Below are 115,343 nucleotides of genomic sequence, written 5' to 3'. Positions count from 1 at the left end.
TCCGAGTTCACAAGCGGAAGACTGGCAAAGGCTTTCTTAATCTGGTCTCTATGCTGTAGGAGGTTTTTGATTTGTAGATACAGAAACTCCAGTGAAAAAGGCTTCTCCAAATAGACATCAGCCCCCATCTCCAATCCGGTGATCTTTGCATTCATATTGTTTTTGGCAGTGAGAAGTACCACCGGAATATGGCTGGTAGCCAGATCGGATTTAATTCTTTCACAGAGTTTGAAGCCATCCATCTCCGGCATCATAACATCGGAGATCACCAGGTCAATCGGTTCCTTCGCCAGTACGTCGAGTGCCAGCAGACCATTTGCTGCCTTGTGAATAACATATTTGCCTTTTAGTTTTTCCCCCAGAAACTGAAGTAATTCTTTGTTGTCCTCTACCAATAGTATCGCGGGAAGACTTCCTTTTTTCTTAGGTGAAACGGTTTTATCTGCGGATACCTCTGAATCTACAGTAATTTTAACCCCCGTCCCGGTATCATTTTCTTCATCGAAATGTATGGCTTCTTTTTGCTTGACCGGAAGCTCAAGTACAAATCGGTTCAGCTCACTATCACTGGATAGCATAAGAGACCCATGGTGCATTTCGGCAAGAGATTTTGCCAGTGGCAATCCCAAACCGGTACCTTGCTTAGCTTTAGCATGAGAATTATCCCCGATTTGAAAGAAGGGTTCAAAGATTTTTTCAGCCATATCTTTTGGGATGAGATGGCCGTCGTTGGAAATTTCTATTTTGAAGCCGGAAGGATGGTCGGGATCATAGTGCAAGCGAATGTGGATCATGCTCTCGGCATTTTTCAGTGCATTGATCAGCAGATTGCTCAGGATTTTGGTGACAGCTTCTTTATCCACATCTGCAAAAAGTGTAGCCGTGGATTTTTGGATCGTAAAGTTGAGGCCCGACTGACCGGCAGTGACCTTGAACCGGACATATAACTCATCCAAAATTCCGCATATTTCAGTTTTGAGAAAGCTCAGCTTGAAGCCCCGCTGCTCAGTCTTGCGAAAGTCAAGAAGCTGATTGCTTAGATCAATGAGCCTATCAGTATTCTTCTCGATGATCAGAAGGTCATTTTTCACCTCTGGATCGCAGTTTCTATCCTTGCTCAGAATATCTTCGAGCGGGCCTTTGATGAGCGTCAGGGGTGTTCGGATTTCATGCGTGATGTTAGTAAAAAACTCAATTTTAGCTTCGTAGAGTTCTTTTTCTTTTTCGGCTTCCAGTAAATTAATCTGTACCAAATGCCGGTTATTTATCCTGCTTTTATACATGGAAATGAGCCAATAGACGACCAAAATCGTCAGCAACGCATAGAATGCATAGGCCAAGGGGGTGAGATAAAACGGGGGAAGAATGATGATTTTCAGTTGTACCTCCTCATAGGAATCTGTGACGGAATTTTGGGGAGCCCGAACTACCAATGTGTAATCCCCCGGAGGCAGGTAAGAGTACGAAATCGTCTGTGAGTCATTCATCTGTCTCCATTCCTCCTCCAGACCATCCATTCTGTAGGCAAAGTTCCAGCTTTGAGAATTGGTAAAGCCAAGAGATGCTACTTCAAATGTCAGGGAGTTTTGATCATGTTCGAGAATAATCTCATCTGTGAAGACAATGGATTTGGTAAGAATACCTCCATCAGGATCAATGGGGATTTCTTGGTTGAACAGCTCAACTCTTGTAAAGATAAGTTCCGGCTGAAAGTTGGGAGTTTCAATCTTCTCCGGATGAAAGGAAATCAGCCCGCCTTGCGATCCAAAATAAAGTGTTCCGTCTTCAGCTTTGTAGCCGGACCGATAATTAAACGGGCTGGGAATAAGCCCGCTTTTTTCATCATACAAGCGGATAGTCTCCGTGGAAGGATCAAACTGTATCAACCCCTTGTTGGAAGTTATCCACAGCACGCCATGATTGTCCTCTATCAATTTGTAATAAGTACTTGCAGGAAAACCATTCGAGACGCTATAAGTCTTGAACGTTTGATCTTTCTCATTGAATTTGGCAAATCCACCTCCTGTGGTAGCTACCCAAATCGTATGTCGGGAATCTTCGAACACGTCTATAATCGTGTGATGGGGAATACTCCCCTCTTTTGCAGGATCGGGAGTATATTGGGAAATCTCAAATGAGTCCGGATTTAGACGGATCAATCCATCATTGTAAGTACCCGCCCAAATATTTCCATTATGATCTTCCAGAATATTGTAGACAAAATAGTTTTTTAGCTCCTCTACCTTTCGGAATATATCTTCTTCTTGGCCGCTGACAAACATCCCATGGGGAGTACCGAGCCAGACCCGGTCCCTGCTGTCAATAAGTATAGAGAAGACATCATCGCTGGTCAATCCGGCACCCTGTGTCCCCGAATTGATTTTTTTTATTTTGCCTGTTGTCGTATCAATTATATTGAGACCTCCGGTAAAAGTCCCCACCAAGAGTTTGTCTCCTTTTTTAGCTAGTCCGTGTACATTTCTATAAGATAATTGACTATCTAAATCTCCTACCGGCAGATGCTCAAAAATCCCAGTCTGTGGATCAAAGAGGTTAAGACCCGCATCTTCCGTTCCTATCCAGATCCTGCCATCACCGTTTCCTACTATTTCACGCACTCTTCTCCCGCTGATGGTATTGACATTGGTAATGGGATAATATTTTTCGAATTTTACCGGCTGATTTGGAAGGTAATTTACTCCTCCAAAGTAACTCCCAACCCATATTCCTCCTTCGGTATCCTTCCAGAGTGAATAGATTGCATTATTGGCTAAGGAGTAGGGATCATCTGCATTCTCCTGAAGGTGTTGGTACGTTTTGGTGACAAAATCATAAATAAACAATCCCGATTCAGTCCCAATCCCCAACTCATTTTTGCTGAACTGAAACATATCCCGTACAAAAAGCGGAGCCCCGTTTTCATCGTTTAGCAAGAGATCAGTCACCTTTCCACTGCTTTTCTCCATTTTCTTCACACCGGAATTCTTAGTACCAATCAAGATAAAATCTCCCCAGTCCTGTAGTCCTATGATAAAATCTTGCGGAAGTTTCTTCTCATCATCCATATACATGGTAAATGTTTCTGTATCCTCCTGAAAACGTCCTACCCCATTTCCGATAATTGAAATCCACACTACATTATTCTCATCCACTTTGACACTGGAAACATCTCCCCCAGGAATGCTTCCTTTTTTGCCGGGATCATGGCTAAATAGTATAAGCTCTTTCTTCTCAAAATCAAATCTGAAAATGCCGCGATTATTTCCACCTATCCAGATATTTCCAGCCTGATCTTCGGCAAGAGAAGATATAATGCCTGTCGGGAAAGTACCGTTTTCTGTTTTATAAGGCAATGGGGAAAATCTATCCAGTGTCTTGTCATATAAGTAAAGTCCTTCGTCTGTTCCTATCCACAATATTCCGTCACGGTCTTCGTGGATCGCATGCACATAGTCATTTCCCAAGATAGTTGAGGGGGTGCCTTGGGAATCTGTGTTGTAGCTCTTCCACCGGTGTCCATCAAATCGGCTAAGCCCATATTTGGTTCCAAACCACATAAACCCCTGACTATCTTGAAAAATAGAAAAAACAGAATTGTGTGAAAGGCCGGCGTTCACATCATAGTGCCGAAAATAGTAACGCTTCTCTTGGGCAAGTCCCGGGCAGACACTACAGAGCAAAAAGCCCAGGCTTAGTAAACCTGCCAGTAAACTTTTGGACAAGGTCATAGGATTTTGGGTTGTGAATCTGAAATTATCAAAATTCAATTGCCCAACTCAGATTGATTGAAAAATTTACACTCTCTGAAAGATAATTGAAGATTTCTTTTCATTTGCTGACTGAAAAGTTACAAATCATCCCTAATCGATTCTGCTGACCGCAATCGATTGCGAAAGGTTTGAGTCACACAAATGCCAAACCGGTAGAAAATGTAACTCTTTAGGTTTTTTTTAAACCTCCACATACTTTATACGCAAAAAAATAATTAAAAACAGAATTTTATATTGATTTATTCATACTTTATACTCTTTACAGGAAGCATAAAGCGGTATTTCTTTCATTTTTTGAAGCTTTTATAATATAAGCTAGCTGAAGGAGAAATTACATTTATAGACTCGGCAATAAAGTCTTTCCAACAGTAAAATATTTAGCTGCTGAAAGAAGATATTTTACACTAAAACCCAAAAAACCATGAAAAAAAGCCTAACTCCTACCTAGCCAATTCTTGTGGGCCTACGCTTAATCACCTCTGATTAGCGAAGTATTTATTCACTTTCCCTACCTACTTAACAGAGCCTTTTTTAAGGTTCCGGGGAAAATATTGCCATAACCGAAGGCCTATTAATTAACATAATTTCTAACCCAAAATGATTATTTATGAAAAGACTTCTTCTCACGAAATCTAGCCTGCTGTTCATTATAGGAATGCTGACCGCAATTCCATTGATGGCGCAGATAGGCTCCACCATCCAGGGAACAGTACTGGAAGAATCCTCCGGTCAACCTCTGCCCGGCGTGAGTGTCCTAGAGAAAGGGACTACAAATGGTGCCGTCACAGACCTTGACGGTAAATTCGCAATCACACTTAGAAGTGCCAACGCCTCCCTGCGAGTATCTTTTATTGGTTTCAAAACCCAAGAAGTACTAGTGGGCAACCAAACAGAACTTGAGCTCCAGCTGGCAAGCGACCTAGGCAACCTCGATGAGGTAATCGTGGTGGGATATGGCGAACAACAAAAAGAGACCATCACCGGTGCAGTAGCCAATGTGACCAGCCGCGATATAGACAAAGTTCCTTCCGCAACAGTCTCAGGAGCGTTGGCAGGTAAAATGGCCGGGCTTTCTTTCCGTCAGCCTGATGGCCGGCCGGGAGCAGGTGCCTGGCTTCAGATCAGAAATATGGGAACACCGCTCTTTGTAATTGATGGAATCCAAAAGGATGAAGGACAATTCAATAATCTTGCTCCGGGAGATATAGAAAGTATCACCATCCTGAAAGACGCATCGGCAGCAGTGTACGGATCCCGCGCGGCAAACGGCGTAGTGGTGGTAAAAACCAAGCAAGGCAAACGTGGAGAAACTCCCACAATTAATATCAACGGCTATTACGGCTGGCAAAACTGGTCCAGATTTCCCGATGGTGTGAACGCCTACGAGTGGATGCTGGGCAAAGCCGATGCAGATATCAATCAGTTTGGTAATACCAATATCACTGCCGAGGAATTGGAAAAATGGAAGCAGGGCACTGAGTACGGATTTAGGTCTTTTGATTGGAAAGACTTTATCATCAAAGGAAATGCTCCTCAGAGCAATTTCAACGCTTCTGTGTCCGGAGGCTCTGAACGGACGAATTACTATTTATCGGTAACCCGATTTGACCAGAAGGCTGTGTTCTCAGACGAGTTTGAATTCAACAGAACCAATATTCAGTCCAATATCAATACAGACATCACCGACAAGTTCAGAGTTGGTATGCAGATCAATGGACGAATCGAAAACCGAGAAAATCCAGGTGTTCCAGGCGCAGATGACTATTGGCAGCCAAGGTTTGCACTGTTCAGAAATAGACCTACCGAGCGTCCCTATGCCAACGACAATCCGGACTATCCTGCCAACATCAACAACATCGAAACCAACTGGGCACTGTTGAACTACGACCGAACAGGTTTCTATGAAAACAAATGGCAGGTTCTACAGACCAACTTTACGGCAGAGTATGAGATTGTCCCTGATCTGGTAGCAAAGGGGTTGTATTCTTACTATTTGGCGGACAATATGTTCAACACATTCGAATACACTTACGATGTGTATGGCTATAATCCTGAGACAGACGAATATTTCAGGTCTGGCGGAAATGACAATCCTTACCGTGACCGCGGACAGGAAAAGATCATGGAAAATGTATGGCAACTGTCCCTTACTTACAATAAAACCTTTGGCGACAAGCACAACATTTCAGCTTTATTCCTAAACGAGCGGATCGAGCGCACCCGACTTTATAATTTCTTACACTCCGTACCGACCAACAATTTCTTGGACATAATCCGATTTGCTGACACGGACACCTACAATGATGAGCGTCAGGAAGAAGCAAGAATCGGCTATGTAGGACGTGTAAACTATGACTATGCAGGAAAATACCTGTTGGAAGTAGCGGGTCGTGCGGATGCTTCTTGGAAATTTTCTCCTGACAATCGCTGGGGATTCTTCCCGTCAGTGTCTGCGGGGTGGAGGATTTCGGAAGAAGTATTTATGGATGATTTCGCAGCACAGCTGGATTTGGATGAATTGAAGATCAGAGCATCCTATGGCCAGTTGGGCGATGATAATATCAATATGGGAATTGATCGAAATGACCCAAGATTTATCACTCCATTCGATTATCTGACAGGCTATCAGTATGGAGTATCTACGGTGATAGTAGATGGAGAAAATATTCAGGGATCAGTGAACACGGGTCAGCCCATTGATAATCTATCTTGGTTTGTAAGTACAATTACAGATATAGGATTGGATTTCTCTTTTGGCAGTGGAAAAATCACAGGAGCTATAGATTATTTTCAAAGAAAAAGAACAGGTCTGAGAGGAGTGAGAAATGATATTTTTCTGCCTGCAGAACTAGGGTATGGGCTCACCGATGAAAACCTAAACTCTGACTCTAACTCCGGAGCTGAGATCGCCGTAAATTGGAATGGTAAAGTCGGGGACTTGGTATTCAGAATCGGTGCAAATGCATCTTATGCCCGCAGCAAATTCCTAAGCTCCTATAACCCAACCTTCAGCTCTTCTTGGGATCACTACAGAAACTCGGGCGAAAATAGATACAGCGGAATCTTCTGGGGCTATGAAGTCATCGGTCAATTTGAATCCTATGATGCAATCAATGACTACCCGGTGAATATCGATGGTCAAGGAAACAGGACGTTGCTTCCGGGTGATTTCATCTATAAGGACGTAAATGGAGATGGTAAAATCGACGGCTACGATGAACGTCCTATCGGCTACCAATCCGCAGGACAGCCAATCATAAACTTTGGCTTAAACTTTAATTTTCAATACAAAGGATTTGACCTGACCGCCGACTTCTCCGGTGGAGGGATGTACTCCTACAACCAAAATTGGGAAATGCGCTGGCCTTATCAAAACGGAGGTAACCTATTGACAGCCATGTACGATGATCGCTACCACAGAGAAGATATCCTTGATATCAACAGTCCTTGGGTGGCGGGGAAAAACCCTCCACTGAGATTCAATACAGGAGGACACAGTAATTACAACAAGAATTCTACCTGGTGGCTTACCAATGTAAAATACCTGAGAATGAGAACACTAGAAGTCGGCTATACTCTTCCGGAAAAGCTCTTGAACAGATGGAATATGTCCAGAGCTAGAGTGTTTGTGAGCAGCTACAATCTATTTGCGCTTGACAATGTACATCAGTTTGGAATTGACCCTGAAATAGCAGACGAAAACGGCTTGCAATACCCGCAGAACAAAGTGGTGAATGTCGGCTTCAACGTATCATTCTAAATAAACCCGAACCAACAATGAAAAACTTCAAATACATATACTTGGTCATTTTCCTGGCAGTTGCCGGATGTAGCAATGACGAGTTTCTAGATAGAGAACCCACTGATATTCTCGGTGAAGAGCAGGTGTGGGCCAATGAAGACCTGGTCTTTTCCGTGCTGGCCGATTTGTACAATCGCCTTCCTGACTATCAGGGTCTCGAAAATTGGTGGGAATATACCAATTTCGATGAGGCCTTTGCGAGCAATGCCGGCGATTACGGCAGACACCAAAATCAGGAATATAACTATGGCGACTGGGGAATGTGGAATTATGGCTACATCCGAGACTTGAATCTCTTTATCGAAAAATGTGAGGCTGCGACCGCATTGTCCACAGAATCAAAGACCAGATTCTTAGCCGAAGCCAAATTCATCAGGGCCATGGTATATTTCGAGCATGTGAAGCGTATGGGTGGTGTACCCCTGATCTTGGAGTCCATGGAATATGACTACAGTGGAGACCCTACTTACCTTCAATACCCAAGAGCGAAAGAACATGAAATCTATGATTTTGTGATAGCAGAGATGGAAGCTGTGAAGAATGACCTTCCAAACGGTGGTACCAAATCCAGAGCAACTAAAGGAGCAGCATTAGCTTTGGTTTCAAGAGCAGCTTTATATGCAGGTTCTATCGCAAAGTATGGTCAGTTGACTCCCGAGGTGTCCCTTCCGGGTGGAGAAGTGGGAATCCCGGCCAGCATGGCGGATGCGTATTATACCACTGCTTTGAATGCCTCTGAAGAAGTAATGTCACTGGGAACGTACGAACTCTATAACCAGGATCCCGACAAATCAGAGAACTACACCAATATCTTCCTGAATAAAAGCTCGAATAATGAAGTAATTCTTGCCAAAGATTTCCTGGTACAGGGAAGAACACATGGATTCACCATAGAAACCATCCCACGCTCCCTTAGAGAAGAAAATACTTCCGGCGGCAAATTAAACCCGTCCCTCAACTTGGTTCAGTCTTATGAATTGCTTGACAACACCTTTGCTCAATTGCCCACCAAGGATGCCTCAGGAAACCCAATCTACTACGACGATCCAATGGATATTTTTGCAGGAAGAGATCCAAGATTATTGGGAACAGTGATTGTCCCGGGAGCATCCTTCAGAGGAAAGGAAGTAGATATCTGGGCAGGCTATAAGTTGCAAGACGGTTCTGTCATTACTTCAGATCAACTGGGCGGACAGGCACAGCTGCCTGGAAGCTCCACCTCTGTTCAGGTAGTAGGTTTTGACGGGCCGATTGACCAACTGGAATGGTCTGCCCAGAATGGTTTCTACCTCAGAAAATATGTGGATACCTCTGTGGGATCAGGCCAGAGGGGAACAGGTTCGGCGGTTTGGTTGGTAAGATTCAGATATGCTGAGATCCTGTTGAATGCTGCTGAAGCAGCATTCGAATTGGATCAACTGGACAAAGCTGCTGAGTACATGAATCAGGTGAGAAGAAGAGCGGGATTTCCGGTGGATCTTACGCCAAGCGAAATTGACTTTGACAGAATCGTACATGAGCGTAAAGTAGAATTGGCCTTTGAAAACCATATTCTTTGGGACAAAAAGAGATGGAGATTGGCGCATCGGATCTGGAATGGGGTAAGCACTAATCTCACCAATAATCCGGGTGATGCTTTGGCTGTAAGCACGAGAGTTTTCGGACTGAAGCCTTACAAATATTACGAGCCGGGCTCTCCGAATAACGGCAAGTGGATTTTTGAAGAATTTGTACCTGCACCGGTATTTAATGCTCACCGATTCAGATTGGGCAATTATTATTCCTTCATCGGTGACGGTGTGAGAAACAACAATCCAAAAATCATCCGAAACCCAAATCATTAAATCCCCCTAAACTCAATAACACATGAAGCTAAATTTCAAAAATATACTGGGAATGATGGGAATAGCGGCTTCCCTCGTATCTTGTAGCTATGATAATTACGATGAGCCTAACTTTCAATTGGACGGGAGAATAGTCTATCAAGGCGAACCTATTGGTGTAAGTTACAATGATGTGTACATCGAGCTTTGGGAACAGGGCTGGCAGCGTCTTGGAAATATAGGCGTGGCGATAGATCAGGATGGATCGTATTCCTCGCTTCTTTTCAAGGGTGAGTATAAAATGATTATTCCAAATAATCAGGGACCATTTATGAAAATCATCAATGACCAAACCGGCAATGACACAATTCCGGTCAGTCTCACAGGAAGTCAGACATTGGACATAGAAGTGATGCCCTACTTCATGATCCGTAACGTCACCATCAATGGTGGAAGTGATAAGGTTTCAGCAACTTTTGACCTAGAACGGATTATCAAAGGAGACGAATCGAGGGAAGTGGAGGAGGTTTCCCTGTACGTAAGCAAGACCTCATTTGTGGACAACCGTACCAGCATCGCCACAGACAATAGAAGTGGCGGTGATCTGCAGGATTTATCTTCCATCACGTTGGAAGTAGATGTGCCTGAAAGAGTTCCTACTCAAAATTATGGCTATGCCCGAGTGGGAGTTAAGATCCAAGGTGTAGAGGACATGATTTTCTCTGAAGTAATTAAAGTAAATCTATAAGCCTCTTATGGATATGCCGGGGAGCTCAGCCAGTGAGATGGGTACTGAGTGACCCGGCTTTTTTCTGAAAGTCCATTTAAGATCTGTCAGGTTTTCGAAACCTCCCAGATCTCTCCGAGACTATAATCCCAATTCAAGGGCTTTTAATAATATGTTTAGAAAAAATCATCGTATGCATCTTCTACTAAGTCTTACTATCGCACTCGGGTCTTGCTCAGAATCTGCTGAGAATCTCGTCACTACTCCTGACCAACCAACAATCAGCGACACCCTTACTTATATCAATCCTGTTTTTGAGCCTGTACTGGCTGACCCTACCGTAGTGAAAGTCGGTGATGAATTCTATGCTTACGGCACGGAAGACAACTGGGGAGAAGAAGGAGGCTATCACCTGGTTCCCGTGATCAAATCCAGTGATCTGGTAAACTGGGAAGTAGTCGGAAATTCTATGGATGAAAAACCAAGCTGGAAAGAACGGGGTGGTATCTGGGCACCGGATGTGACTCAGGTAGGAGATCAATTTTACATGTATTATTCTTTTTCCACTTGGGGAGATCCAAATCCGGGAATCGGACTGGCCATAGCTGACAGTCCTCAAGGACCGTTTGTAGATCAGGGAAAAGTATTTGACTCGGAAGAAATCGGAGTCGACAATTCTATTGATCCCTTTTATATCGAAGAAAATGGAACAAAATTTCTAATCTGGGGAAGCTTTCATGGCTTATATCTTACCCAACTGACAGCCGATGGCAAGAAGTCCATCGGAGAGAAACGCCGGGTAGCAGGTGATCACTTGGAAGCTGCTTATGTATACAAAAAAGACGGATATTATTACCTTTTCGGGTCGGCAGGAACCTGCTGCGAAGGAGCAAATAGTACGTACAAAGTTCTGGTGGGAAAATCTGAGAATCTGGAAGGACCATACTTGGATAAGGAAGGGAAAAGTCTGCTCGATTCTGGTACGGGAACGTTGGTCGTAGGTGGAAACGAAGGCGAATCAGGCTATGCAGGTCCGGGTCATAATGCGGAAATCGTACTGGACGATGCCGGTCAGGAATGGCTTCTTTATCATGGCATGGACAAGCAGAAACCAAAACTTGACAATGGTACCAATCGCAGGGTACTGCTTTTGGATAAGATCATCTGGGTAGACGGGTGGCCAAGTGTAAGTGACTTAGTTCCCGGCACGAGCTCACAAGATGCCCCTATTTTAGACTTAAATTAATCCCATGCATTCAGTCAGACAATTTGCATTAATTCCACTCTTACTATTATTCAGCTCCTTAGCAATTGCCAGACAGAGCGTAACGCTTGAGGAATTTTCTTCAGAAAACGGTGCTGAAGTCATAGACAAAAACGGAGAGGTCCAGGTTTCTTGGCCGTCGGGAAAATGGATAAGATTAGAAGTTTGGGACATAGCTGCAAATGGAGTCTTTACCCAACCGGTGTGGGTCGAGTGAAAATTTGGCTGTTAAGATTGCTGTTAAAGTTTTCATTCTAAGCATGCTGTCTTAACTTTAGGAGTTATTCTCAATTATTTTCATTAACAAAACCCAAACCTATATGAAAAAGTCATACACTAGAAATACTACTAAAATCAAACCTAGTTTGAAACAGGGTGTAGCGATTTCAGGAACGTTTATTGTTCCAAAACCTCCTAAAAATGTTAAAAAACCGCTCTAAATCAATACTGGCGCTAATTATTTGTGCCGGCTTGATTTCTTGTTCCACTGAAAACAGTTCCAATAATGCGGTCACTTTACTTGACCGGATTTCCTCAGATAACACAAATGAATTTTATGTCAGCAACCGGGTGCCATCGGTGCCCCCGGTGCGCTGATCAAGCTTCCTGTAGGTGTGGTAAAGCCTGAAGGATACCTAAAGGAATACCGGAATGACAATTAAATCAATACGGCTTGGTGGGAATTGAGAAATCTTCTGAAAACTTCTGATGAGCCTTTAGCCGATGTGACGCTGGTGTCCGTGGGCACTGCACGATTGTGCCCTACCGCTTTTCCCCAATTAGATAATAACCCAAAATTGAATGAATAAACTACTTGGCTTACCCAGAATAATCTTACTATTTCTCCTTCTTCTCAGCTTTTCCCATGTAGGTTTAACCCAAAGTAGGGCCTTTGACAATCCCGTTTTGGCGGGAGACCGTCCCGATCCCACCGTAATCAAAATAGGAAAATACTATTACGCCTCCGCCACTTCCAATGAGTGGGCGCCACTTTTTCCCATTTTCAAGTCTACCGATTTGGTGAACTGGGAACTGGTGAATTATATTTTTCCCAACGGTGCTCCCAATTGGGCGAAGAATAACTTTTGGGCACCTGAGCTTTCTTATGATGAGGATCAAAAAAAAATCTACGCGTATTATACAGCAAGGGACAAGGAAAGTAATCGCCTCAGTGTGGCAGTAGCAAGTGCAGATTCGCCCGAAAGCAAATTTATTGATCATGGTCCATTGGTAGCACAAGAATACGGTTCCATCGATGCTTTTGAGGCAAGGGATGAAAATGGAAAAATATATGTACTGTGGAAAGAAGATGGAAATAGCAAAGGGCAGAAAACTCCGATCTGGGCACAGGAAGTGAATGAAACACGGACTGAATTGGTCGGAGAGAAACATGAGTTATTCCGGAATGATCAACCTTGGGAAGGTGGATTGGTGGAAGGAGTGGCGATTTTTCAGAAAAACGGCTATTTCTATGCAACCTATTCTGCCCGTGGGTGCTGCGAAATCACCTGCGATTATGTCACGGGAGTTGCCCGAAGCAAAACGCTTCTGGGACCTTGGGAAAAGTATGATATGAATCCAGTCCTAAAGGATAACGATAACTGGAAATGTGCCGGACACGGAACTGTAGTAGAGAAAGACGGAGACTTCTGGATGCTCTACCATGCGTACAATACCGAAGGAAGCGTATATGTAGGGAGGCAGGGAGTTTTGGAGAAAATTGAATGGACTTCCGACGGCTGGCCTATTCTGGCGAATAATGCAGGCTACGAACGCAGCAAAGCCTCATTAGGATTTAGGGACAATTTCAAAAAAAGATTGGATCCGATCTGGCAGTGGAGAGTGACACAGGATATCCAATACCAAACAGGCAAAAAAGGGCTCAGGCTTCAGGCTTCGGAAGAGAATGAAACCCTGGGAACGCTGCTCGTGCAAGGCACCAAATCGCTGGATTACCAATACGAAGCAACGGTCGTTCCTGATGGAAATGCCGCAGCCGGATTGGCGGTGATCGGAGGCGCAAACAACGGTTTCGGGGCTCCACCTGCGGGAATGGGTATTTCAGTAAAAGGAAATCAGCTGATACTTTGGGAGACTATCAATCAAAAGACCAGAGAAATAGCCACTGAAACAATACCGGCAGGCAAAGAAGTTAAATTGACTTTGACAATGAAAAACGGCTACAGAATGACCACTTCAGCTAGTGTAGACGGCAAAATTATCCAAGTTGGCGAGGAGCAGGATGTGAAGCATTTAGTCCCTTGGGGCATGGGGTTTAGGCTTGGATTGGTTTCAAAAGGAGCTACGGATGCATATGCACATTTCAAGGAAGTGAGGATTTATTAGTAGCCAGTATTTAGAAATTAGTATCAAGGTTTCGAAGAATAAGACTTTTCAAATTCGGGACACACTCAGTCCCGAGTTTAACAAGTGAAATTCTACTGAAAAAATAGAATTTATATAATAGAATATCCTTACACCTATCCTATGAAGAAAACACTGATTTTTGTCGTATGCCTGCTTTTTGCGCAGCAGATCGCAACAGCACAAACCGACAAGTACAAACCTGTAGAAGGCAAAATCATGACCGAATGGGCTACCCAGGTGACCCCTGAAAATGTCCATCAAGAATATCCACGGCCCCAGATGACCCGGGAAAACTGGGTGAACCTGAATGGACTTTGGGATTATGCCATCAAGCCAAAAGGCCAGGCAATCCCGACTAGCTTTGATGGAGAAATTCTGGTTCCTTTCGCCGTAGAATCCGCTCTTTCCGGTGTAGGTAAAACCGTAGGGAAAGACAATGAATTGTGGTACAATACGACTTTTGCTACTCCAAAGAAATCAAGCAAAGACAAAGTGCTGCTACATTTCGGTGCCTCCGACTGGGAAACCGAAGTATTTGTCAACGGTAAAAGTGTTGGAAAGCATCAAGGTGGATATGATCCATTTGAGTTTGATATTACCGATCATTTAAAATCCGGAAAGTCTCAAGCCTTACAGGTGCGGGTATGGGATCCCAGCGACGAGGGCCCTCAGCCCCGTGGCAAGCAAATCAATAATCCCCATGGTATTTGGTATACTCCTGTGACGGGAATCTGGCAGACTGTGTGGTTAGAAACTGTGCCTGCTGCCTATATCTCCAAGCTGAGAAATGCTTCAGACATCCAGAGCAAGCAACTATTAGTGACTCCTGAAGTAGCTGGAGCTGCCGAAGGGCAACAAGTGAAAGTAACCGCCTGGAAAGACGGAGCGATGCTAACCGGGCAAACGGTGAAGCCGTCCGAGACTGCGAAACTCACAATTAAAGATGCCCAGCTTTGGGAACCTGGAAATCCTGTTCTGTATGACTTGAAAGTGGAATTGGTAGAGGGCAAAAAAGTGGTGGACGCTGTGGAAAGTTATGCGGCTTTGAGAGAAATCAGCATGGCTCCGGATGCAAATGGTATCCAACGAATGATGCTGAATGGCAAATTTCTATTTCAATATGGCTCCTTGGATCAAGGCTGGTTTCCCGACGGATTGTACACGGCTCCAAGTCATGAAGCGATGGTATTTGATATCCAAAAGACCCAAGATATGGGCTTCAACATGATCAGAAAGCATGTGAAAGTAGAGCCTGCCACTTGGTATCATGCCTGTGACAAGATGGGAATGCTCGTATGGCAGGATATGCCAAGCGGAGATATGGGCAATGGCTGGGAAATGAAATTGGCCGTACTCGGAGAGCAGACGGATAGGGACAGAACTCCGGAATCCGAAGCAATTTTCAGGGAAGAATGGAAAGAAATCATGGATGATTTCTATAACTTTCCTTCTATCGTAGTTTGGGTGCCTTTCAATGAAGCCTGGGGTCAGTTTAAAACCAAGGAAATTACCGAGTGGACCAAAGAACATGACCCTTCCCGGTTGGTGAACAGCGCAAGCGGAGGGAATTTTGAAATGGAAGGAACCAAAATCGCAGGTGATATTATCGATTTGCACAACTACCCGGATGCGAAAATGCCTGATCCAAAGATTTACGGAAAAGATAATATTCTAGTACTGGGCGAATTTGGCGGACTGGGACTTCCTGTGGATGGTCATGTGTGGCAGCAGAAAGACAACTGGGGTTACCAAAGCTTTAAGAACCAAGATGAGCTTTACAATCGCTATTCGCAATTGATAACCAGACTTGGTGAGCTGGTGGAAGCCGGACTTTCGGCAGCAGTCTATACACAGACCACAGATGTGGAAGTAGAGACCAACGGATTGATGACTTATGACAGAAAAGTCATCAAATTTGATGTGTCAAAAATGAAAAGCATACATTCACCTTTATATAAAAAGTGAGCGCAATGAATAATCATTTCAACAAAATCCTTGGTGCAGCCGCGCTCGGGGTTTTACTTTACAGCTGCGAAAGCAAACCCAAAGAAGAAACTAAACTAGAAGAACCTGTACAAGAGCAGGTTTTTGGCACAACCTTTCAAGACAAAAAAGTGGAAACATACGAGATCAAGAATGCCAACGGCATGAAAATGAAAGTCACCAATTTCGGGGCACGGGTTACCCACCTTTGGGTACCGGATAAGGACGGAAACCCGGTAGATGTAGTTCTGGGTTTTGAGACCTTGGACGGCTATCTGGAAAGCAGCGAAAAATACTTCGGTGCAGCCATCGGTCGCTATGGCAACCGGATAGCAGATGGAAAATTCACCTTGGATGGGGAGGAATATACATTGCCGCAAAACAACAATGGGCAAACCCTTCACGGCGGTCCAGGGGGAATGGATTATGTGATTTGGAATGTGGAAAAGTCTGGTGAGAATGGTTTGATATTCACATACACTTCGCCGGATGGAGAAGAAGGTTTTCCGGGAGAACTGAAGGTAAAAATGGTTTATACGCTCACAGATGACAACGAATTCAAGGTTACTTATGAAGCCGAAACTGATAAAGCAACTCCGGTAAATTTGACCCATCACTCCTTTTTCAACCTGAACGGTGCTGGAAATGGAACAGTGCTAGATCATACGCTGCAACTGAACGCCAGCGAATACACTCCTGTAAATGACGTGCTGATTCCTACTGGAGAGGTGGTTTCGGTAAAAGAAACTCCTTTTGACTTTACAGAACCAACTAGAATTGGCGCGAGAATCAACGAGGAAAACGAGCAATTAAAGTTCGGTGGAGGATATGACCACAACTGGGTACTGGACAAATCCGGAGCGGATTTGACTCAAGCAGCAGTTATTTCTTCTCCACAAACAGGCATTGAAATGGAAGTGTGGACAACTGAACCGGCGATTCAGTTTTACAGTGGCAATTTCCTTGACGGAACCATCACCGGCAAAGGAGATAAAGTCTATGAACAGAGATCTGCATTCTGTCTGGAAACCCAGCATTATCCGGATTCACCCAACCAGCCGAATTTCCCGTCTACGATTTTAAAACCCGGAGAGAAATATGAGCAGACTTGTATTTACAAATTTGGGACGAAATAAAAAAAGAAGCCATCTTGAGAAATCAGGATGGCTTTTTTTGAAGAGTTTTTCTCACAAGCACACACCAGAAGCAACCCACTCCAAATGATCCATCTACAGCTTGACCTCAAATAGTTGAAACATCTTCTTGTCTTCATTTTCAGTTTGTAATTCTATAAGTATCCCTTCTTTCACCACCCTGATAAAATCCACATAATAGTTGTCACGGTCGAGTTCGACCACACCCAGTTCTTTGAATTTCCTGTCAAATACCATGATGGTTCTTTCCGGGAATTTCCCCTTTTTACTATCTCCAAGGGATTTCTTCTCTATCAAATTCTTGATAGTTTCATCAGGATATGATCCTGACATCACCCTATAATACAGATTCCTATAGGGATCATAGAGGACCATATTATTCTTTGGATTGGAATAGATATGATTGTAGAAAATACCCGGGTCAAGATCATATTCCGGAAGTGAATGGAAGCGTCCCTCGTAAAGTCGGCTAAAGAGCACCGGGGACTCCAATAAATTGAGGTTGAAGTCATATACCATCACTTGATCCTCTATGGGGAAAGACTGTAAAATCAGGGAATCCTGATAATTTACGGTGTAGGAGGGCATCTCCAACATTACTCCCCAAAAGCCGGACTCCATGTAGTTGTCACTGTATCCCAGATGATAGTCAAAAGCTTTGCTCTCCAGATTCAGGACTATGCTAAGATTTTTCTGTTTGTAGCCATTTTTAAAAGGATCACTATCCGGAGCTGAGGAAATAATCAACTTTGTTCCCAAATCAATTATGGGAGCATAGGTCCAAAGTGTCGGCAGTGCCGTTTCTTGTGAAGGGCAGTTGGAATCATCCGCACGCAACCTGTAACGGTTCTTGATCCGTCCTGCACTATCTACCAAATTCAGCTCGTACTTGTACTGGTTTAGCACGAAAATACTGTCTAAGTTTCTTACATGAAAACCGTCGAGTGCCCCTATGCCGTCTGGTCCCTCCAAGGCTAATTGCACCTTAAAAGACTTGTCCGGATCCGCTATATGTGCGAAGTGAATAAATCTCTCCTTGGCTCTGATCATGTCGTGATAGGCTAGGTATTCTTCCCCCTCTAGGCTGACTGGCTGCATAAACCACCAATTCGTAGACGTTTGATCATCTATAGGAATCTCCACCAAGCGTTTGGGAATAAGTTTAAGTTTGCGGTACTCTTGAGATCGGGAGCAGGAAAGAAAAAGTGATGATATGAGCAGAAAGAACAAATATTTCATATTCCAAAAGATTTTATATTTAAATGAAAGTATAAAGTAAGGCTAGTATTTATTATGAGCAACTTAAGCAAAGGGGATTTGAAATGCTTCAAAAAATCATAAATGGACAAAAGAGTAAAATTCGATTTTGAACTCTTCTTCACCAACGGCGGGAGCATCAAAGGAGAGGATTTTCGACTGGATATCGCCGGAGACGATATTTCGGATAATGACCTTGCAGACTACATCATCAAAGACCTTAGGTTGCTTATGGTGGGACGGGCTATCATTCTGAACAAAGAAATCATGGTGGAACCTCATAAACGCAAACCCATCGATCAAAGCAAAGGAAAAGAGCTACTGGTTGATCTGAGCCATACTATCGAAAATGGACTGGTTACCTACAAAGGACTTCCTGCTCCTATCATCTGTGATTATCTGAGTAGAACAGATTCTAAACAGTACTATGCTGAAGGAACGGAATTTCAAATCGGAAAAATAGAAATGGTAACCAACACCGGCACCTATATAGACTGTCCTTTTCATCGCTATGAAAATGGAAAAGACCTTTCGGAAGTAGGACTGGAAGCTTTTACTGACCTAGAGGCCGTGGTGATCCGGATACCGCACGCGCAAACCTTAGAAATAACTGAGGAGCATCTGGAAAACTTTGAAATCCGAAATCGGGCAGTATTGATCCACACCGGATGGGATGCCCACTGGAATACGGAAAAGTACTATGAAAATCACCCTTACCTCACGGAGGGTGCAGCCCAGTATTTAAATGATTGCTCAGTCAAATTGGTGGGCATTGATTCCCACAACATCGACTGCACAACGGGAAAAACCAGACCCGTTCACTCTATTCTTTTGGGCTCTGAAATTCTGATCGTGGAGCATCTGTGCAACTTAAACCTCCTGCCAGACGATGGGTTTACCTTCAGTGCCATTCCTCCAAAATTCAAGGGGGCGGGTACATTTCCCGTCAGAGCAATGGCCAAATTGAAAAAAACCGACTACCCAGAAAGATAAAGCCCTATAACTATAATATCAATGGTCTCCCACGCTGGATCACCATCTGAGCTTTTCAAAGAAAAACCCGGTTGGAATGGCTTTCTCCACCAAGCCGCCCGGGTTTTAACATAATACTAAGCTCCTATGATCAGTGCCAGCCTCCACCCAAAGCCCGGTAAAGATCAATGGAAGCGTAAAGCTTGGCACTTCTTATTTCCACCAGATCCAATTGGCTTTGGAGCAGATTACCCTGTGCGGTAATAACCTCCAGGTAATTGGCCACGCCATTTTCAAACAAGAGATCTGCATTACCCACGGCATTCTCTAGTGCCTCCACACGTGAAGAAGCCACATCCTGCCGCTCAGCCGTCTTTTCTATCCTCACCATCGCATCAGACACTTCCTTTATGGCAGTCAGCACAGTTTCCTGAAAAGTGTAAATTTGCTGCTCCCGTTGGATTTGTTCCGTTTGGAGATTGGTTTTCAGCCTTCTCCTGTTCAACACAGGCTGGGCAAGGCTTCCACCCACTACGCCAAATACCGATCCGGGAAAGTTAAACCAATTAGCGGCTTCAAAAGCATTGAGTCCAGTGGAAGCAGTGATTCGAAGAGAGGGATACATCATCGCTTTGGCAACTCCCACTTTTCCATTGGCCGCTTGGAGCCCCAGTTCGGCTGCCTTTACATCCGGGCGCTCACTCAGGAGATCGGCAGGAACACCTGTCCCGATCACACTTGCCAGATTTTCCTGAAACACACCCCGTGCGATTGAGTTAGGAGCGACTCCCGTCAATACACTAAGTGTGTTTTCCTCTACCGCTATTTCCCCTTCCAGATAAGGAATCAACTGCTCTGCCTGCTTCAGCTGCGCAGTAGCCTGGTCCTTTGCCAGCGTAGTAACCAATGCCGAGGCAAACTGCAGATCAATGATCTCCTTTGTCCGCTTGCTGAGTTCTAGATTTTGCTCTGCCACTTCCAGCTGCGCATCTAGTTTCAGCAGATTATAGTAGCTTTTGGCTATGGAAGCTACCACCCCTGTCTGCAAAGCCTTGGCAGCCTCACCGGTCTGAAGGTATTCGGCAAGAGCGGTCTGGGTTTGCCGGCGTATTTTACCCCAGATATCAGCTTCCCAGCTCAGCAAGCCCTGAAGCTGGTAATCTTCCAGACTTTTCCGCTCCAGAAATAAATCCGTACTGATTCCATTCAGGGAGTTGTCTGAAAAACGGGAGGAATTAGCCGTCACCAAGAGATCAAATTCAGGGACATTGCCCCATTTGGCCCGCTTAAAATTCAACTGGGCGACTTCGATATTCTTTCTGGCGATCAACAGATTATTGTTTCTTTCCAGTCCCCGTTCGATTAATGAAACGAGATTTGGGTCAATAAAAAACTCATTCCAGAGAATTGTGGCATCGGTAGAATCTACCGACGCCTCATTGCCCCTGAATGTTTCCGGAAAAACATCCACAGGAGTACCTATGTCTTCAGATGCCTTGCATGCAGCCAGCCATCCTATAGACAGGATTATCGCTATTTTATAAATTAAAGATTTCATGTTTTTATAATTTGTTTTACAATGGCCACATGGAATCCCTGCCTGCGGCAGGCAGGTCGCAGGTTTTACAATCATCCCACAGTGTGTGTTCCCGTACGTACGGGATCATGCTCGATTTCATTTTATCAGATTAATGAGTTACAAGTTCTTTTGATTCCTCAGGCTGCAGTTCAGGTGGACTGCTGATACGCTCATGTATATGTTGGAAAATGACGAACAGCAGTGGAATGATTATAAGCCCCAAAATCACTCCTGACAGCATCCCTCCTGCCGCTGCGATACTTATGGAATGGTTACCCAGAGCGGAAGGTCCCTTCGCAAACATCATCGGGATAAGTCCGGCAATAAAAGCCAGTGAAGTCATCAAAATAGGACGTAGGCGAAGTCGGGCTCCTTCCAGAGCTGCATCCATTAAGCTTCTCCCCGCCCTTCGGCGCTGCACTGCAAACTCTACGATCAGAATGGCGTTTTTCGCCAACAGACCAATCAACATCACCAATGCCACCTGTACGTAGATATTATTCTCTATTCCTGTCAACCCTATTGCCACGAACACCCCAAGAACGCCGGTCGGTATCGAAAATATGACAGCCAGTGGAAGGATGTAGCTTTCGTATTGGGCAGAAAGCAAGAAGTAAATAAACAGAAGAGAGAGAATAAAGATGATCAGCGATTGCCCGCCGGAGCCCATTTCCTCCTTGGTCATGCCCGTAAATTCCAGTGCGTAACCATTCGGAAGTTCCTCTTTGGCTACTTCCTGAATCGCAAGCAATGCATCCCCCGAACTGAAGCCCGGTGCGGCAACGGCATTGATTCCAATAGAGTTAAAAAGGTTGTATCTGGAAACCGTTTCCGGCCCGTAGACCCGCTCAAGTCTGGCCAGTGTGTTCACCGGCACCTTTTCTCCCAAACTGTTTTTGACAAAGATCCCATCCAATGAAGATTCATCCACCCGATCTGACTTTTCGGCCTGGATCATCACCCGGTAATATTTACCAAATCGATTGAAATCCGATGCCTGCATGCTTCCAAAATAAGCCTGAAGCGTCTGGAGAACTTCCCGAACACTCACCTGAAGCTGAGCGGCTTTCACCTCATCCACCTCAAGATTGTACTGGGGATAGTCAGACTTGAAGGAAGAAAAAGCAAAACCGATTTCCTCTCTACCCATAAGTTTTCCCATGAAATCGGAACTCACACCGCTGAATTTCTGCAGTGCCCCTCCCGACCTGTCCTGAAGTACAAGTTCAAGTCCGTCCACATTGCTAAATCCCGGGACTGTTGGAAATGTAAACACGAAGAAATTTGCTCCTTTGATTTTGGAGAATTCTTGATTTACCAACGCCATGATCTCGTTGATGTCACTCACTTCTCCCCGTTCTTTGACTGGTTTGAGCAGGATAAACAAAACACCGGCAGATGGGCTCGCGGCTTCCGTAAGAATATTAAACCCGGACATCACATTCAGCGAGGAATGAAAATCCATATCTCTGAGTGCAATTTCCGCTTCTTTCATCACTTCAGTAGTACGCTCCAGTGATGCACCGGCAGGCAGATCAAGAGATACCGCTATAAAACCCTGATCTTCTGAAGGTATAAAACCTGATGGAGTTATTCTGATCAGTACCACGGTAGTCACTATCACGAGAGCCAGTGCTGTCACACCTACCCATCTGCGACGGATTAGCATTCGGATCCCACCTACGTAATTATTGGTGAGTTTTTCAAAACCGGAATTGAACCCGATGAAAAACTTCTCACTAAAGGTTAGTTTTTTGCTCCCTGTGCCCCCATGATGCTTATCCTTAAGAAACAAAGCGGCCAAAGCGGGGCTCAGCGTAAGTGCATTTATCGCTGAAATAATAATGGCTATCGCGAGGGTAAAAGCAAACTGCTGATAAAATACCCCCGTAGAGCCTTCCATAAAGCCTACGGGAAGAAATACCGAAGCCATTACCAAAGTAATAGAGATAATCGCACCCGTGATCTCACCCATAGCACTTCTCGTAGCCGCTTTCGGAGAAAGATGTTCGAGTTCCATTTTGGAATGAACCGCCTCTACGACCACAATGGCATCATCCACTACTATCCCAATCGCCAACACCAATGCGAACAGCGTGAGCAAGTTGATGGAGAAACCAAAAAGCAACATAAAGAAGAAGGTACCCAAGATCGCCACCGGTACTGCAATGGCCGGAATCAAGGTGGAACGAAAATCCTGAAGGAATATAAAGACTACCAGAAAAACCAATACAAATGCCTCTATCAGTGTAGTAACCACCTGCGAAATAGACTGGTCAAGAGAATCTTTGGTATTATAAAGAATCAGATAACCTACTCCTTCCGGAAAATCCTTTTCAGCCTTCTTCATCAGCTCACCGATAGCGATCTGGATTTCACTTGAGTTGGATCCCGCAATCTGGAATGTAGCTATATTTACTCCCTGCTTTTCATCTACCCTGGTAAAGTTGGTATAGGAATAAGCTCCAAATTCTATTCTGGCGACATCCTTTAGTCTAAGAACTGTTCCGTCCGGATTGGCTCTGACCACGATATTGTCATAGTCTTCGGGTTTATTCAATTTCCCTTTGTACTTCACCACATACTCAAAAGCCACTTCACTGCTTTCTCCCAGTTTACCCGGAGCGGCTTCGAGACTTTTATCCTGTATGGCGGCGGTCACCTCTGCCGGAGTAAGATTATAGGCAGCCATCTGGCTGGGATTCAGCCATACCCTCATGGAGTAATCCTTATTGCCTCCGAAGATCATCGATTGACCCACTCCTTTGATCCTCTTGATCTCAGGAATAATATTGATCTGTGCATAATTGGCCAGAAAAGTCTGGTCATAAGCTTCAGGATCCGTGGAAAACATGGATACTACCATCAGCAAACTGTTCTGTTGCTTGGATGTGGTGATTCCCGCCTGCACCACCTCGGCAGGCAGCTGGCTGGTGGCTTGGGACACACGGTTTTGAACGTTCACCGCAGCTTGGTCAGGATCGGTACCCAGCTCGAAGTACACTTTGATGACCAGTGAACCATCATTGCTGGCCGTGGAACTTATATGGCTCATTCCTTCCACGCCGTTGATGGATTCCTCGAGCGAAGGAGCTACCGACCTCAGCAGTGTTTCTGCGTTGGCACCCGGATACAGGGCCACTACCTGCACTGCAGGCGGGGCAATATCGGGGAACTGCTGAAGGGGCAATTTGAACACCCCCAGAACCCCGAGAATAACCAATAGGATTGATATGACAGAAGCCAATACCGGCCTGTCTATAAATTTTTGAAACATCAGTTTAGTTTATTTTTAAGGATTGGCAGGATTTATTTCTGAGGACTCGGAGCGATGATTGCCCCATCCTGAAGCGTTTCAAATCCTTTGTGTACAATTCTGTCACCTGCTTTCAGTCCGCCCGACACCAAATAATTATCTCCGGAGGTCCCACTTACTTGAATTGGTTTCCGGACAACTTGATTTTTGTCATCTACAGCTACCACAAAGACTTTGTCCTGAATTTCAAAGGTCGATTGCTGGGGAACCAGAATAGCCTTCATATGGGGATGGGTGATCACAATCCTACCCGTATTACCGGATCGGAGTAAGCCACGCTCATTTGGAAAAGTGGCTCTGAAGGTGATTGTACCCGTATTTTTATTAAACTGTCCGTCTACGACATCCACTCTTCCCGGTTCCGAGTACTTGCTGTGATCGGCGAGTACCAATGTGACAGGAGGAAGATTTTTGATTTTCTCCGTCAAAGTCTCTCCTTCATACCGGTCTGTAAATCGTATAAAATCTGTCTCCCCCAAAGCAAAATACACATGCACTTCATGCACATCAGACAATGTAGTCAACGGACTAGGATCTGACGGACCGACAAGCGTGCCCTGTTTCTTGGGCAACCTGCCTATATAGCCGCTTACCGGAGCCTGAATTTTCGTATAGCTCAAATTGATTTTGGCGGACTCTACCTGTGCTTTTGCCTGTTCAAGATTGGAAAGTGCAAGTTGCCGGCTTGCTTCCAGGGTTTTCAGTTGAAATTCGGAAACTACCTTTTTCTCCACCAAAGGTGTATACTTCGCCACTTCAAGCTCGCTTTGCACCACTGCAGCTTCTGCAGCGTGGAGATTGGCAATGGCGTGATTAAGTGCTTCCCGAAAAGGCAGGTCATTGATCGCAAACACGGGTTTTCCCTTTTCCACATATTCTCCCTCGTCCACCATGATCCGCTCAAGTGTTCCGCTTACCTGCGGGCGTAGTTCAATATCCACGGTTCCTTCCACTGTGGCCGGATATTCCAAGGAAGTCTCAGCGCTCGATTCTTGAATAAAATATACAGGCAATTGTGGTGGAGCAGTGGCTGCCTGATCAGTGGAATGTGCTGGACTGCATGCATTCAGCAGTACAAGAGCACCTAGGCTTAAGATAAAATTTTTCATTGGTTTAGTGATTTTAAAGTACTGGTAATCATTGGGGTAATTTGATTTGCGTAGTATATACATGGGATAAAATAACATAGTAAGCTTATTTAACATCGTTAAGTAAAAGGTTTAGGGTTGAATCATTTTTATCACAATCCGGTGATTTGATTGATCAAATCAATCCTGGATTTGTTGAAGAATAAAGTTTGTTATTCCCAATATTCTAAGGCAATTAAGAAAACTAACAGCGTTAGATATTTGGATAAAAATTTTTTTATACTGTTTTAATTATTCCTACAATAGCATCTTTTAAGATCTGATTATTCATTTCTTCAGTAAGGCCCTTTCCTACCAAGTTGATCGATAGCAGTCCGTGAATCACCGAAAAGAAACTGAAGTATTTCTGCCTACAAATCCCGGCATCTCTGTCTCTTTCAGAAAGCAGCTTGGAGATAACGGGACAAAATCTCTTGGACGGCAACTGGGATTCCGGCACCATTCCAATACAACAGGTCATCTCTACACCAAACATAATCTGGTAGATTTCTCTATTGTGAAGTCCAAATTCCCAAAATGCCATCCACATGGCTTCTAATTGCTCCTCAGGAATAGTATGGGCTTTTTGGGCCTTTTCCAGTACTTCGTCCAAATCCTCAAATCCAATCCGGGCCAGTTCATTTAAAATTGCCTCCTTATTGGTAAAATATTCATAGATAATAGGAGCGGTGTATTCTATCCTGTCCGCAATCTTACGCATACTGAGTCCTATCCACCCTTCTTCTTTGACAATCTCAAATGCTGCCCGAAGAATGTTGCTTCTGGTTTCTTCTTTTAGTCTCGATATGCGTTCCTTACTTCCCATCACTTCTCTGAATTAAATTACTTAACAGCGTTAGAAAAAATAGGTTCAAAAGTGTTCAAATTATTTTTCTCCTACTACATAATCATAAATTGTCTTGGACAATCCTGCCAACTGCTCCGTCGCCGTACCGTAGTCGGATAGGTTCTTGGAAAGCAGCACAAGCACATACGAGCGGCCATCCGGTAGATAAACTATCCCGGCGTCATGATGAACATCGGTAATCGAGCCCGTTTTGTGCGCTACAGATACACTTTCAGGAAGGAAAAATGGAATTATTGTATTGAATTGTTGGTCCTTCATAATAGCAACCATCTCGTCGCAATCCTCCTTGATCCCCGCCGTATTTTCGGCAATTGCCTTCATGACCAGCATCAGATCTTTAGCAGTAGTCGTATTGCTCATGCCAAGTTCATATGCCTTGGTGTCCTCCACTCCTCTCAATACTTCGATTTTGTCCGCACCAAGGTTTCGCATAGTGGCAGTAGTGTTTTTTGCCCCTACCAATTCTATCAGCACATTGGTAGCCAAGTTGCTACTGAGCGTGATCATATTATACATCAGATCTTTTAGCGCGATGGTAGTACCGATCTGACTATAAATCACGCTGTCGCTATCCATACCAACCTGCATGCTATAAAGGCTTCCATCAACTATGCTTTTGAACTCATTTTTCAACAAAATAGAATCTTCAAGATTTAGTTTTCCTTCTCTGTATTGTTTAAAAAGCTCAATCATCACCGGGACTTTCATTGTGCTGGCAGCATGAAATTCCTCTTCAGCATTGATCAGCAGACTATCTGACGATTCTGAGAGATTGTAGAAGGCAATTGCCACATCTCCCTGAATGGAATCTATTTGAGATAAAAGCGCAATCTGCAAATCTTCCTGTTTAGTGGATTTTTGTTGGCAAGAGAATTGAAATACCAGCAGAAACATACAGGCAATTCTGGATAAGTATAAGTTCATATTTGTCGCAATAATCTATGTAAAGCACCTTCGGACGATGATGCTGATTCTTAATTTTCTAAATTATCAATTTCTAACTGTATCTAATTCCGGGAATTTGCGATTTCCTTGAAATTTTGGATTCCCAAATCTTTCCAGAATTGCTCCATATTTTTGATCTTATAAAATCGAGCCTACCTACAGCAGGCGGGCATGTTGTAGGTGACACACACTGAAATGATATGTATGCCAGATCCACCTGCCTCGTGGAAGGAAAGTGTGACCATTGAAAGACAAATTATAAGCACATGAAAATTTTGGCGATTGAAGACGAACCTGAATTGGCAGAAGTGATCCGTAAAAGCCTTGAAAAAGAGCTTTATTTGGTGGAGCATGCCTCCGATTTTGATTCGGCAATGGAAAAAATAGCACTGTATAAATACGACTGCATCCTGCTGGACATTATGCTTCCCGGAGGAAGTGGGATGGATATTTTGGCAGAACTGAAGAAAAATGGCGGTGGAGAAAATGTAATCATTATCTCGGCAAAGGATTCTCTGGACGATAAACTTGCAGGTCTTGACTTGGGCGCGGATGATTACCTCACCAAGCCTTTTCACATTGCCGAACTCAATGCCCGGATTAAAGCCGTGTTTCGCAGAAAAAACCTTAACGGAAGCAATCAAATCATCGTCAAAAACACAGTTTTAGACCTAAATGAGCGGGAATTTAAAGTAGAAGACGTACTACTTGAATTGAACCGAAAGGAGTTTGATATCCTGAATTATTTCCTGGTAAACAAGAATCGGTTGATTTCGAAAACTGCCCTAGCTGAGCATGTTTGGGGAGATCACATAGACCAAGCGGACAACTTTGACTTTATCTACTATCAGATCAAAAACCTGCGCAAGAAACTCCAATCTTCCAATGCCGGGATTGAAATCCAGTCGGTCTATGGCGTAGGTTATAAACTGACCGAACTGTGAAGCTCCTCAACCAGTCCATCAAATATCTTTCGGTATCGATCTTTCTGATTGTTACTATCTGGTCGGCAATTTTCTACATCAATATGCTGGACGAAATCCACGACAGTATCGATGATGGACTGGACAATTATAAACTATTAATCATCAAGCGTACCGAAAAAGACGAACGGGTGTTTGAGAAAAAAGACTTCGAAGAGGGCAATTTTACTATTCATAAAATCGATGAAAAAGAGGCATTGGGAATGCGTGATTATTTTACGGATACACTGCTCTATATGCAGAACGAAGATGATCTGGAGCCTGTCCGCATGTTGACATCGGCTTTTAAGCACGGTGAGGATTATTACCGGCTTACGGTTTTCAACTCCACCGTGGAGGAAGATGATCTGATCGAGGATTTATTCTATTCGATCATCTGGCTTTACATCATTTTGGTTGCAAGCATTGTTTTAATCAATAATGTAGTTCTTCAGCGGCTTTGGAAACCATTTTACCTGCTTTTGGGCGATTTAAAAGCATTTCGTATTGACAAGGAAAGTCCCATTCCGGTCGTGAAAGGCGACACCAAAGAGTTTAAAGAATTGGAGCTCGCTGTCAACTCCCTTATTATTCATGCTCGTGAAACTTATGCCAATCAAAAGAAATTCACCGAAAATGCCTCTCATGAGCTTCAAACACCTCTGGCGATTATTTCCAACAAACTCGAACTGATGCTGGAAAGAGAAAGTCTGGATCATGAAAATGCCGAAATTGTTGGCCAGATTTTGCAGACTATTCAGCGCTTAACCCGACTGAACAAGTCATTACTTCTACTGACCAAAATTGAGAATAAACAGTTTTCAGAAAACGCTGAAATTTCCATCAACCGGGTAGTCGCACAATCAGTGGAAGACTTGAAAGAATTTGCTGACTACAGAGAAGTAAAAATATCTGTGGATAACTCTTCCGAAATACAGGTCAAAATGGATGAAAATCTTGCTTCTATTCTAGTGGGTAATCTTATTCGAAATGCTATTTTCCACAATATAGAAGGCGGAAACGTAACCATTATCCTTGTGGAAAACTCCCTGATTATCCGCAATACAGGCAATTCACTGCCACTTGATTCTGAGAAGGTATTTACCCGTTTTCATAAGGAAACCAAAAAAAGTAACAGCACAGGTCTGGGACTTGCTATCGTCCACGCCATCTGTAAACTGTATACTTTTCAGATTGTATACAGTTTCGATGGTGAGCATTGTTTTGAGGTTAAAATGGGTTGAGGGATGTAAGGTGGTAAAGTTGTAAGGTAAGTTGCATCTGAGAACGTCACTTCACAATACTGTAGCGAGAGAGATTAAAATTAAAGCTAAGGTATAGTAGCATACCAAGAAATGACTTCTTTGACGAGTATGGCCAAAAGAGAAGGAGTCAATAGCAGAAAACACCGATTCCTTATTTCGCATACCTACAGCATTTTTCTCAATGAATCCAGACTCCCATACGATGAGCGAAGGACGGATGCCTCCTTCATGTCGATTATTATTCAGGTAAACTTTGCGCCACTTCGTGATCTTCGTGGTAAAAAAAATTTAGGGCCCTAACATTCCCAATTGTTTCCAGATTCCCACTTTTTCTTTGAGGCATAACTTAAAACTATGCTCAAATGAAAAAGCACATCACAATTATCGCAACTGCACTTATCCTTATCTCCACAGCGGCTTTCGCTCAGGAGATCCACCAAAGCCAAGTACCTTCTGTGGTAGTCAACAGTTTCAAAAAGGAGTTTCCAAAAGCAACTGATATCGAGTGGGAACTAGATGGGGATAATTACACGGTAGAATTCGAAATCGGCTGGGGAACAGAGCACGAAATCCGGTACGATGAGGCCGGCAAAATTCTGAAGCATGTAGAAGAAATAGCTAAAGGAGATCTCCCAAAAGCCATCATTTCTAAAATAGCTTCCGATTTCTCCGAATTGAAGATTGATGAAGTCAAGAAAATCACTGAAGGCAACGAGGTTAATTATTCCGTAGAGCTCGAGAATTTCAGTGAAGAATGGAAAGTGATTTTCTCTGGCAAAGGGGAAGTCCTTCATAAAATCAAGGACTAAGAAAAACTCCTCCTCTTTTCCCCTATCCCTATCATCTAGCCACCTCTCCCTTCCTGAATGTCATGAACAAGAATATCCCATTTGCTGTCCTATTGCTTCTGTTTACCCTTTCTTTTGCACAAGCTCAAGAGAAAACTGAAGAAAAAATCTCCAATAATTGGTTTGAAAAAATCCATCTGGGAGGCTACATGCAGGTGCGCTACAATGGGTTGTTTCAGACAAATCCCGAGCTGGGATGTGAGCAGTGTGATGAGGCGTGGGGAGGAGAGGAAAATTCCTTTTCTATACGAAGATTGCGGTTCAAAATCTATGGCCAAATCCATCCACGCGTGTTTTTCTATTTTCAGCCAGATTTCTCCAAGTCGGTGACGGGAGCCCATCATGTCGGGAAATTGAAAGATGCGTATGTGGATTTGGGGCTTGACAAGGATAATAAATTTCGTCTTCGCGTGGGACAAAGCAAGGTTCCCTTTGGGTATGAAAATCTCCAGTCCAGCAGTCAACGATTGCCTCTTGATCGGGATGATGCCATTAACAGCGGGATGAAAGATGAGCGGGATCTGGGGATATTTTTCTATTGGGCGACTAAGGAAAAGCGGAATCTGATGAAGAAATTAAAAAAGGATGGAATGAAGCATTCAGGAGATTTCGGGGTATTTGCGCTGGGTATTTACAATGGTCAGACGGCAAACCATCCTGATCAAAATGGTAAATTCCATGTGGTGCCCCGCTTTTCTCTTCCCATAGAAGTAGGCAGCCAGGTGATCGAACCCGGCATTCAGGCATACAGTGGGAAATTTGTGCTGCTGGAAAGCAGTCCCGAATTGAATATCAGGGATCAAAAAGAATTTACTGATCAAAGAGCCGCAGCTTCCTTTGTGTTGTACCCGCAGCCTTTTGGTATTCAGGCTGAATATATGATAGGCCAAGGTCCTGAGTTTAATAAGCAATCCCAAAAAATAGAAGTACAAAAGCTACAAGGCGGATATGTAACTTTCTCCTATATAGCAGGAGAATTTATCCCTTTCACCCGCTTACAATATTATGACGGAGGCAAAAAGCATGAGTTGGATGCGAGAAGCTACACGGTGAAAGAATTGGAATTAGGTTTGGAGTGGCAGCTCAATGAGGCATTTGAATTGGTAGCGATGTACACATTTTCAAACCGCCGATATGAGGATTTTCAGCTTCAAGACAACCAACAGGCAGGCAGTCTGCTGCGATTACAGGCCCAGTTGAATTTTTGAAATCCTGCTGCTTTCCCTCCTTTAAAAGCGTGTGCATGCCGTTTTTATCAGGCAAGAAACCCTAAGTTATACATGACACAAGACAGACTGTCTTTTTCACATGATGGAACAATACACTATATTTGTACCTCAATCCACATACAAAAACATGAAAATATAATTTCTTTCTGACTATAAATAAGGCTAGCCAAAGTTCTGGATCAGCCATTTGTTTAATCTTCAAAGAGAGAAATTATGCTCAGTTTACAGCGTATTTCATATATACATCCCAATAAGGATTTGTTGTTTGCCAACATCTCCCTTGCAGTAAATCCTCATCAAAAGATAGCGCTAATCGGCAGTAATGGAGTGGGTAAATCGACCTTACTACAGATTATTGCAAAAAAGCTCACGCCTTCTGATGGGCAGGTAATTGTAGAATCACCTCCTTATTACATTCCTCAAATTTTTGGTCAGTTCAATCATCTCAGTATTGCAGAAGCGCTGGGTATAGATAGAAAACTTACTGCCTTTCGTGAGATTCTTGACGGAAACGCCAGTGAGGAAAATTTGCTGATTCTCGATGATGATTGGACTGTAGAAGAACGTGCCTATGAAGCATTGCGCCATTGGAAGCTATCCGAGCATGAGCTAACTACAAAGCTGGAAAATCTCAGCGGAGGACAAAAAACCAAAGTTTTCTTGGCAGGAATTTCTATTCATCAGCCCGAACTGGTGCTCCTTGATGAACCAAGCAATCATCTAGACAGTGGGTCAAGGGCGCTGCTTTATAGCTATATATCCTCCACTTCCAATACCTTGGTGGTGGTCAGTCATGATCGAAAATTGCTAAACCTCTTGGATACAGTGTGCGAACTTAGTCATAAAGGAATAAGCGCCTATGGAGGCAATTACGATTTCTACTCTTCTCAAAAACACTTGGAGCAAAATGCCCTAAATCAAGATGTAAAAAGTAAAGAAAAGGCATTGCGAAAAGCTAAGGAGAAGGAAAGGGAAACGGTAGAACGACAGCAAAAACTGGATGCCAGAGGTAAGAAAAAGCAGGAAAAGGCCGGGCTGGCCTCGATCATGATGAATACGCTCCGAAACAGAGCAGAAAAAAGCACCTCAAAGATCAAAAATGTCCATACAGATAAGATTGGCGGAATCTCTCAGGATCTTCAAGACCTAAGAAAAGAACTGTCTGATATTGATAAAATGAAGTTTGGCTTTGAGAATACCGCTTTACACAAAGGCAAAGTGCTGGTCAATGCCACTGATATTAATTTCTCTTATCAAGACAGTCCGCTATGGAAAACTAATCTGAATTTTCAAATTACAAGTGGAGAAAGAATTGCGCTGAAAGGAAGCAATAGTTCTGGCAAGACCACTTTGATTAAGCTTATTTTGGGCGATCTGAAACCAAAGACCGGAACACTTTTCATCGCCGAAAACAAAGCCGTTTACATCGATCAGGATTATTCATTGATAGAAAATCACCTGAATGTTTATGAACAGGCGGAGCGGTTTAACAACACAGCACTGAAAGAGCATGAGATCAAAATCAGGCTTAACCGGTTCCTGTTTCCAAAAGAAGATTGGGATAAATCCTGTAGTTCATTGAGTGGAGGAGAACGGATGAGGCTGTCGCTGTGCTGCCTTACTATTGGCAGCCAATCTCCCGATATAATTATTCTGGACGAACCAACAAATAATCTGGATATCCAAAATATTGAAATTCTAACTGCTGCCATCAACGAATATCAGGGCACCTTGCTCGTGGTGTCGCACGATGAAATGTTTTTGGAGCAGGTAGACATAGAACGCAACATTACGCTTTGAGGCAAAAACAACCCAGCAGATGTCAATTATTGAGATTTACCATAACCTCATTTCAAGGGAACTTTGTCGGGCTTAACCATGCGATAGGTATAATTAAACTAATCAAACCTACTATCTTCAACGCTAACTTTATTAACCCAAACCTAAACCTATGATTAATCGCCGAGATTTTATCAAGCAATCCGGACTTGCTCTTTCAGCCGCAGGATTTGGCCTTTCCGGTTTCCGCTTTCCACAAGCTAAGTCCTACAAAATGGGACTTCAGCTATTCACGATCAGAGCCGCGATGGCGGAAGATCCCAAGAAAGCATTAAAAACAATCGCAGGATTTGGCTATCAGGACACTGAAATCTACGGATATGATGGTCCCTCAAATAGCTTTTATGGCATGCCTGCAGCAGATTTCAAGAAGGTTTTAGAGGACAACTCCCTTGACAGCACCAGCGGTCATTATGATTTTATCAAATACTTCAGAGCCACCGAGGATGAACTTATGCGCTATACGGATCAAAGTATAGAAGGGGCTCATGCCTTGGGACAAAAATACATCACTTGGCCGTGGCTTGATCCAGAGTCCCGCTCTATCGAGAGTTTTAAAATCTTGGCCGATAAACTGAATTTGATCGGAGAGCGCGTGAACAAAGCCGGACTTGGATTTGCCTATCACAACCATGATTTTGAATTTACTGATCAGAATGGAGAAATTGGCTATGACATCATTTTACAAAACACTGATCCTCAATTAGTCAAACTCCAGATAGATCTCTTTTGGGTAGCTCACAGCTCTCAGCGTACGATACATGAGCTTTTTATGGAAGCCCCCGGACGATTTGTCATGTGGCACATCAAAGACATGGATAAGATCAGCAGAGACTATACCGAGTTGGGAAACGGCTCTATCGATTATACCAAAATCCTTCCGGACGCATCCCTATCTGGAATGGAGTACTACTACCTAGAGCAAGGGGGGAATTTCGCGCAGACCCCCATCCAAAGTGTAAAGGACAGCGCAGAATATTTTAAGAAAAACCTGATCGACTTATTTGAATAGCCCGGCATCATCACAGCCCTTAAATTCATAAGACCAACTTTTCAATCCCCTAAACCTATTTAAACCCTGAAATGAAAAACAAATTCCCCATTCTGCTTGCATTTGCTTTTCTGCTATCCCTACATGTCTTTGCAAGCGTAGACACCGTGGCCACCTTCAGTCCTTCCATGCAAAAGGAAATTAAGGCTGTAGTGATTACTCCGGCAGAGTATTCTGAGACCAAAGATTATCCAGTTGTCTATCTGCTTCACGGGTATTCAGGAAACTACTCCAACTGGATCACGAAAGTCCCTCAGCTGCAATCCTACGCCGATCAATATGACATGATAATCGTAAATCCGGACGGAAATTTCGGAAGTTGGTATTGGGATAGCCCGGAAGTGGCAAATTCCAAATATGAGACTTATGTGGCTAAAGAACTTGTAGAATTTATCGACAAAGAATACAGTACGGTTCAAAGCCGCGAAGGAAGAGCTATCACGGGCTTGAGTATGGGCGGACACGGCGCGCTTTATCTGGCATTTCGCCATCAAGATACTTTCGGTACAGCAGGAAGTCTCAGCGGGGGTGTGGATATCGGCCCTTTTCCCGAGAACTGGGAGATGAAAAAATATCTGGGAACCAAAGCAGAAAATCCCGAGCGCTGGGAGGAATACTCAGTAATGTATCAAAGCCATCGCCTGATACCGAATCAACTGAAATTAATCATCAGTTGCGGCACAGAAGATTTCTTCTATGATGTGAATGTGAAGTTGCATGAGAAACTCACGTACAACAATATTCCCCATACCTTCATGACAGGTCCGGGAGGCCATACTTGGGAATATTGGGCAGACGCAGTGCAGTATCAGTTGGTGTTTTTTGATAAATATTTTAAGGATAGGTGAAAAAACTTTGTTGACAGAAAATCTAGTCTCATCTCTCCCCTAAATCCACAAACGGCGCGGAAATGAGGTTGGCAAAGTCTAATTTTAAGATTAAAATAAACCAAATATGAAGAAGAGATACGTACTGGGCATGGGCCTCATGCTCCTTGTGGGCAGCCACGTCCACGCTCAAAATGAAGTGATCGAAAAAATCATCAAAGAGGAAACCGAGAACTCTCAGCTGAAGCAGATCGGCCATGAACTGATGGATGGGATCGGACCGAGATTGGTAGGTTCTCCTCAAATGAAAAAAGCTCATGACTGGGCTGTAGAAAAATACAAAGGCTGGGGAATCGAAGCCCGCAACGAGCAATGGGGCGAATGGAGAGGATGGGAAAGAGGGATCACCCACATCGACATGGTGGCTCCCTGGACAAAATCCCTGAGTGGTCAGCAACTGGCCTGGAGTCCTGCCTCTCCAAAAGGCGGAGCTCAGGGTGAGGTAGTGGTGCTTCCTGATCTTGCCGATTCAGTCGCCTTCGCCAAATGGCTCCCTTCAGTAAAAGGTAAATATGTGATGATTTCTGCCCCCCAAGTGACCGGTCGTCCTGACTACAACTGGGAGGAATTTGCAACCCCGGAATCTTTCGAAAAAATGAAAGAGGAACGTACAGAATCCAATAATGCTTGGAATGAGCGGCTTCAGAAAACCGGAAAAGGAAGAAGGGAATTGCCAATGGCCTTAGAAGACGCAGGGGCACTTGGAATTATCACTTCCTACTGGTCTCAGGGTTTTGGAGCAAACAAAATATTCTCCGCATCCACCAAAAAAGTCCCTACTGTAGATCTATCCTTGGAAGATTATGGCTTGCTTTTCAGGTTGGCAGAAAGTGGCGAGAAACCTATGATCAGCATCAATGCCCAGTCCAAAGAAAACGGCATGGTTCCTACATTCAACACCATTGCTGAAATCAAAGGATCCGAGAAACCTGAGGAATATGTGGTGCTTTCTGCCCACTTTGATTCTTGGGATGGCGGTACCGGTGCGACTGACAACGGTACAGGTACGATCATGATGATGGAAGTGATGCGCGTATTGAAAGAAGTATATCCCAATCCTAAGAGAACAATCTTGGTTGGTCACTGGGGTTCAGAAGAACAGGGACTAAACGGTTCCAGAGCTTTCGTAGAAGACCACCCTGAGATGATGCCAAAGATCCAGGCGGTTTTCAATCAGGACAACGGAACAGGACGTATAGCCAATGTATCCGGACAAGGCTTTGTACACAGCTATGAATACTTGGGTAGATGGATGAATAAGGTGCCCCGTGAAATCACAAAGGACATCCAGACCAATTTTCCCGGCAATCCTGGCGGTGGTGGATCTGACTACGCTTCCTTTGTAGCGGCCGGCGTTCCTGCATTCTCACTAGGCTCTCTGAACTGGTCATACTTCAATTATACCTGGCATACCAACTTGGATACCTACGACAAAATCGTGTTTGACGATGTGCAGAACAACGTGATCATGGCCGCTATCATGGTGTACATGGCCAGTGAAGAAGATGACATGGTATCGAGAGAAGTCCGTATTCCAACTGGAAGAAACGGTGAACCCACGGAATGGCCAGCTATGCGATCTCCTACCAGAAAAGGAGGAGTGGAATAGAAAACATAACCCATGCTATATAATGAAAGCCACGGAATTCCGTGGCTTTTTCACTTGAAAAAATAACGACGCGTATTAATTGGGACGTGATCAGAAACTATCAAGTGATGAATCTTAAAAATGGAATCAACAATGTCGGCATCCCGGATTTGATAATCCTACAACAAGTAATTGAAGAAAAAATCGCGCTTTTTACGCTTGATAAGCACTTCAAATTGATGAATACTTTTTTAACCTATGAACTAATCCAGTTCTGATCCTGTAGCTGGCCCGTTTTTAATCCCAATTCACCTTTTCTTCCCATTAATGCAAAAGGTTTTGTAATTTTCTGACTAATCCACACTGACATGAACAAATTCCTTGCATTCTTCCTTTTGGCTTTTGTATCCTTTCAGACTAGCGGAATCGCACAGCAAAAAATCCTGAAAGAAGCAGTTGAAAGAGCAAAAAAAGAAGGCTTTTCCGGTGTAATTCTAGTTGCTGGAAAAGGAGAAATCCTTTTCGAAGAAGCCATGGGCATGCGAACCTATGAAAATCGAATTTTGCTTCATAAGGATGATATCTTCGAACTAGCCTCCCTTTCCAAGCAATTCACTGCCATGATGATCATGATGTGCGAGGAGAAGGGCCTTCTGGATTTTGACGATCCATTAGCCAATTATATAGATATACCTTATCCTGGAATTACTATTCGAAACCTACTCACTCATACTAGTGGGCTTCCGGATTATCAGGCTATCATGGACGAGCATTGGGATAAAAGCAGAGTAGCCGGGAATCCCGAAATCCTGGAATACCTAAGAGAATACGCTCCTCAAAAATCTTTTGGGCCAGGTGCAAAATATGAATACAGTAATACAGGATACGTTTTGTTGGCAAGTGTGGTAGAAAAGGTGACGGGTGAAGACTTTGTGAAACTTAGCAAAGCCTGGATATTTGATCCGTTGAAAATGAAAAATTCCGGTATTAGAGCGCTGGAGGAAAAAGCCGGGGTAATGACATTCGCAGCAGGATATCTTAAGAATGAGGAGGGCAAATTTGTCAACGCAAATACTTTTCACTCATCTGATTATACCGTTTGGCTTGGCAATAGAAAAGGTCCTGGTAGAGTTTCCAGCAATGTGAAAGACTTGTATAAATGGGATCAGGCACTTTACAAAGAAAAGCTGGTTTCAAAAGAGACCATGGAAGCGGCTTTCACTCCTTACAAGTTAGACGACGGATTTTTGAGTTATTACGGCTTCGGCTGGGAGATCAAGCCTCAAAGTCCCTTCGGTAAAATGGTCATGCATACGGGAGATAACCCGGGCTACAAAACTATTATCGTACGGTATATAGAAGAAAACAAGACCATTATCATTCTAAACAACAATGCCTATCCGGACATGATGAGACTTGTGGAGGCAGCAACCCTTTCTCTTGGAAAATGGTGAAGAGATTGAAAATTGGAAGATTTAAAGATTGAAAAATTATAGCGTTTAATCCTAAAGTCTAGTTATAGCTGCCACAGCAGCGTTTAACCTCTTCTTCCGATCACCTGAAATAATCAAATACGGAAACCCGCTTTCTTTTGCTAGTTGAAGGTACTTTTTGAAAAAATACTGCCGCATTTCCAGTTCAGGATATTCCCGCTGAGGATCCGGTGCCCAAGGCAAATCCGTATCAGTAAGCAGAATTAAGTCGTATTTTCTCCGGACGATTTGTTCCATTACCCAGGGATCTGTTTTCCCAAATCTATGCTCCGACCAGATGTGGATAACCCGCTGGTCTGTATCGCAAAACAGATAGTTCTTCGCTTCTTCGGCTGCTTGATCTTCCAAGGCAGCCTGCCCTTTCCCGATTTTAACCAAATCCTCATAACGGTATTCTCTCTCCATTTCCTCCAGGTATTCCCGTGCGAATTCCGGAACCCATGGCTCCATAAAATATTCAGCCAAGTCTTCAGCCAAGGTACTCTTGCCTGTAGATTCAGGCCCAAGGATTAATATTCGCTTAGGTTCAGACATTTTTTGATGATAAATTTTACCACGGAGATCACAAAGATTTACACATAGGGCACGATGTGAATATTATAGAATTTTTTTAATCAAAGATTGAAGTTCATATTCGGTAAATCCCTTCGCCACGGCGGAGGATTTGAGCCTGTCCCGAAGTATTTCCAGAGGGATTTTTAAGCAAAAGCAAATTATTCCTGAAACCAGACTAAGTATGTTTATTTCTAACTCTATTTGTGACCTTCCAATTCAAAGCTATTTCTATTAGCTGATTTAATCCAAGCAATTAATCCCATAATTGCCAAAACCGTGAAGAAAAGGTATTGAAATGAGGTTAATATTAAGCCTTTATAAAAGTACAAAGGGACAGCTACCAAATCTGTCAAAATCCAGAATATCCAGTTTTCCACTTTCTTCTTGGCCATCAGCCACATGCCTACAAAAGCCGAAGCCGTGGTGAAAGAATCCCAATAAGGAACATCGCTATCAGTGAAATTAGCCAGAACATGGGCTAGAATAACGTAGGACGCCGCAAAAATTGCGATAGAAACGGCCCAGCCACTAGGTTTCAGCCAAGTGACAGGTAATTCTTCCTTCCCTTCCTTGGGATGGGTCCACACATACCAGCCATATATAGACATGCTGAAATAATAGGCATTGATTCCCATATCTGCATACAGCTTATACTGCAAGCAAATCCAAACATAAATCAGTGTAGAAATAATCCCGGTAGGATAAACCAGGATGTTTACTCTCATAGAAAAATACACCGAGGCAATCCCCAAAATCACGGCGAACCCCTCCAGCCAGGTCATCTGCTGTAGCCCCTCCGTAAAACCATCGATTAAGAATTGCCAATCCATGGTGCGAAGAAAGGGATAAAAGTTGGAAGGTGTGAATGTTGTAAAGTGGAAAAGTCTAACTTAAAAGAAAAAGGTAGGCCTAATGCCTGAAGTCTGGCAATCAAGGGTTGACGATAGTTAATGACAACACAGATCTTGTTTCCCTGCGACCTCTACTAGACCATGTCGTTTAAATTCATTTCCCAACAATCAAAAACAATCCGCCAATAGGAACACTGTCCCTGACAACACAAAGGGACAACCTGAGAACAAATAATAAGAACCTCCCCAACTTTTTTCAGACTTTGGCTGTTCCTTTCGTAACTTTGCCAGCTATGACTTTGAGCACTTTATCCGCTAAAACAGACATCGATTCCCTCGATCCCCGAGAATTTATAATCATCAAAAACGCCCGGGTGAACAACCTGAAAAGCCTGAGCGTCGCGATTCCCCGAAATAAATTTGTCGTGGTGACAGGACTTTCCGGTTCCGGAAAATCTTCCCTAGCCTTCGATACGCTTTTTGCTGAAGGCCAACGCATGTATGTGGAAAGCCTCAGTTCCTACGCCCGCCAATTCCTAGGCAGAATGGAAAAACCTGATGTGGAATACATCAAGGGCGTAGCACCGGCCATCGCCATCCAGCAAAAAGTCAATACCAAAAATCCCCGCTCTACCGTAGGAACTACCACAGAAATCTATGATTATCTGAAGTTGCTTTTCTCCAGAATAGGCAAAACCATCTCTCCGATTTCCGGCAAAGAGGTAAAACACCACACCGTCACGGATATTGTGGATTATATTCAGTCTTTCGAAGAAGGATCGAAAGTCATGATCTCTTGTCCCCTGCAAATCGAACGGGGAAGAAAAATCAATCAAGAGCTAGATTTACTCTTGCACAAAGGCTACACAAGGATTTTGATCGATAATGAGGCTTATTTTGTGGAAGATTTACTTCAGGAGAAAAAGATTCCAAAAGGTACTTATGAAATCCTGATCGACCGTGTGGCGGTGAATAAGGAAGACGAGGACAACCAGTTCCGAATTGCTGATTCTGTACAGACGGCACTCTTCGAAGGTCACGGCGATTGCAAGATCACCATTCCGGGAATGGAGACCAGAAGTTTTTCTGATCGCTTCGAACTTGATGGGATGCAATTTGAAATTCCATCAGTAAATTTCTTCTCATTCAACAATCCATTCGGAGCCTGTAGAACCTGCGAAGGTTTTGGAAATGTGTTGGGAATTGATCCCGACCTGGTTATCCCTGAGAAAGATCTTTCGGTGTATGAAGGGGCAATTGCGCCTTGGCGGGGAGAATCATCCCGCAGTTGGGTTGAGCCTCTTTTGAAAAAAGGAATCGAGTTTGATTTCCCAATTCACAGAGCTTATGAAGATCTGAACGATAAAGAAAAAGCTCTTCTCTGGACAGGAAACAAGTTTTTCAAAGGTTTGGATGCATTTTTCAAAGATTTGGAAACCAAAACCCACAAGATCCAATATCGGGTGATGCTTTCCCGCTTCCGCGGTAGAACCACCTGCCCGGATTGTAAGGGAACACGCTTGCGCAAAGACGCTTCCTATGTGAAAATAGAGGGCAAATCCATCACTGATTTGGTATTGATGCCGATAGATGAAGCCTTGCCATTTTTCAATAACCTTGATCTTCCGCCCCATCAGGCCAAGATCGCCAACCGACTGCTCAAGGAAATCCAGAGTCGTTTGGAATACATGGATCAAGTTGGGTTGGGCTACCTGACCTTGAATCGCTTGACTTCCACGCTTTCGGGAGGGGAATTTCAACGCATCAAATTGGCTACTTCTCTAGGATCGGCACTGGTTGGTTCCATGTACATATTAGATGAGCCCAGCATTGGACTTCACCCAAGGGATACAGACCGACTGATCGGAGTGCTGAAATCTCTTCGAGACATGGGCAATACCGTGATCGTGGTGGAACATGAGGAAAAAGTGATGAAGGCTGCCGATCAGATCATCGATATCGGACCTGATGCCGGGGTCAATGGTGGAGAGTTGCTGTTTCAGGGATCTATCGAAGACCTCATGGCTTCTGCACTGACCTATACTGCAAAATATCTGCGTGGTGAGGAGCAAATCTTCAAAAAAGACGGAAACCGAAAGTGGAAAGATTCCGTCAAGGTAAAAGGTGCTAGGGAAAACAACCTGAAAAACATCTCGGTCCAATTCCCGCTTAATACACTCACGGTTGTTACCGGAGTTTCCGGATCAGGCAAGTCCACCTTGATCAAAAAAGTGCTTTATCCGGCCCTTGGCAAAATGCTGGGAACGGTCATAGATGAAAGTGGTAAATATGACAAAATCGAAGGGGATTACAAGTCCATTTCCCAGGTGGAATTTGTGGATCAAAATCCCATCGGCAAGTCCTCCCGTTCCAATCCGGTGACCTATGTGAAAGCATATGATGCAATCAGAACACTGTTTTCTGAGCAAACTATCTCCAAGCAGCGAGGCTACAAACCTGCTTTTTTCTCCTTCAACGTAGATGGAGGACGCTGTGAAAACTGCGCAGGAGAAGGCATCACTACTGTAGAAATGCAGTTTATGGCGGATATTCATCTGACGTGCGAATCCTGCAAAGGCAAGCGGTTTAAGAATGAGATTTTGGATGTCAAATACAAGGAAAAGGACATTTCAGATGTGTTGGATATGACCATTGATGAAGCGCTGGACTTCTTCAAAGGAAAAACCCAGATCATCAATAAACTTCAGCCGCTGCAGGAAGTTGGTTTAGGCTACATCGGCATGGGGCAAAGCTCCAACACGCTTTCGGGCGGTGAAGCGCAGCGGGTGAAGCTGGCATCTTTTCTGGGAAAAGGCGGAACAAAAGCCGGTGACCAGATTCTTTTTATCTTCGATGAACCGACGACAGGTCTTCATTTCCATGACATCAAAAAGCTCCTTCACTCCATCAATGCGCTGATCGATCAGGGTCATTCGGTGATTATCATCGAGCATAATACCGAGGTGATCAAATCTGCTGATTGGGTGATTGATCTGGGGCCTGAAGGCGGAAATAAAGGAGGGTACCTGACTTTTGAGGGAACACCTGAGGATATGATGAAGGAAGAAGGGAATTATACTTCGAAGTATTTGAGGGAGGCTTTCGTATAAGGTCTCCCGCAAAGGCGCTACGATGCAAAGGGCAAGAAAATAACTAGTGCCACAAGCTTCATTATCGAAAAGGAAATTATAAAATAAAATATCCGAGGGAGATTTTTCTATATTTTATAATTGGCCAGGCTCCTGCTACTCCTTCCTCTAAATTCTTTTCTGTATATCCACTTTTCTACCAATAAAAAAGCAAAGCGACATAAGATTTGGTAAACTTTAGCGATGAGGCTACTTCGGTCATCGGTCTTCCAGCTAATAAAGCAAGGAAAATATGGCTACTGGCATCATTGCGGATAATCATAAATTCTTAATTATCCTTAAAGCATACGTTAAGGATTTTGCAAGACTGCACAGGATTGATATATTCCAGCTTGGAATCACTGAAACGGTTTTTATTTTTAATCGAATAATCATTATGATACACCGTCTGCTTCTCTGCTTTACACTGGCATTAATTCCCCTTATTTCCTCAGCCCAAAAAAGGGTCGAGGTCAAAGATCCTGAAATCAAGTTCAGCTATCTTCTGCCTGATGGCTGGGAGGTAAAAGATGACGGTTATACTTATGAGATTCACACTCTTGAAATCAAAGATGCCTACGTCTCTATCACCTATGTAGAGAATGCCAAAGGGTCAGACTTTGTCGAATCGCTAGGCGAAAAACCTTCCTTTGATGAGGATTTTGATTTTGAACTTCGCTATGTGCTGGCAGACGAGCATTCAAACCTAAAACTACTCGAACAAGGTAAAACAGTTATCGATGATGCTCCGGCCAGATGGGTAAGATTTCAGTCCGGAGCCAAGGGAGACAAAATTGGCATTTTCTATATGTACCAAAAGCTTAACCAAACCTTCAAAATTACAGGTGTTGCCCCCGAGAAAGATTTCGAAAAATTTCATGCCACTATCTCTTCTATTCTAAAAAGTCTCCTTTCGGAAAAAGTTTAGTCTAGTCGCTGGCAATTTCTTCAGCATTTAAATAGATTCGCAGCACAATCAGGAATCTTAGCTCAGTTGGTTTAGAGCGCTGCTTTGACAGAGCAGAGGTCATGGGTTCGAATCCCTTAGGTTCCACAATTTTTTCCTTTATCACAAAATTTCCCTTCTTCCATATTTCGATTGGTTAAGCAACCTTGTTGAAAAACCCATCAACCATATGTTGATCCTGCGGGAAATTGAAAACCTCTACAATCTTATTCTCCTCAATCTTCCATAGCAAGCAAGACATTGCATTCAAAACAGGCCTGCCAGGCGCAGTACTCCAGTTTCTGTGACAATCGATTACATAATTGTCATTTACGCCTATTACAATCTGCTCTGCCTTGAAGCCAAATTGATTGAGCTTTTCCAAATAATCCATAAGTTCGGCAATTCCATTTTTTGTCCCGCTAAGTGGGTGCTTGCCCGGAATGTGCCACTTGATATCTGCAGACATTACCTGCCTCATTCCATCAAAATCAGCAGTTGAATACGCGTTGAAAAAGCTTTCGATTAATTGAATGTTTGGGTGCTTTCCAGTCATCTTTTCACAGTTAGGTTAAGCAAAACTACAGCAGCAGAATCCTGAAAAACTTTAACTACATTAAGATTTTTAAGATTTCTTTCTCTTATCGAGCTGATTGAAATATTCCGGGGAAATCCCTAAAAAGGAAGCAATTCTCCTCTGGGATAGACGGTCTTTGACCGCAGCATATTTCCCACAAAACATTTCATAACGCTGCTCCGCTGATTGGGACATTTGATTGAGAATGCGATCATTGGCAGCCATACTTGCATTCTCGCTGAGTATCCTAAAGTATTTTGCGAAGGGCAGGGAATTCGCCAATAATTCATCGAGAGAACTTTTTGATATTTCAAGCAAAACGGAATCTTCCAACGTTTCGATTCTCATAATTGAAGGAGTTCTGGAAGTAAAGCTTTTGAAATCACCCACCCACCAGTCTTCATGGGGAAAATTCAGTGTATATACTTTTCCTGTCTCGTCTAACACTGAACTTTGAAATAGACCGGAAACAACAAAGTTTTCGAAGCGGCAAATATTTCCCGGCTCAAGGAGATCGGTTCTTTTAGCTATTTTTCTAATAGAAAAATATCCGCCAATCATCTCCATTTCTGAATCAACTATTTTGACATGTTTTTCAATATGCGCCCTGAATTTCTTAAAACACCTCTCTGATTCTTTATCCATAAAACCAATTAACTATTTCAATTTTAACTACTTGCATGCCCCTTAGCGCAAAGTCTCACGACTTGTGCTCAATTCATTGCAGTCTTCAGACTGCTTTAAAACAGATTTCAATCCTATCTCTTAATATGATTTAAAACTTTCAAATTAACTGACATAGAGGATTAGGCGTTACTTAGTGTACGAAATAACGACATCTTTATCTAGGCTTCGAATGAACAATGCTCATATATAGCTAATAAATCATAGCTTCTTGCACTTTTAAACCAACAAAAGGATCACTATAAAAACTTGCAATTCCATTGGAAATTTTTTGTTGTTCCTCCGGAGATATCTTTAATGAAACCGCAAGGTCGATCATACCACAAACCGTATTTACCAATTCTACCACCTCTTGATGAACCTTTTTGCTGAAAATATAAATGTCATAATAGTCTCGATTCATTTGTTCAGACGTTTCTTTCTGAAAACCATAATTCTCAGCTAAAAAACCTCGTTCCTCTAATGTTTTTCTCACATCATTTGGAAACCATATTAGTAGCTTATCACTCTTACCTTTTCCACCTAAGGTTAATGGCTTAATAAAACTTCTATGTTGAATTGAATCCCTTAGAGGATAAATGAAATCAATGAAACAAGAAATTTCATTCGTCAACAAAAAAGCGTGAATTACCGGAGCCTTTTGTGCTAAGGATTTATAATAATCATCATTAGGTTTGTTTTGGGGCGAATAAACATTTTGCAATTTCACTTTATTCTTTGTCTTGTCGAATAAAGAAAAATCCAACTTATACATATAGTTAATGATCCATGCCATGTTATCAAAACTACTGGTAACTAGTATCACAAAGTAACTAAGGTGATACATGATATCGGAAGAGGCATTATTTGTTACGGTCTTGAGCGATTGGTACTTTAACTCCATGACCGATTTATTCATTAACATCATTCGGTCATTCAGACTTTGGAGAAGGTTTTCAATGGTTTCTCCGTCTTCAGAAAATGCAGCTCTCAAATTATTGAAAGCTATAAATAATGTTTTATAATTTGGTATTTGACGATTGGTAGATATAATATCATATAAGAACTGTCCAATTTCAAAATCAGTATACGCTTTAAAAATGCGGTTTTTAACATGGTAAACCTGCAATATGTCCAATGAGCGATGGATATTTATTGAACGAGGAGCAGTTCTAGAAATATGGTAGTGGAAGTAACCACTATTCATTAACATACTGTCATTTAAACTATATCCCCGCTCTTTTTCAAAATTCTGCAGAAAAATAGGATCAGTTTCGTCAGAGAATCTAGCTTCGATATAGTTGCATTTCACTATATAATAGTTGCTTTGTAAATAGTAACTAGCTATATCAAGATTAAAATCTTCCAATACCGCATTAACTTCAATATTATTAATTGGTGTAAATACGATGGGACAAGTCTCCAAAGAAGCGATCTTTAAAATTCTCATGATAGAAACTTCACGATTCTTGATATCATCAATAAAAGATTGTGTATGAACCAGCAAACTCGGGGCGGTCGGTAATGGACTATGATCCAAAGGATTTGCATTATGTAATCTCATCTCTATATATTTTTTTGACTAACAGATTGTTGTAAGTAAGATACTTACGTTTTTATCTGCAGCAGTCTGAAGACTGCATTTCCATAAGTCCAAGTCGGAAGACTTGAACTACCATACTTAACTAATTATCCAAAAACTCCCTCAATCCCATCGCCTTTACCTTAGCCGACAGCGGGAAGCCCTGATCAATCCTGCAGATCACCACTCCCTCTTCCGCTCCGGTATCTTCCATGGAGATCTGAAGTCCTTTCGTGAGTTTTGGGGAAAGGGTATTTTTTATTTCTATCGCAGTTTTGACCTGACCATTTTTTACCAAAAGCAGGTCACATTCTGCGCCCTGATGCGTCCGGTAGAAATAATAGTCATATTCCTGCCAGAAAGTCGCCGTAATCTGTTCAATCACAAACCCTTCCCAAGAAGCACCGACTAACACCTGATTAATCAAGGAATCCATGGAAGTCACACCCGTCAGCGAATGCAGCAAACCCGCATCCCGTATAAAAACCTTGGGAGATTTTACCAGGCGTTTTTTGATATTCTGATGAAATGGGGATAGTACACGAACCATAAAAGAGCCTTCCAAATATTCCAAATACCGGTTTACCGTAGGACGTGTAATTCCCAAAGCGCGTGCAAAACTTTCTCCATTCCATATTCCTCCCTGCGCATTTGCCAGCATGATCCAGAATCGCTCCACCAGCCTTGGATCGGTACTCAATCCTATCTGCGCCAAGTCTCTCTCCAGATACGTTTTGATAAAGTTCTGCCTCCACAACTGTGACTCTCTCTCACTTCTTGCCAAAAACGACAAGGGAAATCCTCCACGGATCCAGAGTTTTTCCAACTCATCCGCTGCCACTTCTTCCCAGAAAAAAGGTGTCAGTTCCAAGTACCCAATTCTGCAGGCAAGCGTGTCTGCACTTTTGCGGATCAAATCCGGCGATGCCGAACCCAGAAGAATAAATCTACCCGGCTCACGCTGCTCATCGATCAAACTTCTCAGTTCTGAAAAAAGCTCAGGCATCAATTGAATCTCATCGAGAATAACCGTTTTCTCTGCATGCCCTTTAAGAAAAAGCTCCGCATCTACCAATTTGGCGCGGTCAGAGGCTTTTTCCAGATCAATATAAATACTCTCCTTGCCGAGATTCAGGTTTTTTACAAGCGTGGTCTTCCCCACCTGCCTTGGGCCAAGAAGACCTACAGCAGGGAAAATTGACAGGTATTCCTGAAGCAATGGGAGAATTAATCGATCTTTTACCATGAAAATCGAAAGTATGATTTACGATTTTCATGGTAAATATTAAAACATATCAGTAATAAATACCCAGATATCTACCTAATACGGAGAAATCTGATGCAAAGAACTTTCCCTTATGTGAGTTATTGATCCGTCGGAGTACAGCCTAACCCTACAGGATTTCCTTATTCTACAGGCTTAATGAATTCCTCCAACTTATACTTTGGTGTCCCGCCCTGCTGAGTGGCAACATATGCTCCCATTTTACAGGAAAAGTCTAAAATTTCCATTGGCTTTTTGCCTTCCAAGTACATCTTCACAAAACCACTTAGAAAAGCATCTCCTGAACCTATTGTATCTTCAACCTGTATTTTATACCCATCATGCTTTGTGATTTCTCCTTGGCAATAAATCATAGCCCCGTTGCTTCCAAGTGTGATACAGATAATTTCAACAGGATATTGGGCAACCATAAAATCACAAAATGCTTTTATAGAATCCAAGTTGTTTTTATGGTCATTTACGTTTTCGATTTCAAAATAATCGGCTAGAAACGCTAATTCATCTTCATTGATTTTTAAAATATGAGCATACTTCAACAAGCTTTCTATCTTGTTAAAATCAATGAAAGGTTCACGAAGATTTATATCAAAAATGGTCAACACAGGTTGTTGAACGAGGTGATAGAGTGTATTCCAAGACATTTCATTTCTTACTCCAAGACTGCCAAACACCAGCGCATCAGCTTCTGTGACTGCCTGTAGATTTTCTTCTGTCAGACGTATAAAATCCCAAGCAGATGGAGCTACAATATCATATTTGATATTTTCCTTATTCGTATCATCGACCAAGACCATACCGGTAGGATGTTCCAAATCCCCTTGGATCAAATCCGTATTCAGGTCATAGCCTTTGACAAAATCCAGAAGTTTTCTTCCATATTCATCATTCCCTAACCTTGAGACCATTTGTACTTCCAGCCCCAGTTGCTTCAAATGCAAAGCAACATTCATCGGTGCACCGCCTGCTATTTCACAATCCGGAAAACAATCCCAGAGCATCTCTCCAAAACAAACAACTTTCTTAGTCATGGTATTTTTGTAAATCATTTTGAATCTTTTCCAGAGATCTTCCTTTGGTCTCAGGCATCCTCGTCGCAACCCAAATGAGTTGCAATACCATCATCAATCCAAAAAAAGCGAAAATGCTCCCCGCTCCATAGCGATTGGCAACTAAAGGGAAAATATTTGCGATCAGCGCAGCCAAAATCCAGTGGGTGAACGATCCCATAGACTGGCCAAAAGCCCGGAGTTCATTGGGAAAAATCTCCGAGATAAACACCCATATTACAGCCCCCTGTCCAATCGCATGTGCAGCAATAAAGGCAAATACAAAATAGGGCAATAAGCTACTATCTATCGCTCCTCCAAAATAGCTATAAGCCATCAAGGAAAGAGAGATAATATACCCTACAGAACCAATATACATCAGCATTTTTCTGCCGATTTTGTCAATCAGATATAAACCTGCCATGGTCGCAACCAGATTGATCACTCCAATTCCTATGGTAGAGATCAAGGCTGTCTCATTTGCGATACCTGCTGATTCAAATATCCTTGGGGCAAAGTATATAATCGCATTGATCCCCGACAACTGATTGAAACATGCCATCAAAATTGCCATAAAGCTGATCCTCCTAAACCTAGTACTAAAGAGCATCGATAGGGTAGCCTTTCCCCTGATCTTCTTGCTTTCTTCAATAGCCAGTTCCATCGCTTCATCGACACCTTCAGGATCCGTTCTCGTCAAAATAACCCTAGCCCCGTCAAAATCTTTCTGTTTTGCAATCAGCCATCTTGGACTTTTTGGCACTTTTACAATCAACGCAGTATAAATTAATGCAGGCAAAACTTCTACCCCCAGCATCCATCTCCAAGCATCATTGAGGTTCGCCGTACCAATAAGGTAATTGGAAAAATAGGCCATTAATATCCCGAAAACGATGTTGAACTGGTAGAGCGCAACTAGCTGACCACGTCTGCTGGCTGGAGCGATTTCAGAAATATACATAGGGGCCACCACAGAGGAAGCACCTACTCCGAGTCCTCCCAAAAATCTAAAAAACATAAAGGAATTGATATCCGGTGCCAACGAAGATCCCAAAGCAGACACGAGGTAAAACACCCCTATCCAAAGTAGCGATGCTCTCCTTCCGAATCGGTCAGCAGGGATAGCTCCGAAGAGCGCCCCTATGACCGTACCGTATAGGGCAATGGCTACAGCCAGGCCATGCTTAAGGTCTGTCAATTCCCACAACACTTGAATGTCCCGTTCTGCTCCGGATATCACAGCGGTATCAAACCCAAATAAAAACCCTCCCAATGCTGCTGTGATGGAGAGAAAAAGCACATAGTTTTTGCTTTGCATTATATCTTATTATTTCTGCCTTGTAAGTATTTTAGTTCACCAAGCTGAACTTAGTGTATGGATGTTTACGGTTTCGTTAAATCCACTTGTTGTTAGCTTGGTATAAGGAGATTCTGGAAATACAATCTCCGTAATGACAAGCTCCCCGTTATTGAAAAACAGCTCCAAGGATGACCTGTCAATAAATATTCTGAGCTTCTTCAAATCCAAGCCCAAATCAGGAATGGTGTGGAGATTTGCAAACTCTTGGCTAAACCCTGTCAGACCGGACAGGCTTCTATCCACAAAAATCTCATTCCCCTTTTTAGTCATGGTTACTTTTTCCCCATTATCATTGGACAAAACCAGCTCAAATTCATCTGAATCCAGTTCTAGCTCTATTTCTGCCAGTTCACTGGAAATATTGATTCCTTTTCCTTTGAGCGATTCAGATGAAGTCCTTATTTTTTCGATCTCCACCACGGGCCTTGACGCCAATAAATAATTGCCTTTGTCACTAAAAATCTCCAACGATCTGGGCAAAGTATTGGCAGACCTCCAGATTTCGGTAGGCACCTGATTGGCATACAGCCAATTACTCATCCAGCCAATAAACAACCTTCTTCCGTCTTCTTTAGGCACATTGGACCAAGTCACTCCCGCATAGTTGTCTGCTCCGTAATCAAGCCATTTTACCTGCTCATCATCTGCTTTAAAATTTTTACCATCGAAATCCCCTATGAAATATTGGGTAGCAGATCCTCCATTGGGTCCGCCAGGATTGATACTCACAAAGAGCACCCATTTATCATTGCCCTCAGGAGTCTTCAGCTTAAACAAGTCCGGGCACTCCCAAACACCTCCATACGCTGCCCAAGAAGGATTGTAATCACTCTGGTGTGTCCAGTCTATCAAATTTGGGGAACTGTAAAAGGAGATCTTATCCTTTACGGCAAGACTCATGATCCACTGACCACCACCATTACCGTCTTCGATCCAATCCACTTTTGGGTCACGGAAATCTTTGATCCCGGGATTCTTCAGTACAGGATTCTCTTCATACTTCTGCCAAGTCCTGCCCTTGTCCACGCTATACGCTATGCCTTGTGTTTGAAAGTCGATTTTCCCCTCTTTCTCTGCTTCTGCATTATGATAGGTGAAAATCGCTACCAGAGGTGGGTTATCGGCAGTCCCTAGACCAGAGGTGTTTTTGAGATCTGCAACAGCAGATCCTGAAAAAATAGTCCCATGCTCATCAGGAAAAATTGCTATTGGCTGATGCTCCCAATGTACCAAATCCTTGGAAATCGCATGTCCCCAATGCATCGGCCCCCAGGTATTGCCCTCCGGATGATGCTGGTAAAACAAGTGATACTCTCCCTCATAGTAAACCATACCATTGGGATCATTCATCCAATTGGCAGAAGGAGTAAAGTGATATTGGGGACGGAAAGGCTCGTCAAAAGCACTTCCCTTGTCTACAATAGTCGAAGTGTTCTTTTCCTGAGGCTGGCAGGAAAACTGTACCACTGCCAATACCGCAAAAAGGTACTTAATATTCTTAATTTTCATCTGTTTATAATTTTCTTTTTATGGATGGATCATCCCGATAGCTATATATAAATAGACTACATGCCTATGGGTAACCAAAAGCATGTAGTCTATCAATTCTATCAGTATCCGGGATTTTGAGTATATACCCCTTTAGTAAAGTCTATTTCACGTTGGGGGATTGGGTAGTATTCATCCCTTCCGGCTGTGAATCTTGCGTTACTTAAGAAGTCTTTTCTCTGCTTTTCTGCATCCAAATATGCATTTAGTACAGGAGCGGCTTCTCCCCACCTCACCAAGTCGAAGAATCTATGACCTTCCATGGCAAACTCAAGTCTTCTTTCAAATTTTAGAGCTTTAAGTGCAAAATCTTTACTTGCGAAAGATGTGTAAGGAGCTACTTTATAAACATCGCTCGCTCCGGCGGCCAATGGTCTTGATGTACTTTGACCGGCCCGTTCACGGATTTGATTGATAATTGGAAGTGCATCATTCCATTGATCCAGCTGGATCAATGCCTCCGCTTTGAACAGTAACACATCTGCATACCTGATGAAATCGATATTTTTGGATGTCCCCATGAATGGGCCTTCCTTTACATAGCAGCTACAATCAGGAGCTTGTTGCTCTTTCATATTTCCGAAATACCCATAAACTCCCGGATCTCTAGCCCAAGAAAAATTGTAAACCATATCTCCTTGGCTATTGAGGGTATTCCTATACTTGAACGGTCTGCCCGGAATACCTACAGTATGATCTAGTCTGGGATCTATTGTCGCGCCTGATGCCAATGGTGTGGTTCCGTTCGGACTCACAGCATCAAATATATTCTGGCTGTTGAAGTCGTCCAATAATGGAAGCCCCTCACTGGTTGTTTTGAACGCGTTGACCATATTTTGACTGGCAAGATGGAAGCCACAACATCCATATAAGTCCGTACCGTGCGGCGAGTTCAATCCTGTCACATAGCTAACTCTACTCACGACTGTGCCATCATTAATGGAAAACTGAACTGCCCAAATGGATTCTGGACCATTATCAAATCCGTTCAAAAAATTGTTCCCATAATCAGGTTCCAAAGAGCCCTGCACTTCATCCGCATATCGGATCACCTCTTCCAGCCTGTCTCTATTGATATTGACCACTTGGTGTTGGTCATCCTGCTCGTACGCTTGATATAGTCTCAATTTAGCCAGATAGGCAGCAGCAGCGTTTTTGTTTGCACGGCCTGCTTCATCCTGAAACTGTGGCAAATTATCATAAGCATACAAGAAATCTTCGGCAATTTTATTCCACAAATCATCATTGGGTACATCATTGGTGACTTGTGCGATTTCTTCCTGAGTCAGATCCTCTGTAATGATCGGGATTTTTTTGAAGAGCATTTTTAACATAAAGTGGGAGTGCGCCCTCAAAAACCTCAACTCTGCCTGACGGATTGTCTTATTCGGATAATCTTCCAAAGGGATCTCGTTGATTACCTTCAAAGCAAAATTCGCTCTCGAAATGGCCTTATAATAATTTGTCCAAGTCCTTGGAGCCATGGCGTCTCCCATGTCGGGAATAGTCAGGTTGTATTGCTCATATCTGTCAATTTCGTTCACATCGCCACGTCCGCCGCCTCCTTTATAAGCATCGTCAGACCTAACACTACCATATACCCACATGCTGGTGATAGACCCTATCATCTCGTCATTGCCAATCCCTGCATACGCAGAGATCACCAGTGACTCTGCATTGGCAGGTGTGCTGACATTTTCACTGGACAATACTCCCCGGGGTTCGTATTCAAGAAAATCTGAGCAAGAGAATGCGCTCAATAGAAAAACTAGGGTAAAGCTATATTTTATTGATTTTTTCATGATTTCTGTTGGTTAAAAACTGATACTTAAACCCAAGGAATACACTGAAGGAACAGGGATTCTGTTTACATCTGTACGCTCTGGATCCGAACCTATATAGTTCTTTGGGGTAAACCAGAAAAGATTCTCTCCCTGAACATAAGCTCTCGCACTACCCAAACCGCTTACCTTTTCCAGTAAGGATTCCGGTAAAGAATACCCCAACTGCATATTTCTGATTTTGAAATACGAGTTGTTTCTAAAAAGATAATCCGAAGTCTGTGTGTCATTAAATGCAAGGGATAGTGCCGGAATATCCGTATTGGTATTCTCGGGAGTCCATGCATTCAGTACCCCAAGTCCTGCATTTTCTCTTCCCTGAGTGAAATTATTCCAGAAGATGTAGGGATCTTGGCCGATTCTTCCTGTCACTCCAGAACCGAAGATTGCAAAATCAAAGCTTTTGTAGTTCAAATTCACCCCAATTCCGTATTCCAATGCCGGAAGGGTGGTACCGATGAAGTCTCTATCATCAGCGTCGATAATTCCATCACCATTGAGATCAACAAACTTGATCCCTCCTGGTCGGGCTCCTATTTGGGTTGGACTATTGGTGACATCTTCCTGATTTTGAAAAAGCCCGTCAGCTTTGTATCCAAAAATTGAGAACTGGGACTGTCCAATAATGGAGTTTTGAGCTGTACCGGGAAAGGCCGCCCTCACTTCTTCAGGCAAATCTGTAATCTTATCCCTGAATGCACCAAAGTTGGTGTTTACCGTCAAACTTATCCCATTGACAAACTTCTTATGATAACTCAACATCAGTTCCCAACCTTGCGTCTCAGTAGAAGCACCGTTCAGCACTCTTTGCTGTCCTTCCCCTATCACCGACGCAATCGGCGGTGTTGTCAGAATATCACTGGTATTTCTTCGGAAATAATCAAAAGAACCCGTAATAGCATAATCAAATAAGCTAAAATCCAACCCCAAGTTCACTTCTTTAGTTGTCTCCCATTTCAAATCAGGATTTTCCGCTTGGATGGAAACAAAACCCGATGGAAGTGTACCCGTGTCGTTCCCGGCAATGTCATAAGCTGTTCCCACGTTGTAATAAAACTCAAAAAAGCCTCCTACATATTGCGATTGATTAGGCCCATATCTGGCTTCATAAAGACCAAACCTTGCCAAATCTCCAATCTCCTGGTTACCCACTACACCATATCCTGCTCTAAATTTCAAATCCGAAATCTGGGTGATTTGTTTGATAAATTTCTCTTCACTCAATCTCCATCCCACGGTCATAGCCGGAAACACACCGTACCGGTTGTTTTTGCCAAATCTTGAAGAGCCGTCTCTTCTAATGGTGAAAGAAGCTAAGTACTTATCAGATAAAGCATAGTCAATTTTCCCAAACTGCGAAAACAGCCTATTTCCCGAAGTCCTGCCATTGTTTGTTCTTGCCCCTGTGGCAGCATCCAATACAAAATAACTATCGGTTTCAACAGCAAAACCATCCGCAATGGCAATGGTAGAAGAAAAATCATCTCTGATTGCTTCTACTCCGGCCAAAATATCAATCCTATGTATCCCTGCTACTATTTTATAGTTAAGTGTATTGGAAAACACCAAACTGGAAAACTCATTGGTGTCATGGATCAGTCTATTATTTGATCTGGTAATAAACCCATTTCTCACCCTAGGCTCAATGTCTCTTCTGAAAAACGACCCGTAGTCGATCCCTACGCTGGTTTTGTATGTGAAATTTTCAAGAATGTTCCACTCAGCAAATACGTTCCCGTAAAAATTATTTTTACGGTTATTGTCCCAACGATTTAAATACTGCATCAGTAGAGGGTTATTTCTATCAGAATAACCTGCTCCCAATGGCCCCGCAAATTCCCCATCTAAACCTCGCACCGGAATGGTAGGTGCTAAAGTAATGGCCAAGCCGGGAGTCGGTGCATTCCCCACATCTCTAGCTGCCGGAGTTTCATTTGAATTAGTGGCCTGCATATTGATTCCAAATCTCAGCTTATCATCAAACAGGTAGGTATTGGCATTGATCCTTGCACTATATCTTTCAAAGCCTGTGTGCTTCATGATACCTGTGTTCTTCAAATGCCCCAAATTGATCATCAGTGATGACTTTTCAGTATTGGTTGACACGGTAACTTCGTTGTTGAACACATACCCTGTTTGGTATACTTCATCTTGCCAGTCAGTATCTCCAACAGGGACATTCGGATCCCCTCCAACGAATGGCCTTTCGGATACGGAATTCAATACAGGGTTATCAAAATCCCCGTTCCAGTCAAAATTGTAAATCTCACCATATCCGGAATTGGGATCTGCGCCATCATTCACCATCGCCCTCCAAAGTACCTCACCTCTTTGCCTTGAATTCAGCATGTTGTAACGCTGCTGCTTTTCTGATTGAATGGAAAAATTGGAATTGATAGTCACACTTAGGCTCTCTCCTCCTGATGCCCTATTTTTGGTGGTCACCACAATCACTCCATTTGCCGCTCTAGATCCATATATGGACGATGCAGAAGCATCCTTCAACACCTGAATGGATTCAATAGCCTCAGGATTGAGACTTGCAAATACTTCCGGCCTTTTGGTCGGCACACCATCGATCACATAAAGCGGGTCATTATTTCCCAGAGTAGATACTCCCCTGATCAGGACTCTTGAACTGGCTCCGGAAGGATCGCCGGATTTCTCTACCGTCAAGCCCGCCACTCTTCCCTGCAATGCTTGCATGGCATTACCGGAACTCATACTTTGACCTTGAACGGGGCCCAAATCAACCGATACGATTGCCCCTGTTACATCTGCCTTTCTCTGACTGCCATAGCCCACTACAACCACTGCGTCTAAATCAGAAATATTCTCTTCAAGTGTCACATCAATGATACTTCTGTTACCTACTACCTCCGTCAATGAGGCATATCCTACAAACGAAAACATCAAAGATTCTTCACCGGAAACAGACAGGCTATATTTCCCATCAATATCCGTCACAACTCCTCTTGTGGTCCCTTTTACAGAGACCGTCACCCCAGGGATGCTTTCCCCAAAGGTTTTGTCAGTTACTGTTCCAGTCACCTCTCTTTGTTGAGCCAACAGAGGTGAAGCAAGCAGAAACGCCAGAAAGATTAGTAAAATTTGTTTTTTCATAGAATTAAAGGGTTTATTGTTGGATTAATCATTTTTAAAGGCTGGCACAGAGATCCACTTTAGATTTATAAATAGGCGGAGTTTAAGTTGTAGTAGAATCCTTCAGGATAAATTCAAGTGGTCTGCTCTTGGTCGCTGGCATGATAGAGAGCACAAACAGCGGCTGTAAAATCTTACAGGATAAAAAAATGGAGAAAATCCCCCACGGCTCTAGGTGGATGACCACAGAGAGAAAGCCGTTTTCCGGCGCTATTGAAGTATAATGTATTGTATTCTTGTCCATTGGGTCTATTATTGACGCCAATCTAGACCTATCGAAAAATAAAATATTTTAAATAAGTGTCTAAAACTTATAAATTTGATTCACCGCATGATTTCACATCAAAAAATGGCTTGTAGATCTCATGCAATCGATTTCGGAGTCTCAAATCAAAATCCAAGGATTTCAAATCTGTTCCATGATTTCAATTTTGTTTCATTTCTGCCCCTGACTTTCTCTGAATTCACTTGGAGTATAATCAAATGCATTCTTGAAAACCGTAGAAAAATACGCTGAAGTTTTGAAACCTGTCTTAAAGGCTACTTCTGCAATGCCACAGGTGTCACTGATCAATAAATACTTTGCCTTTTTTAACCTGATTTTGACAATGTAGTCATTGACACTATAGCCTAGGGTAGATTTGACTTTTCTGTATAATTGCCCTCTAGACAAGCCCATTTCCTTGCCGATCTCATTTACACCAAAATTCGGATTACCAATATTCTGCTCTATCAAGGAAGTAAAGGCATTGACAAATTTTCTTTCTGACCTGTCCACTTGAGCTGTAGGATCAGACGCGGGCAATTCATGAAGATAATGTGACTTGATTTTTGATCTATTTGTAAGTATGGCTTTGATACGTTCTTTGACAAATGCCATGTTAAACGGCTTGGTAATATAATCGTCTATGCCTGTCTTGACCCCTGTCAATTGATCCTCATGGGATGTTTTGGCAGAGATTACGATAATCGGTATCGGGGATGTCTTAGGGTCTGCTTTCAGCTTTTTTATTAAATCCAGCCCATCTTCATTTTTCAGCATTAAGTCACAGGTGATCAGATCCGGCACTACATCCATTGCAATCGAAAGTGCGGAGACACAATCACCTGACTCCAAAACCCTATATTCCCCTGAAAGTCTTTTTTTGAGATAATTTCTGATCTCAGGATCATCCTCCACTATCAAGATTGTCTGTGACGGTTCAGGCTGTCTTTCCTCTTCCTCCAAATCATCGTATTCGGAGATATAGGATTCATGATCCAAAACTTGGCCGAGAAGGGAATTTTCTGATAATTCATCCGAACTGAAATGCCCATTTCCCATCTTCAACCTAATTTCAAAGACAGTGTTTTCTCCCTTGAAGCTCTTCGCTACAATCTTACCGTGCTGAAGTTCTACCAACTCTTTGGCCAAGGCCAACCCCAAACCGGTTCCGACCTTCCTCACGCCTGAACTCCCCTGATAAAATCTGTCAAACACATGCAAAACTTCCTCATGGTTCATTCCTTCTCCATTGTCCACCACCTCTATTACTACTTCATAGCTGGGCATGTCCTGGGAGACCTTCAGATAAACAAACCCTTTTCGGGGCGTAAACTTAAAAGAGTTTGACAGCAAATTGAAGATCACCTTATCCATCATAGCGGGGTCAAACCAAAGCTTGATATGAGGCTCTTCACACATCAATTTGAAGCGAATTTGATTGTCCTCTGCGGTTTTGCTAAATACAGACATGATGTCTTCCAAAAAAGGGACCAAGGCTTGTTGGGAGGCATTTATAGCCATTTTATCCCCATCTATTTTCCTAAAATCCATCAACTGATTCACCAATCTGAGCAATCTGTAGGTGTTTTTCCTGATCAAAAACAAGTCGCTTTTGAACACTGAGGCATCTTTATTCTGAAGCATTTCTTCTATAGGACCTTGGATCAGAGTTAGTGGAGTCCTAAACTCGTGTGAAATATTAGTGAAAAATTCAAGCTTTTGCTGGGTAGCCTGTTCTGCCTGCTTAGAATAGTCCATGATTTTTTGTTGCTGCTCTAAGACTTCGTCATTTTTATTTTGAAGCTCTTTATTGATTTTCTGTTTATCTCTCAGTGACTTGAAAACATAGGCCAAGGAGACTATGGCTATGAAAAGGGTGATCCCAAACACAATCAACAGTCCCTTTTGACTCTGGTAAATTTCAATTTGATTGGCAATCATTTCACTTTGCCGGGAAATATTTGCCTGCTGATTGATAATTCTGTCAGTCTGTTGCTTCATGATCCTCACATTGGAAGAGTCCACCGCAGCTGTTTGTAAAAGATTCTCTTTCTGAAAGCTTTCTCTTTGTAAGATCTTCCAAGCTACTTCTATCGCTTTATCACCCCCCGTTGGGTAAAAAAACGTTGCATTAAGAACTCCGTCAGTTACGGCCTGCAAGCCCGCATAAGGACCCGGTAAGGCATCAATCCCGATTACTTTTTTACCCCCTATCCCAAGTTCATCACAAACCTCTCGGGCTGAAATCGCCATCACATCGTTGTGGGCAAATATCATGTCAAAGCCATGGTTTGCTTGGTCTGCCAGGTAGTTACGAAGTCTCTCTTTTGCTATGGTCTTCTCCCACTCCCCTTCAAGCTGGTCCACTATTACATACGCCGAACTACCTAAAGCATCTATCAGACCCTGATGCCTATCCCTTGCAGGAGAACTTCCCCTGAGACCCCATATTTCCAGTATTTTAACCTCTTTGTCAAAAATATTTCGGACATATTGCCCTACTGTGTAGCCAATCTCATAATTATTGCCCCCAATATAGGCTGAATATTGATTGGAATTAATCTTCCTATCCACCACGATAACGGGAGTGCCTGATCTAAAAATCTCCTCTACTATAGGAGTGATCGGCTCAGATTCATTGGGAGACACTATCAACAGGTCAACCCCTTGTTTTTCAAATTCCCGGATTTGCGCTATCTGTAAATCACTGTTTCCGTTAGCATCCTTTATTTCCAAGCTGAGATTCGGATAGAAAGACAACTCCCTAAACATCTCCTCGTGCATTGCATGTCTCCAGGCATCATTACCAACACATTGCGAAAATCCTATTACAAATTTCTCATCCCTTCGCTCTTCACAAGAAAGAAATAGGACAGATATAGTAGAAAATACCAGTACACTTAATGTTGAATAGAGCAAGCTCTTCATAAATAGTTTAAGTCTAGTAATGCAAGTAAAGATAGAAAAGATTATAGAGGGAATATAAATACTCTACTTGTCAAGATTCAGGTTCTTGACGTGCGTAGTTTTCTCTACCTGTCTTGGCTCTAAGAGAACAACAGCTGGGAAAATGGAAGGTATTCCTGAAGCAATGGGAAAATTCCTCGGTATTTTACCATGAAACCCGAAAGTAGTATTTACGATTTTCATGGTAAAAATTTCAAGACCAGTGAAAGTCATGAGATTAGAAGTATACTAGATAAAATAGAAAATGCCTGATAAGATCTACCAGGCATCTATCTCCAAATGACGAAAGTTCCATTGTCAAAAACTCTCCTAACCTATCTTCTTGCGAGTATTAATCCCAAATGGTAAGTATAAGGGACAATAACTTATAAGTGCTGTAGCTGCAAAAATCACTGCCAGTACACCCAACACTAGTGCTAATGTTCCAGAAATTGTCCCTGTGAAGTATAATACTGCTATGCTAACCGCAATTAGCAAACGAATGACTTTATCCGCGGACCCCATGTTCTTTTTCATGATTGTTAGTTGTTACAAAATTTACCAGTGTAATTTCCGCAGGAAAGCTCTAGTAAACAGCGACTTTTGTCACATTGAGCACATAGGATGATCTTACCTCTTAATTGGAAAATTTGATTTACCGATTTGAACCACTATTCTTTACCAAAGCTTTTTTTAATCGGTGGCTATGTAAAAAACATTTCCTTTTAAATTCATGCCGTAATTCCCTACCACTTCTTTATGAAAAAACTCTTACTCATCCTCCTATTCGTTTTTTCGATCGCCACATTCTCATGGGCTCAGATCCAAACCCCTGAGCAGTTTTTGGGCTATAAGCCCGGTGATCGGTTCACTCCTCATCACCGCATGGTCGATTACTTTGAGCATATCGCTGCGAACAACCCCAATGTCACACTCATCCAATATGGAGAAACCAATGAAAAGCGTCCGCTGATTGTCGCCATTCTATCCAGTGCTGAGAACATGGCTGATCTGGAGCAAATCCGTACCGATAATCTTAAGAGAACAGGCATGATGGAAGGTAATCCTACCACCTCAGTTCCGATCAACTGGATGTCTTTCAATGTCCATGGAAATGAGTCTGTGGGAATGGAGGCTGCGATTTCTTCATTTTATACCCTGGCAAATCCTGAAAATACCACTTCTCAGGAGTGGCTAAAAAACCAAGTGGTCATCATAGACCCATGTATCAATCCAGACGGTCGTGACCGCTACTCGAACTGGTACAACCAGAAAATGAATACAACCCTTCAGCCGGATTTACAATCAGTGGAGCATAACGAGCCTTGGCCGGGCGGACGTGCAAACCACTACCTATTCGACCTCAACCGTGATTGGGCTTGGCAGGTCCAGGTAGAATCTCAGGCAAGAATGAAGCTCTATAACCAGTGGATGCCTCAGTTACATTTGGATTTCCACGAGCAGGGCATCAATAATCCATTTTACATGGCTCCTGCTGCTGAGCCTCTTCATGAGCAGTTGACTTCTTGGCAGCATGAGTTCCAGGATATTTTTGGAAGAAATACTGCCAAATACTTCGATGAAGCCGGAAGATTTTACTTCACGAAGGAGCGTTTCGATTTACTTTACCCTTCTTATGGCGATTCCTATCCTATGTTCAACGGTGCTATCGGCATGACTATCGAGCAAGGAGGCGGCGGACAGGCAGGGATTGGTGGATTTGATGCCGTCGGTGACACGGTAACGTTAAGCTATAGAATCCAGGGTCATTACACCGCAGCAATGTCTGCCGCCGAAGTGACCGCCAAAAACGGTGAAAAATTACTTTCCGAGTTCGAAAAATTCTTTGCTGAGAGCTCCTCCTCCCCGAAAAGCCAGTACAAAAGCTTTGTGATCAAAGGAGAAAGTAATCCAGCTCAAGTAGCAAAGCTCCTTGAATTGCTGGATAAAAATGGAATTACATATGGCAAAGCAGGTACTAAATCAGGACTAAAGGGATTCTCTTACGGATCAGGAAAAAATGAATCTTTCTCTACCGGCGAGGAAGACATTATCATCAATGCCTACCAGCCAAAGTCCGTATTGACTCAGCTTTTATTTGAGCCAAATCCTGCCTTGCATGACAGCATCACCTACGACATCACTAGCTGGTCTATGCCCTATGCCTACGGACTGGAGGCTTATGCGCTAGAGTCCCGTGTAAACGCAGCCGGTGAATATAAGAAACCGGTCTTCACGGAGAATGTCGCCGGTAAAACTCCGGTAGCATATATTGCAGCATGGGAAGGAACCCGCGATGCGGCATTTCTTTCTGCTTTGCTGACTGCGGACATCCGGGTGAAATACAATGAATTTCCTTTCGATGTAGAAGGAAAAAGCTTCCCGGCAGGATCACTGATGATCACCAAAGGTGGAAATCAATATGTGCCAAATTTCGACCAAAAAGTCATCGATATTGCCAATAAGTTTCAAGTGACATTAGCTACTACCATGAGCGGCTATGTGGACAAAGGAAAAGATTTTGGCTCACCAAACATCCGTGTGGTCAAGGCGCCAAAAGTGGCCCTAGTCGGTGGAGAAGGAACTAATTCCCTGAATTACGGAGCTATCTGGCATTTCTTCGAAAAAGATCTCAACTATCCTTTGGTGAATCTGGAGCTGAACAATTTAGCCCGATATGACCTGAGCAAATACAATGTACTTATCATGCCTTCCATGCGGGGTGGGGGACTAAGCGAACAAGCCCAGAAAAATATCATGGAATGGGTTCGCGCTGGCGGAAAGCTGATCGTAATTGATGGAGCACTGAACCTCTTTGCCGATAAAGAAGGCTTTGCGTTAAAGACTTTTGATAGTGAGGATGATAAAAAAGCAGCGGAAAAAGTAGCCGATTCCCTGGCCAAAGCCGAACGTCTGGCTCCATATCAAGAAGGTGAACGCCTAGCAATTTCGGGCGGTGCAGCGGGAGCAATTTATCAGGTTAAAATGGACGAAACTCATCCACTTGGGTATGGAACCGGCGGAAAATATTATGCACTCAAAAATAACTCGAGCAAATTCTCCTACCTGAGCAACGGAGTAAATGCGGGAATAATCGCAAGCAACGATGCTTATAGGACCGGTTACATAGGATTCAAAATCAAATCAGCCATGGGTGAATCTATGGCGATTGGTGTCGAAAACGTAGGGCGTGGCGAAATCGTCTATTTCGTAGATGACCCGGTTTTCAGAGGTTTCTGGGAATCAGGGAAACTGATTCTGAGCAATGCGATTTTTATGGTGGGACAATAAAGTAGAATCAAGAGATTAGATTCAAGAACCAAGAAAATAGATTTTAATATCAAGATATGAAAATCAAGACCGGCTGCTGAAAAGTGGCTGGTTTTTTTTTACCCTAAATCTATTTTATCATTTTGAAACAATATTCGTCCATTTAAATAAAAAAGGTGAATAGAATTACCTCCGGATTACCATACTTAACGAATACTGAAGTATATTTTGTTTACTATCAAACTATTAGCATTAAACCCAACATCATGAAAAACAACAGACGCGAATTCTTTAAGAAAGTCGGCGTAGGAACTGCGGGACTCGGCTTAGCCGCTGCGGTTCCTTTTTCTTCAAAAGGAAATACTACTGTCAAACCAATTTCCGCCGGTGGTCAATTTCTCCAAATCGGTGATGACATTGCCATTGCAAACACAGATTCCGGAAAAGTCAGAGGCTACATCCTCAATGATATTTATACATTTTTGGGTATTCCTTATGGAGCAGACACTTCGGGCAAAAACAGATTTATGGCTCCAAAAAAGCCTGCCCCTTGGACTGATGTAAAACCAACCATCTGGTGGGGAAATACTGCTCCCCAAATCATGGATAATCGCTATGCCAGCCCCGATTATTCCTTCGCTGATCACTGGAACTATGATGACGTAAGTGAGGATTGTCTCAAACTAAATGTGTGGACACCTGCTTTGGACAGCAAGAAAAGACCTGTTTTGGTTTGGCTCCATGGCGGTGGATTCACCAATGGAAACGGTATAGAGCAAGATGGCTATCATGGTGAAAATCTCAGCAAAAAAGGTGATATGGTGTTCGTCTCCATCAATCACAGACTTGGCCCAATCGGTTTCACAGACCTGTCGAAGGTAGGTGGTGACAAGTACGCCGATTCAGGAAACGTCAGCCAACTGGATATCATTGCCTCCCTTGAATGGGTTCGGGACAACATAGCCAATTTCGGTGGTGATCCCGGGAATGTTACGATCATGGGCCAGTCAGGTGGAGGTGCAAAAGTCACCGCAACTATGGCAATGCCTGCGGCAAAAGGTCTGGTGCACAAAGGTGTTGCACTTAGTGGATCTATGCTTCAGGCTTCCGATCCCGAATATTCACAGACCTTAGGAGAATATGTGATGAAAGAGGCGGGCTTGACTCCCGATACTTTGGACAAGTTGCAAGAATTGAGTTGGAGAGAATATATAGATATCGCAAATAAAGCCATGGCAAAAATGCGCAAAGATCATCCACTGCCAGGATTCCGAGGTGGTTTTAGCCCCGTGGCTGATGGGGTAAATATTCCGAAGGGCGAATTTTTTTCCCAAGAAAGTGGATTGGCTTCTGATATTCCATTGATGATCTGCACTACATTCCACGAGTGGAATCCTACCCGTACTGTACCCGAATTGGAGAAAATTGACTGGGCGGGAGTAGCTGAGAAATTGAATCCTAACTTTGGCGAAGCCACTGAAGAAATCATAACAGCCTATCGCAAAGATTTCCCTGAAGCCTCTCCGGCTGATCTTTGGGCGATGATCTTGTCCAACAGAAAAGGGGCAATCAGCGCTGCCAATGCAAAGTCCAAGCAAAAAGCCCCGGTTTATTTAGCTTGGTTTGGCTGGGAGCCTGCGTTGTACTCAGGGAGAATGAAAGCATTTCACTGCATAGATATTTGCTTTTGGTTTGATAATACCGACCGCATGTACACGCATACCGGTGGCGGAGATAGACCAAGGAAGCTATCCGAGAAAATGTCTGCTTCTCTCCTTGCCTTCATGAAAACAGGCGATCCGAACATCGGAGCTCTTCCAAAGTGGCCTGCATATTCTCCCGAAAACGGGGAAACAATGATTTTAAATGATACGGCAGTTGTAAAAAACAAGCCCGATGCGAATGGGCTGGCAGCTTTGCCCGCTTAATTCCTCTTACCCAAAGTTGAAAACGCATAACTGATATAGTTCTGCGCTTTCAACTTTGCACAAATGAATGTGCATATTTTACTATTTATGCATATTCATTTGTGCATTATTTGATATATTTGCACAAATACTTGTGCAATGGAAGAGTTACTGGATATTTCAAACTTACTGATTGACAATACGAAAATTGATTTCAAGCGGTATCTGTATGAAAAAATAGATTGGGGTGAAAGACTCATAGGCATTAAAGGTGCGAGAGGAACAGGAAAGACGACCTTAGTATTTCAATACCTTAAAGAGAAAAAACTGGAAGGAGTTCAAGTTTCCTATTTCTCATTGGACGAGCTATTTTTCCTCTCCAATAACCTGCTTGATACAGTCAAGAGATTTTATCAATCCGGAGGGAAAATCGTTGCATTAGATGAAGTCCACAAATACCCCACATGGTCTAAAGAAATTAAAAATCTCTACGATAGGTATCCCGACCTGCAGATCGTTTTTACAGGGTCATCGATTGTTGATATAAGCAAAGAAGAGGGAGATTTAAGCAGAAGAGCCGTGATGTATGAACTGCACGGCTTGTCTTATCGCGAATTTCTAAAGTTATACCACGATCAAGATTTACCGGTAATCACTCTAGACCAAATCCTTGATCCTGATGCAAATATCAGGACATTGCTCCCTAAAGAATTCAAACCGCTCCGTTATTTTCCTGACTATCTCAAAACAGGTTACTATCCTTTCTCCGGCTCAAATGAAGAGATGTATTTCAAAAAACTGCGGCAACTCATCCGCACGATAGTAGAATATGACATGGCCGAGATCCGTGGTTTTGATATCAGAAATGGAAAAAAAATACTCCAACTTCTCTACATCATAGCCCAGCAGGTTCCTTTCAAACCCAATGTTTCGGCCTTGGCTGAGAAAACGCAAATCCACCGTAACTCCATGGGCAGTTACATGCTATATCTGGCCGAGGCAAGACTCATCGACCTACAGTATCCCGTGGGGATCAGCGTAGCTACGCTACAAAAACCTGAAAAAATATTCTTGAACAACACCAATTATCTCTATGCGCTGAGTGAAGTCAAACCTGAAATAGGTACAGTAAGAGAAACTTTCTTCAATAGCATCATTAAAGTGGATCATAGAGTCAATTTCTCCAAAACAGTAGACTTTCTGGTTGATAATCAATTTAATTTTGAGATTGGAGGAAAAGGAAAATCCACTAAGCAAGCCACAGCAAATAGTACATGGATTGTCAAAGATGATATAGAGTTCCCCACAGGACAAAGTTTGCCTTTGTGGATTTTTGGATTTTTGTATTGATACGTCAGATTCTTTCATGAGACAATCGCTTAAAACTCTTGACAATTCGCTAACCTGATTTTTGTGGCCAGTCTTTTGATTTCTATTAACTTGAAGAATTAACGACACACAATGACTGATTTCAGAAATTATACTATCCCATATGAGATCTCTCCGGAGTTCTCCAAAAAAACGGCTTATTTTTCCATGGAATTTGCCATTCACCAACCTCTGAAAATTTACAGTGGAGGATTGGGTTTTCTGTCCGGATCACATTTGCGAAGCGCATACGAACTCAAGCAAAATCTGATCGGAATAGGTATTCTCTGGAAATACGGGTATTACGACCAAAGCAGGAATCAGGATCAGACTATGAAAGCGGAATGGTATGAGAAAACTTATAGTTTTCTCGAAGACACCGGAATCAAATATCAAATCTCAATACATGGCAACCCTATCTGGGTAAAGGCCTACTATTTAGCGCCTGAAACATTCGAAAGCGCACCTTTGTTTTTGTTGAGTACGGATTTGCCTGAGAACGATTACCTAAGTCAGACGATCACCCATCGGTTATATGATTCGGATACTGCGGCAAAAGTTGCCCAATTTATTATGTTGGGAATAGGTGGGGCGAGGTTACTGGACGAATTGAATTTCAATCCGGAAGTATATCACCTCAATGAAGCCCATGGTGTAAGCTCGGTTTTTCATCTGATGCGGAAATTCGGTTCCAAAGAAGAAGTGAAAAAACGCTTGGTTTTCACCACCCACACTCCCGAAGAAGCCGGAAACGAAAAACATGACATCTACCTATGCGAGCAAATGGGCTACTTCAACGGCTATTCCCTAAATGAAGTCAGAGAATTAACCGGTATGGAAGGGGATCTGTTTAATCACAGTTTGGCGGCATTTCGATTTGCCAGAAAAGCCAACGGTGTCAGTAAACTTCACGGAGAAGTGAGTAGAGAAATGTGGAGCAAATATTCAGATATTCCTGAAATTACATCTATCACAAATTCCCAAAATTATAGCTACTGGGCAGATAAGCAGCTTTACAACTACATGGATGAAAGTGATTCGAAAAAGTTTGATGAGCGAAAATATTTTCTAAAAAAGCAGACGTTTGAGATCGTTGCTGATCAGACGGGGCAATTGCTTGATCCAAATGTGTTGACGATTGTATGGGCTAGACGCTTTGCCGGCTATAAAAGAGCGGATTTAATCACTAGGGATCTCCAGCGATTTGAAGAACTCATCACTAACTCTGAACATCCGATCCAGATAATCTGGGCAGGAAAACCTTATCCATCCGATTATGGGTCTATTTCCATTTTCAACCAGCTGGTACATCTGAGCAAAAAGTATCCAAATATAGCAGTGTGCGTGGGTTATGAACTGACATTGAGTAAGCAACTCAAACAAGCAGCTGACGTCTGGCTAAACAACCCACGGGTTCCCCGTGAAGCCAGTGGAACTTCAGGCATGACTGCTGCGATGAACGGAGCGGTGAATTTCAGCACTTTTGACGGTTGGATATGTGAATTTGCAGAGCATGGCAAAAACAGCTTCATCGTCCCTACTGCTGATTATCAAAATTTAAGCATTCCTGATCAGGATAATTTTGATCTTCAAAATTTATATCAGGTACTCGAAAATGAAATTGTCCCAACTTTCTATGAAGACAAAAATGGCTGGAGAACCATCCTTCAGCAAGGGATGAAAGATGTTTTGGCCGGATTTGAAAGTAATCGCATGGCTACAGAATATTATGAAATCATGTATAAGGGTTAAAATCATATTTTAAAGTTTATCCAAAGCCCGGATTTGCCATCAAACTGGGCTTTTTTGCATTCAAATGATGTTTCAGCGGTTTAACCCAAAATTGCACACTACTATCAAAGTACTTCCGATATTTAAGTAAACAATCCTTACAAATGAAATCAATCCTTTCACTCTCTCTTGCTATGTTTTTCTTGAGCTTGTCCTGTGTGGCAATCGCTCAGGAAATAATGCCTCCTCTACTTCCTTGGAATGGGCAAAGCAAAGAATTACTTGTGGATAAGTCAGATAAGTGGGTTACCTCATTCGAGCTATCTGATGGACTGGAATCTCCCACCTATGCAGAAACGATGGCTTGGATGGAGAAATTGGCAGAAAATTCCAGCTACCTCCGGCTTGTTTCAATTGGACGCAGTGAGCAAGGTAGGCAGATACATATGGTCATAGCCTCGAAAGATCAAGGCTTTACCGCGGATGAGTTATCCACCTCCGAAAAACCCTTAATCCTATTCCAAGCGGGAATTCATGCAGGGGAAATCGATGGGAAGGATGCGGGAATGATGCTGCTCAGAGATATAAGCCAAGGAAGCAAATTAGCCCTTTTAGATAATGCCAATCTACTTTTTATCCCAATCCTCAATGTAGATGGTCATGAAAGAAGAAGCGAATACGCCAGGGTAAACCAGCGGGGACCAAAGGAAATGGGCTGGAGAACGAATGCATTAAACCTGAATCTGAATCGCGATTACACCAAATTGGAGACTGCCGGCATCAATGCCATTGCCCAAGTGATCAACAGTTACGATCCTGATCTGTACATAGACATTCACGTGACCGACGGGGCTGATTATCAATACGACATCACGTATGGATTCGTAGCCACAGGAGGATATTCTCCGGAAATATCTAAGTGGCTATCAGGCTATTTCCAACCGGAAGTAGATCAGGCTTTGAAAGATCAAGGCCATATTCCCGGTCCTTTGCTTTTTGCGGCAAACAACGAAGACTTTACTGAAGGAAATATTGCTTTTTCATTCAGCCCCCGTTTTTCCCATACCTATGGAGATATTCGCCACTTACCTTCAATTTTGGTGGAAAACCATTCTTTAAAACCATTTGAACAACGGGTGCTTGGGACATATGTATTTCTAGAGCAAGTAATCAAAACTATGGGAGCACACTATTCCGAGCTTCAAGCTTCGGTAGAATCGGACAAGAATCAGAAGAAAGACTCAGTAATCGTGAAATACCAGTTCCATGATACACCTGCAGATTCTGTGGAATTCTTAGGTATTGCCTCCAAAAAAATCACCTCTGAAATCACCGGGAAGGAATATGTAGCTTGGGAAGGAAAGGCTATCACACAGCGTATACCAAATATTTTGATGGATAAGCCCGCGGCTTCTGTTCCGGTACCTAAGGCTTATTGGGTTCCTGCAGAATGGTCTGAGATCATCGATAAACTGAGGGTCCATGGCTTCGAAATGGAAACTTTGGAAGATGCGAAGGCGGTGAACATGGAGCTATCAACACTATCGGAATACAAACTCAGCAATCAACCAATGGAAGGCAGGTTTCGATTTCAGTCTTTTGAATTGGAAAAAGAAAATAGGACAGTAATGCTAAATCCAGGATCTGTACGTGTGAAAACAGATCAGCCTTTAGGGGAATTATTGGTTATTTTGATGGAGCCGGAATCGGTGGACAGTTTTTTCCAATGGGGGTACTTCCATTCCATTCTTTCTCAAACAGAATACATGGAAACATATATCATGGAGCCTTTAATCTCCAACATGCTTTCTGAAGATGCAGATTTGAAGAAGCGCTTTGAAGAGGAGAAAACTTTAAATCCTGATTTCGCCAACTCCCCACGCGAAATCTACCGCTGGTTTTATAAGCAAACACCTTATTTCGACCAAAACTGGAAAGTAATTCCTATCGGACGCGAATGGTAAAAGCCTCAAATTAGTTGCAGGATATTTTAATGTGCTGTTGAATAATTGGATAGGGATTACCGTTCTAGCTCACATTTATTCTTATTGGATCCTTATAAAAAGTGGTTATTCATTCTTGAGAATTAAAGTCAGGCTCATTCTTATTTCTCCATAAGAAACTTCTTCATTAAGCATTTCAAAAATAGGTTTCAGGGCTATTGCTCTATCTAATTGATTGAATGCGACTCGTACTTTATCCACCACGACTTTAGATACAAGTTTCTCTAACTCCACTTCCCTACCCTCAGCATATAACTGTGATAAATGCGAATAAATAGTGGTGATCTGTAAATCTCTTTTGGCTGCAATCTCTTCGGGGGTGAGCCCTTCTTTGTACATCACAAAAGTGTCCAGAATAGTGGGGGTCTTTTTTGGTTTTGCCAAAGTTTTAAACTTCCTGATTACCTCCATAAATTCCTCTCCATACTGCTCCATTTTGTTCATTCCCACTCCAGATATTCCTAAGAACTGATTTTCCGTAACAGGCATATCTATCGCCATTTGTTTCAATGATTTGTCACTAAAAATAACGTAAGCCGGCACATTTTTTTCCTTGGAAATGAAAGACCTCAACTTCTTTAATTCGGTAAATAAATCCGTGTTCGCTTCTTCTTCATCTGCCATTTTCATGACCTTTGGCTTTCTGCTAATTTTCTCTTCAGCATGTATCGGTAAAGTCAATTTTATTGACTGTTGACCTTTAAGCACTTTCCATCCAATGGGTGAAATCTTTAATGCCGAACCTTCACTATACATAATCTCAATCAAGCCTTGGTTCGCCAATTGAATGATATAATCTCGCCAATCTATATAGCTAATGTCCTTACCTACTCCATAAGTTTTGATTTGGGAGTAACCTCCTGCATGTACCTCAGCATTATTCGAACCTCTCAATACATTAATTAACATGGTAATCCCTTCCTTTTCTTTCATCCTGGCTATTCCGGATAGTGCTTTTTGTGCCAGCACAGTGCCATCAAAATCTTTGGGCGGATTGTCACAAACATCACAATTCCCACAATCCTTGGTTAAATGTTCACCAAAATAGGAAAGCAGTATTCTTCTCCTGCACGATTTTGCCTCAGCAAATTGCAGCATACGATTCAATTTCTCCTTTTGCATTGTTGAATTTGCCCCATCATCCGCAAACTGACTGTACATCACAAAATCACTCATGTTATAATATAGCCTTGTTTCAGATGGCAATCCGTCACGGCCAGCTCTTCCTATTTCTTGGTAATATCCTTCTAAGTTTTTTGGCAAATTATAGTGAATCACCCAGCGTACATTCGATTTGTCGATCCCCATCCCAAAAGCAATCGTTGCTACAATTATTTTGGTGTCATCATGTATAAACGCTGTTTGCACTTGCTCTCTATCCTCGGGATTCATTCCCGCATGATAATACGCTACCGAATGTCCATAGCTCTTCAAATAATCGGCGACTTCCTCTGTATTCTTTCTGCTTAGGCAATAAATGATTCCACTTTCATTCTTTTTCTGATCAACAAACCGCCCAATTTCTTGCAACTTATACTTTTTAGGAACTTGACCTCTGACCTCAATACTCAGGTTTTTTCTGTCAAATGATGAGATAAACAGCTTGGAGTCTTTCAATCCCAATTGTTTCTCAATATCTATTCTTGCCGATTTATCTGCGGTGGCTGTCAACGCCATAAATGGAACTTCGGGCAGGGAATTTCTAAATGCTTTTAGCTTTGTATATCCTGGCCTAAAATCATGACCCCACATGCTGACACAATGTGCCTCGTCAATGGCTACTAATTTAATATTCAACTTTTTCAACCAGGAGTTACTCACTGAAATCAATTTCTCCGGCGATAAATAAAGTAACTTTATTTCGCCGTTGATAGCTCTGGCTATCACGTCATTTTCGGCTTGAGGGGAAATAGAGCTATTAAAAAAATCTGCTTTTACCCCGTTGGATTGTAATGCTTGGACTTGGTCTTTCATTAATGAAATAAGAGGCGATACAATGATCGTAATTCCATCAAAACACAAAGCGGGAATCTGAAAACACATCGATTTGCCCCCACCGGTGGGCATCAGCACAAAACTGTCCTTTCCTGCTAAGGTGCGATTAATAATCTCTTGTTGTAAAGGGCGAAATTCATCGTAACCAAATACATTCCTTAATAGTGTATGTGGGTTCATTTCCATATTCACTTGTTATAAGTTTTTTAGTTTTTGCCCATCTACTTGGATCCTTCTGTTTAGAAACGTCTATTTTCTTCTCTTCTTGGCTCAAGATATAAAGTATAGTTAGTACATACTACTATACTGGCAGTCTTCCCATTTATGATTCCGTGCAGTTAATTCAACTTTTTGTACCACCATAAAAAGCTTCTAGATTGGATTTCTTCAATCTTGGCTAACCTTTCTTTTTAAAAGTAGGCTTATTTTCTTTGCTTATGGATTTGGAAGATCCGCCACATCGAGACTGGCCGATGACGGAAGACCGACGCTAGTGTTGACCAAATCCTATAATGCTTTAGTCTCTTTACTGGCAGAAAAGCGGATATACATAAATAAAAATATGAAATCGAGCATGACTCAAGAGTCACACACTGGGATGATTATCTGCCATGCGAGATTCTCCCGATGAAAAATCGGGACAGGCTATGTGACCATTGAAAATCAAATTATAAACACATGAAAATAGAACATCTTGCCATTTGGGTCGATGACCTGGACAAAATGAAGGACTGGTATTGCCAGTCCTTCGCTATGAGATCAGGCGAAAAATATGAAAACCCTGCAAAGGGGTTCAGTTCGTACTTTTTACGTTTTGATTCAGGCAGTAGGATCGAGCTCATGAGAAAAACTGATGTGCAAGACTCTCCATATCCCCGTGGGATGGTTTCGGGGTTAGCTCATTTTGCGATTTCTGTAGGATCCAAGGAGCAAGTTCTATTGAAAACGCAAAAATTCCTTGAAGAGGGAATTAAAATCATCGGCGAGCCACGGACTACCGGGGATGGTTATTTCGAAAGTGTGATTGAAGATCCTGAAGGTAACTGGATAGAAATCACGATTTAGCCAACTAATCAAAGGAGTGATTTAATACTTATAACCTGAGTTCGATTTAAGACCGTCACTGCGAGGCTTAGCCGGGGATTTGTGGGGAGGAAGCCGCGGCAGTCTTCGTATAGCAAGATTGCCGCGCCCTTTCCAACACACAATCTCCCTGTAAAGGGCTCGCAATGACGTTATAACCACTTTCGATTGAATTGCATAAATCGAACTGAGGCTTACAAGGTGGATCCAGTCTAAAAAACGACAATTCCTCACATCAGCTCTTCCAGTACCAATCCAAAACTGACTTCTATCGAATCCCTCACTTTAATCGTTCCCAATAGCTTTACGGGAGGATCAATTTCGAAATCTGTAAACGCCAACTTTCGTTCTCCAGTCAGCAATGCTTTTTCCCCATTTTTAGCTAGGAAAACGCAAGAAATCGGATAAATTTTGGAGACTCCGGCCAGTGTGATTTCAACTTCACCCCTAAGATTTTCTTGATTTATGTTTTCTGATTCTTTGGTCATCTTCAGAAAGCGTACTCCTATAGTGGGATGTTTCTCCATCTGAAGTGTCTCTCTAAAATCTTTGGTCATCAATGCATTGAAACAATCAAAATTGACAGTTTTCAGGGTGATCTCACCACTCCATTCAGACATATCACGAGCCGGAAAATAAGTTTCCGTAAGAATATCCCCTCCTTGATACTCCTTTGATTCACATCGAAAACTCGAAATGTTAGTACTACCTGAGATTTCTATGACACTACCAGAATCTATTTTCCAGGTCTTTACCTCAAAGGCTTCAGATGTAGTGCTTGGTGAAGACCAGTAGGTAATAATAAGTAGAAGTAAAATCTGCATGATTTTAAATGGAAAAGCCTAGTCAGATTATAAAAAGAATCCAACTAGGGCTGTGAGAGAATTTAAAAGCTGATTGCCGCTTCTAGATTAATCCCATTGAATTTTGCATCATTATAGATGGAGGTTGTTCCAAATCCATTTTTATAGTCTTGGTTCATATACTCCAATTTGACAATCACATTTTTTGTCATAAACCATCCCCCGCCTACATTCAATCGGCTAATTTCAATCTCAGAGGGATCCGAATCATTGTTTTTACCCTTCACGGTATTGTATCTACCGCCAAGATAAAATTGCTCTGTTCCTCCAAAACGGTACAGAAGCTCTCCTGACAGTTGGGTGAAATTACCGTTACCCTGCTCCTCAGAATTACCTACAGACTCCACGATACCGAAAAATTCTAATCCTTTATACTTTATAAATGGGTTTAGTTGGAAGGCAGTCATTTGCTTGAAGCGAGGATTGAATCTTCCTTCAAAATCATTGGCCGTTCCTTCTAAAGGCTGTAAAACACCATAATATCGTCCTCCCGCTCTGTCCCCGCCATATAGCCAAGTCCCGGTCGTGGTGCCGTTATTCATATACCATGATCCTGTAAGTCTGACTCTTAAATCATCATTAAGTTGCTTATCCACGCCCAATTTTCCGTAAAATGACACTTTGTTGTCCGTATTGTCATTCACAATTACATTTTGGTTAAGCTTGCCATTCGAGAGACCAAGTACAGCGATCAGTCCATCTTTCTGGACTGTCACTTCTCCAAAAGCTTCAGTTGTAAATGAATCCATGATGTAGTTTCCTATAAAAGGATTAAAAATTGCACGGGCATTGTCAGATCTCCTGAAATGCGCATCACCGTAATTTAGTTCATCCAAACCAAAGGTGAGCGTGGTATAATCCATGATGCCGTCCAGAAAACCTTCTTTTATAAATCCCAATCGGTCTATTTGAAAATAACCGCCCTTTACCCATGATTCATTATGATGCTTGGAGGACAAATACGTTCTTAAGTGCAGCCGTACCCCATCTGCCAATTGCGTATTTATATTTAGGTTTGCGTTTGGCAAGTTGAAGTTCGATCCCAGTTGCACTAGATTATTCAATGAATTGGAATGATCGATAGCTTGAAATTGCAAAGCAAAATCACCTCCTACGAATACTCGGACTTTATCAAAATCGCCTCCCTTTTCTTTAGGGGATTCAAAAACATTCAATCCTTCCTTACTGTTTTGCCGGAAATATTGAAGTTCTGTTTTTTCTTGCGCCAGGGAGATACCCGAAAGTAACACCGCACAGGTTCCCAAGATTAATCTGGATAATTTCATGTTGGCTTAATTTAAAATTAGTTTTTTGGTGAAAAACCAGCCTCAAAGGCTAGCACTAGCTTATCCCCTGTTTTAATTGTCCCGAAGACAGCTGTAGGGGCATCAACTTCAAAATCACTGAACAGAATAGTATGCTTCCCCTTAAACTTGACATCATTTCCGGACATAGAATAGGACACCTCAAGTGGAATAATTTGTGACTTCCCCGCAATTGTAAGTTTGCCTTTAGCCTTGATCTTAGTTCCGGTAATACCCAAGAATTCAGTCATTTCAAATTTGATAAAAGGATATTTTGTGGCATTTAGCGCTTCATACGCATTTTTATCCATAGCCCCTTTCCCGCTTTTTAGACTTTTCACAGGCATTTCTATTGTAAGAGAGACTATTTTAGAAAGTTTACCATTTTCTAAACTAAGCTCAGAGGATCCCGTGGTACCCTCCTTGGCTATCATCTCCCAGTCATGTATGGTAGAAGTTCCCGCTACAGTGAACTGCTGGTCGCCGGACATCTTGTAGGATTGCTGCGCAAAGGCCGGAAACCACAACAACATGGTAAGGATTAGTCCTTGGGTAAAAAGAAATCTTTTCATGTCTGAGTTTTTAGTTGGTTTTTTATCACAGCTCAAAAGTAGATAGTACAGTAAGGAAAAACGGTGAGAGAAATTTTGAGAGAAAGTGATTTAAATCATCATTAACCCACTCATTAGTCCGTACCTTAAGTGCATTTAAATCGAAAAATTAAGATGCCCCCCAATCCATCTAAGGGCTGTTTTTTTACACTTCAGTGACTGAATACTACACTTCAGTCAGTTTTAATTTTTTGAGGTGGATATGACTGGCACTTTTGATTCAAATCTGAATCGAAATGAATCCAAGACTTCTTCTTTTTTTCACTTGTATGCTAGTGCAAACATACGCTTTTGCACAAGCAATCATCCACGGAAAAGTGCTGGACGAAAAAGGCTTGCCTCTACCCGGAGCAAATATCCAGATCAAAGGAAGTTATGATGGGGCTACAAGCGATAAAGACGGAGATTACCGGTTCGAAACATCAGCAACCGGTGCTCAAGTATTGGTTTTCAAGTTTCTGGGGTTCAAAAGCCAAGAACTTAATATAAGCCCTACCACAGGAGCTTACGAAATCCAACCGGTCAAAATGGTCGAAGAAATTACCGAAATGAATGCGGTGACAATCTCTGCGGGGGCGATGGAGGCCTCTGATGAGAAAAAAGCGGTAGTACTGCGGCCATTGGATATTGTCACCACATCCGGGGCAATGGGTGATATCGTCGGAGCTTTACAAACTTTGCCCGGAACCGGCACGGTAGGAAATGACGGACGCCTATTTGTCCGCGGTGGTGACGCAAGTGAGGTGGGCATCTACATCGATGGACTTCGTGTAGGAAATGCTTATGGAAGCTCCACGGCAAATGTCCCCACCCGAACCCGATTCAACCCCAATATTTTCAAAGGGACTTTTTTCAGTACAGGAGGATATTCAGCGGAATATGGGCAGGCACTCTCTTCGGCTTTGTCCCTGAATACAAAAGACCAATCCATGAGAACTCAAGGTGATCTCTCCATCATGTCTGTAGGCGGAGGATATGCCCAAACACTCGCCAATGAAACCCAAAGCATTTCACTTACAGCTAACTATTTTGACCTCAAGCCCTATCAGAAACTCATCAAACAGGATTTTGATTGGGAAAGGGCCCCTCACGGTTGGGACATAGAATTGTCCGCTCAGCAGAAACTCAAAAAAGGTGGCCTAGTAAAAGTACTTGCGAGAACAGAAGCCGGCGGAATGGAGCTCTGGCAAGCCCAACCCGGACTGGATGACAGAGGAATCTTCATCAAGCTGAATAACAAGTACTCTTATGCGCAGAGCAATTGGAGAAATGCCTACGAAAATGGATGGTCCCTTTTTGGAGGAGTTTCAGTTTCCTCAAACAAAGATGACTTGATCATTGATTCCACTTCTATAGAAAGGAAAAACTTGCTTTCCCATGCCAAATTCACTGCGGTAAAGGATTTCTCAGATCGCGTTTCTATGAAGGTTGGGACGGAATATTTTATCCACAATTACTCGGAGAAGCTCCAGAACGAAAACCAGGAAAGAAGTTTTGACGAAAGAGAAACCTATTTGTTCACCGAATGGGATTGGTACTTGAGTAAAAAATTAGTACTAAGAGGTGGTTTACGTATGGGAAATAGCCAATTGGCTAGCCAGAGCTGGTTAGATCCAAGAATTTCATTGGCCTACCAAGTCTCGGAATTCGGCCAAGTCTCTATTGCCTCAGGTCGGTTTCATCAATTACCCATCGAAAACCTTCGTGTAATTGACCCAACGATAGAAAATTCCGAATCAAAGCATCTGATTCTAAACTATCAGCATCAAAAAGAAGGGGTTATGTTTAGGGCAGAGACTTTTTATAAAACTTACGATGATTTAGTCCGATTCGAAGGAAATCTTAATGACCCTATCCGGCTTCGAAACGCAGGTGCAGGATACGCCCGAGGAATGGATTTCTTCCTGAGAGATCGTAAAAGCATCAAAAATACGGATTACTGGATTTCTTACAGTTTCGTAGACAGCAAGCGCAGTTATAATCAGTATGAGGCAAACGTTCAGCCCGATTTTGCCCCTAGGCACAATTTCTCTCTGGTCGTGAAGCACTTTATCGCAGCACTCAACTCCCAGCTCGGCACCTCCTTTTCTATCAACGATGGATACACTTATACCAATCCAAACGAACCCGGAGAAATGAATTCCAAAACAAAAAGCTACCAAAACTTAAGCTTATCCTGGAGCTACCTGCCAAAGCCAAATCTCATCATTCATGCAGCAGTGCAGAACGTACTCGGAAGAGAAAATGTATTTGGCTATTCCTATTCTGAAAATCCAAACGATCAGGGAGCATTCGAATCTCTTGCAATAGGTCAACCGGCACCGAGATTTCTATTTTTGGGAATTTTCCTGACGTTATCAAAAGACAAAACAGCAAATAATTTAAACAACCTATAATCGACTAAACCATGAAAAAGTCAATCTTAAGCTTCGCTTTCGCCTTAATCTACATCGCATTTGCCCAAGCAAGTGATCCCGCTTTTATTGCTGCTATGCAAAAGCAATTGGCAGCAAAAAACACGATTGAAACCTATGAGCAATCGCAAACCATCACAAACGGTTTTTTGAGAATTGCTGATGCTACGGAATCCGAATGGCTTCCCTACTATTATGCCGCATTGCTGAAAACCGAAGCGGCTTTTCGGTTCGATATAGATAAAGACAAAAGTCTGGATGAAGCTCTTGAGCTAGTACAAAAGGCGGATAAATTGGTTCCCGGAAATTCTGAAATCACCGCACTGCATGGCTACATCCTGATGGGAAAAATCAGCCTTGACCCAGCCGGAAGAGGTCAATCGATGAGTCCACAGGCAATGCAGCTCTTTGGCAAAGCAATCAATCTGGACCGGGAAAATCCAAGAGCCGTGTCTCTGATGGCCCAAATGGAGCTGGGAATGTCCCAATTCTTCGGTACCGGACCTGAAAAAGCCTGTGGAATGGCAAGAATGAGCCTTGAGCTGTTTAAAAAAGAAGAAGCAAAAATCAGCGATGAGTATATTCTACCAACTTGGGGCAAGACTCAAGCTGATCAGGTCGCTTCGAAATGTAATTGATGCGTAACGCTAAATGGAAATTCCTTTCCTTCCATCGGGGAGAAAGGAATTGCCCCTTTTTACTTAATTTCCAACTATGCCCGAAAAAAGAAATCCAGCCATTTGTAAAACAGAAAAAGGGATATGGAACACACTCCCAAGTTTTCTGATTATCAACTTTGGGATAGTCATGGTACTTATGCTATACTTCTGCCCCACGTGCTTCATTAGCTGGGAAGGTGCTAAAAGTATGATTCCACATTTCATTTTTTCTTTTGCAATTACTGTGGCTATGAGCTTCGGCGGAAATGCGGTGGAAACATTTTATGACAAACGCATTTCGTGGATTCATCATCCAGTCAAGCGTCTTTTAATGACTAGCATCACCTACCTGAGTTATGCTTTTATTGTATCTTATATCCTTGTGTTCCTTTATTCATGGGCTAGAGGAAATATCAGTTTGGACGATATTCCTTATAGGTTATTGTTTCAATACTCACTTATGCCTATGGGAATTGCCTTAGGCTTTATGGCATTGTTCACTACACGTTCCTGGTTGCTGGAATGGAGAAAGTCAGCCTTGGAGGCAGAAATACTTCGGAACGAAAAATTGGCAAGTCAATATCAGTCATTGAAGGATCAGCTTAATCCTCATTTCCTATTTAACTCTTTAAATGCACTTTCAGGGTTAGTATATGAAAGCGCTGATCGATCCGCTGCTTTTATTCAGAAATTATCGCGTATATACCGCTACGTTTTAGAAGCCCAAAAAGAAGAATTAATTGAGGTGGAAAAAGAGGCTGATTTCGCAGTAAATTTTCTGGCACTTCAAAAAATCAGATTCGAGGATAGTTTGAAATTTTCCTTGGAAATCGAAGATAAAAAAGGGTTCATTCCCCCGCTTTCTCTTCAACTCCTGCTTGAAAATGCCATTAAACACAATATAGTAAGTGAAGAAAAACCTCTATTTATCCACATTTACAGAAAAGATAATATGTTATGGATAAGCAACACTTTTCAGCCAAAATCAAGTCAAACTGATCCCTCTACCGGGGTAGGATTGGAGAATATTAAAATGAGATATCAACTGATCTCCGACCAAACTATTGAAGTAATACAGAATCAGGAAAAGTTTCTGGTTAAGCTACCCATTTTAGATTTATCCACATGAAATCGAGCATGACTCAAGCGTCATACACTGAGATGATTATCCACTGCGAGATTCCATCTGACCATAAAAAATCAATTATAAACTGATGAAAATATTAATCATCGAAGATGAAAATCCAGCGGCAAATTTGCTCAAAATACAAATAAATAAGCATTTCCCGAGTTCCGAGATAGTTGGAAATTTAGACAGTATTTCAACTTCTATTTCCTGGTTTCAGCAAAATCCACAACCCGATTTGATATTTTGTGATATACAATTGGCAGATGGAGTCAGCTTTGAGATTTTTGAAAAAGTCCACTTATCAACACCGATTATCTTTACCACAGCATTTGATCAATATGCTATAAAAGCGTTCAAAGTAAATGCGATCGACTACCTTTTGAAGCCCATTGATCCGGAAGATCTGGCAAGGGCTGTGGATAAGTATAAGACTAATCAAATTCGAGCTACTATAGATTTATCGGTACTGAAATCTCTGTTAGCTCCTCCTGAATCCACCTTCAAGTCAAGGTTTTTGGTGAAGTATGGAGACAAAATTCAGAGCATTCCAACTGGTGATATTTCCTTTTTTAGTAGTGAGGAGAGAGTCACTTTTCTGCAAACGCAACAAGGAAAAAATTATGTACTCGAAAGCACTTTGGAGCAAACCGAAGCCCAGGTAGATCCGAAGATTTTCTTTCGGCTCAACAGAAAATACCTCAGCAGTATGGAGGCAATAGATGGAATTTTTTCCTATTCAAACAGCCGGCTAAAAGTGACTTTAAAAAAATGTGCTGATCAGGATATTTTGATCAGTCGTGAAAAAGTGGGTGATTTCAAAAAATGGCTAGACCGATGAGAAATTTAACCACGGTGGACACTGAGATTTTCGCAGAGGTCGCAGTTTAGAAATAATTTTCTGTCTACTTCCAAGTCTGTCAGGCTGAGTAAGAAAAAATTAAGAGTTACAAAATAGATTCGGCGGCTTCCTCTCCCTATCACTTCCTTCACTTCAGCGTGCAATTACGGAGACCTCATAGGCCAAAAACTTAAAGTCATAGTCGCTATTGCTAAATATCTCTCGCTGGTCATAGACATCCTTAAATATCAAGAAAACTATGTGCTCTTTTTTCTGGTCAAGCTTGGCCCAGGCCCCCATATCCATTTCCTTGTCAGACCACACTTGCTTGCCTTCCAGATCGCCGGGCCTAAGCTGGAGAACAGTCTGATGGGGAGCATAGCTCACTTCCAGCCTTCCATTCAAGATAGGGTCTTTTTTTCTATATTGAAATCCTCCGGCTCTTTCTTCGACAAAATAGTATTTGCCGGTGTCCCTCCTGCTGAATAGGACAAAGACAGTGTCCGTTTTGGGTAGGGGAACTTGTTCCTCATGAGGTTCTACCACCACGTCTATACTTTGCTCAGATCTCAATTTAACCTGATAGGCAAGGAGTTTAAAGTCCCCATCGGTGAAGTAATAATGCTGTTCATATATATCCTCAAAAACTATAAATATTACCCCTTTGTACTCCGAATACAAAGAACTCCAATCACCCGCTGTCATCCGGGTATCATGCAGCAGGCGCTTGCCCTCCAAGTCGCTGGGGCTAAGTTGGAGGATGGTATTCTGGGATTCGTATTGTACACTGATGCTTACCTCTTCAATTTCGTAATCCCTATGAAACGAAAAACTACCGTCCTTACTTTCCAAATATGTGACCAGTCTATCATTTCGGTTGAATATTACAAAGACTGTGTCCGTTGCTTCTTCCTTCTCAGATCCAGTACCCATTTCCACAGATCCCGACCTCCTCTCCCCACAGGAGACAAGGTGTACTATCACCAGGAAAAGCATCGGGAATATAAATCTATGTATGTTTGCCGAGGTAGTCATTTATTCAGATCCACTTGTATTTATGGTCACCCCATAGGCCGTAAACTTATATTCCGGATTCGATAGATTTCTATGGGTATATTCCTCCCTGAATATGACGAAACACTTGCTGTAATACCGGTCAAAATGTTCATAAAACTCACTGTTGTTTTCCGCATAACGCAACACAAACCACTGATCAATTGTCAGGTCATTCCCATCGACAAGATGTCTGGTTTCCAACTCATCGCGACTGATCATCAGTTTGTCCTCTTTATCAGAAGAATAGGTCAAAGAAACTTTTCCATACCAATCGGGAGAATCAGGAAACCCAACGAAAATATAAAGGTAGTCAATATCGTCATCCACCATTTCTTCGTCAAACCAAGTCCCCTCCCCATACCGGTCAAAGACAATGAAAAGTGTATCCCCTTCACTTGAGCTTACCTGTAAGTCAAGCGTTTCTTCTTTATCCTTCCCCTCGTCCACTGGCTTTCGTTTCCCACAAGAAAAACCCAACAGTAAGACTAGAATTATAATTCCTCTATATACCATGGAATGAATATTAATCGCAATCTTTGGTGAGCTTGTTATCAATAATTTGAAATTTCTCCATCCTTGTTCTGGTCTCCTTGCTTAAACCTTCCCAAGCCTCGGTAATATCCAATCCCTGCCAGGCTATCGCGGTATAAAACTGGTTTGACCATTGTCCCCCGAATTTTGACTGTACATAGGAATTTGACCAAAATGCCTCCTTGCCCAATTTAGGATGGATCTTTTCCAATACAGAAGCCATTTTGGGGATCAGATTATCTGCCATATAGTTATGACTCTGATGCTTACCAACGAATTTTTCCTGATATATTTGGTAATCTTCGGCAAAGTTCTTGCCCAAAACCGAAACTCCTTTCATCTCCAGAGCCACCATGATCTCCGCATGGATTAATTCATGCAAGATAGTCCTGGCAATTGACAAGTACCCCGTATTAATGTCTTCTATATATGCTTGGTTGATTGTAACCACCACCATCTCTGGAACTTCATTTGGGTCGGCCTGACCGTGTAAATTACTACTTCCGATATTTTCAACCCTCAAACTCACATTCATATCCGGAAAGGAAACCCCGTCAATCTGAACAAGATTTTTAACGAAATCTGTAAGTTCCAGCTTTTCCAAAATACACATGAGATTGGGGTTATTTTTGAAGCTAGGCTCCAGCATGACCTTTAGATTCGGCTCACCTACCTGCGGTGGAGTATAAGGGGAGCCTCCAGAGGAAGTGTCTCCCCCGCCGCCACCCCCGGGATAGCTGTCATTGGGATAATAATACCCCGGTCCGGCATTTCCACCATCGGACCATTCACACTCATATTCGTAGGTCGTGTCCAGATATGCCATACCACCAGAACCGACCAGGTACCAGTCGGTACCAACCAGCTCGCATCTCACCCGCAGGCTTTCGCTGCTTGTGACTTCTTCCGTCAGAAATACGCGGGTCGAGACCTTCTCCCCGGCATCTATACGATACCCCTTGACATGGTATCCGTCGTAGGTAAAGAGGTCAATCCATCCCGACCATTTCTCATCGATATCCAGGTAGGAGAGATCCCTGAAGTCCCGGGAATCCACCTCCCCATCAGGATAGTACCGCACCACCAAAGGATCAAATCTGCCTCCATCGGGATGCTCGACAAATAGGATGTTCTGGATGACCCGTCTGGCTTTTTCGGCAGATGTATCGCCGTCACTGGGAAGGATTACCTCCTTGTTTTTCAAGCCGACTTCCCATACCCTTCTGCCATCTGAGAGGGTATAGTGATGCGACTTGTTCCAGTCCGGTTTTTTCTCAATATGTTTTAGTTTAAATCGTTTGTCCCTTTTGCGGGCATTGGCATCTTCATCGGTCAGCTGGAGCTTGGGTTCATGTGCTTCAAACCAATCCCGAACCTCTGAGAGCTGGTCTTGTTTTCCAATGGTCTCTACTTGTGGGAGATCCGGCTCATCTGCGCAGCTACCGATCAGGAATGCTAGCCCCATGAAAATCACTGCAGTCTGCCCTAATTTATACCATTTTTGGTTAGGCTGTGGGATATAATTAGTTCTCATAAAAGTCTAGTTAAAACAATAGGTATGACTAAAATTAACTAGTTTATTGAAAAATGCAAAAAATACTGAACACCCAAAACCCAAAGTGTTTATTCTCCTAAAGCAGTCTCTCATTTGGCTTGGCCTCCGAAACCCAGACCTGTGTCTTACATACAGGAATCACTACACCCGTACTGCTCTCGAATTTTTTCCCTTGTGTCCCTGTCTTGATACTTGCTTCTAGATACAAAAAAAGCGAGACTATTCAGTCTCGCTTTTTACTTGCAGTTCGATTTCCTCTCCAGATTCATCTAAGAATCTGTATTCCGTCACGGGTAGGGAAGAATCTTTGATCAGTTTTATCCACTTATTATACTTGAAAAACCACTTTACTCTTCGGCTGATTATGCCTGTAGTGAAGTATGCGTGCAGGTAGGGATGCAGCCCAATTTGTATTTTACTCACATTTTGGATAGTAGCAATATGATCCACGTCTTTTTCCAGCTTATCGGCTATCAAGATTGAAGCCTGGATTTTGCCGGTTCCGTTGCATGCCGGGCAGGTTTCTTTGGTCACAATATTGACCTCCGGCCTTACCCGCTGTCGGGTGATCTGCATGAGCCCAAATTTGCTCAGCGGCAAAACAGTGTGCTTAGACCTGTCAAACTTTAGCTCGTGGTTCATCGCTTCGTAGATGGCCTTCTTATTCTCGGCCTTCTTCATGTCGATAAAATCGACTACGATGATCCCCCCCATATCCCGGAGCCGGAGCTGTCTGCCAATTTCTTTAGCTGCGACCAGATTGGTTTTTAATGCCGTTGATTCCTGGTCACTTTCCTGGTTGGACTTATTGCCACTGTTCACGTCAATGACGTGCAGGGCTTCTGTATGCTCGATGATCACATACCCCCCTTGCGGAAGGCTGACCGTCTGTCCAAACAGGCTTTTGATCTGCTTTTCTATTCCAAAACTTTCAAATAGTTTAGCTTTACCGTTGTAAAGCTTGACAATTTTTTCTTTTTCAGGAGCTATATTCCTGATGTAGGATCTGATCTGATCGTAAGTAGATTCTTCTTCTACGGTGATTGCGTCGAATGATTCGTTGAGCAGGTCTCTCACAAGTGAGGAAGCCATGCTCATCTCTCCGATAATTTTGTCGCGACTCTTGGCTTTCATCAATTTTCCCATGCCCTCTTCCCAGTTGTTAAGGAGATTGCGCAGGTCTTTATCCAAGTCACTAACGGACTGACCTTCTGCCACTGTACGGATGATTACTCCGAAATTGGCCGGTTTGATGGAATTGATGAGTCTCAGGAGACGTTTTCTTTCCTCGTTGCTTCTGATCTTCTTGGATACGTTGACCGAATCCGAAAAGGGCACCAGCACAAGGTAGCGACCTGGCAGAGAGAGCTCACAGGATAGCCGAGGTCCCTTCGTAGAGATGGGTTCTTTGACGACCTGAACTAAAATCTGTTGATTTTTCGACAGTGGACCGGAGATTTTTCCAATCTTGTCGATTTCAGGCTCGTTCTCAAAACCCTTCAAATTGTAATTGCCATAGTTGTTGTTGCGCACCATTTTGGTGAACTTGGTCAGGCTGTTGAAATTTGCCCCGAGGTCCTGGTAATGAAGAAAGGCGTCTTTCTCATACCCTACGTCAATGAAGGCCGCATTGAGCCCATTGACGATTTTCCGAACCGTACCGAGATAAATATCCCCAACTTTAAACTGATTGTCCATTCCTTCGGAATGCAACTCAACCAGGCTCTTGTCTTGAAGAAGGGCAATTCGACTTCCGTTTTGAGCAGAATCGATTAACAATTCCGTACTCAAAATCTCGTCTTATTATGTAAATGAACGTGTACTCAAATGACAATAAGAAGAAGTGTATTACTTCTTCTTATGTCTGTTTTTTCTTAGTCTCTTCTTACGCTTGTGCGTAGCGATCTTATGTCTCTTTCTTTTCTTTCCGCAAGGCATAGTCTTTGGATTTAGTAGTGATATGAATAAATTATAGCTTGTCGAGATAGCTTTCGACACTTCCAAGAATCATTTCATCTTGCGTCATCGTTTTCACTTTCTCAAACTGAGCTTTCGCTTTGTTGTTTTGTTTGGCTTCGAAATAGCTCACGCCCAAGTAAAACTGCCCCTGAAGATTGTCCGGGTGATACTGGATCAATTCTTCAAATCGCTCAGTGGCGCGTTTGTACTGTCCTGATTGCATAGATAGTACGCCCATGTTGAACAACCCGTCTTCATTTTGCGGGTCCTGCTGCAAGATTTCTCTTAGCATCGTGATTCCCTGCATGGGATTGGACGAGGACACATAAGTCATCGCTATCTTAGTTTTCAAATCCAAGCGGGTGGGATCATTATCCAGCACCTGTGTTAAATACTTTCGGGTCTGTTCGGCAGTGTAAGCTACTTTCTCCGGATCCAGCGCAAAGCTAAATGCCTCATAGTAGGCATTTCCCGCTTTTTCGGCCAGATTCGTATCTGACTGCTGATCGGCCGCCAAACTTAAATAATATCCTGCACTATCGTACTTCCCAAGTTCCTGGTAAATCGCAGCAATCTCTTCCGTGGAAGAGTTCAGCTCTTCAATTGAAGAGTTCTCTGCGATCTGAAGTTTCAGCGTATTTATCTGTAACCTCTGATCAGGACTTAGCTCAGCCTCATGCATCGCTGCAGGATCAGCGGACGAAGTGGGAGCAGATGGATTTTCCTGAGAAACTCCATCTGCCTTACTGTCATTGTCCACCACCACACTAGGAAGTACATAAAGTCCACAGACTGCGATGACTCCTATTGCGATAAGTATGAGTTGAGATCTTTTCATGTCAAAAACCCTTCAGACTTAGTCTTGATGAGCTAGTTCCTTGATTTTTTTGCTGTTCTTAATCTTCTCTACAAACACCTTAGATGGCTTGAAAGCCGGGATATAGTGCTCGTCGATAACGATCGCTGTGTTTTTGGAGATGTTTCGGGCGATTTTTTTAGCTCTCTTCTTATTGATGAAGCTACCAAATCCTCTCACGTAGATGTTGTCTCCTTCGGACATTGAATCCTTCACTACTTTGAAGAACGCCTCAATGGCTTGTGTTACATCATCCTTCTGGATACCTGTTTTGTCCGAAATCTTAGTGATTACTTCTGCTTTAGTCACTGTAATATTAATTTAGAAATTACGAAATAAGCTTAACAACCTATTAACCAAGTGTTTTTGGGACTGCAAATGTAAGAGAACCATTGCAATTAAAAAACATATTCACAAAAATTAGCTTGATTTGTATCATTGACTATAATTGACTATGGGTTATAAAACCATTGAATATCAGGCTTTTTCGCATCAAATACTAGCTTGGTACAGAGAAAATCCAAGAGATTTACCATGGAGAGGAACACTTGATCCATATAAAATTTGGCTCTCAGAAATCATTCTTCAACAAACCCGGGTGGCCCAGGGATTACCTTATTATTATGCTTTTGTTGAGACTTACCCCACGGTAAAAAATCTCGCTCTTGCACCCGAAGAGGAAGTACTGAGGCTGTGGCAGGGCTTGGGATACTATAGTAGGGCAAGAAATCTTCATGCTTGCGCAAAAAGCATCTGGCATGATATGGACGGTGAGTTTCCAAAAACATACAATGACTTGCTGAAATTAAAAGGAGTCGGAAGCTACACTGCCTCGGCAATAGCAAGTTTTGCTTATAATGAGGCAAAAGCTGTAGTAGACGGCAATGTGTTCCGGGTGCTGGCACGATACTTTGGTATTGAAACCGATATAGCCAGTTCTAAAGCAAAGAAAGAATTCGAGGCTTTGGCCAATCAGCTTATACCTGTAGACAATCCGGGAGAATTCAATCAAGCGATGATGGATTTTGGTGCCAGGCTGTGCACACCCAAAAAACCGGACTGCTCCACATGTCCATTGAAAGACTCTTGTTTTGCTCTCCGAAACAATATGGTGTCTGATCTGCCCGTAAAAATCAATAAGGTAAAAATCAAAGAGCGGAATTTCCATTATTATGTCATTAAGTGTGGTGACAGATGGGTCTGGAAAAAGCGGACTTCGGGCGATATTTGGGAAGGGTTACACGACTTTCCTCAGGTAGAATCAAGTAATAACCTGTCTCCGGTAATGAATATTCCATCAACTTCTGAGGAAGAAATGGTACGTTTTCCCAAAAAATACAGACACATATTGTCCCACCAACGGTTAAATGCCGTTTTCTCTGAGGTAGAAATTAAAGAAGAAAATTCCGAAGAGCTTGAAAACTGGTGCGAAAACGAAGGGTTTATGCTGGTAGCAGAAGACAAGATCGAATACCTGGCAAAGCCAAAGTTAATAGTGAACTTTTTGAACGATCAAGGGATTTGACTAACTTCAAGTATTGGACTTTTTCAATCTTAAATTAAACTAGTTATGGCAGGAGTAAATAAAGTAATCCTAGTAGGAAATCTCGGCGCAGATCCGGAAGTAAAGTATCTGGAAGGCGACAATGCAGTAGCAAATGTAAGTTTGGCAACCACAGAAGCATACAAAAACCGAAACGGTGAAAGGGTAGAGCAAACGGAATGGCACGATCTGGAAATGTGGGGAGCACAGGCTAAAATAGCCGAGCAATACCTCAAAAAAGGTAGTCAGATTTACGTAGAAGGGAAAATCAAAACTGACAAATGGCAGGATGAGCAAGGTCAAAACCGCTATAGAACCAGAATCAGAGTACTAAGCTTTACTATGCTTGGCAGCAGACCCGACGGGGCGGGAGGCTCTGCACCTTCCCAGCAAGCATCCCAACAAAGGCCTACATCTGCGGCGCCTACTTCAACGCCTAAAGCACAAGAAATGGTTTCAGATACAGAAGATGATGATCTACCGTTTTAATATTCTATTCCCCTGGAAGCTATTTTCGGGGGAATGTTTTAATTTTGCATTAACCATTGCGGTTTAATACATGGACGATCCCTATCCGAGTTACCATTTGCTCGCTCAGATTAGCTCACCTTCGGTAAGCTATCTGATTCTAAATGGATTGCTTTTTATTCTTCTCTTAATAGGCTCTGCCTTAGTTTCCGGTTCAGAGGTAGCTTTTTTTTCCCTTACAAATGAAGACTTGGGAAATATCGACGAAGAAAACAGCCCCCGTGGGAAAAAAGTCATCAGCCTCGTAGAGGCACCGAAAAATCTTCTCAGCACTATCCTGATTCTCAATAATCTCATTAATATTGGAATAGTGACGTTAACGACCTTTGTGGCATGGTCTGTTTTTGGAAAAAATGCCACAGGAATAATAATAATCCTAGTTCAAACAATCGGAGTGACATTCGCTATCGTATTTTTTGGAGAGATTGTCCCTAAGGTTTATGCCAATAAAGCCAAGGTGGAATTCAGTCTTATCATGGCACCCAGCATTACCTTTTTTTCCACCATTCTTAGGCCTTTTTCTATGTTTTTGATGGCCTTCAGCAACCTTCTGGAGAAGCGGATCGAAAAGAAAGGCTATTCGCTTTCTGTAAATGAGTTAAATCAAGCCTTGGAATTGACTACGGAGGATGCCCCAAATGAGGAAAGAGAAATTTTACGGGGAATAGTAAACTTCGGCACTCTCACGGTGAAGCAAGTCATGCAAAGCCGAATGGATATTACTGCCGTGGATACCGACATGGACTTCCACGAGCTGATGGACAAAATTAACAAAAGCGGCTATTCCCGGATTCCGGTGTATGAAGAGACCATTGATAACATTCAAGGCATACTTTACATCAAAGATCTACTTCCTTTTATCGAGAGGGATGAAGATTTCGCCTGGAATGAACTGATCCGCAAAAGCTTCTTTGTGCCCGAAAACAAAAAAGTAGACACCTTATTAAAAGACTTCCAATTAAAAAGAGTCCACATGGCAATCGTCGTGGATGAATATGGAGGAACTTCGGGATTAGTCACGCTTGAAGACCTGATCGAGGAGATCATCGGCGAGATCAATGACGAATTTGACGACCATGACGACATCTTCTTCCAAGAGATTGACCCTGCTACTTTTATATTTGAAGGGAAAGTATCCTTGAACGATTTCTGCAAAAAGCTGGAACTAGACTCTCAACTATTTGAAGAAGTGAAGGGTGAAAGCGAATCCCTTGGTGGCTTGCTGCTGGAGATTAATTCCAAATTGCCCAAAAATGGCACCAAGATCAAATTTGGAGATTTCGTATTCACAATATTGGCTGTAGATGCCCGAAAAATCAAAAAAGTAAAGGTTTACATCAATTCCTTGGACAAGGATACGCTGGGTCCGTATACTGATTGAGAAACAGCCAATTGCAATATTCTTAGTTTTTCCAATTATTCAGAATAATATTCTTTTCAACGATGACTGGCCAGTGATTCGGAGAGTTAGCCATAAAAATTACGGAAAATAATTTTATTTTTTTTGGCTCCATTTTTTCACATCCAAAAAAAGGAACTTTCGCATATTTTTTTTCAGATTTGGCTAAAAAAGCACCCTGTTTCTTCTAATTGTGCTATAAATTTTACAAGGTTGTTCTATTTTACATACCAAAAAGTTAATTGCCAAAAAATCAAAAAAGTCAAAATCCATAAAAAATAAGGCACTAAAGCAGCCGTTTTGTTGCCGTAATTTTAATAGGACAATTTTTTTCTGTAATTTTTGGAAATTTTGAACCTAATAAATTCTATAAAAATGCAAGAAGGTTTGTATCGATCGGAGTTTGAGCATGACTCCTGCGGTATAGGTGCGGTTGTTGATCTGAGCGCAGTACCCTCACATGAGACGATTAGCGATGCCTTATATATGCTTAGCAATATGGAGCACCGTGGTGGTCGTGGATCTGATCCTAAGACCGGAGATGGAGCGGGCATATTAATCCAGGTACCACATCAGTTCCTAAAAGATATCACTGCGCGCACTGAAATTGAGCTTCCGGAAGTTGGATCATACGGTGTGGGAATGACTTTCTTTCCAAAGAATAAGCAGTTATTCCACAAATCAAAAGAACTACTTAACCAGCTGATTGAGGAGTTGGGCTTTGAGTTGATCGGCTATCGATCAGTTCCAGTGGATGAGACTGTTCCCGGTTCGGGAGCATTGGAGGTAATGCCTAATATTGAGCAGCTCTTTGTCAAGCACAAAAAAGGCCTGACTGGAATAGAGTTAGAGCGTAAGCTGTATGTACTGAGAAACTATTCTACTTCGGAAATCAACACCAAGATCCCAGGAGTAAATCAGTCATTCTATTTTGCCAGCTTAAGTAGCCAGACACTTATATATAAAGGACAGCTAAGAACTGACCAAGTGTTGGCTTTCTATAAGGACTTACAGAATCCGCGTATAGGCTCCGCATTTGCAATAGTTCACTCCCGATTTTCCACTAATACGTTTCCAAACTGGAGACTAGCCCAACCGTTCCGTTTCCTATCTCACAATGGTGAGATCAATACGATCAAAGGGAATTTGAATAAGATGAAATCGAAGGAAAACCTTATGAAATCGAAGTATTTCACTGATGAGGAGCTTTCCAGATTGATGCCTATTACCGATAAACAAAAGTCGGATTCTGCGAATCTTGACGCGATGGTAGAACTACTGACATTGAGCGGTAGATCTCTCCCTCATGCCATGATGATGCTCGTGCCAGAAGCTTGGCAGGATAATGAAGTCATGGATCGTGATAGAAAATCCTTCTATAAATTCCATGCTTCCCTCGTTGAACCTTGGGATGGTCCAGCAGCTTTGCTATTTACAGATGGAAAATCTGTAGGAGCGACATTGGATAGAAATGGATTGCGTCCGCTTAGATATTTCATCACTAAAGATCAGCGGCTAATCTTATCTTCGGAAGCTGGAGCACTACCTATTCGTGAAGCTACTATACTAGAAAAAGGCCGTATCAGTCCTGGAAGAATGATTTGGGCTGATTTAGAAAAAGGACGCGTGCTATTTGATGAAGAAGTGAAAGGCGAGATTTGCCGCAAGCAACCTTATGAGCAATGGGTTGCAGATCAAAGAATTAAACTTCGTCTTGAAGATGATCCTAAAACACTGACGCATCCATATTCTACTGAGAATATTAAGAAACACCAAACTATTTTTGGATATACTTCTGAGGAGCTCAAAGTAGTATTAAGCCCTATGGGAGATACTGCCTATGAAGCAATTGGCTCCATGGGAGCGGATACTCCTTTGGCCGTTCTATCCAAAGAGAGTCAGCATATTTCCAATTACTTCAAGCAGCTGTTTGCCCAGGTAAGTAATCCGCCGATTGATCCTATCCGTGAACGTCTGGTTATGTCCCTATTCACCCGATTAGGCGTGGGACAGAATATTTTGGAAGAAAGCCCAAAACATACCCGTCAAATCCACATTTCCCAGCCCGTACTTCTGAATGAGGATCTGGAAAAGATTCAAAAGATGGAAGGGCAGGGTTACAGGTGTGCTACTCTATCTAGTCATTTCCTTGCGGATCATAAGCCGGGAAGGCTATTGGAAGCTCTCGACAAGCTTTGTAATGAAGCGGAGAAAGCGATAAGCGAAGGGAAAAACATTATTATTATTTCCGACCGCAACGGCAACGAAGAATATGCGCCTATTCCCTCTCTATTGGCAATAGGAGCTGTCCATCATCATCTGGTCAAAAAGAAAATCAGAACCAGTGCCGGGTTGGTGTTGGAATCCGGAGATATCCGTGAAACACATCATTTCGCCACTGCCATAGGCTACGGGGCTTCTGCCATCAATCCATACATGGCACTGGAGTCGCTATTGGACATGTTTGAAAAGGGAGAACTGCCAAATGCCAAAAACCAGAAGAAACTCTTTTCAAACTATCAGGCTGCGATAGGAAAAGGGCTATTGAAAGTTCTTTCCAAAATGGGAATAAGTACTCTTCAATCGTATCAAAGTGCGCAGATTTTCGAAGCAATAGGCTTGGGGCCTGATGTGATCGACAGGTGCTTCAAAGGAACGATATCGAGAATCTCCGGTATATCCTTTGATGAATTGGCAGAGGAAGTATTAATACGCCACAGAGCGGCTTACGAAACAGAATCCCCGATTCTAGAACAGGGTGGCGTGTACCAATGGAAGAGAAGAGGTGAAAAACACTTGTTCAATCCTGAAACAATCCACTTACTACAGAAATCTACCCGCTTAAATGACTATGGTCTGTACAAGAAATTTGCAGCAAAGATAAATGAGCAAAGTAAAGATGCCTTGACATTAAGAGGCTTATTTGAATTCAAAAAACGAATCACTGTTCCGATAGACGAAGTAGAACCGGCATCTTCCATCATGCGTAGATTTGCTACCGGAGCCATGTCTTTTGGTTCGATTTCCCATGAAGCCCATTCTACATTGGCAATAGCCATGAATAGAATCGGTGCTAAGAGTAACTCAGGAGAAGGAGGAGAAGATGAGATCCGTTTTGCCAAAAAAGAGAATGGGGACTGGGAGCGCTCGGCAATCAAGCAGGTAGCCTCAGGCAGATTCGGGGTTACGAGTAATTACCTTGCAAATGCAGCCGAACTACAAATCAAAATGGCACAGGGAGCCAAGCCCGGAGAAGGCGGTCAGCTTCCCGGACATAAAGTAGATGACTGGATAGGCAGAGTAAGGCATTCCACTCCGGGAGTGGGGTTGATCTCACCCCCACCTCACCACGATATTTATTCCATCGAGGATTTGGCTCAACTGATCTTCGATTTAAAAAATGCAAATAGAAAAGCCAGAATCAACGTTAAGCTTGTTTCTCAAGCCGGTGTAGGTACTGTGGCAGCGGGTGTGGCAAAAGCCATGGCTGATGTGATCCTAATCTCAGGTGCTGATGGTGGAACCGGAGCTTCTCCGTTGAGTTCTATACGCCACGCAGGTTTGCCTTGGGAGCTTGGCCTGTCGGAAGCCCACCAAACCTTGGTGAAAAACAACTTACGTAGCCGTGTGGTCCTTCAAACCGATGGTCAACTCAGAACTGGCCGTGATCTTGCTATTGCGACACTTTTGGGAGCTGAAGAATGGGGTATTTCTACCGCAGCGCTTGTAGTAGAGGGTTGTATCATGATGAGAAAATGCCATCTAAACACCTGCCCGGTAGGTATTGCAACCCAAAATCCAGACTTGAGAAAACTGTTCACAGGAGATCCGGATCACGTGGTGAATTATTTCCAATTCCTGGTGCAGGATCTAAGAGAGATCATGGCTTCACTTGGATTCCGTACCATTGACGAGATGGTAGGTCAAAGCAACGTCCTTCAGTCTACGGGTCATTTGAATCACTGGAAATGGGACAAAGTAGACCTAAGCCCTATTTTCCACAAGGTGGAAGTTCCGGATCACGTGGGTATTCACAAGCAAATCGATCAGGAATTCGAACTGAAAAGGGTGTTGGACCGTCAGTTGATTAAAGCTGCCCACCCTTCCCTTGAACAAGCGATGGCTTCATCCGGAAGTTTCCAGATCAAGAATATAGACAGGTCAGTAGGTGCCATGCTTTCCAATGAAATTTCTAAAATATACGGAAGTCCAGGATTGCCGGAGGATACAATCAATTTCAAATTTACAGGTTCTGCAGGTCAGACTTTCGGCGGGTTCCTTACCAAAGGAGTAAACTTTGAGCTGGAAGGTGAGGCGAATGATTATTTCGGAAAAGGACTTTCCGGAGGCAAATTGATTGTTTATCCTAGTAGAAATGCCAAATTCGCTCCAGAAGAAAATATCATCATCGGTAACGTGGCGTTCTATGGTGCTACTTCCGGAGAAGCATATATCAATGGAAAAGGAGGAGAGCGATTCTGTGTAAGAAATTCCGGTGTTCACACCGTAGTAGAAGGAATAGGCGATCATGGCTGCGAATACATGACAGGCGGATTGGTGGTAAACCTTGGAGAAATCGGAAGGAACTTTGCCGCAGGAATGAGCGGTGGAATAGCTTATATTCTCAAAGAATACATCACTGAAATCAACCCGGAATTGGTAGATATAGATATTCTGGAAGAGGAGGATTTCACTACAATCAAGACATTCCTCAAAAGACACGTGAAACTGACCAAGTCAGGCTTAGGCACTAAATTCCTTGAAGATTGGGATAAATCCAAAGAGAAATTCATCAAGGTAATTCCTAGAGATTACAAGGCAGTTTTAGAGAAAAGAGCATTAGAACAATCAAAATCGTTGGCGTAAAATGGGAGCGAAAGAAGGATTTATTCAATTTAAGAGAGAAACCCCTGTTACCCGTGATGCGAAAGCTAGAATAGGTGACTACAAGGAAATATATGAGCCTTTCTCGGGCGAAAAATTAAATAATCAGGCGGCAAGGTGCATGGATTGCGGTGTACCGTTTTGTCACAGTGGCTGCCCACTTGGAAATGTCATTCCGGATTTCAATGATGCGGTTTACAAGAATGAGTGGGAGCAAGCGATCAAAATACTAAGGAGCACAAACAATTTTCCCGAATTCACCGGGAGGATCTGTCCTGCTCCATGTGAAGCTAGCTGCGTATTAGGGATCAACAAGGATCCTGTGGCGATCGAATTGATAGAAAAGAACATTGCGGAGAAAGCTTATGAGCTGGGCTTGATCAAAGCAAATCCACCGAAAACAAGGACAGGTAAAACTGTAGCTGTAATTGGCTCGGGACCTGCAGGACTAGCTGCTGCAGATCAGCTTAATCAGGCGGGACATGAAGTGACGCTTTTCGAAAAAGATTCCAAACCGGGAGGTTTGCTTCGATTCGGGATCCCTGATTTCAAGTTAGAAAAATGGGTCATTGATCGTCGCATCGAATTCATGAAACAAGAAGGTGTAATTTTCTCTTGCAACACCGAGATAGGTTTCAACATCAAAGCGGATAATATTCTCAAAAATTTCGATGCCGTAGTGCTTTCAACAGGGGCAGGGCAACCTAGAGGCCTGAATATAAAAGGATCCCAATCTAAGGGTGTTCACTTTGCCATGGAATTTCTAGGTCAGCAAAACAAAGTAGTGTCTGGAGAAATCAGCGAAAATCCTATTTCCGCAAAAGGGAAACATGTGATCGTAATCGGTGGCGGTGATACAGGAAGTGACTGTATAGGTACTTCGAATAGACATGGAGCAGCATCGATTATGCAGCTTGAGTTGCTACCTAAACCGCCTCAACAGAGAAACACACTTAATCCATGGCCTGAATGGCCTATGACCTTGAGAACATCCAGTTCCCATGAAGAAGGTGCCGAAAGGGTATTCTCTGTTCTTACTAAAGAATTTGTAGTGGATGGGGAAGGTCAAGTGACAGGCTTAAGTCTGGTTGATCTGGAATGGGTTCACAAAGATGGTCGCATGGTCTTTGAAGAAATCGCAGGAACTGAAAGAACTGTTCCGTGTGACTTGGCATTCTTGGCTATTGGCTACACTGGTCCTGCCCAGAATGGATTACTAGAAGCGTTTGGAGTAGAAGCTATGGAAAATACGCTTCCAAAATCTAAAAATTACCAAAGCACAAATTCTAAAGTCTTCTTGGCCGGCGATATGCGCAGAGGTCAATCCCTAGTTGTCTGGGCAATATCCGAAGGCAGAGAAGCTGCCGTGAAAGTGGATGAATATCTAATGGGAAAATCCGCTCTTCCTCAGAAAGACGAATCTTTCTTCCAGGTGGAGGAAGAGATTGAAGGATAAGAATAAATAGCCTATTTCGTCTTTTGATAAAGATGTAAGAACCAGAAAGCCTTCCCGTTTACTTGGAAAGGCTTTCTGTTTTTAGTTATCGCCGGATCTTTTTCCCTTTCGAGGATCCCCTTCTATTTGCGCCTTTGGTCTGCCTCGCTTGCGATCATTCATTTTTTCAGCCTTGATTTCGGTCCATTTCGCTCTTTGTTCCTCAGTCAAAACTGCCTGAATTTTAGCATCTTGTTCTTTCAACTCTGCTCTTTTCGCTTCCACAATTGACTTACGGGCTTCCATTTCAACTTTTCTTTCAGCCTCATTCTTTTTAGCAAACGCTAAATTGATAGCCAAGATTTGTTCCTGTTGAGCATCAGTGAGGGAGAGTGACTCCGCCATGCGTTCCGTGCTTTTTTTAGCTCTATCTTCTGCACTGGGTCTTTCTCCTCCTTTTCTTTGCGCCATTGTGCTAAGGCTGATCATTACCATCAGTCCTGTAGCGAAAATCCATTTGTTCATGTGTCCGTTGTTTAGTTGCATGAGTTAGACCGAACTGGTCTTTAGCAGTTTAATCTGACCCCAAAGAGTTTTTGTTAACAAATCTTAAACCTACCTCTCCTCAGTCATTGCCTTCTCCTCACTGGGCCGTACCGCCTTTGGCTTTATCAGTAACCTCAGACTGGGGTCAAAGCTCAGGTAGTTCCAAGACCAATCAAGGAATATAAACAGTTTATTTTTCACACCGAGAATAGCCATCAGATGAACAAACAACCAGGTAAACCAGGCCAATATTCCCTGAAACTTTATAAAAGGCAAATCCACCACCGCCAGTTTCCTTCCTACTGTCGCCATGGATCCCAGATCCTTGTACTTAAAAGCCCTCTTCTCCTTCCCCTGTTCTATTTTGTGGAGATTATGAGCCAGACAGACTGCCTGCTGAATTGCTACCTGTGCGACCTGCGGATGCCCTTTGGGATAAGTTTCCTGAGTCATTAAGCTGATATCTCCTAATGCATAAACACCCGGACATCCTTTTATTTCTGAGAAATCATCTACGAAAATCCTTCCGTTCGGAGCATAATTAGCCTCTTCTAACCCCCCTATTCTGTTAGGTTTAATACCAGCTGCCCATAACAATGTCTGAGTCTGTATCACTTCTTTATCCGCGAGTATTACTTCATTGCCGTCATAATCCTTCACCATGGTGTTCAGCATTACCTCTACACCCAAATCCTGAAGGTACTTTAAAGCACTTTCTTTAGACTCTTTGGACATAGGCCCCAACAATTCAGGACCTGCTTCTATGAGTACAATCTTCATGTTGTGAAAATTGAGCTCAGGGTAATCCTTCGGCAATACAGTATTTCTCAGATCCGCCATTGCACCGGCTAGTTCTACACCAGTTGGCCCTCCTCCCACAATCACCACGTTCATAAGGGACTTGCGGTCTTCTTCTTTCTCAATATTAATAGCCCGCTCGTAATTAGAAATTATCTTATTTCGGATATACAGTGCCTCAGACACTGTCTTCATGGGAGAGGAAGTCTCTTCTATACTTTTGGAACCAAAATAGTTGGTATCAGCTCCCATAGCCATCACCAGATACGTGTAATCCAGATAACCCATATCTGTGTAGACTCGCTTGATTTTCGGATCAAAATGATCGACCTGCGCCATCCGGAAAGTCACATTCTTGGATCCATGAAATACCTTACGCAGAGGGAAAGAAATCGCGCTGGGCTCTAGCCCTGCTGTGGCAACCTGATAGAACAATGGCTGAAATTGATGATAATTATGCTTGTCCAATAAAATCACCTGAAACTGCTTATTCATCAACTTCATGGCCAGCTTTAGCCCACCAAAACCGGCTCCTATGATCACTACTTTTGGTAAATCCGATTTAGGAATATTTGGAAGGGGTTGGGATAGAAAATCCGACATGTTGAAAGTGTTTTTAGTGCTTACGATTTACGATCTATTTTGGGCAGATTTCTTGCGGGAAATTACCAAAACTTTATTTGGAAGCCGCCATTTTTCACCCTAAACGAAAAGATTTGCTAATTTTGCTAGCCAAATATCAATAACCATGGGAAGAGCATTTGAATTCAGAAAAGAAAGAAAATTCAAGCGTTGGGACAAAATGTCCAAAGTTTTTACGCGTCTGGGAAAAGAAATTGTAATGGCGGTGAAATCGGGAGGCCCCGATCCCGCTTCGAACCCGAGACTTCGCACAATAATTCAAAATGCCAAGGGAGCCCAAATGCCCAAAGACAGAATAGAGGCAGCTATCAAGCGTGCTTCTAATAAGGACGAAAAAGACTACGAAGAAGTGGTTTATGAAGGTTACGGTCCTTTTGGAATTGCGGTTGTGGTAGAAACCTCCACGGATAATATCAATAGAACTGTAGCAAATGTGAGAAGCTATTTCTCCAAAGCCGGCGGCTCCTTGGGCACTTCCGGTTCTGTGGTCTTCATGTTTGACAGAAAAGCGGTATTCCGATTCGCTAAAGGGGACTTCGACTTAGAAGAACTGGAGTTTGAGTTAATTGATTTCGGATTGGTTGATATAGCTGAAAATGAAGGAGAGATCTTCGTGTACACCGAATTTGAGGATTTCGGAACCATGCAGAAAGTGCTTGAAGAAAAAAATATAGAAGTAATCAGCGCAGATTTTCAGCGCTTCCCGTCTACTCTTACCGAGCTCGATGAAGAGCAGGAAGAGATTATCAATAAGATGATCGAAAAGATGGAAGAAGATGATGACGTAAATCAAATTTTCACAAACATGGCCTAGGCATCTGCCTAGGTTTTTTTATTCTATGAATTTCCCAAAAAGAGAAAATTTCCAGGCTTCAGAAAAGCCATTAGTAATTGTAGGAAGCAAAAACCCTGTAAAAGTAGCCTGTACCGAGTCAGCTTTTACAGAAGCATTTTCCTCAGGATTCATCGTAAATGGAATCAATGCTGCTTCGCAAGTGTCAAATCAGCCAAAAGGTGATGAAGAAACCTATCTGGGTGCCAGAAACCGGGTGATCAATTCCAAAAGGACTTTTCCAGAAGCTGATTATTGGGTAGGAATAGAAGGGGGTATAGGAGAAGATGTTCACGGGATGCACGCCTTTGCTTGGGTCTTCATCGAACACAAATCTGGCCTTCACGGTAAAGCAAAAACCGGCACATTTTACCTTCCTGAAGCGATCGCCGACCTAATACACTCGGGAATGGAGCTTGGTGAGGCTGACGACAAATTCTTTGTTCAAAAAAATTCCAAGCAAAACGGTGGTTCAGTGGGAATTCTTACGCGTGGGGCAATTACTAGACAAACCTATTATAATCAAGCAATTGTGTTAGCGTTAATTCCATTTTTAAATAAAGAACTGTTCTAAAGAAACCGATTTACATAATTTTTTCGTTCAAGTTCCTCTTAATCGAAGAATTTTTGATTATTATTGAATAATTGAAATTTAAAACTTTGATTTATCCAAAAGAAACGGAATATTACAAACGCCTTTTGAAAATCAATGGAAGTAAAAGTTGCTTATATCACCCCTAGCATTAAGTAGCTATAGACCTCTCTAATGAGAGGTCTATTTTTTTAAGTTCCTCAGAAAATTTGTCAGAGCAACTCTCCAATCTGGATCTGCATCCCATTCTGGGCCTATGTAAAGTTCATCACGAACTAATAATTTGATGTAGTACTTCACTACAATCTCAGAAGTTGAAGCGTCCGGGGTGAGTTCTAACCCCATACTCCTCATCAAATCCGCTTCTCTACCCTCCACTTTAACCAATAGGAATTGTACTTTATCACGAATCAATTCCTGCTCTGATTTCGCTTCTGTAAGCCACTCTATCTGATAAGGATATTCTTGCTTCAGAATCTGCTCAATTCCTGTTTTCTGGGTTGCCTGATCCGCTAAAATCGCTGCCTGGGACTTTCCATACATATCGTACCTAAAATAGCTCAATAACCCTGTCTCTGCAGAGGAGCCTTCTATAGCAATGCCCAACTTGAAAACATCAAGATTAAGAGGGTTTTTAGTTAAAAATTTCTGACTGGATGATGATTCCGTTGCACTAATCGCTAAATATTCCGGCACATCTAACACAAGAAGATTATGAGAAGGCTGATTCTCACCAACACTTTCAAAGCTACTGGTAGTAGCTCCGATATTTTCAGAAGTCACTCCAAATAGAGCTGTGGAGGGAATAATTTTCCCATCTCCGGAAAAAACAGAAACGTGAATGCTCATTTGATTTTTCTGCCGCGTGACCAGAACAATATTTTTCACAAGGCGCTGCTGAAAAGATTTGGCGTAGTCAAGCTGAACAGCTTCAGACAGTGACACTTTCTCCAATTCAAAATATGCAACCGGATCTCCTCCTGCTTGTACCAGCGAATTATGAACACTATCAGCTACTTCTTTCCAAGTCATCAAGGGTCTGGCTCCCGGGTCGGCTGATACTAACACTACAGATTTCCCATCAAAAAAAGATTGGGGCAGACCTTCTTGGGCTAAAACAAGGCGGAGATTTAGGAAAAGAATAAAAATAAGTAGGTTAATATATTTCATGAATTCAGAGGTGTGATCCACTAAGCTTATTAATTTTACCAATATACATAACGCAAAATACTTTCCCTGATGCAACTCACAATCAAAAACATCTTAAGTTGTTTGTTATTTTTGGTATTATTCCAAGCAAACGGGCAAAGTATCGATGATAAAAGCCTGATCGAAAACATAAAGTTTTTGTCCACAGATGGGTTAAAAGGTAGAAAAACAGGAAGTGAAGGTAACTCTAAGGCCCGGGATTTTATCCTGGATCAGTTCAAAAATATAGGGCTTGAAACCCACTACGCTGATTATCAACAGAAATTCTCTTTCGGCAATAAACGGGAAAAAAAGACCTATGAAAATGCGGTGAACATTATCGGATTTGTTGCAGGCAATTCTTCTAAAAAACTAATTGTAATCACTGCGCATTATGATCACGTAGGCATAGGCAAGCCAAATAGTGAAGGAGATTCTATCTATAACGGTGCGGATGACAATGCATCAGGAACCGCGGCTCTGATAGAATTAGCAAAATACTTCAAAGAAAATAGACCTGAGCACGCTATGCTTTTTGCAGCATTGGACGGTGAGGAAATGGGTCTCCAAGGTGCAAAGGCATTAGTAAAGGACTTTCCATTCCCTATGGATCAAATTGTCTTGAATATCAATATGGATATGATCTCAAGAAATGAAAAAGGAGAGCTATATGCCTCTGGCACGTATTACAATCCAAGTTTAAGGACAATCCTAGAAAGTGCAACCTCAGGATCTACTCCTAGATTGCTTTTTGGGCATGATAAACCAAACACAGGGTCTGATAACTGGACACAATCTTCAGATCATGGCCCCTTCTTCAATGCCAATGTCCCGCACATCTACTTTGGAGTAGAAGATCATGACGACTATCATAAGCCGAGTGATTCATTCGAAAATATTGATCAGCAATTTTACATCGATGCGGTCAATCTTATCTTGAAATGTACCTTAGCACTTGATACAGAATTGCCCAAAGAGTAGTTTTTGTTCCTCTTACAAATAGTACCTTGTTTACATTAGACTTTAAAATACGCTACTAGCGCGAAATTTTGGCCAAAACAGACTTTATCACCAGGCTTTTGATATGGAGGCTCAGGCATATGAGCAACCAAACTTTTATCCTAATTCTCAGTGGGATAATCGGAATTCTTTCCGGTCTTGCAGCTGTGATTCTAAAACAGGGTGTACACTCAATCCAACATTTTCTTACGGAGGGATTTTATAAAGAGTACGCAAATTTTCTCTACATCATATATCCTCTTATTGGCATTTCAGCAGCATATCTGATTGGCAGATATATTTTCAAAGACGCAGGCGGACATGGGATTCCTGATATCCTGTTTACTATTTCAAAAAAACAGAGTATCATCACAAGAGTAAAGACGTATAGCCGTGTTTTTACTTCAGCCATAACAGTAGGTTTTGGAGGATCAGTAGGCCTTGAAGCACCCATGCTCGTAACCGGTTCAGCTATAGGCTCCAACGTGGGCTCTCTGGTGCACCTCAATGCGAAAAAACGTACACTATTGATTGGCTGCGGTGCTGCAGCGGCCATTTCTTCTATTTTCGGAGCACCTATCGGCGGAGTGATTTTCGCCATAGAGGTGATTCTGATGGAAATAAGCACGGCAAGCTTCATCCCGCTACTAATCGCCTCTGTCACGGGTTCCCTTACGTCCATGGTTCTTATCGGAAAAGACTCCGTGTTCAATTTCAAATTGACAGAGAGTTTCCAAGCTTCTCATATGCCCTATTACCTGCTCTTGGGAATTGTATGCGGATTAGTTTCCCTGTATTTCAGCCAAGCAGTAAGGAAGACAGAATCTCTTATAGAAGGACTTGACAGCCAGGCATTGCGGATACTTTACGGAGGGGCTATACTCGGAATAATGGTATTTTTTCTGCCGCCAATTTATGGCGAAGGCTATGATACGCTTAACACACTAATAGAAGGAAACTCAAGTCAATTGCTTGAAAAAAGCCCTTTTTTCTCCATCATTGAGAACCCTTATTTGATCATTATTTTCCTTGCATTTATTATACTGGTGAAGCCCGTTGCTGCTGCGGTAACTCTCAGCGCAGGAGGCAGCGGCGGTATTTTTGCCCCCTCCCTTTATGTAGGAGGCATATTGGGGTTTCTTTTTGCCTACTCAAGCAACCTTTTTTACTTTACGATTCCTCTTCCCTTGGCTCATTTTACCCTAGTTGCCATGTGCGGTGTGATGGCCGGTACCCAGCATGCACCCCTGTCAGCCATATTTCTAATAGCAGAAATCACAGGTGGTTATGAGTTATTCGTTCCCTTGATGTTTGTATCCGCAATCGCTTATGTGACTAAAACTGCCTATCAAAAAGACAGCATTTACATGATACAGTTGAAGGAAAAAGGAAGACATCTGCCAGAGTCCAAAGACCAGGAATTATTGGAACTCATTACTATTACCCATGTGATCGAAAGAGACTTGCTGCCAATCCATCCTGATGCCAAATTGAAAGATTTGATCGGCTTGGTAAAAATCTCTAAGAGAAATATTTTCCCGGTAGTAGATGAGCACAAGGCTCTGCGGGGCATAGTAACTCTGGATGATATCAGAGACATTATGTTTGACAGGGAAAAGCAGGAAAAGATCCTGATACGGGAACTCATGCATAGCCCTCCGGAAATCCTATTGGCTACTGAGAATATGCAAAAAGCGATGGAAAAGTTTGAGCTTTCCGGTGCTTGGAATCTCCCTGTAATCGAGGAGGGTAAATATTTGGGCTTTGTTTCAAAGTCCAGAATCTTCAATGCATATCGCAAACGGCTGATCAAACAAAAGCAAGATTAACCGGTTTAAGAATAATATTTGGAATCAGGGTTTATCCACTTTTTTGCACAGTCATTTTTACACCATTTTTTAAGTTAGGCTTCTTTATCCACAAAATTACCTTTAAAAAAAGACATACAAAACTCTGATTATCTGATGATTAGATAATAAATGTTAATAAGTGTGGATAAATTATCGAAAATGTGGATAAATAACGCTTGCATATTTTAAACCGTGGATAGAGCCTTTAAAAGACGGTTTCCCCATTTTCCCCCGAAGTATTTGCACGCATGAAGCAAGAATTTAAATTGCCCGAAATTGATCAGTTCTAGAAGAATATTCTGAACCTTCTCATTTTTTGTTATCGGTTATTGAAACTATTAGCTTAGAAAACAGTCTAGATAGTCATGCCTCTATTATAGCACAGAAAAATCCAATTTTAACAGTGCAAATACAAGATCTAAATCCCCATTCCGATCGGGGACAGGTTGTTCATTTGTCGGAGAATCCAGCCTTGGCGACCAATTATATAAGAGGTGGGCTTCGCGGGTGACCACCGTCGTGGATTGGGAAGAACCGCTGCGATTAACGCAGCCTGATCACGATTAAGCTTGGAGGCAGGTTTATTAAAATATATCTGAGAAGCCGCTTCAATCCCATAGATTCCATCTCCCATTTCTATCACATTCAGATACACTTCCATAATGCGCTCTTTGGACCAGATTAATTCAACCAAAACAGTAAAATATGCTTCAAGCCCCTTTCTTAAATAGCTCCGCGATGGCCACAAAAACACATTCTTTACAGTCTGTTGCGTAATAGTACTAGCACCCTTCACGCGTTTGCCCTTCTTATTATTCTCCCAGGCCTTCTCCATGGATTCAAAATCAAACCCACGATGCGCAAGGAATTTCTGATCCTCAGCGGCATAAACAGCCTGTGGGGCATTCTTCGAAATCGCTCTTAATGAGACCCAATCTTTGCGCAACCGAACTTCTTTGTCCGGATCAAATGTCTGCTCAAAGACCCTAATCACCATCAGTGGAGTGATAGGCACCGGCACAAAACGATAAATCACTGTCAAACCCACAGAAATAATCAAAAACCATAGGGTAGTCTTCCAAATCAAACGCCAAAGCCTCTTTACAACCTTCATATTAGTTTAGTGTTCTGTACTGCTTCCCTGTAATGACATCAGGGGTCACTGCCTTTTTCTGCCAATACACAACTGTAATTCTCTATGGTCACGACAATTTCATTAGTCCAAATGAAGATATTTTCATGTGTTTATATTTTTCTTTAAAAGGCAACTCCGATTAGTCAGAGCAAACTATGGAATCCCACGGTACTCATAATCATCCCTCTCCGGAAGCAAGTTCGGGACAAATTGTCTGCGTCTACTACATGCCTTTCATCAGGCGAGCTATTTCATTTGCGCTGAAATTTGCTGTATAAATTAAGAAATAATTGATTATCCAGAAACGATCCTTTATCATAGGGTAAGCTTCTTTTTTAAGATTACAGGTTCGGAAAGTTTCGATGCCACGCTTTCCATAAAATACTTGAGATTTTCATATTCACTGGCTGGAATGAGAGGGGTATTCACCTTTAGCTTAGCTGAGATTTTAAGGTTATCGTTGATCAATGTAGGTGAGTATACGAATACAACATATCCCCCATTTATCGTATAGCCCGCTTCCAAGGGATAGTCATCTATTTCATATCCTTCCGGAACCGTCACCACGGTATTATATGTCTCTGAAAATGCATATCCAAAATCTACAGGAAACATTCGGTATTCTTGGGTAAAGGGATTCTCGGAGAAAGATGAAAATTTAAGTGGACTAAAAAGAATCATGTCTTGGTCAATGATTTCAGGGAATTTCATTTCAAAACTTAACGTGACAAAATCCTTTTCGATCAGGAAATTATCAACCTTAAAATTCTCGAATTTCACGTCCTCTTCTTCATCAAACAGCTTATCAAGGGTTTCATTTCTTTTTTGTATTCCCTCAATCTGCTGAGCCATTCCGAGACCTCTGTAGTGATAATTTCTGTGAGAACTCTCCATCACCAATTCACCCGCTTCATTCATTTTGACCTGCCCAAAGTAAATTGAGTTGGAATTATGCTGAATATCAATAGGTACAAGCTTACTTTTATCCTTCTTCAGATTCAGTCCTGCAGCCACATGCTTGTCAAGATCCAAGTAACCAAAAGGTGCATTTGATTGAGACAAGTCCAGAAATTGAGACTCTCCATCCAGTTCCGTGAGCAATAGTATTTCATCAAATTGGTTAAGAAATGGAAAAGGAACCAAATCGCTGCGTCCATAACCTTTACTACCAATCAAAACAGGTTCACAAATGATCCCTACGGACTTTAGTACCCCCATAAGAGTCAGCATAAGCTCAGCAGGACTGCCCACCTTAGTTTTCAGTAGCTGGTTAAGGTTCTGCTCAGGATAAATCCAATCCTCCCCTTCAATCCTAAAGTTATCTCGCAAATAATAATACGCTTTTTGTGCGGTCTCCAACTGTGTTTGTCCTTTCAAATCAACATCCAGAAATTCTTTCTCAATCGGGTTACTTCTATAATATCCCTTTTGAGTGTAAATGGAGATCACATCATTGCCGAGTACTTCCCAAGTATTCAATACGTCCTTCCATACCGTTCCATAAGTAGAAGAACCTTGGTATCGTGCCAATTGAAACTCTATCCGATCAATGTAGTCGCGATAATTTTTCATATAGGGTTCCTCCTTGAGGGAACGCAAATCCCGAATTATCCAACTATAATTATTGTAGTCATTTGTCTTTTCTGATTTAGTAGAGTAATTCTGTCCTTGTCCTATTGTCTTGTATTCCAAAGACGGAATCATATTGATTTCATACTTGCTAAAAAGTGTGGGCAATTTGTTTTGGAATGTCCATCCATCAATAAATGTGAGATTTTTATCCGTCTTTTTGTACTGGTATTCGATGATGGATCCTACTTGTACATTTGGAAAAGAAATTCTCATCTCTTTGTAGCCATCATTAATATCCACATCAAAAATCCCCTCCTTTGACACCTTGGTGGTTTCGGCTTTTCCGTTGATGAAATTAGTAGTTTGCGCCTTTACCCCATTAATACTTTCAATATTGTCATCTCCCTTGAAATACCGAACCCGAATATCAGCAAACTCCTTGCCTGCTTCAGAAAGTATTTTCAAGCGAACAAAATAGGTAGTCTCCAGTAATCCGGATAAGAATCTGGAATTGCCTTGAGATACTAATATCACAGCAGGAGCATCCGGCTCATAGGGCACCTTTGACATGGAAATTTCATTTTCCTCAAAATCTCCCAGTTTGTGGGATTGAGAAAAAACAAGTGAGGCAAAGAGTAAAAAAGTAAAGGTCAATATAGCTTTAATCATGTCTAAGTGCTGATGTGTCTTTGATAAAATAGAAGCTGGAAGAGCCTATAGCATTAATCCGTTTTAGTAACTGGGTTTTATCTTCATCAGTGATATCCTCACTGATTGAAAGATTGATCTCTCTATTCACGCTAAGATTTCTACCTTCCAAGGATGTTTTCAAAGACACCTTAATCCCTTCTTCCTCTAGCATAGTAATTTCTGATAAATTCTCTGCATCCATCACCTCAGGAAGTTCGATGACATATTCATCAATCTGACTGAGAGAGTTATTGACTAGCATTTCATCTGTCACCTTTCCAAGGAAGGGCTTTAGAATCATTCGCTTAGCAGTATGTTGTACAAATTTCTGAATAAACCCGTCATAGCTAAGATCCGCTAATAAAAGCGAGTCTTTACGGTCTACATTCATCTCGTATTGGTTGATAATCAATCCTGCCACCGGAGAATTTCGGTTGAAATAATCGCGTTGTTGCCTGGTGTCAAGGTATTGCTTAACCATCAACATCCTTTCGGCAAAATTGCCATCAACTTTGATTCTTGTCGCAATAGTGGCATTTCCCGACTCGTCTATTTTAACCTCATTTTTACTATGGATTACATTCCAATCAAACGAACCATAAGATGGGGTTTTGGTCAGATATCCTCCTTGGCCATCGATAACCAGCACGTGCCTATTCTTCGTGAAGTCTCCGAGAAAACCTGCTGGAAGGGAATTGGACGTGCACTCGAGCCAAACCGGACTTTTACCATCCTTCATGGGCACCTGCAGGATCACATGATTGAATTGATTGGAAGGAAGGTCCGTTTCGATATCATCTGCATCCTTACCCGCATAGACTAGTGTGTAATTGGAGTCGACTCCCACGGACTTCAGCATAGACTGCATCAGATTTGTCAATCCCTTACAATCTCCGTAAGCATATTTCACCACATCCATTGCCGACATGGATTGCCATCCGCCAATTCCCAACTGAATGCTAACATATCGGTAATTCTTCTGCAGATATTCGTACAGGATTTGAATCTTCTCATAGTCACTACCTGCATCACTCACCATCTCCTTAATTTTTGCTTCAAAATCCGCGGGAAGATTTCTTCTCCCCTCATTAAGTTTGTACTGCCATGCAGCAAGCCCCGACCAATCTTCCATCCTACCCACATAATCCCCCATAGCAAAATTTACAGGAGCCAATAATAATTTGTGGTCATCTTCCTTTTCTAAGTCAGGTGTCTGGACTGGCAGATCAGTTTCTACCCAGGTGACTTCAACTTTGTTTTCAATGGTCTTTTCAGATTTCTCTCCCAGCAAATTCAAGGCTTTGTAGCGTAAGCCAATCTGCTCCGGATAAATTACCGTGAGTGTGGACTTCGATACTTTTTGATTATAACGGTGCACTGGTACCCAGTCGCTCAACTGGAAGTTACTTGAAGATTTCGTTTCAATCTTGACATTGACTTGAACGGGAAATTTGCTGCTTTTAACTTCAAAATACTTATGTCTATTGTCATCAAAGATGCTACTGCTGGAATATATAGCCGCATCAGTCATATCTCTTGTCTTTGCTTTCTGGAGAGTTTTGCCACTGACAGGATCAGTTACCTCTATTTCTACAGTTTTGATTTCATTCAGCTTGTCGTAGAAAACAGATGTATGTGCATGTGCTAATCCCTCAGGGGAAAGGATGGTAAATTTGCGCTCGATTGTATGGAATACTTCATATGACTCAGAAATTTCTATTCGCTGACTTTCTAAAAGAAGAGAATAAATAGGTACCGGATCTTTCTTAAAAATGGAGTCAAGTGGAAGTTGGACTCCAACGAACAAGAGGGAAGCTGCAAACAATGTAAGCATATAGAAATCAAGAATAAATGCCACAAAGTAGGTGTTTTTTTTCTAAAACTAACTGCTCTTTAAAAAAAAATTAATCATGAAAATACTAAAAACCTGTTGAAATTATCAGGCTCCTTCCTTGGCAACTGCACTTGTAATTTCCGCCAAAACTTCCCTAATTTGGCTTTTTACAAAATAAAATAGCCCATGCCTCCTGTAATCATTGGTAGTTTTGAAGAGTTTGAGCAGCACAACGGACAGAGCCTTGGCATGTCTGAATATTTCCACATCACTCAGGAACAGATTAATATTTTCGCAAAAGCCACCCACGACCATCAATGGATTCACACAGATCCGGAGCGGGCAAAGGCGGAGGGAGCATTTGGAAACACCATTGCGCATGGTTACCTCACACTGAGTATTGTGCCGCATCTGTGGGAGCAGATCGTGGATGTGAGAAATCTGAAAATGATGATCAATTACGGGATTGAATCGCTGAGATTTGCCAATCCTGTACTGGTAGATAGTGAAGTGCGCTTAGTTGCAAACCTAAAAAATGTAGCAAACCTCAGAGGAACTGTCAAAGCAGAGGTAGAAGTAAAGCTTGAAATCAAGGACCAAAAGAAACCGGCCTTTACCGGTGTTTTGATATTCTTATATCATTTCCAATAAAATCCGACGGTTAAACAGCTCATAAAACAAACCCTGCGAAATTTTCGTAAGGCATTCGGATATTAGGCAACTAATGCATAGATTAGTTGAAACTAGACTCCGATTCGATGAAGCTTTTTTCCGTGATTTTGATCCTTTTCGCACTTTCTTTCTTTGCATGCGAACCCTCCCACACTTCTACCCAAACTGAGAAGACAGATTTTAAGATTAAAATCACTGATTCAATTCAGGTAAATTATATCGGCAAGCTAGTTCTAATGGATGTCAGTCCGGAGCATGAATTGATCCTGCTCTTTGATCCTCAGAATATGAAGTTTGTCAGTAGCGATTTTGGTGGAAATATAAAAGGCGAATTCAGCAAAGACAGGGATGCTCCAGACGGTTTTGGATTTTATCCTATGGCCGCAGGAAGATTTAACTCTTCAAAAAATATTCAAGTGGTTTCCAGCTCTGGCATCTTTGAATACGATCTCGATGGCAACCTGCTAAGTAGTACCAAAGTCTCCAAAGATGATATCAAGCCCTTTAGTGGAAGAGCAGATGCCAAGCGGGAGATTCACTTTGTCAAGGACAAAACTCTTTTGGCTGGACTGATTGCCCGGGGGGAATACAACAAAACACAACCGGAATTTTATGACACTTTTTTACAGCTAGTATGGGCCGATCCCAAAACAGGGGAATTTGAGCAGTTTTTAAATCTAGATCCGGAGAGCATCTTCCAAAACAACATGTCCCATGAACCGACAACTATTTCCACAACCTTTGATGTAGTAAATGACCAGCTCTACGTCATCAGCGGGATAGATCCATTTCTTAATATCCATGAGTTAGATTCACCCTATACCCGCCTTCAAAGAATTCCTCTAGAACTGACAAACTATAGATTAAATCAAGGAGAGGATCCCAAAAAAGCGGATCCACGGGCGATTAGCTACAATCCATCATTTGGTATTATTCAGAAATTGATAAAAGTCGGAGACAAGTTGGTAATTACTTATGAAACTGGGTATAGCGAAGAAGATGCTACACGCTCGAGTGAAAATATGTCGCAAGAAGAATGGGAGGAATTTTATTCCCGCATGAAAGAAAAATATAAAGCTCGCTATCAGATTCTTGATCTCGGAGGAAAGCTCCTAACTGATTCTGAAATTCCCGGCAAATTGAGTGATCTCTTCGTGAGTCGGGAAGGTTCTCTGTGGTTTTTAGGGAAAGAAAATCCAGATGTGGAAGAAGATTTCTACACGATTTATAAAATAGAAATAGAATAGAAGTTTAAAACTTTCATAATAGAAAAATAGCCAGGAGATACTCCTGGCTATTTTTGATTATTTTCTTTTGAAGGTGATGCTAGCACCACCTTGCTTGAGGGTCATTTCTCTTTTTGCCGGATCAAATTCGAAAATAGCGCCTGCCATAGAAAACTCAAAGGTATGATTCCCTTTCGCTTCCAAATCGAGTATCCTGCTGTCCAGAAGGCTTCGCAACGAGTACTTCTCCCTGCCTTTCAAAAATAAACACAAGTAGAATCTGTTCGGAAGAATACTCACCTACATATTGATCTATCTCCTCCTCACTTAGCTCCACGATTGTAAAGTTTGGAATACTCACTTCATTGCCAAAATAGCTATGCAGCATAGCTATGGTGATATCGTTACTATTAAAATTTAGTCCATTTGAAAGAGTAACAATCGTCAGCTTTTCATTAGGGAAATAGCCTATCAGAGAACGAAACCCATCGATTCCTCCTGTATGGCCATAAAATATCTTCTCTGCGTAGGGGTATTGAAACATTCCTCTTCCGTACCCGTCTTTGATCTCTTTCATCAGTTCGAGGCTTTCCTGCGAAATAATTTTGCCTGCAAAAAGACCTTCAATGAATCTTAACAAGTCTTCACTGGTGGATAGTATCGCACCTGCTCCGGCCAGAACAGACATATCTGTGAAAGGTTCAATGACCCATTTACCCTCAACAAATTGATAGGATTTAGCCTCTTCCTTTAAAGGACTTTTTCCTACATAAGTACTATTCCGCTTTAGGGGTGAAGAGATGTTTTCTTTGATCAGCTCTGCATAGGATGACTGATTCAGTTTCTCCAAAATATAAGTCAGAAGCACAAAATTGGAATTGGAATATTCACCTTTGCTATCAGATTCAAAATCAGAACCCGCAGCCACAATTTTCTCTACCATAGACTCCTCATTTTGAGTGCTTTGATAGTAAGCCATATAGACTTCATCATTGGTGAAATTGTGAATTCCACTGCGATGCTGAAGCAAATTGCTCATTGTGATTTTCTCGGCATTTTTTACTTGTGGGAAAAAGTCAGAAAGAGGTTGATCAAGGCTTAATTTACCCTCCTCCACATTTTTGAGCACTAACGCTGTGGTGAACATCTTGGTGATAGAACCTACACGAAGCCTTGAAGGACTGGTCAATCTTTCACCTGAATCGATATCTTGGAATCCAATTGATGGCTCATAAATTACTTCTCCATTCTTAGCGATTAATAGATTACCCATGAATTTGTCATGAACAGTTACAGAATCTAAGTGTTCGTCGAGCTTTGAAAAATCCTGTGCAGAAACCACTCTATTAAACCCGGCAACTAAGCACAAAAACAAGGGTAAGAATATTCATTTTTCCATAGCTATAAGTTAAGCTTATCCTCTAAATTAAAAAAGCTTTTCCCATGTGAGAAAAGCTTTTTTAACATATTAATCCAATCTATTTCGTTCTTCTGAACTTCCAGAGCTACTTTTCACACGGAAGCTTTCTCCTTTGGAGAAATTATACTTCAGGGTAAATCTAACGCCCTGATTGCTGCGATACTGGCGGAAACTTGTATCAATATCGGCAAAGTCAATATTTGCTTTGATGACCTGGGTACGGAATATATCAGTGCCATTTACCGATAAGGTGATTTTATCCTTCATAATCGATTTGGTAACTCCTGCATCCACCCAACCAAATCCTTTGATCTCTCCTTGTCCCCAAATCTGCGGTCCAAGGTAAATCCCCATCACTTCCGCTTTAAAACCCAACGGCAAGGTTAGATTATGTTGAGAACGCACCATAAAGGAGGTGTTTGAGTTGTCAAGAAAATCATCGCCGATCTGGGATTTATTTCTGTTATAGTTCACCTGTACCATATTGGAAGTAGCCCACCACTCTTTGATATCCACAGGAATAATCGCTCTGAAATTTGCATTACGGGTTTTATCAAAGTTATCCGTGAAAGTAGTAGTTGTACGTTCCTCCTCATTCTGTAGAAATACCTGCATAAATGCATCTTCAGTCTCGCTATAGCCCATTGTGAATTGATATACTCCTTTCACTACATGGTTCATTTCGAAGTTGTTTGAATACTGAGGCTTTAGGCCTGGATTTCCCCTCTCTGTAGTAAGTGGATCAATGTAATACACAAAAGGATTCAATAGTCTATAATTTGGTCTTGTGATTCTGCGGTTTACATTATAGACAATCTGATAGTTGTCACTGATTTTATGTTGCAGGAAAGCACTTGGAAACAAATTGAAATAACTCTGCTTGTTCACTTGGTTCAGGGTAACAGAATTTCCCTTTATATCAGAGTGCTCACCTCTCAAACCTACCTGATAGCTTAGCTTCTCTGAGAATTTCCCCTTGTATGACATATATGCAGCCAGTACGTTTTCATTATAGATAAAACTGTTGCTGCTCGGATCCGGCACAAAAGGCCCATCCTCTTCAGACCTGCTCAGATAAAGGTTGTTGTCGGATTTTACCCAGCTTCCTTTTAGCCCGGCTTCAATAGTGTTGCCTTTACCCACGGGTTTTACAAAATCAGTTTTAGCCGTAAAAATAGTGTAATACATATCATTAAGCGTCAAGATATTATAATCAAAGGTATTGTTCATCTCTTCACCAGTCCACTGCATATTGGTAAGCATGGACTCACTATCTGAATTCATCTTGGTAAAATCCACATCAGCACTGACCTTAGTACCTAAGGTATCAAGTTTTGCATCGTAATGAAGGTTGGCAAAAATCCTATCACCATTCCCATCCGAATTATTTCTCGAGTCCAAATAGCTGACATCTGCGACTCCCGGAGTATTGATAGTAGTCATAGAATTGCTTTTATTGCTGTCGTTTGAACCGGAAATCTGCACATTCAGCGCAAGATTTTGATTTTCATTGATTTCGTAATTCGTCGCACCGTTAAAGAACAAGTTCTTGTTTCTAGTCGTTATTCTCGAATCTTGGAAGAAATTCGATACTCCCTCAGGTAAAGTGAAATTTCGGTTTATCTCCAAGTCATTGAAATTTCCCCAGTGGTTATAATTCAAATTGGCATTGGTACTCCACTTTCCTTTTTTCACATTCAATGAAACTCCTGAAGTCGGTAGCCATTGACCATTGTACAAGGATCCCACCTGAATGTTCCCAAACATCCCATCTACCGTATTTTTCTTCAACTTGATATTAATTACCCCGGCAGACCCTTCCGCATCAAATCGTGCAGAAGGATTATTGATCACCTCTATACTCTTGATATTTTCTGCTGGCATAGCGCGAAGGAAGTTTGCCAGATCTGTGGCACTCATGTAAGTCAACCGATCATTGATCATGACTGTGGCACCTGTCCGTCCATTCAGATTGATGATCCCATCCTGATCCACATAGATTCCCGGAGACCTACCGATCACGTCCAAAGCACTTGACCCTTCAGCCATTACGGTACCTTCTACGTTGATGGTCGTTTTATCAGGCTCAATGATGATCTCCGGACGAGATGATTTCACTGTGACCTCATCCAATCCTGTCATTTCATCTTCAATTGATATTGCCCCAAAATCTTTAATCAAACCAGATGCAAGTTGAAAAGCTTCGGATTCAAACTGAGAAAAACCAATTGATGAAATCACAAGTTTTACCTTGGCTGTCTTCGTTGATTCTATCAGAAAATTTCCATTTTCATCAGAGACAGCCCCATCCACAAGATTTCCGCTGTTGGTGTCAATCAATGCCACATTTGCATAAGGCACCGGTTGTTCATTTTGATCGGTGATTTTACCGAAAATTCGACTGACATCTTTGGCTGCAAGCGTGCTTACTCCCAATAGATAGGTCAAAAATGTTAAAAAAAGCAAGTAGGTAGTTTTCATTTCAATAGTCCTTTGTGTGTCGTTCTGTGCCACCTATTGAAAAACAAATGCCAAGGCTGGAAATCGTTCCAAAT

At 42.3% G+C, this 115,343-nt stretch carries 81 protein-coding genes and 1 tRNA gene (1 of these 82 cut by a window edge); 43 read left to right on the top strand and 39 right to left on the bottom strand.

Translation table 11 applies throughout. From position 1 onward, the window contains the following. Positions 1 to 3,728: the 5' portion of a two-component regulator propeller domain-containing protein gene (locus tag ID165_RS21945; RefSeq protein WP_192347564.1), read on the bottom strand. The gene continues 352 nt to the left of window position 1, outside the view; the window shows 3,728 of its 4,080 coding nt (coding positions 1-3,728); its start codon is at positions 3,726 to 3,728; its stop codon lies off the left edge, out of view. Positions 3,729 to 4,377: 649 nt separating this feature from the next. Between ID165_RS21945 and ID165_RS21940 the strand changes: the two genes are divergently transcribed. From ID165_RS21940 to ID165_RS21905, 8 genes are all read left to right on the top strand, one after another. Continuing rightward, positions 4,378 to 7,530 carry a TonB-dependent receptor gene (locus ID165_RS21940; protein ID WP_192347563.1) on the top strand — a complete coding sequence of 1,051 codons (3,153 nt, stop codon included), beginning with the start codon at positions 4,378 to 4,380 and terminating at the stop codon, positions 7,528 to 7,530. Between the two features lie 17 nt (positions 7,531 to 7,547). Then, on the top strand, positions 7,548 to 9,416 hold the full coding sequence (locus ID165_RS21935; protein WP_192347562.1) for a RagB/SusD family nutrient uptake outer membrane protein: 1,869 nt from the start codon (positions 7,548 to 7,550) through the stop codon (positions 9,414 to 9,416). A 22-nt stretch (positions 9,417 to 9,438) separates the two neighbouring features. Then, a complete protein-coding gene (locus ID165_RS21930; RefSeq protein WP_192347561.1) occupies positions 9,439 to 10,143 on the top strand; it encodes a DUF3823 domain-containing protein in 705 nt (234 codons plus the stop codon). 172 nt (positions 10,144 to 10,315) lie between these two features. Then, positions 10,316 to 11,368: a family 43 glycosylhydrolase gene (locus ID165_RS21925; RefSeq protein WP_192347560.1), complete on the top strand. Its 1,053-nt coding sequence runs from the start codon at positions 10,316 to 10,318 to the stop codon at positions 11,366 to 11,368. 4 nt (positions 11,369 to 11,372) lie between these two features. After that, positions 11,373 to 11,603: a hypothetical protein gene (locus tag ID165_RS21920; protein WP_192347559.1), complete on the top strand. Its 231-nt coding sequence runs from the start codon at positions 11,373 to 11,375 to the stop codon at positions 11,601 to 11,603. A 584-nt stretch (positions 11,604 to 12,187) separates the two neighbouring features. Further along, positions 12,188 to 13,732, top strand: coding sequence for a glycoside hydrolase family 43 protein (locus ID165_RS21915; RefSeq protein ID WP_192347558.1), 1,545 nt, complete (start codon positions 12,188 to 12,190; stop codon positions 13,730 to 13,732). 141 nt (positions 13,733 to 13,873) lie between these two features. Beyond that, complete coding sequence (locus ID165_RS21910; RefSeq protein ID WP_192347557.1) at positions 13,874 to 15,718, top strand: glycoside hydrolase family 2 protein; 1,845 nt, start codon at positions 13,874 to 13,876, stop codon at positions 15,716 to 15,718. Between the two features lie 5 nt (positions 15,719 to 15,723). Further along, positions 15,724 to 16,872: an aldose epimerase family protein gene (locus tag ID165_RS21905; RefSeq protein ID WP_192347556.1), complete on the top strand. Its 1,149-nt coding sequence runs from the start codon at positions 15,724 to 15,726 to the stop codon at positions 16,870 to 16,872. 93 nt (positions 16,873 to 16,965) lie between these two features. Here ID165_RS21905 and ID165_RS21900 read toward each other — a convergent pair whose 3' ends face one another. Continuing rightward, a complete protein-coding gene (locus tag ID165_RS21900) occupies positions 16,966 to 18,129 on the bottom strand; it encodes a DUF4221 family protein (RefSeq protein WP_192347555.1) in 1,164 nt (387 codons plus the stop codon). Positions 18,130 to 18,231: 102 nt separating this feature from the next. Here ID165_RS21900 and ID165_RS21895 point away from each other — a divergent pair, with 102 nt between their 5' ends. Next, the gene (locus tag ID165_RS21895; protein ID WP_192347554.1) at positions 18,232 to 19,140 is read left to right on the top strand and encodes a cyclase family protein; all 909 of its coding nucleotides are present in this window, start codon (positions 18,232 to 18,234) and stop codon (positions 19,138 to 19,140) included. Between the two features lie 130 nt (positions 19,141 to 19,270). Here ID165_RS21895 and ID165_RS21890 read toward each other — a convergent pair whose 3' ends face one another. The 5 genes from ID165_RS21890 to ID165_RS21870 form a co-directional block, all read right to left on the bottom strand. Continuing rightward, complete coding sequence (locus ID165_RS21890) at positions 19,271 to 20,677, bottom strand: efflux transporter outer membrane subunit (RefSeq protein ID WP_192347553.1); 1,407 nt, start codon at positions 20,675 to 20,677, stop codon at positions 19,271 to 19,273. Between the two features lie 130 nt (positions 20,678 to 20,807). Further along, on the bottom strand, positions 20,808 to 23,975 hold the full coding sequence (locus ID165_RS21885) for an efflux RND transporter permease subunit (RefSeq protein WP_192347552.1): 3,168 nt from the start codon (positions 23,973 to 23,975) through the stop codon (positions 20,808 to 20,810). A gap of 32 nt (positions 23,976 to 24,007) precedes the next feature. Then, positions 24,008 to 25,123 (bottom strand): efflux RND transporter periplasmic adaptor subunit, encoded by a 1,116-nt coding sequence (locus ID165_RS21880; protein ID WP_192347551.1) that lies wholly within the window; start codon positions 25,121 to 25,123, stop codon positions 24,008 to 24,010. Between the two features lie 256 nt (positions 25,124 to 25,379). After that, positions 25,380 to 25,967, bottom strand: a complete 588-nt coding sequence (locus ID165_RS21875; protein ID WP_192347550.1) for a TetR/AcrR family transcriptional regulator — start codon at positions 25,965 to 25,967, stop codon at positions 25,380 to 25,382. 60 nt (positions 25,968 to 26,027) lie between these two features. Next, on the bottom strand, positions 26,028 to 26,933 hold the full coding sequence (locus ID165_RS21870) for a serine hydrolase (RefSeq protein WP_192347549.1): 906 nt from the start codon (positions 26,931 to 26,933) through the stop codon (positions 26,028 to 26,030). Between the two features lie 287 nt (positions 26,934 to 27,220). Between ID165_RS21870 and ID165_RS21865 the strand changes: the two genes are divergently transcribed. The 10 genes from ID165_RS21865 to ID165_RS21825 all read left to right on the top strand — a co-directional run bounded on the left by ID165_RS21865 (position 27,221) and on the right by ID165_RS21825 (position 38,077). Next, positions 27,221 to 27,898, top strand: coding sequence for a response regulator transcription factor (locus tag ID165_RS21865; RefSeq protein ID WP_192347548.1), 678 nt, complete (start codon positions 27,221 to 27,223; stop codon positions 27,896 to 27,898). Then, positions 27,895 to 29,160: a HAMP domain-containing sensor histidine kinase gene (locus tag ID165_RS21860; protein ID WP_192347547.1), complete on the top strand. Its 1,266-nt coding sequence runs from the start codon at positions 27,895 to 27,897 to the stop codon at positions 29,158 to 29,160. Before ID165_RS21865 ends, ID165_RS21860 begins: the two co-directional genes overlap by 4 nt. Before the next feature lie 383 nt (positions 29,161 to 29,543). Next, positions 29,544 to 29,990 (top strand): PepSY-like domain-containing protein, encoded by a 447-nt coding sequence (locus ID165_RS21855; protein ID WP_192347546.1) that lies wholly within the window; start codon positions 29,544 to 29,546, stop codon positions 29,988 to 29,990. A 62-nt stretch (positions 29,991 to 30,052) separates the two neighbouring features. After that, complete coding sequence (locus ID165_RS21850; protein WP_192347545.1) at positions 30,053 to 31,237, top strand: porin; 1,185 nt, start codon at positions 30,053 to 30,055, stop codon at positions 31,235 to 31,237. 234 nt (positions 31,238 to 31,471) lie between these two features. After that, positions 31,472 to 33,058, top strand: coding sequence for a ribosomal protection-like ABC-F family protein (abc-f, locus tag ID165_RS21845; protein WP_192347544.1), 1,587 nt, complete (start codon positions 31,472 to 31,474; stop codon positions 33,056 to 33,058). A 151-nt stretch (positions 33,059 to 33,209) separates the two neighbouring features. Next, entirely contained in the window at positions 33,210 to 34,109 is a 900-nt protein-coding gene (locus tag ID165_RS21840; protein WP_192347543.1) for a sugar phosphate isomerase/epimerase, read from the top strand. A gap of 71 nt (positions 34,110 to 34,180) precedes the next feature. Continuing rightward, positions 34,181 to 34,996 (top strand): alpha/beta hydrolase family protein, encoded by an 816-nt coding sequence (locus ID165_RS21835; RefSeq protein WP_192347542.1) that lies wholly within the window; start codon positions 34,181 to 34,183, stop codon positions 34,994 to 34,996. A 106-nt stretch (positions 34,997 to 35,102) separates the two neighbouring features. Then, positions 35,103 to 36,644: a M20/M25/M40 family metallo-hydrolase gene (locus ID165_RS21830; RefSeq protein WP_192347541.1), complete on the top strand. Its 1,542-nt coding sequence runs from the start codon at positions 35,103 to 35,105 to the stop codon at positions 36,642 to 36,644. Positions 36,645 to 36,751: 107 nt separating this feature from the next. Beyond that, positions 36,752 to 36,901 (top strand): hypothetical protein, encoded by a 150-nt coding sequence (locus ID165_RS26805; protein ID WP_225586866.1) that lies wholly within the window; start codon positions 36,752 to 36,754, stop codon positions 36,899 to 36,901. Positions 36,902 to 36,991: 90 nt separating this feature from the next. Next, on the top strand, positions 36,992 to 38,077 hold the full coding sequence (locus tag ID165_RS21825; protein WP_192347540.1) for a serine hydrolase: 1,086 nt from the start codon (positions 36,992 to 36,994) through the stop codon (positions 38,075 to 38,077). A gap of 51 nt (positions 38,078 to 38,128) precedes the next feature. Here the strand turns inward: ID165_RS21825 and ID165_RS21820 are convergent, their stop codons facing one another. Beyond that, positions 38,129 to 38,650 carry an AAA family ATPase gene (locus ID165_RS21820; protein WP_192347539.1) on the bottom strand — a complete coding sequence of 174 codons (522 nt, stop codon included), beginning with the start codon at positions 38,648 to 38,650 and terminating at the stop codon, positions 38,129 to 38,131. Positions 38,651 to 38,868: 218 nt separating this feature from the next. Beyond that, positions 38,869 to 39,501, bottom strand: a complete 633-nt coding sequence (pnuC, locus tag ID165_RS21815) for a nicotinamide riboside transporter PnuC (RefSeq protein WP_192347538.1) — start codon at positions 39,499 to 39,501, stop codon at positions 38,869 to 38,871. Positions 39,502 to 39,815: 314 nt separating this feature from the next. On the opposite strand from pnuC, the gene uvrA reads away from it, so the two are divergent. The 3 genes from uvrA (at position 39,816) to ID165_RS21800 (ending at position 43,704) form a co-directional block, all read left to right on the top strand. Next, a complete protein-coding gene (uvrA, locus tag ID165_RS21810; protein ID WP_192347537.1) occupies positions 39,816 to 42,632 on the top strand; it encodes an excinuclease ABC subunit UvrA in 2,817 nt (938 codons plus the stop codon). 271 nt (positions 42,633 to 42,903) lie between these two features. Further along, a complete protein-coding gene (locus tag ID165_RS21805; RefSeq protein ID WP_192347536.1) occupies positions 42,904 to 43,578 on the top strand; it encodes a hypothetical protein in 675 nt (224 codons plus the stop codon). Between the two features lie 51 nt (positions 43,579 to 43,629). After that, a tRNA-Val gene (locus ID165_RS21800) sits at positions 43,630 to 43,704 on the top strand. A gap of 49 nt (positions 43,705 to 43,753) precedes the next feature. Here ID165_RS21800 and ID165_RS21795 read toward each other — a convergent pair. From ID165_RS21795 to ID165_RS21740, 12 genes are all read right to left on the bottom strand, one after another. Continuing rightward, positions 43,754 to 44,152, bottom strand: coding sequence for a nuclear transport factor 2 family protein (locus tag ID165_RS21795; protein ID WP_192347535.1), 399 nt, complete (start codon positions 44,150 to 44,152; stop codon positions 43,754 to 43,756). Between the two features lie 69 nt (positions 44,153 to 44,221). Continuing rightward, on the bottom strand, positions 44,222 to 44,818 hold the full coding sequence (locus tag ID165_RS21790) for a Crp/Fnr family transcriptional regulator (protein ID WP_192347534.1): 597 nt from the start codon (positions 44,816 to 44,818) through the stop codon (positions 44,222 to 44,224). Positions 44,819 to 45,050: 232 nt separating this feature from the next. Continuing rightward, positions 45,051 to 46,400, bottom strand: a complete 1,350-nt coding sequence (locus ID165_RS21785) for a hypothetical protein (RefSeq protein ID WP_192347533.1) — start codon at positions 46,398 to 46,400, stop codon at positions 45,051 to 45,053. Between the two features lie 121 nt (positions 46,401 to 46,521). Then, positions 46,522 to 47,664, bottom strand: a complete 1,143-nt coding sequence (locus ID165_RS21780) for an ATP-binding protein (protein WP_192347532.1) — start codon at positions 47,662 to 47,664, stop codon at positions 46,522 to 46,524. A 161-nt stretch (positions 47,665 to 47,825) separates the two neighbouring features. Further along, positions 47,826 to 48,731 (bottom strand): carbohydrate kinase, encoded by a 906-nt coding sequence (locus ID165_RS21775; RefSeq protein ID WP_192347531.1) that lies wholly within the window; start codon positions 48,729 to 48,731, stop codon positions 47,826 to 47,828. Continuing rightward, a complete protein-coding gene (locus ID165_RS21770; protein WP_192347530.1) occupies positions 48,724 to 50,067 on the bottom strand; it encodes a sugar porter family MFS transporter in 1,344 nt (447 codons plus the stop codon). Before ID165_RS21770 ends, ID165_RS21775 begins: the two co-directional genes overlap by 8 nt. Positions 50,068 to 50,103: 36 nt before the next feature. Then, a complete protein-coding gene (locus ID165_RS21765; protein WP_192347529.1) occupies positions 50,104 to 51,618 on the bottom strand; it encodes a glycoside hydrolase family 32 protein in 1,515 nt (504 codons plus the stop codon). A 101-nt stretch (positions 51,619 to 51,719) separates the two neighbouring features. Continuing rightward, a complete protein-coding gene (locus ID165_RS21760; protein WP_192347528.1) occupies positions 51,720 to 53,459 on the bottom strand; it encodes a RagB/SusD family nutrient uptake outer membrane protein in 1,740 nt (579 codons plus the stop codon). A 12-nt stretch (positions 53,460 to 53,471) separates the two neighbouring features. After that, positions 53,472 to 56,621: a TonB-dependent receptor gene (locus ID165_RS21755; protein WP_192347527.1), complete on the bottom strand. Its 3,150-nt coding sequence runs from the start codon at positions 56,619 to 56,621 to the stop codon at positions 53,472 to 53,474. 475 nt (positions 56,622 to 57,096) lie between these two features. Continuing rightward, positions 57,097 to 59,853 (bottom strand): substrate-binding domain-containing protein, encoded by a 2,757-nt coding sequence (locus ID165_RS21750; RefSeq protein ID WP_192347526.1) that lies wholly within the window; start codon positions 59,851 to 59,853, stop codon positions 57,097 to 57,099. A gap of 63 nt (positions 59,854 to 59,916) precedes the next feature. Further along, positions 59,917 to 60,075, bottom strand: a complete 159-nt coding sequence (locus tag ID165_RS21745; protein WP_192347525.1) for a hypothetical protein — start codon at positions 60,073 to 60,075, stop codon at positions 59,917 to 59,919. Between the two features lie 126 nt (positions 60,076 to 60,201). Then, positions 60,202 to 60,396, bottom strand: a complete 195-nt coding sequence (locus tag ID165_RS21740; protein WP_370539765.1) for a DUF2892 domain-containing protein — start codon at positions 60,394 to 60,396, stop codon at positions 60,202 to 60,204. A 234-nt stretch (positions 60,397 to 60,630) separates the two neighbouring features. Between ID165_RS21740 and ID165_RS21735 the strand changes: the two genes are divergently transcribed. From ID165_RS21735 to ID165_RS21715, 5 genes are all read left to right on the top strand, one after another. Then, positions 60,631 to 63,162: a M14 family metallopeptidase gene (locus tag ID165_RS21735; RefSeq protein WP_192347523.1), complete on the top strand. Its 2,532-nt coding sequence runs from the start codon at positions 60,631 to 60,633 to the stop codon at positions 63,160 to 63,162. A gap of 245 nt (positions 63,163 to 63,407) precedes the next feature. Continuing rightward, positions 63,408 to 65,069 carry a carboxylesterase/lipase family protein gene (locus ID165_RS21730; RefSeq protein ID WP_192347522.1) on the top strand — a complete coding sequence of 554 codons (1,662 nt, stop codon included), beginning with the start codon at positions 63,408 to 63,410 and terminating at the stop codon, positions 65,067 to 65,069. A gap of 138 nt (positions 65,070 to 65,207) precedes the next feature. Then, positions 65,208 to 66,398, top strand: coding sequence for an ATP-binding protein (locus tag ID165_RS21725; protein ID WP_192347521.1), 1,191 nt, complete (start codon positions 65,208 to 65,210; stop codon positions 66,396 to 66,398). 111 nt (positions 66,399 to 66,509) lie between these two features. Beyond that, positions 66,510 to 68,168, top strand: a complete 1,659-nt coding sequence (gene glgP / locus ID165_RS21720; RefSeq protein WP_192347520.1) for an alpha-glucan family phosphorylase — start codon at positions 66,510 to 66,512, stop codon at positions 68,166 to 68,168. Positions 68,169 to 68,311: 143 nt separating this feature from the next. Beyond that, positions 68,312 to 70,111 carry a M14 family metallopeptidase gene (locus ID165_RS21715; RefSeq protein WP_192347519.1) on the top strand — a complete coding sequence of 600 codons (1,800 nt, stop codon included), beginning with the start codon at positions 68,312 to 68,314 and terminating at the stop codon, positions 70,109 to 70,111. Between the two features lie 105 nt (positions 70,112 to 70,216). Here ID165_RS21715 and recQ read toward each other — a convergent pair whose 3' ends face one another. Further along, a complete protein-coding gene (recQ, locus tag ID165_RS21710) occupies positions 70,217 to 72,325 on the bottom strand; it encodes a DNA helicase RecQ (protein ID WP_225586865.1) in 2,109 nt (702 codons plus the stop codon). 498 nt (positions 72,326 to 72,823) lie between these two features. Here recQ and ID165_RS21705 point away from each other — a divergent pair, with 498 nt between their 5' ends. After that, positions 72,824 to 73,210: a VOC family protein gene (locus ID165_RS21705; protein ID WP_192347517.1), complete on the top strand. Its 387-nt coding sequence runs from the start codon at positions 72,824 to 72,826 to the stop codon at positions 73,208 to 73,210. 248 nt (positions 73,211 to 73,458) lie between these two features. Here the strand turns inward: ID165_RS21705 and ID165_RS21700 are convergent, their stop codons facing one another. The 3 genes from ID165_RS21700 to ID165_RS21690 form a co-directional block, all read right to left on the bottom strand. Then, positions 73,459 to 74,052 carry a YceI family protein gene (locus ID165_RS21700; protein WP_192347516.1) on the bottom strand — a complete coding sequence of 198 codons (594 nt, stop codon included), beginning with the start codon at positions 74,050 to 74,052 and terminating at the stop codon, positions 73,459 to 73,461. A 62-nt stretch (positions 74,053 to 74,114) separates the two neighbouring features. After that, the gene (locus tag ID165_RS21695) at positions 74,115 to 75,377 is read right to left on the bottom strand and encodes a hypothetical protein (RefSeq protein WP_192347515.1); all 1,263 of its coding nucleotides are present in this window, start codon (positions 75,375 to 75,377) and stop codon (positions 74,115 to 74,117) included. Between the two features lie 17 nt (positions 75,378 to 75,394). Continuing rightward, positions 75,395 to 75,967, bottom strand: coding sequence for a YceI family protein (locus tag ID165_RS21690; protein ID WP_192347514.1), 573 nt, complete (start codon positions 75,965 to 75,967; stop codon positions 75,395 to 75,397). A gap of 275 nt (positions 75,968 to 76,242) precedes the next feature. On the opposite strand from ID165_RS21690, the gene ID165_RS21685 reads away from it, so the two are divergent. The 4 genes from ID165_RS21685 to ID165_RS21670 all read left to right on the top strand — a co-directional run bounded on the left by ID165_RS21685 (position 76,243) and on the right by ID165_RS21670 (position 81,046). Further along, complete coding sequence (locus ID165_RS21685; RefSeq protein ID WP_192347513.1) at positions 76,243 to 78,402, top strand: TonB-dependent receptor; 2,160 nt, start codon at positions 76,243 to 76,245, stop codon at positions 78,400 to 78,402. 11 nt (positions 78,403 to 78,413) lie between these two features. Continuing rightward, positions 78,414 to 79,058, top strand: coding sequence for a hypothetical protein (locus ID165_RS21680; protein WP_192347512.1), 645 nt, complete (start codon positions 78,414 to 78,416; stop codon positions 79,056 to 79,058). 76 nt (positions 79,059 to 79,134) lie between these two features. Next, positions 79,135 to 80,208 (top strand): sensor histidine kinase, encoded by a 1,074-nt coding sequence (locus ID165_RS21675; RefSeq protein ID WP_192347511.1) that lies wholly within the window; start codon positions 79,135 to 79,137, stop codon positions 80,206 to 80,208. Between the two features lie 85 nt (positions 80,209 to 80,293). After that, the gene (locus tag ID165_RS21670) at positions 80,294 to 81,046 is read left to right on the top strand and encodes a LytTR family DNA-binding domain-containing protein (RefSeq protein WP_192347510.1); all 753 of its coding nucleotides are present in this window, start codon (positions 80,294 to 80,296) and stop codon (positions 81,044 to 81,046) included. 153 nt (positions 81,047 to 81,199) lie between these two features. Here ID165_RS21670 and ID165_RS21665 read toward each other — a convergent pair whose 3' ends face one another. The 6 genes from ID165_RS21665 to ID165_RS21640 all read right to left on the bottom strand — a co-directional run bounded on the left by ID165_RS21665 (position 81,200) and on the right by ID165_RS21640 (position 87,312). Further along, a complete protein-coding gene (locus ID165_RS21665; protein WP_192347509.1) occupies positions 81,200 to 82,081 on the bottom strand; it encodes a hypothetical protein in 882 nt (293 codons plus the stop codon). Continuing rightward, complete coding sequence (locus ID165_RS21660; protein WP_192347508.1) at positions 82,082 to 82,615, bottom strand: hypothetical protein; 534 nt, start codon at positions 82,613 to 82,615, stop codon at positions 82,082 to 82,084. 10 nt (positions 82,616 to 82,625) lie between these two features. Then, positions 82,626 to 84,167: a hypothetical protein gene (locus ID165_RS21655; protein ID WP_192347507.1), complete on the bottom strand. Its 1,542-nt coding sequence runs from the start codon at positions 84,165 to 84,167 to the stop codon at positions 82,626 to 82,628. Positions 84,168 to 84,407: 240 nt separating this feature from the next. Beyond that, a complete protein-coding gene (locus ID165_RS21650) occupies positions 84,408 to 85,979 on the bottom strand; it encodes an Rne/Rng family ribonuclease (protein ID WP_192347506.1) in 1,572 nt (523 codons plus the stop codon). A 178-nt stretch (positions 85,980 to 86,157) separates the two neighbouring features. Further along, positions 86,158 to 86,985 carry a M48 family metallopeptidase gene (locus tag ID165_RS21645; protein ID WP_192347505.1) on the bottom strand — a complete coding sequence of 276 codons (828 nt, stop codon included), beginning with the start codon at positions 86,983 to 86,985 and terminating at the stop codon, positions 86,158 to 86,160. A gap of 18 nt (positions 86,986 to 87,003) precedes the next feature. Next, positions 87,004 to 87,312 (bottom strand): HU family DNA-binding protein, encoded by a 309-nt coding sequence (locus ID165_RS21640; protein ID WP_192347504.1) that lies wholly within the window; start codon positions 87,310 to 87,312, stop codon positions 87,004 to 87,006. Positions 87,313 to 87,457: 145 nt separating this feature from the next. On the opposite strand from ID165_RS21640, the gene mutY reads away from it, so the two are divergent. The 5 genes from mutY to ID165_RS21615 all read left to right on the top strand — a co-directional run bounded on the left by mutY (position 87,458) and on the right by ID165_RS21615 (position 96,813). Continuing rightward, the gene (gene mutY / locus ID165_RS21635; protein ID WP_192347503.1) at positions 87,458 to 88,528 is read left to right on the top strand and encodes an A/G-specific adenine glycosylase; all 1,071 of its coding nucleotides are present in this window, start codon (positions 87,458 to 87,460) and stop codon (positions 88,526 to 88,528) included. A gap of 45 nt (positions 88,529 to 88,573) precedes the next feature. Further along, complete coding sequence (locus tag ID165_RS21630; protein ID WP_192347502.1) at positions 88,574 to 89,035, top strand: single-stranded DNA-binding protein; 462 nt, start codon at positions 88,574 to 88,576, stop codon at positions 89,033 to 89,035. A gap of 70 nt (positions 89,036 to 89,105) precedes the next feature. After that, positions 89,106 to 90,455, top strand: coding sequence for a gliding motility-associated protein GldE (gene gldE, locus ID165_RS21625; protein WP_192347501.1), 1,350 nt, complete (start codon positions 89,106 to 89,108; stop codon positions 90,453 to 90,455). A gap of 393 nt (positions 90,456 to 90,848) precedes the next feature. Then, entirely contained in the window at positions 90,849 to 95,339 is a 4,491-nt protein-coding gene (gene gltB / locus ID165_RS21620; protein WP_192347500.1) for a glutamate synthase large subunit, read from the top strand. A gap of 1 nt (position 95,340) precedes the next feature. Next, entirely contained in the window at positions 95,341 to 96,813 is a 1,473-nt protein-coding gene (locus ID165_RS21615) for a glutamate synthase subunit beta (RefSeq protein ID WP_192347499.1), read from the top strand. Positions 96,814 to 96,894: 81 nt separating this feature from the next. Here the strand turns inward: ID165_RS21615 and ID165_RS21610 are convergent, their stop codons facing one another. After that, positions 96,895 to 97,317 (bottom strand): DUF4890 domain-containing protein, encoded by a 423-nt coding sequence (locus tag ID165_RS21610; RefSeq protein WP_225586864.1) that lies wholly within the window; start codon positions 97,315 to 97,317, stop codon positions 96,895 to 96,897. A 90-nt stretch (positions 97,318 to 97,407) separates the two neighbouring features. Then, positions 97,408 to 98,739 (bottom strand): NAD(P)/FAD-dependent oxidoreductase, encoded by a 1,332-nt coding sequence (locus ID165_RS21605; RefSeq protein WP_192347498.1) that lies wholly within the window; start codon positions 98,737 to 98,739, stop codon positions 97,408 to 97,410. A 145-nt stretch (positions 98,740 to 98,884) separates the two neighbouring features. Here ID165_RS21605 and ID165_RS21600 point away from each other — a divergent pair, with 145 nt between their 5' ends. Both ID165_RS21600 and yjjX read left to right on the top strand, forming a co-directional pair. Continuing rightward, positions 98,885 to 99,592 carry a YebC/PmpR family DNA-binding transcriptional regulator gene (locus ID165_RS21600; RefSeq protein ID WP_192347497.1) on the top strand — a complete coding sequence of 236 codons (708 nt, stop codon included), beginning with the start codon at positions 98,885 to 98,887 and terminating at the stop codon, positions 99,590 to 99,592. 25 nt (positions 99,593 to 99,617) lie between these two features. Continuing rightward, the gene (gene yjjX / locus ID165_RS21595; protein ID WP_192347496.1) at positions 99,618 to 100,184 is read left to right on the top strand and encodes an inosine/xanthosine triphosphatase; all 567 of its coding nucleotides are present in this window, start codon (positions 99,618 to 99,620) and stop codon (positions 100,182 to 100,184) included. Between the two features lie 201 nt (positions 100,185 to 100,385). Here yjjX and ID165_RS21590 read toward each other — a convergent pair whose 3' ends face one another. After that, complete coding sequence (locus ID165_RS21590) at positions 100,386 to 101,372, bottom strand: NTPase (protein ID WP_192347495.1); 987 nt, start codon at positions 101,370 to 101,372, stop codon at positions 100,386 to 100,388. A gap of 69 nt (positions 101,373 to 101,441) precedes the next feature. Here ID165_RS21590 and ID165_RS21585 point away from each other — a divergent pair, with 69 nt between their 5' ends. Both ID165_RS21585 and ID165_RS21580 read left to right on the top strand, forming a co-directional pair. Then, entirely contained in the window at positions 101,442 to 102,371 is a 930-nt protein-coding gene (locus ID165_RS21585; RefSeq protein ID WP_192347494.1) for a M28 family peptidase, read from the top strand. A 119-nt stretch (positions 102,372 to 102,490) separates the two neighbouring features. Further along, entirely contained in the window at positions 102,491 to 104,218 is a 1,728-nt protein-coding gene (locus tag ID165_RS21580; protein WP_225586863.1) for a chloride channel protein, read from the top strand. A 439-nt stretch (positions 104,219 to 104,657) separates the two neighbouring features. Here ID165_RS21580 and mtgA read toward each other — a convergent pair whose 3' ends face one another. From mtgA to ID165_RS21565, 3 genes are all read right to left on the bottom strand, one after another. Beyond that, on the bottom strand, positions 104,658 to 105,353 hold the full coding sequence (gene mtgA / locus ID165_RS21575) for a monofunctional biosynthetic peptidoglycan transglycosylase (protein ID WP_192347492.1): 696 nt from the start codon (positions 105,351 to 105,353) through the stop codon (positions 104,658 to 104,660). A gap of 336 nt (positions 105,354 to 105,689) precedes the next feature. After that, positions 105,690 to 107,615, bottom strand: a complete 1,926-nt coding sequence (locus ID165_RS21570; protein ID WP_192347491.1) for a DUF3857 domain-containing protein — start codon at positions 107,613 to 107,615, stop codon at positions 105,690 to 105,692. Further along, positions 107,608 to 109,494 carry a DUF3857 domain-containing protein gene (locus ID165_RS21565; RefSeq protein ID WP_192347490.1) on the bottom strand — a complete coding sequence of 629 codons (1,887 nt, stop codon included), beginning with the start codon at positions 109,492 to 109,494 and terminating at the stop codon, positions 107,608 to 107,610. The genes ID165_RS21570 and ID165_RS21565 overlap by 8 nt, the downstream gene beginning before the upstream one ends. A 162-nt stretch (positions 109,495 to 109,656) precedes the next feature. Between ID165_RS21565 and ID165_RS21560 the strand changes: the two genes are divergently transcribed. Next, positions 109,657 to 110,121: a MaoC family dehydratase gene (locus ID165_RS21560; RefSeq protein WP_192347489.1), complete on the top strand. Its 465-nt coding sequence runs from the start codon at positions 109,657 to 109,659 to the stop codon at positions 110,119 to 110,121. Between the two features lie 107 nt (positions 110,122 to 110,228). Continuing rightward, positions 110,229 to 111,389, top strand: coding sequence for a hypothetical protein (locus ID165_RS21555; protein ID WP_192347488.1), 1,161 nt, complete (start codon positions 110,229 to 110,231; stop codon positions 111,387 to 111,389). Between the two features lie 154 nt (positions 111,390 to 111,543). Here ID165_RS21555 and ID165_RS21550 read toward each other — a convergent pair whose 3' ends face one another. Both ID165_RS21550 and ID165_RS21545 read right to left on the bottom strand, forming a co-directional pair. Further along, on the bottom strand, positions 111,544 to 112,641 hold the full coding sequence (locus ID165_RS21550; RefSeq protein WP_192347487.1) for a serine hydrolase: 1,098 nt from the start codon (positions 112,639 to 112,641) through the stop codon (positions 111,544 to 111,546). A gap of 195 nt (positions 112,642 to 112,836) precedes the next feature. After that, positions 112,837 to 115,269 carry an outer membrane beta-barrel protein gene (locus ID165_RS21545; RefSeq protein WP_192347486.1) on the bottom strand — a complete coding sequence of 811 codons (2,433 nt, stop codon included), beginning with the start codon at positions 115,267 to 115,269 and terminating at the stop codon, positions 112,837 to 112,839. Between the last annotated feature and the right edge of the window lie 74 nt (positions 115,270 to 115,343).

Source organism: Algoriphagus sp. Y33, from assembly GCF_014838715.1.
Lineage (GTDB): Bacteria > Bacteroidota > Bacteroidia > Cytophagales > Cyclobacteriaceae > Algoriphagus.
The sequence above is the reverse complement of the archived record's forward strand: the minus strand, read 5'-3'. Positions and strand labels throughout refer to the sequence as shown.

Coding starts and splice junctions, on each gene's coding strand:
- ID165_RS21940 (WP_192347563.1), top strand. CDS start 4,378: ATGAAAAGACTTCTTCTCACGAAATCTAGCCTGCTGTTCATTATAGGA.
- ID165_RS21935 (WP_192347562.1), top strand. CDS start 7,548: ATGAAAAACTTCAAATACATATACTTGGTCATTTTCCTGGCAGTTGCC.
- ID165_RS21930 (WP_192347561.1), top strand. CDS start 9,439: ATGAAGCTAAATTTCAAAAATATACTGGGAATGATGGGAATAGCGGCT.
- ID165_RS21925 (WP_192347560.1), top strand. CDS start 10,316: ATGCATCTTCTACTAAGTCTTACTATCGCACTCGGGTCTTGCTCAGAA.
- ID165_RS21920 (WP_192347559.1), top strand. CDS start 11,373: ATGCATTCAGTCAGACAATTTGCATTAATTCCACTCTTACTATTATTC.
- ID165_RS21915 (WP_192347558.1), top strand. CDS start 12,188: ATGAATAAACTACTTGGCTTACCCAGAATAATCTTACTATTTCTCCTT.
- ID165_RS21910 (WP_192347557.1), top strand. CDS start 13,874: ATGAAGAAAACACTGATTTTTGTCGTATGCCTGCTTTTTGCGCAGCAG.
- ID165_RS21905 (WP_192347556.1), top strand. CDS start 15,724: ATGAATAATCATTTCAACAAAATCCTTGGTGCAGCCGCGCTCGGGGTT.
- ID165_RS21900 (WP_192347555.1), bottom strand. CDS start 18,129: ATGAAATATTTGTTCTTTCTGCTCATATCATCACTTTTTCTTTCCTGC.
- ID165_RS21895 (WP_192347554.1), top strand. CDS start 18,232: ATGGACAAAAGAGTAAAATTCGATTTTGAACTCTTCTTCACCAACGGC.
- ID165_RS21890 (WP_192347553.1), bottom strand. CDS start 20,677: ATGAAATCTTTAATTTATAAAATAGCGATAATCCTGTCTATAGGATGG.
- ID165_RS21885 (WP_192347552.1), bottom strand. CDS start 23,975: ATGTTTCAAAAATTTATAGACAGGCCGGTATTGGCTTCTGTCATATCA.
- ID165_RS21880 (WP_192347551.1), bottom strand. CDS start 25,123: ATGAAAAATTTTATCTTAAGCCTAGGTGCTCTTGTACTGCTGAATGCA.
- ID165_RS21875 (WP_192347550.1), bottom strand. CDS start 25,967: ATGGGAAGTAAGGAACGCATATCGAGACTAAAAGAAGAAACCAGAAGC.
- ID165_RS21870 (WP_192347549.1), bottom strand. CDS start 26,933: ATGAACTTATACTTATCCAGAATTGCCTGTATGTTTCTGCTGGTATTT.
- ID165_RS21865 (WP_192347548.1), top strand. CDS start 27,221: ATGAAAATTTTGGCGATTGAAGACGAACCTGAATTGGCAGAAGTGATC.
- ID165_RS21855 (WP_192347546.1), top strand. CDS start 29,544: ATGAAAAAGCACATCACAATTATCGCAACTGCACTTATCCTTATCTCC.
- ID165_RS21850 (WP_192347545.1), top strand. CDS start 30,053: ATGAACAAGAATATCCCATTTGCTGTCCTATTGCTTCTGTTTACCCTT.
- abc-f (WP_192347544.1), top strand. CDS start 31,472: ATGCTCAGTTTACAGCGTATTTCATATATACATCCCAATAAGGATTTG.
- ID165_RS21840 (WP_192347543.1), top strand. CDS start 33,210: ATGATTAATCGCCGAGATTTTATCAAGCAATCCGGACTTGCTCTTTCA.
- ID165_RS21835 (WP_192347542.1), top strand. CDS start 34,181: ATGAAAAACAAATTCCCCATTCTGCTTGCATTTGCTTTTCTGCTATCC.
- ID165_RS21830 (WP_192347541.1), top strand. CDS start 35,103: ATGAAGAAGAGATACGTACTGGGCATGGGCCTCATGCTCCTTGTGGGC.
- ID165_RS26805 (WP_225586866.1), top strand. CDS start 36,752: ATGAATCTTAAAAATGGAATCAACAATGTCGGCATCCCGGATTTGATA.
- ID165_RS21825 (WP_192347540.1), top strand. CDS start 36,992: ATGAACAAATTCCTTGCATTCTTCCTTTTGGCTTTTGTATCCTTTCAG.
- ID165_RS21820 (WP_192347539.1), bottom strand. CDS start 38,650: ATGTCTGAACCTAAGCGAATATTAATCCTTGGGCCTGAATCTACAGGC.
- pnuC (WP_192347538.1), bottom strand. CDS start 39,501: ATGGATTGGCAATTCTTAATCGATGGTTTTACGGAGGGGCTACAGCAG.
- uvrA (WP_192347537.1), top strand. CDS start 39,816: ATGACTTTGAGCACTTTATCCGCTAAAACAGACATCGATTCCCTCGAT.
- ID165_RS21805 (WP_192347536.1), top strand. CDS start 42,904: ATGGCTACTGGCATCATTGCGGATAATCATAAATTCTTAATTATCCTT.
- ID165_RS21795 (WP_192347535.1), bottom strand. CDS start 44,152: ATGACTGGAAAGCACCCAAACATTCAATTAATCGAAAGCTTTTTCAAC.
- ID165_RS21790 (WP_192347534.1), bottom strand. CDS start 44,818: ATGGATAAAGAATCAGAGAGGTGTTTTAAGAAATTCAGGGCGCATATT.
- ID165_RS21785 (WP_192347533.1), bottom strand. CDS start 46,400: ATGAGATTACATAATGCAAATCCTTTGGATCATAGTCCATTACCGACC.
- ID165_RS21780 (WP_192347532.1), bottom strand. CDS start 47,664: ATGGTAAAAGATCGATTAATTCTCCCATTGCTTCAGGAATACCTGTCA.
- ID165_RS21775 (WP_192347531.1), bottom strand. CDS start 48,731: ATGACTAAGAAAGTTGTTTGTTTTGGAGAGATGCTCTGGGATTGTTTT.
- ID165_RS21770 (WP_192347530.1), bottom strand. CDS start 50,067: ATGCAAAGCAAAAACTATGTGCTTTTTCTCTCCATCACAGCAGCATTG.
- ID165_RS21765 (WP_192347529.1), bottom strand. CDS start 51,618: ATGAAAATTAAGAATATTAAGTACCTTTTTGCGGTATTGGCAGTGGTA.
- ID165_RS21760 (WP_192347528.1), bottom strand. CDS start 53,459: ATGAAAAAATCAATAAAATATAGCTTTACCCTAGTTTTTCTATTGAGC.
- ID165_RS21755 (WP_192347527.1), bottom strand. CDS start 56,621: ATGAAAAAACAAATTTTACTAATCTTTCTGGCGTTTCTGCTTGCTTCA.
- ID165_RS21750 (WP_192347526.1), bottom strand. CDS start 59,853: ATGAAGAGCTTGCTCTATTCAACATTAAGTGTACTGGTATTTTCTACT.
- ID165_RS21745 (WP_192347525.1), bottom strand. CDS start 60,075: ATGAAAATCGTAAATACTACTTTCGGGTTTCATGGTAAAATACCGAGG.
- ID165_RS21740 (WP_370539765.1), bottom strand. CDS start 60,396: ATGGGGTCCGCGGATAAAGTCATTCGTTTGCTAATTGCGGTTAGCATA.
- ID165_RS21735 (WP_192347523.1), top strand. CDS start 60,631: ATGAAAAAACTCTTACTCATCCTCCTATTCGTTTTTTCGATCGCCACA.
- ID165_RS21730 (WP_192347522.1), top strand. CDS start 63,408: ATGAAAAACAACAGACGCGAATTCTTTAAGAAAGTCGGCGTAGGAACT.
- ID165_RS21725 (WP_192347521.1), top strand. CDS start 65,208: ATGGAAGAGTTACTGGATATTTCAAACTTACTGATTGACAATACGAAA.
- glgP (WP_192347520.1), top strand. CDS start 66,510: ATGACTGATTTCAGAAATTATACTATCCCATATGAGATCTCTCCGGAG.
- ID165_RS21715 (WP_192347519.1), top strand. CDS start 68,312: ATGAAATCAATCCTTTCACTCTCTCTTGCTATGTTTTTCTTGAGCTTG.
- recQ (WP_225586865.1), bottom strand. CDS start 72,325: ATGAACCCACATACACTATTAAGGAATGTATTTGGTTACGATGAATTT.
- ID165_RS21705 (WP_192347517.1), top strand. CDS start 72,824: ATGAAAATAGAACATCTTGCCATTTGGGTCGATGACCTGGACAAAATG.
- ID165_RS21700 (WP_192347516.1), bottom strand. CDS start 74,052: ATGCAGATTTTACTTCTACTTATTATTACCTACTGGTCTTCACCAAGC.
- ID165_RS21695 (WP_192347515.1), bottom strand. CDS start 75,377: ATGAAATTATCCAGATTAATCTTGGGAACCTGTGCGGTGTTACTTTCG.
- ID165_RS21690 (WP_192347514.1), bottom strand. CDS start 75,967: ATGAAAAGATTTCTTTTTACCCAAGGACTAATCCTTACCATGTTGTTG.
- ID165_RS21685 (WP_192347513.1), top strand. CDS start 76,243: ATGAATCCAAGACTTCTTCTTTTTTTCACTTGTATGCTAGTGCAAACA.
- ID165_RS21680 (WP_192347512.1), top strand. CDS start 78,414: ATGAAAAAGTCAATCTTAAGCTTCGCTTTCGCCTTAATCTACATCGCA.
- ID165_RS21675 (WP_192347511.1), top strand. CDS start 79,135: ATGCCCGAAAAAAGAAATCCAGCCATTTGTAAAACAGAAAAAGGGATA.
- ID165_RS21670 (WP_192347510.1), top strand. CDS start 80,294: ATGAAAATATTAATCATCGAAGATGAAAATCCAGCGGCAAATTTGCTC.
- ID165_RS21665 (WP_192347509.1), bottom strand. CDS start 82,081: ATGACTACCTCGGCAAACATACATAGATTTATATTCCCGATGCTTTTC.
- ID165_RS21660 (WP_192347508.1), bottom strand. CDS start 82,615: ATGGTATATAGAGGAATTATAATTCTAGTCTTACTGTTGGGTTTTTCT.
- ID165_RS21655 (WP_192347507.1), bottom strand. CDS start 84,167: ATGAGAACTAATTATATCCCACAGCCTAACCAAAAATGGTATAAATTA.
- ID165_RS21645 (WP_192347505.1), bottom strand. CDS start 86,985: ATGAAAAGATCTCAACTCATACTTATCGCAATAGGAGTCATCGCAGTC.
- mutY (WP_192347503.1), top strand. CDS start 87,458: ATGGGTTATAAAACCATTGAATATCAGGCTTTTTCGCATCAAATACTA.
- ID165_RS21630 (WP_192347502.1), top strand. CDS start 88,574: ATGGCAGGAGTAAATAAAGTAATCCTAGTAGGAAATCTCGGCGCAGAT.
- gldE (WP_192347501.1), top strand. CDS start 89,106: ATGGACGATCCCTATCCGAGTTACCATTTGCTCGCTCAGATTAGCTCA.
- gltB (WP_192347500.1), top strand. CDS start 90,849: ATGCAAGAAGGTTTGTATCGATCGGAGTTTGAGCATGACTCCTGCGGT.
- ID165_RS21615 (WP_192347499.1), top strand. CDS start 95,341: ATGGGAGCGAAAGAAGGATTTATTCAATTTAAGAGAGAAACCCCTGTT.
- ID165_RS21610 (WP_225586864.1), bottom strand. CDS start 97,317: ATGAACAAATGGATTTTCGCTACAGGACTGATGGTAATGATCAGCCTT.
- ID165_RS21605 (WP_192347498.1), bottom strand. CDS start 98,739: ATGTCGGATTTTCTATCCCAACCCCTTCCAAATATTCCTAAATCGGAT.
- ID165_RS21600 (WP_192347497.1), top strand. CDS start 98,885: ATGGGAAGAGCATTTGAATTCAGAAAAGAAAGAAAATTCAAGCGTTGG.
- yjjX (WP_192347496.1), top strand. CDS start 99,618: ATGAATTTCCCAAAAAGAGAAAATTTCCAGGCTTCAGAAAAGCCATTA.
- ID165_RS21590 (WP_192347495.1), bottom strand. CDS start 101,372: ATGAAATATATTAACCTACTTATTTTTATTCTTTTCCTAAATCTCCGC.
- ID165_RS21585 (WP_192347494.1), top strand. CDS start 101,442: ATGCAACTCACAATCAAAAACATCTTAAGTTGTTTGTTATTTTTGGTA.
- ID165_RS21580 (WP_225586863.1), top strand. CDS start 102,491: ATGAGCAACCAAACTTTTATCCTAATTCTCAGTGGGATAATCGGAATT.
- mtgA (WP_192347492.1), bottom strand. CDS start 105,353: ATGAAGGTTGTAAAGAGGCTTTGGCGTTTGATTTGGAAGACTACCCTA.
- ID165_RS21570 (WP_192347491.1), bottom strand. CDS start 107,615: ATGATTAAAGCTATATTGACCTTTACTTTTTTACTCTTTGCCTCACTT.
- ID165_RS21560 (WP_192347489.1), top strand. CDS start 109,657: ATGCCTCCTGTAATCATTGGTAGTTTTGAAGAGTTTGAGCAGCACAAC.
- ID165_RS21555 (WP_192347488.1), top strand. CDS start 110,229: ATGAAGCTTTTTTCCGTGATTTTGATCCTTTTCGCACTTTCTTTCTTT.
- ID165_RS21550 (WP_192347487.1), bottom strand. CDS start 112,641: ATGGGTAATCTATTAATCGCTAAGAATGGAGAAGTAATTTATGAGCCA.
- ID165_RS21545 (WP_192347486.1), bottom strand. CDS start 115,269: ATGAAAACTACCTACTTGCTTTTTTTAACATTTTTGACCTATCTATTG.